Below are 87,361 nucleotides of genomic sequence, written 5' to 3'. Positions count from 1 at the left end.
TGAACCCGCACGACGACGGCATCGGCATCGACGAGTACGTCGACTGGCTGATCGAGGCCGGCTACCCGATCGAGCGCGTCGACGACTTCGGGGAGTGGCTGCGACGGTTCGAGGCCGCGCTGCGCGAGTTGCCGGAGCGGCAACGCCACCACTCGGTGCTGCCGCTGCTGCCATTGCCGGGCGCGCAGCAGGTCGAGCCCGCGGAGCCGGCCCGCGGTCCACTCGCCCCCGCCGATCGGTTCCGCGCCGCGGTGCGGGAGGCCAAGATCGGCCAGGACGGCGACGAACCGGACATCCCGCACGTGTCCGCGCCGGTGATCGTCAAGTACGTCACCGACCTGCAACTGCTCGGCCTGCTGTAAACGTCAGAGCGGCAAGGGTTTTCGCGCGAACGAGCGCAATGCCCGGCATTCGGGCCACGTCGGGGCGAAGCCTGACTACCATGACCGATGATCGTGACGGTGTCCCGCCAGCACACGAAAGTGTTCACCATGACAACAGCTCGCGTGCCCAAACTGCCGCTCGACGAAGCCACGGCCGCCGCCGACGAAGCGGCCGTGCCCAACTACATGGCCGAACTGAGCATCTTCCAGGTGCTGCTGAATCACCCGCAGCTGGCGCGCGCGATCAACGACCTGCTCGCCACCATGCTCTGGCACGGCGCGCTCGACCCGCGGCTGCGCGAGTTGGTGATCATGCGGATCGGCTGGCTCACCGCCTGCGACTACGAGTGGACGCAGCACTGGCGGGTCGCGTCCCGGCTCGGCGTGGCCCCCGACGACCTCGTCGGCGTGCGCGACTGGCAGGCGCACGACGGGTTCGGGCCCGCCGAACGGGCCGTGCTGGCCGCCACCGACGACGTGGTGCGCGACGGGGCGGTGAGCGCCGGGAGCTGGGCGGCCTGCGAGCGTGAATTGCAAGGCGACACAACGGTTCTCATCGAGCTCGTCACCGCGATCGGCGCGTGGCGGATGGTCTCGTCGATCCTGCAGAGCCTGCAGGTCCCGCTCGAAGAGGGGGTGTCCAGCTGGCCGCCGGACGGCCGGTCGCCCGCGGAAGCCGTCGTCGATTGACATATCGATCGGTGGCTCTTTAGCGTCGGGCAATGCGTACCAGAGTCGCCGAAATGCTCGGCGTCGAGTTTCCCATCTGCGCGTTCAGCCACTGCCGCGACGTGGTGGCCGCGGTGACCAATGCGGGCGGGTTCGGCGTCCTCGGCGCGGTGGCGCACAGCCCCCAGCGGCTGGAGAGCGAACTGACCTGGATCTCCGAGCAGACCGGCGGCAAGCCCTTCGGGGTGGACCTGCTGCTGCCGCCCAAGTACGTCGGCGCGGACGAGGGCGGCATCGACGCCGCACAGGTGCGGGCGCGGCTGCCCGAGGAGCACCGCGCGTTCGTCGACGACATCCTGGCCCGCTACGGGATCACCGCGCCGCCCCAGGAGTCGCGCGGCTCCGCGGGCGGCCTCAACATCTCGCCGAAGGGCTACGAGCCGCTGCTCGAGGTGGCGTTCGCCCACCGCATCCGGCTGATCGCCAGCGCGCTCGGCCCACCCCCGGCGGACCTGGTCGAACGCGCCCACGACCGCGACGTGCTGGTGGCCGCGCTGGCCGGCACCACGCGGCACGCCCAACGGCACGCGGCCGCCGGTGTCGACCTGATCGTCGCGCAGGGCACCGAGGCCGGGGGGCACACCGGCGAGGTCGCCACCATGGTCTTGGTGCCCGAGGTCGTCGACGCGGTGGCGCCGGTCCCCGTTCTCGCCGCGGGCGGCATCGCCCGCGGCCGCCAGATCGCGGCGGCCCTGGCCCTCGGCGCCGAGGGCGTCTGGTGCGGGTCGGTGTGGCTGACCACCGAAGAGGCCGAGACGCCGCCGGTGGTCAGGGACAAGTTCCTGGCGGCCACCTCGTCGGACACCGTGCGATCGCGATCGATGACGGGCAAGCCGGCGCGGATGCTGCGCACGGCCTGGACCGACGAATGGGACCGCCCGGAAAAGCCCGACCCGCTCGGCATGCCGCTGCAGACCGCCCTGGTCACCGAGCCGCAGGTGCGCATCAACGCCGCGGCCGCGCACCCCGGGGCCAAGGCGCGCGAGCTGGCCACCTACTTCGTCGGCCAGGTGGTCGGCTCGCTCGACCGGGTTCGCCCCGCGCGAACGGTGGTGCTCGACATGGTCGAGGAGTTCATCGACACCATCGGGCGGCTCGAGGGCTTGATCGAGCGGTGACGCCCGCCGGCGCCGTTTCGCGAGTGCGCCCACGGCTTTCGGCGTGCGCCCGCGGCGGCGACACGCCGACGGCCTCCGCCCGGGACGCACGCGCGTCCGCGCCCGGCCTTGCCGGCCGCCACGAGCCGACCGGCAAACCGGAAATGAACAAAAGATGTCCAGCGGCCGCGTCGTACGTCCAGGTCAGGGGAGTGATACTGGCAAAAACCTGTGCGGCTGCCGCGCAGAATCGTAAAGATTGCGCAACCCCGCGCCGATGAGTTTGACCCCACCGGACCCGTCGTGCATTATCGGTCGGGTATGCACCTCGTTAGGTGAGGCGTCTACACGAATACAGGCCACTGACCCCGAACGTCGAAAGACGCCCCGGGTCAGGACAGCTCCTCCCGGCTTAAGGGTTGAGCCCAGGTGGCTTCCGGACAACCGGACACGTCGTGTGGTGCCAAAGCTCTGACGAGAGGGGTGCGGATCGCCGACGGTCGTCGGGTTTCTGCTCCTCATGCTGCGCGCAAATCGTGTGCGGACGCTCCGCGCGCGTCGTGACCGCGAGGAGGTGAGGGACACATGAGTTCCAGCGATAGTCCGGATCGAAGTCCGAACTCCGTCTCGTCCCGATCCGGTCTCCGGCACGGCGTCCTCGGCTGAGGCGTCGCAAACGCTAACTGGCTTATCGGCCAAGCGTTCTGGGATCGGAACCGCTACGGGACGGGGCACGTCCATCCAATCAGTCCCCCGTTCGAACCCGTCAGGAGACGACCATGACCGCAGCTCTGTACGACGAAGTGGTAACCGTAGCGCCCGCCCGCAAGTTGACGGTGGTGCGCGACGTCGAGACGACTCGGGCCCCCGCGCCCAAGAAGGCCACCCGCCGGGGCAACCCGCAGCCCGTTCTCGCGGGCGACCCGTTGGTGGAGGGCGCCACCCGGCTGTTGAGCATCCCGCTGCGCCACCTGTACGCGGCGCTGCTGCGGGCCGGTGTGCTCGAAATCCAGGCCTGATTCCCATGGGCAGCGACCAACCAGGGCTCCAAGGGGCTACCCGGCCGCAGGTGTTTCCTGAGGCCAGGTAGCCCCTTGGGGTCCTTCGCCTGAGTAGAATCGGGCATCGGCGTCGATCCGGCATCACCGGGGAGCCTTCGGAAGAACAGCCGGCTGCTTTCCCTGGCCGGCTCAGTAGAACCGAACGGGCGGGCCCGTCACAGCCTTCCAACGAGCGGCCACGCGACGGCGTGGCAAGCGGGGTGGTACCGCGGCGCTCGCGCAGACAGCGCGTCGTCGTCCCCATTAGGCCCTACCAGTGCCGGGCGGCACTGAGGCACAGGAGACGACGCACCACGTGACCGAGAACGCTGACGTCAAGGCCTACCCGAAGCCGGAAGGCGCGCCCGACTTCCCGGCTCTGGAACTGGAAGTCCTCGACTACTGGGCGCAGGACGACACCTTCCGCGCCAGCATCGCCCGCCGCGACGGCGCCGAAGAATACGTCTTCTACGACGGCCCGCCGTTCGCCAACGGGCTGCCGCACTACGGGCACCTGCTCACCGGCTACGTGAAGGACATCGTGCCGCGGTACCGCACCATGCGCGGCTACAAGGTGGAGCGCCGGTTCGGCTGGGACACGCACGGATTGCCCGCCGAACTCGAGGTCGAGCGCCAACTCGGGATCAACGACAAGTCGCAGATCGACGACATGGGGATCGCCGCGTTCAACGACGCGTGCCGCGCGTCGGTGTTGCGTTACACCGACGAGTGGCGGGCGTACGTGACCCGTCAGGCCCGCTGGGTCGATTTCGACAACGACTACAAGACGCTCGATCTGCCCTACATGGAATCGGTGATCTGGGCGTTCAAGCAGCTGTGGGACAAGGGGCTTGCCTACGAGGGTTACCGCGTCCTGCCGTACTGCTGGCGCGACGAAACCCCGTTGTCCAACCACGAATTGCGCATGGACGACGACGTCTACCAGAGCAGGCAGGACCCGGCGCTGACGGTCGGGTTCAAGGTGGTCGGCGGCGCGCTGGACGGCGCGCACCTGCTGGTGTGGACGACGACGCCGTGGACCCTGCCGTCGAACCTGGCGGTCGCCGTCAACCCCGACGTCACCTACGTCGAGGTCCGCTCCGGCGACCATCGGTTCGTGCTGGCGCAGCCGCGGCTGGCCGCCTACGCGCGCGAGCTCGGGGAAGAGCCCGAGATCCTGGGCACCTACTCCGGCGCCGACCTGCTGGGCACGCGCTACCTTCCGCCGTTCCCGTATTTCATGGACAGTCCCAAGGCTTTTCAGGTGCTGCCCGGGGAGTTCGTCACCACCGAGGACGGCACCGGCATCGTGCACATGGCCCCGGCCTACGGCGAGGACGACATGGCCACCACCGACAAGGTGGGCATCGTGCCGGTGACACCGGTCGATGCCAAGGGCCGCTTCGACGCCACGGTGCCGGATTACCAGGGGCAGCGCGTCTTTGACGCCAACCCGCACATCATCCGCGACCTGAAGAATGGCAGCGGACCGGCGGCCGCCAACGGCGCCGTGCTGCTGCGCCACGAAACCTACGAGCACCCCTACCCGCACTGCTGGCGCTGCCGCAACCCGCTGATCTACCGGGCGGTGTCGTCGTGGTTCGTCGCGGTCACCGCATTCCGCGACCGCATGGTGGAGCTCAATCAGCAGATCACCTGGTACCCCGAACACGTCAAGGACGGTCAGTTCGGCAAGTGGCTGCAGGGTGCCCGCGACTGGTCGATCTCGCGAAACCGCTACTGGGGCAGCCCGATTCCGGTGTGGAAGTCCGACGACCCCGCCTACCCGCGCATCGACGTCTACGGCAGCCTCGACGAGCTGGAGCGCGACTTCGGGGTGCGGCCCACCAACCTGCACCGTCCCTACATCGACGAGCTGACCCGTCCCAATCCCGACGACCCGACCGGTCGCAGCACCATGCGGCGCATCCCCGACGTGCTCGATGTGTGGTTCGACTCGGGTTCCATGCCGTACGCCCAGGTGCACTACCCGTTCGAGAATCGCGACTGGTTCGACGGCCACTATCCCGGCGACTTCATCGTCGAGTACATCGGGCAGACCCGCGGCTGGTTCTACACGCTGCACGTGCTGGCCACCGCGCTGTTCGACCGGCCGTCCTTCAAAACCTGTGTCGCGCACGGCATCGTGCTGGGTTCCGACGGCCAGAAGATGAGCAAATCGCTGCGCAACTACCCGGACGTGTCCGAGGTGTTCGACCGCGACGGCTCCGATGCCATGCGGTGGTTCTTGATGGCGTCGCCGATCCTGCGCGGCGGCAACCTGATCGTCACCGAGCAGGGCATCCGCGAGGGCGTGCGCCAGGTCCTGCTGCCGCTGTGGAACGCCTACAGCTTCCTGGCCCTCTACGCGCCCAAAGTCGGGACCTGGCGCACCGATTCGCGGCAGGCGCTGGACCGCTACATCCTGGCCAAGCTCGCCGAGCTACGCGACGACCTCACCCGCGAAATGGACGGCTGCGACATCTCCCGGGCCTGCGAGCACCTGCGTCAGTTCACCGAGGCGTTGACGAATTGGTATGTGCGACGGTCGCGTTCGCGGTTCTGGGAGGAGGACCCCGACGCCATCGACACCCTGCACACCGTGCTCGAGGTGACGGCCAGGCTGGCCGCGCCGCTGCTCCCGTCGGTCACCGAGATCATCTGGCGCGGCCTCACCGGCGGGCGCTCGGTGCATCTCACCGATTGGCCGGACGCCGAAGCGCTGCCCGCCGACCCCGGCCTGGTCGCCGCGATGGACCAGGTGCGCGAGGTGTGCTCGGCCGCGTCGTCGCTGCGCAAGGCCAAGAAGCTGCGCGTGCGCCTGCCGTTGCCGAGGTTGATTGTGGCAGTGGAGAATCCGCGCAGACTGGAGCCGTTCGCCGATCTGATCGCCGATGAGCTCAACGTCAAGAGCATCGAGCTGACCGACGCGATCGACACCTACGGCTCCTTCGAGCTCACGGTCAACGCCCGGGTGGCCGGGCCGCGGCTGGGCAAGGACGTGCAGGCCGCCATCAAGGCGGTCAAGGCGGGGGAGGGTGTCGTCAACCCCGACGGCACGCTGACCGCGGGACCCGCGGTGCTGTTGCCCGAGGAATACAGCTCGCGGCTGGTCGCCGCCGACCCGGAGTTCACTGCCGCGCTGCCCGACGGGGCTGGACTGGTGGTGCTGGACGGCACCGTGACACCGGAGCTGGAGGCGGAGGGCTGGGCCAAGGACCGCATCCGCGAACTGCAGGAGCTGCGCAAGTCGACCGGTCTGGACGTGTCCGACCGGATCTCGGTGGTGATGTCGGTGCCCGCGGAGCGGGCCGACTGGGCGCGCACCCACCGCGACCTGATCGCCGGCGAGATCCTTGCCACCCGTTTCGAATTCGGTGAGCCGGCCGACGGCGTCGACATCGGCGACGGCGTCCGGGTGAGCATCGCCAAGGCGTAGCCGCCGTCAGGGGCACATGAAGGCGGTCGGTGGGCATGGACTTCGCCGATCTCGTCGTGGCGGTAGGAAACGAGCAACAGCACGGGCATAGCCGGGGTTGACCGCGCGCCCCGCGCAACGACGTGCCGCGGTCTGGCGGCGCCCGCGGGTCCGCGCCCGCCGGCACTGGCGACTCAGATCGCCGCGATGATCTCGGCCCGCTTGCGGGTGTAGTCGGCGTCGGTGATCGCCCCGGTCGCGCGCAGCTCCTCGAGCTCCCGCAGGCGCTCGGCGGCCGGGCGTTGCGGCGCGGCGCTCGCGACGATGTCTTCGAGCCGCCGGCCGCCGATGACGATGTTCGGCCCGGCACCTTGGGGCGCCGCCGCCGCGCCCAGTGCGTCGATGATGCGTTGGCCCGACTCGTCCTTGGCGATGACGAAGGCGTGCGGCAGGCCCGGGATGCGCTGACCGGAAGCCGCGCGCTGCGCGGCGATCTGCTGCGCCACCCGGCCGCTGTCGCCGTCGATCGGCAGCCACAGGGTGATGATCTGCCGGTCGTCGGCCAGCCCGCGCGCCCTGGCCGCCACGTCGTTGCCGGCCTGGGCCCGAAAGCCCGAGCGATCCCACGCCTTGAGCACGTTGCCGGGCACCAGGACGCCACGGTGCTGCTTGTCTTCGAGCGCGTAGACGCCAGACGCGGTGACGGCCAGGATGAAACTCTTCGGTAGGCCGGTGCCGTTGGGCACGCTTCGCCAATTCACCTCGCCCCCGCCCGACGGATACATCTGCATGGCTTTGGTCGACGTCTGCTCGCATCGCGTGGCCGCCTCGACCGGCTGACGCAGGATCTCCGATGCCACGGCGGCGGCCTGCTGGTTGAGCGCCGGGTCGTGCTGCGCGCGGGCCCTGAACTTCATGGTCGTTCCTTTCGCGTGTGCCCTCGGGCGATGGTCTGCATCCGTATGCAAGCGAACCGTCCCGGCCGCGCTCCCGATCCCAACAATTCGGCCTCGGCGGCGCCGGCCCCTCGTCTCACCGGGTCTCGTCGTTCCGTAACCGTCGGGCCGAGATGCATTGCGCGACAGCGTCGTACCCTTCGTCCAGCGCTACCATTCCCCGATTGGTGGGATGCCAGTTGTCGGGCTTTCCCTCGCCCCCGACGCTCAGGTACACCAGTTCGCTGTGCTCTAACACCTGCAGGGCCTCGCGCACGGGCGCGACCAGCCTCTTGAAGCTCATGGCTCGCTGACCGCGGGAGGTGAACTCCGCCCGGCGGGCCACCCATTTGATGAAGTCGTACTGGGTCAACGGTTTGCCGCGCTTGGGCCCGTCGGGCCCGAATGCGGCCATGAGTTGCGCGGCCAGCTCCTCCGTCGGCGGCAGTGCGACCAGGCGGGCGAACTCGGCGTCTCTGGCGCGCCGTGCCTCGACCCGCGCCGCCTTCAGGGTCCCCAACAATGACACGGCAGTCCTCTCACGTCCGATTTCCCGAGCGCTCGCAACCTACTATGCGCCAGCGCACCGCTTCAGCGCATGAGGTATCGCCGCATATTCGGCCCGGGGCGAAGAACGCGTGGGGTCGCGGAGAAAAAGGTTCCGAAAATGTGTCCGCGCCGTCCGGGCCGGCCGCTCCTACCTGTGACGGCGGCCCACCAGGGCCGCGAGCAGAGTGAAGGAACACGCCATGAGCACCATCGAAGACTTCAGGTCGACGACTTTCGCCGCCACCCCGTACGAGGATCTCACCGTCGCCGAGGCGTGGGCGTCGAGCCCGCTTGGCGACCCCGAGCTCGAGGATGGCTCGCTGTCTGGACCCGTCGCGCCTGAGGACCCTGCGGCCACGCCCGTGACCGCGAAGCCACGCTCGGGGGGAACGAAGGCCCTGGTCGCCGGGGCCGTGGTCGCGGCGCGGGCTGACCGCCGCCCTGCTGCTGACCACCGCCCTGCTGACTGCCACCTTGCTTGGGCGGCACCCATACCGGAACGGGCACGGGCACCAGCACCGGCGGAGCGTTGACGGTCACGTTGGGAGGGGGCGGCGGTCAGCCCGCGCCGAGCGGCCACGGGCCGATCCAGTGTTACGCCTGCCACCCACCGGTCCCGCAACAGCCGGTTCACCCGCAGCCGGTTCACCCGGAGCCGCTGCAGCATCCCTGAGCGAGCGGTGCGCTATCGGGCCGTTCGCGAGCGCAGCGCCCGGTGGGCGTGTGGCCAGAACGGCATGCCCGCCACGACGGTCGCGCCGGTGGCAATGAGGCCGACCGCGACGTCGACGCTCTCGCGGCCATCGCTTGCCCAGTAGACGTCCTTGAGGTCCAAGAGCAGGGCGAGCTCGTCGACGATCATGGCGTTCGCGGCGCCGTACGCGACGGCCGCCGCGGGATGCCGCCGTTGCTTGTCGGTTCCGCGTAGGCCCACAGCGCCGACCGTGGCCAGCATCCCGATGCCGATATTGTAGTGGTGAAAATGCCTGCCGCCCATGGACATACCACCACCCGAGGGGCCATGGCCGGCGCGGATCCAGTGCGTGAGCGCCCGCAGCCCGGCGAACGTGAGCGTGAACGACGTCCAGGCCAGCACCGTGGCCTGCTCGCCGGGTTGCAGCCGCTGGTTCCATTGGTGGCGCAGGCGCTCCCACCGGGACCTCGGTGCGTCGGTGCCGTGAGGCTCCATACCCAACGACGCTAGACCAATAGCATTCCGAAGTGTGGAGTCCCGTTGGGTGCTGCACCTGGACATGGATGCCTTCTTCGCCTCCGTCGAACAACTGACGCGGCCGACGCTGCGGGGCCGGCCGGTGCTGGTCGGCGGCCTGGGCGGGCGGGGCGTGGTAGCCGGGGCCAGCTACGAAGCCCGCGTGTACGGCGCGCGCTCTGCCATGCCGATGCACCAGGCCCGCCGGCTGATCGGCGTGACCGCGGTGGTGCTGCCGCCGCGCGGGGTGGTGTACGGGGTGGCCAGCCGGCGGGTCTTCGACACCGTGCGCAGCGTGGTGCCCGTCGTCGAGCAGCTGTCGTTCGACGAGGGCTTCGGCGAGCCGCCCGACCTCGCGGGCGCGTCCGCCGAGGATGTCGAGGCGTTCTGCGAAGGCCTGCGGCGACGGGTCCGCGAGGAGACGGGCCTGATCGCGTCGGTCGGCGCCGGCTCGGGGAAGCAGATCGCCAAGATCGCGTCCGGGCTGGCGAAACCCGACGGAATTCGGGTCGTCTCGCGCGCCGAGGAACGGTCGCTGCTCGGCGGTCTGCCGGTGCGGCGGCTGTGGGGCATCGGTCCGGTCGCCGAGGAGAAGCTCAACCGGCTCGGCATCGAGACCATCGGCCAGCTGGCCGCGCTGACCGACGCCGAGGCCGCCAATATCCTGGGCGCGACGATCGGCCCGGCGCTGCACCGCCTGGCCCGCGGCATCGACGACCGCCCGGTCGCCGAGCGCGCCGAGGCCAAGCAGATCAGCTCCGAATCCACCTTCGCCGTCGACCTGACCACCCTGGAGCAGCTGCGCGAGGCGATTGACCCGATCGCCGAGCACGCGCATCAGCGCCTGCTGCGCGACGGGCGCGGCGCCCGCACCGTCACCGTGAAGCTGAAGAAGTCCGACATGAGCACGCTGACCCGGTCGGCCACGCTGCCGTACGCGACGACGGAGGCCGGCGCGCTGGTCGCCGTGGCCCGGCGGCTGCTGCTCGACCCTCGCGAGATCGGCCCGATTCGCCTTCTGGGCGTGGGGTTTTCGGGGTTGAGCGACGTGCGGCAGGAGTCGCTGTTCCCGGATCTGGACCTGGCGGGGGAGGACCACCCCGCGGAGACGGTGGCGACCGCGGCGGAGGCGATGTTCGCCGCGGCGCCCGGGGAGGGCTGGCGGGTCGGCGACGACGTCACGCATCCCGAGCTCGGGCACGGCTGGGTGCAGGGCGCGGGCCACGGCGTGGTCACCGCGCGGTTCGAGACCCGCAGCTCCGGCCCCGGCCCGGCCCGCACGTTCCCCGCCGACACAGCCGAGCTGACCAAAGCCAACCCCGTCGATTCCCTGGACTGGCCGGACTACCTGGGCGTGCTGCAGGCCCTGGACGCGAACGCCCCGTCAGCCCCAGCGGGCGATGACGTCGCCGACCGGTAGCCGCGCGGCCAGCGCGGCCATCATCAGCACCCGCGCCTGCGGCGGTCGTAGGCGGGGCACCATCACCGCGCCGGCGGCCGCCATCTGGTGCCCGGGCCCATAGGCGGCACCGACGCTCCCTCCGGGGACGCGGGTGGACACCGCGACGGCGACGCCGGCGCGGCAGTGCCGGGTCACCGCGTCGACCACCGCGTCGCCGGCGTTGCCCGAACCCAGCGCCTCGAGCACCACGCCCTTGGCCCCGGCCGCCACGCAGGCGTCGAGGGCCACCCCGTCGCTGCCCAGGTAGGCGGCGACGATGTCGACGCGCGGCGCGTCCGCCGCGCTGAGATCCCCGAGCTGAGGCCGTGTCTTGGTGACGGCCAGCGTGAGACCGCCGTTCACCGTGCCGATCAGCTCACCGGCGAATCCGGTCAGGTCGTTGGTCGCCACCTTGGTCAGCCCCAGCGGCTGCAAGACCCGGCCGGCGAAACACACCAGCACGCCCAGACCCCGCGCGCCGGGGCTGCCCGCCACGGCGAGGGCCGCACGCAGGTTGGCCGGGCCGTCGGCGTCGGGGGCGTCGGCGCTGCGCATCGCGCCGGTCAGTACCACCGGAACGTCGCCCGCGTGGGTGAGCTCGAGCCACAGCGCGCTCTCCTCCATGGTGTCGGTGCCGTGGGTGACCACCACACCGTCGGCGCCGCCGTCGATCGCCGCGCGCACGGCGCGGCGGATCCGGTCCCAATCCGCGGGCACCAGCTGCGAGCTGTCCAGCGCCAGCACGTCGACGACGTCGACGTCTAGGCTGGCGGCCAGGTCGGCCGCGCCATAAGCGGGCCGGTGCACGCCGTCCGCGCCGGTGCCGGTCGATATCGTGCCTCCGGTGGCGATGACGGTGAGCCGGCCCATGGTGAAATCATCGCGCACGCCAACCGCGAACATCGGCCAGCCCGCGTCGGCATTGGGGGATGATGTGAGAGTGCCCGAGGAACCATCGACTGAGCCAGTGACCTCAACCGAGCAGGCCGGCGACGGCGCGGCCGCCGAGCCGCAGCGGCCGCCGAGGCGGCTGCGCCTGCTGCTGTCGGTGGCGGCGATCGTCTTGGCCCTGGACATCGTCACCAAGGTGCTGGCCGTCAAGCTGCTGCCGCCCGGTCAGCCGGTGCCCATCATCGGCGACACGGTCACCTGGACGCTGGTCCGCAACTCCGGTGCCGCGTTCTCGATGGCGACCGGCTACACCTGGGTGCTGACGCTGATCGCGACCGGCGTGGTGGCCGGCATCTTCTGGATGGGCCGGCGGCTGGTGTCGCCCTGGTGGGCGGTCGGGCTGGGGATGATCCTCGGCGGCGCCATGGGCAACCTGGTCGATCGCTTCTTCCGGGCGCCCGGGCCGCTGCGCGGCCACGTCGTGGACTTCCTGTCGGTCGGGTGGTGGCCGGTGTTCAACGTCGCCGACCCCTCGGTGGTGGGCGGCGCCATCCTCCTGGTGGTGCTGTCGGTCTTCGGCTACGACTTCGACACGGTCGGCAGGCGGAAGGCCGACCAGCGCCGATGACGCACCGTTCCATGCCCGTCCCCGAGGGGCTGGCGGGCATGCGCGTGGACGCGGGCCTCGCGCGGCTGCTGGGCCTGTCCCGCAGCGCCGCCGCGGCGCTGGCCGAAGACGGCGGGGTGGAACTCGACGGCGTGCAGGCGGGCAAATCCGACCGGCTGACCGGCGGCGCGTGGCTTCAGGTCCGGTTGCCCGAAGCGCCGCCGCCGGTGGAGAACACGCCGGTCGAGATCGAGGGCATGACGATTCTGTATTCCGACGACGACATCGTCGCGGTCGACAAGCCCGCCGCGGTGGCCGCGCACGCGTCGGTGGGCTGGACCGGACCGACGGTGCTCGGCGGACTGGCCGCGGCCGGTTACCGGATCACCACGTCCGGCGTGCCCGAGCGGCAGGGCATCGTGCATCGCCTCGACGTCGGCACCTCCGGGGTGATGGTGGTGGCGCTCTCCGAGCGCGCCTACACCGTGCTGAAGCGCGCGTTCAAACAGCGCACTGTCGACAAGCGTTATCACGCGCTGGTGCAGGGCCATCCGGACCCGTCGAGCGGCACGATCGACGCTCCGATCGGGCGGCACCGCGGCGGCGAGTGGAAGTTCGCCGTCACGACGAACGGCCGGCACAGCCTCACCCACTACGACACCATCGAGGCCTTCGTCGCCGCCAGCCTGCTCGACGTGCACCTGGAAACCGGCCGCACGCACCAGATTCGGGTGCATTTCTCCGCGCTGCATCACCCGTGCTGCGGTGACCTGGTCTACGGGGCGGATCCTAAACTCGCGAAAAGGCTTGGGCTCCAACGGCAATGGCTGCACGCCCGGTCGCTGTCGTTCGCTCACCCGGCCGACGGCAGGCGGATGGAGATCGTCAGCCCCTACCCGGCCGATCTGCAGCACGCGCTGGACGTGCTGCGCGCCGAGGGCTGATCATTCTGATGGTCGCGACCCGTCCCCCAAGCTTCGCTGGGGGTGCCCCCAGCGCCCGGCTTCGCCGCGCTTGCGATCACTCGGCCGGCTTGCGCGCCTCGACGAGCAGCCGCGTGGAGTACGCGACGAACGGCCCGTCGGCCTCGATGCGCTCGTGCAGTTCGCGCAGCCGATCCCGGTAGGCGTCGACCGTGAAGTCCGGCACCGTCCAAATCACCTTGCGCAGGAAGTAGATAACGGCGCCGACGTCGAAGAACTCGGCCCGCATCCGCTCCATCCGGATGTCGACGACCTCCATCCCGGCGGCTTCGGCCTCGGCGCGCTGGACGTCGGGGTGTAGTTCGGCCCATTTTTCCGGTTGCGGCCCGATGAAGTACTCGACCAGTTCGGCCATCGTCGCGGGCCCGATCTGCTGGGCGAAGTAGGTGCCGCCCGGCCGCAGCACCCGCGCGATCTCGGCCCATCGCACCTCGATGGGATGGCGGCTGGTCACCAGGTCGAAGGCCGCGTCGGCGAACGGCAGCCCCGGCTCGTGGCCGGTCAACACCACCACCACGCCGCGGGGATGCAGGCGTCGGGTGGCCAGCGCCGCGTTGGGCGGCCACGATTCCGTCGCGGCCATCGCGGGCGGAAACCGCTCCGCGCCCGCGAGCACCTCGCCACCGCCGGTGTCGATGTCGCACGCGGCCGACACGCTCGCCAGCCGCCGGCTCATCTGACGCTGATACCCCCACGAGGGGCGTTCCTCGGTGGCGCGCCCGTCCAGCCAGGAGAAGTCCCAGCCGTCGACGGGGGCGGCATCGGCCTCGGCCACGAGGTCGTCGAATGTGCGGACCATGTCGAGCATGCTAGGCAGCGCTCAGGGCTGGTGATTACCGGCCTTGCCGTTCACCTGCGCAAGGGTGCTCCAAATCTGAGATGTGCCGTGCGAATAGATTTCGACGATGTTGCCGAAGGGGTCTTCGCAGTAGCACACATAGAATCCGATGCCGGGCGCGAACTCCCACACCGCGCTGCGTTGTCTGCCGCCGCTCTCCGCGATGCGCCGCGCAAGGCCTTCGACGTCGGGGTCGATGACGCAGAAGTGGAACGTACCGGTTTTGTGCAAGTAGAACTGTGTGTTCTCCTCAGCTGCCCGCTGCTCGGGTTTGGGTTCGGAGAACTCAAACAACTCCGGGCCGACACCATTGCCCGCGTCCATCATGGCGATCCTGCCGGATACCACGTGGGGGCCCAGCATGTCCGCGACCAGCTCGCCGAAGTAACCCTCGCCCGCGGTGTACTCCTGCGGCTCGTGCAGGAGTTGGAAGCCGAGGACGCGTTGGTACCAGTCGATGGCCGCCTCCGCATCGGTGACGGTCACACCGACATGAGTGATCGTTCGTGGCTGCACTTTCGCGATCGGTTCGGCCATCGGTGTCCCCCTTGGTGACGAGTTGGCAATTGCGCTCTCACTGCATCACGAAGTGAGCCCCGAATGGGCGCTGGTCCTCGAAGCCGTTACTGATCCGGTCGCTTTCTTGTATCGGCGGCCCTCAGCGGGCGGACTGGCGGCTGGCGTAACCGCGCGGCGTGGCGCCGAACCGGGTTCGGAACTCGCTGATGAAATGGGACACGTTGACGTAGCCGACCCGGTGGGCGATCTCGGTCACGGCCCATCTTCGATCCAGAACCAGTTCGCGCGCTCGGTTCAGCCGGACGTCTTTGACGTACTGATACGGCGACGATCCCGTCACCTCGCGGAACGCTCTGGTGAATGCGGATGAGCTCAGGCCCACCTCCGCGGCCAGGGTCGCGACCGTGATCGGCTCGGCCCAATGCTCATTGATGTAGGTCAGTGCCGCGCCGATGGGATTACCGGCCGCTTGCTGGGTGGCGAAGTGCAGCATCCGCGCAAACTGTTCGCGCTGCAGGACCCGATACACCAACTCGCGCAGATACAAGGGCGCCAGCACTCGCCGGTCGACCTCGGTCGAGAGCGACCGCACGAACCGCAGGACCGAGCTCATGACTTCGTCGTCGAGCGCGGAGACGACGCACGATTCGGTGAGCTCCGGTACCGACGCCGCCTCGGCGCCCCGCCCGCCCGGCATCTTCTCGGTGATCTCGCGAACGGTAGACGGATCCACCTCCAGCACCATGCATAGGCAGGGCTTGCGTGGCGATGCCTCGAGCACCTCGCTCTGAAAGTGCACATCGCCGTTGATCACCAGGTAGCTGAACTGGTCGTAGACGTGACGCCGGCCCATCTCGATGACGGCCTTGCGGCCCTGCGCGACGAGTCCGATCGACAGTCCCCGGATCTCCTGCCACTCGGGTTCGGTGGGCTCGGTGAATCGGTAGATGGTCAGACCGGGCCACAGCCCGACGTTCGCGCCGGGATGCGGTGCGCGCGCAGTCAATTCGGCGACGAGATCACCGGAAGTGAGGTGATGTTCGATGTTTTCGGCGGCGGTCAGGTCAACACCCCCCTTGGCGTCAGCACACCGCGGGGGCCGGAACCGCTCCGCAAAGAAAAAGGTAGCCGAATACGAGGGCCCTCGCTGGGTGAGTGTCACCGCGCGGGATCGAAACCGGCAAACATCGGGCAGGAATCTTGTACCGCGGCCGCCGACCATCCGGTTGGCTATTGATCATCCTTCGGGCGGACCTATTCCCGGCGCAATCGCCGGTTACTTGCGGATATCGAGGAGACATCATGGCGATGCGGGCAGCACGCATGCACGGATACAACCAGCCGCTGGAGATCGACGAAGTGCCGGTTCCCGATGTCGGGCGAAGCCAGGTCCTGATCAAGGTCGCCGCGACGGGCATGTGCCGCAGCGACTATCAGCTGTTGGATGGCTACTTCCGCGACGGTCTCCCGGTGGACTTCCCGTTCATCCCGGGGCACGAAGTGGCGGGCACCATCACCGAGGTGGGCGCCGACGTGCCGGATTCCGCCGGCATCGGCGAGGGAGACCTTGTCGTGGTGGACCCGAACTGGGGGGACGGCACGTGCCGGCAGTGCCACGAAGGCAACCAGCAACTGTGCGCCGACGGGCAACTCGTCGGGTTCGGACCCAACGGGGGCTTCGCCGAGTACATGGTCGCCCCGTACGACCACGTGATCTCGGTCGCCGATCAACCGGATGCCGACCCCCGGTACCTGGCCCCGCTGACCGATGCGGGCCTCACTCCGTACCGCGGCATGAAGAAGTTGCGCGACGCGGGCAAACTCGGCGCCGGCCGTACGGTCGTCATCAACGGCATCGGCGGTCTGGGCAGCTACGCGGTGCAATACGCCCGGCTACTCGGTGGCGGCGCGACCGTGCTCGGATTCGCCCGGAGCGATGAAAAACTCAAGGTCGCAACCGAACACGGCGCGCATCACACCGTGAACGTCCGGGACAAATCCGTCGAGGACGTGCAGAACGAGCTCGAGGACCTGACCGGCCGACGCACCGTCGACGCGGTACTGGACTGCGCCGGATCCACGGAGTCCCTGGGATTGGCGGCCGCGATTCTCGAGACGGAGGGTGCGCTATCGCAGGTGGGCCTCATGGGCCAGCGGGTGGAGCTCCCGTTGTTTCCGTTCGTCAGCGGAGAGAAGTCGTACTTCGGCTCGTTCTGGGGCAATTACAACGACCTTCGGGAGGTGCTCGCGCTTGCCAGCCAAGGCCTGATCAAGCACCACGTGGTCCCGGTCAGGCTCGACGACATCAACGACAACCTGGAAGCCCTGGGCCGGGGCGACATCGTCGGCCGGGCCGTGGTCGTCTTCGACTGACCGCTGGCCGGCGGCGCGCCGAATCACGGCGCGCGGCAGACGAATTTGGTGCCGTTGAGGTCGAGCTTGACCTCGCCCTGGTGCTCCCAGTATTCCGAGCCCTGCCGGCCGTACCTGGCGCCGCTGCCGGACGGCTCTTGGAACAGGATCTGCTGGTTGCCCTTCCAGTCGAGCACCGCCGCGGGCGGGTCGAACTCGTTGTAGAACTGCGCGGTCAACGGTCCGGTGTCCGCGGGGCACTGGTAGCTGACGACGGGCGGGCTCAAGGTGCCGGGGTCGGCGATGGCCAACTGGACCAGCCGCGTCTGATACGCCTCGGTCAGGCACGTGCGCATCTCGGGGTTTTGTGCACAGCCGTCCCGCCCGCTCGCCCAGTTGTTCTGCGCGCTGGCCAGCGCGGCTTGGTCCGCGCCGGGCCGGCCGAGCGCCTCCTGGTAGGCGGCCTGGACCCGATGGTCGAGATCGCTGAGGTGCGGATCGGTGCACACCTGCCGCTGGGCCGCGTTCGCCGGGGTGGCGCAGTCGAGCGGCGCCGCGGTCGGCGGGGCAGTGGTGGTCGCCGACGTGGTGGTGGCCGGCGCCGGGGTCGTCTTCGCGCCGCAGGCGCTCAGCACCAGGGCCGCAACGATGACGGCGAGCAGTCGCATACGTGCTGACTACCGCCTGCCGGGCGCACCGTCGGCGCGACACGCCGAAATGCGCGACCGCAACCGCCGCGGCGATCCCGGCGGGGACGGTCAGACCGTGGCCGTGTTGGCCTCGCCCGTCGCGATCTCGGGGGCCAGCGGCGCGATCGCGCCGATGATCGCGGTGACCGTTTCGGACGGCACCCCGGCCGCGGCCAGTGCGTCCGACAGGTGCCCGGCCACCAGGTTGAAGTGGTACATGGTGATCCCGCGCCCCTGGTGGACCTGCTTCATCGGCGCGCCGGTATAGGGCTCGGGGCCCCCGAGCGCGGCGGCGAAGAACTCGACCTGCTTGCCCTTGAGCCGGTTCATGTTGGTCCCGGTGAAAAAGCCCGCGAGTTGGTCGTCGGCGAGCACACGAACGTAGAAGTCCTCGACCACGACTTCGATTGCCTCGTGGCCGCCGATCCGGTCGTAGATGGTGCCCGGCTGTGGCTTGTGGAAGCGTGCCAGAATTTTCATAAGTCCGATTGGAACATTTCGGCGTTGCCCACCAGTTAGTTCGCAATCACGCTCGGATGTCCTTGCGTAACAACCGGATTGCTCACCCATGACGGCCCCGCCCGCCGCGGCGTGAGATGTGCGGCGCGCTTTACATGCCGGAAATCTGCATCGAGTGGGGGCGCTGATGTCCTAGGTTGGCTTTATGACTCGCGTCACAACATTCACACAGCCCCGCAAGGCGGTCGTGGTCAACGGGCAGGCCAGTTGCGGTCGGGGGGCCGACATCATCAGGAGCGAAAGCCAATGAATCTCGGCGACATCACCAACATGGTCGAAAAGCCGCTCGCGAATCTGGTGGAGAAGCCGATCGCGGCGGTGTCCCACATCGTCAACACCCCCAACTCCGCGGGCCGCTACCGGCCGTTCTATCTGAGGAATCTGCTCGACGCGGTGCAGGGACGCACGCTCGACGAGGCGGTCAGTGGCAAGACCGTCCTGATCACCGGGGGATCGTCGGGCATCGGGGAGGCCGCCGCGAAGCGGATTGCGGAAGCGGGCGGTGAGGTGGTGCTCGTCGCGCGCACCCGGGAGAACCTGGAGAAGGTCGCCGCTGAAATCGAAGGCAACGGCGGCAGCGCCCACGTCTACCCGTGCGACCTGACCGACATGGACGCGATCGCCGCGATGGCCGACCAGGTGCTCAGCGACCTGGGCAGCGTCGACATCCTGATCAACAACGCGGGGCGGTCCATCCGGCGCTCGCTGGAGCTGTCCTACGACCGGATCCACGACTATCAGCGGACCATGCAGCTGAACTATCTGGGCGCGGTCCAGCTCATCCTCAAGTTCATCCCGGGGATGCGGGAGCGCGGCTTCGGGCACATCATCAACGTCTCCTCGGTCGGGGTGCAGACCCGCGCGCCGCGCTTCGGCGCCTACATCGCCAGTAAGGCCGCGCTGGACAGCCTGTGCGACTCCCTGCAGGCCGAGACCGTCAACGACGGCGTGAAGTTCACCACCGTGCACATGGCCCTGGTGCGCACCCCGATGATCAGCCCGACCACCCTGTACGACAAGTTCCCGGCGCTGACGCCGGATCAGGCGGCCGGGGTGATCGCGGACGCGATTGTGCACCGGCCGCGCCGGGCCAGCTCGCCGTTCGGTCAATTCGCCGCCGTCGCCGACGCGGTGAACCCGGCGGTGATGGACCGGGTGCGCAACCGCGCGTTCGCCATGTTCGGCGACTCCCATGCCGCCAAGGGGGACGAATCATCAAGCGACTCACCGCAATTCGACAAACGCAGCGAGACGTTTGTGCGGGCGACTCGCGGGATACATTGGTGACATCATGAGCCTTCCGAAACCCGACATTCAGACCACTGTCGTCATCACCGGCGCCTCGTCCGGCATCGGCGCCGAACTGGCTCGCGGGCTGGCCCGCCGGGGCTTCCCGCTGCTGCTGGTGGCGCGGCGCCGCGAGCGTCTCGACGAACTCGCCAACGAGGTGGGCCAGGAATACTCGGTGGCGGTCGAGGTGCTGCCGCTGGACCTCGGCGATCCCAAGGGCCGCGCCAAGCTGGCCGATCGGCTGCGCGCCGAGCCCATCGCCGGGCTGTGCAACAGCGCCGGGTTCGGCACCAGCGGGGTCTTCCACGAGCTGCCGCTCGAGCGGGAAAGCGAGGAGGTGACCCTCAACTCGCTGGCGCTGATGGAGCTCACCCACGCGGCCCTGCCCGGCATGGTCGAGCGCGGGGCCGGGGCGGTGATGAACATCGCGTCGATCGCCGGCTTCCAGCCGGTGCCCTACATGGCGGTCTATTCGGCGACCAAGGCGTTCGTGCAGACGTTCTCCGAGGCGGTGCACGAGGAGTTGCACGGGACCGGGGTGTCGGTCACGTGCCTGTGCCCCGGGCCGGTGCCGACCGAATGGGCGGAGATCGCCAACGCCGAGCGGTTCAGCATCCCCATCGCGCAGGTCTCGCCCCGCGACGTCGCCGAGGCGGCGATCGGCGGCATGCTGTCCGGCCGGCGCACCGTGGTGCCCGGCGTCGTGCCCAAGGTCGTCAGCACCGGCGGCCGGTTCGCCCCGCGCAGCCTGCTGCTGCCCGGGATCCGGATCGGCAACCGCTTTCGCGGCGGACCAAACCGCTGAGCCTCGCCGAGCTGGGGCACCCCCGTGCTGGCGAGCTGGGGGCACCTCCCGCTTGCGGGGGACACGCCAGCGTGGCATTGAGCACCGAGTGTCACGCCAGCGTGGCGTTCACCGGGGAGCAAGGAGGAATCGCGTGGCCGCCGTTGACCTGACCGCCGACATGCCGATGAGCCCGCAGGAAATGTGGGATCACGTCTCCGACCTGTCGGACCTGGGCGACTGGCTGGTGATGCACGAAGGGTGGCGCAGTGATCTGCCCGAGGAACTCGGAGAGGGTGTCCAGGTGGTGGGCGTGGCCCGGGCCAAGGGTTTCCGCAACCGGGTGACATGGACGGTGACGACGTGGGACCCGCCCCATGAGGTGGCGCTCTCGGGTTCGGGCAAGGGTGGCGCCAAGTACGCCGTGACGCTCACCGTGCGGGCCGCCGACGAGGGATCGACGCTGGGCCTGCGCCTCGAGTTGGGCGGGCGGGCGTTGTTCGGCCCGGTCGGTTCGGCGGCCGCGCGGGCGGTCAAGGGCGACGTGCAGAAGTCTTTGAAGAACTTCGTCGAGCTGTACGGCTAGAGCGCCGGGTGTCTGCACGCGGCGGGTCGCCGCGAATCAATAGCAGACACACTTCGCGACACGCCCGAAACCCGTCGGTGCTCAGTCATAGACTGGCGTCCCTATGACAGGTTCGATTCCTCCTCACGCAAGCGTTCGTCGCGAGTCGTCGTTCGTGCACCTGCATAACCACACCGAGTACTCGATGCTGGACGGGGCCGCGAAGATCACGCCTATGCTGGCCGAGGTGGAGCGGCTGGGAATGCCCGCGGTCGGGATGACCGACCACGGAAACATGTTCGGCGCCAGCGAGTTCTACAACGCCGCGGCCAAGGCGGGGATCAAGCCGATCATCGGGGTCGAGGCCTACATCGCGCCTGGCTCGCGTTTCGACACCCGCCGGATCACGTGGGGTGACCCCGGACAGAAGTCCGACGACGTGTCGGGCAGCGGGTCCTACACGCACCTGACGATGGTGGCCGAGAACGCCACCGGCCTGCGCAACCTGTTCAAGCTGTCCTCGCTGGCCTCCTTCGAGGGCCAGCTCGGCAAGTGGTCGCGGATGGACGCCGAGCTCATCGCCGAACACGCCGAGGGAATCATCGCCACCACCGGGTGCCCGTCGGGCGAGGTGCAGACCCGCCTTCGGCTCGGGCATGACCGCGAGGCGCTGGAGTCGGCCGCCAAGTGGCGGGAGATCTTTGGCGCCGACAACTATTTCCTCGAGCTGATGGACCACGGCCTGTCCATCGAGCAGCGGGTCCGCGACGGCCTGCTCGAGATCGGCCGCAAGCTCGGCATCCCGCCGTTGGCCACCAACGACTGCCACTACGTCACCCGCGACCACTCGCACAACCACGAGGCGCTGCTGTGCGTGCAGACCGGCAAGACGCTGTCGGACCCCAACCGGTTCAAGTTCGACGGCGACGGCTACTACCTGAAGTCGGCCACCGAGATGCGCCAGATATGGGACGCGACGGTGCCGGGCGCGTGCGATTCGACGCTGCTGATCGCCGAGCGCGTGCAGCCCTACGACGACGTGTGGGCGCCGCGCGACCGGATGCCCATCTTCCCGGTGCCCGAGGGACACGACCAGGCGTCCTGGCTGCACCACGAGGTGATGGCCGGGCTGCGGCGGCGTTTCCCGTCCGGTGTCGGCCAGGACTACATCGACCGGGCCGAATACGAGATCAAGGTCATCTGCGACAAGGGCTTTCCGTCGTACTTCCTCATCGTCGCCGACCTGATCAACTACGCCCGCTCGGTCGACATCCGGGTGGGGCCGGGCCGCGGTTCGGCGGCCGGTTCGCTGGTGGCCTACGCGCTGGGCATCACCAACATCGACCCGATCCCGCACGGCCTGCTGTTCGAGCGGTTCCTCAACCCCGAGCGGCCGTCGGCGCCCGACATCGACATCGACTTCGACGACCGCCGGCGCGGTGAGATGGTGCGCTACGCCGCCGACAAGTGGGGCCAGGACCGGGTGGCCCAGGTCATCACCTTCGGCACCATCAAGACCAAAGCGGCGCTGAAGGATTCGGCTCGAATCCACTACGGCCAACCCGGCTTCGCCATCGCCGACCGGATCACCAAGGCGTTGCCGCCGCCGATCATGGCCAAGGACATCCCGCTGTCGGGCATCACCGATCCGAACCACGAGCGGTACAAGGAGGCCGCCGAGGTGCGCGGCCTGATCGAAACCGATCCCGACGTGCGCACCATCTACCAGACCGCGCGCGGCCTGGAGGGGCTGATCCGCAACGCCGGCGTGCACGCGTGCGCGGTGATCATGAGCAGCGAGCCGCTCACCGAGGCCATTCCGTTGTGGAAGCGGCCGCAGGACGGCGCCATCATCACCGGCTGGGACTACCCGTCGTGCGAGGCCATCGGCCTGCTGAAGATGGACTTCCTGGGCCTGCGCAACCTGACGATCATCGGCGACGCGCTGGAGAACATCAAGGCCAACAGGGGAATCGACCTCGACCTGGAATCGGTGCCGCTCGACGACAAGCCGACCTACGAGCTGCTGGGCCGCGGCGACACCCTGGGGGTGTTCCAGCTCGATGGCGGCCCGATGCGCGACCTGCTGCGGCGCATGCAACCCACCGAGTTCAACGACATCGTCGCGGTGCTGGCGCTGTACCGCCCGGGCCCGATGGGCATGAACGCCCACAACGACTACGCCGACCGCAAGAACAACCGCCAGGCGATCAAACCGATCCACCCGGAGCTCGAGGAGCCGCTGCGCGAGATCCTCTCGGAGACATACGGTCTGATCGTCTACCAAGAGCAGATCATGTTCATCGCCCAGAAGGTCGCCTCCTACACGATGGGCAAGGCCGACGCGCTGCGCAAAGCAATGGGCAAGAAGAAGCTCGAGGTGCTCGAGGCCGAGTACAAGGGTTTCTACGATGGCATGACCGCCAACGGGTTCTCCGAAAAAGCGGTGAAGGCGTTGTGGGACACCATCCTTCCCTTCGCCGGCTACGCGTTCAACAAGTCGCACGCGGCCGGCTACGGCCTGGTGTCCTACTGGACGGCCTACCTGAAGGCCAACTACCCGGCCGAATACATGGCCGGGCTGTTGACCTCGGTGGGCGACGACAAGGACAAGGCCGCGGTGTACCTGGCCGACTGCCGCAAGCTGGGCATCACCGTGCTGCCGCCGGACGTCAACGAGTCCCTGGTGAACTTCGCGTCGGTCGGCCAGGACATCAGGTTCGGGCTGGGTGCGGTGCGCAACGTCGGCGCGAACGTGGTCGGTTCGCTGATCAAGACCCGCAACGAGAAGGGGAAGTTCACCGACTTCTCGGACTACCTGAACAAGATCGATGTCTCGGCCTGCAACAAGAAGGTGACGGAGTCGTTGATCAAGGCCGGCGCGTTCGACTCGCTGAGCCATGCCCGCAAGGGCCTCTTCCTGGTGCACACCGATGCCGTCGATTCGGTGCTGGGCACCAAAAAGGCCGAGGCGATGGGGCAATTCGACCTGTTCGGCGGCGATGACGGGTGCACCGAGTCGGTGTTCACCATCAAGGTGCCCGAGGACGAATGGGAAGACAAACACAAGCTGGCGCTGGAGCGCGAGATGCTGGGCCTGTACGTGTCGGGTCATCCCCTCAATGGCGTGGCGCACCTGCTGGCCGCCCAGGTGGACACCCAGATCCCGGCCATCCTGGACGGCGACGTCCCCAACGAGACGCAGGTGCGCGTGGGCGGCATCCTGGCGTCGGTCAACCGGCGGGTCAACAAGAACGGAATGCCCTGGGCGTCGGCGCAATTGGAAGACCTCACCGGTGGCATCGAGGTGATGTTCTTCCCGCACGCATATTCCGCCTATGGCGCCGACATCGCCGACGACGCGGTGGTGCTGATCAACGCCAAGGTGGCCATCCGCGACGACCGCATCAGCCTGATCGCCAACGAGCTTGTGGTGCCGGACTTCTCCAATGCCCAGCCGAACCGGCCGATCGCGGTCAGCCTGCCGACCCGGCAGTGCACCATCGACAAGGTCAGCGCCCTCAAGCAGGTGCTGGCGCGCCACCCCGGGACCGCCCAGGTGCACCTGCGGCTCATCAGCGGGGACCGGATCACCACCCTGGAGCTGGACCCGTCGCTGCGGGTGACGCCCTCGCCGGCGCTGATGGGAGACCTCAAGGAACTGCTCGGCCCGGGATGCCTGGGCGGCTAGCCTGGCGCCGCCGAGTGCGAATGTGGTTTCACACTCGCGGCCGAACGTGAAAGTAACCGCACACTCGCGGGCTCGCCGTCCCTTTCGTCAGGCGTCGCCGGCCTGCAGCCGCGCACGGACCGCTTCCATGCGTTGAGCCAGCGCCGCCTCGTCGATGACATTGCGGGCAACCAGGGAGTGCGCCAGCGCGACCAGCTGGCTCTCCGGATACGGCAGGGCCACGTACACCTCCTCGCCGAGGCGATCCTCGTCGGTCCGGCGCATCAAGAGCTCCAGCGCCGTGCCCTGCCGGTCGAGCGCCTCGCACATCCCGTCGAGGCTGGACTTCCAGGGCGGCACCGGGTTGCTCACGCCATATTTCTCCGCCATCCGTGCCCACACCTGATCGCGTTCGGCGACCTGCTCCAGCGTCGGCACCCGGACGGCGGTGACGTCGATCTCCGCAGACATCGGCGGGCCCTCAGTAGTTCTCGGCGGGGCGGACGGCCGGATGCACGGGGCGGTCGATATTCGAGGTCACGCCGGGCCTGGGCAGGGCGACGCCGATCATGCAGTCGCGCGTCACGATTTCGGCGAGTTGCTCCTCGCTCCACCCATCGGTGCCTGCCGGCCGGAGCGGCAGGACGAGGAACCGGTGTTTGGAGTTCGAGTCTTCGACCCGGATCTCGACGTCCTCCGGCAGGTACAGGCCGAACTCGGCCAGGACTTGGCGGGGCCATCGCACGATGCGGCGCCGGTAGTTAGGCGTCCGGTACCACTCGGGTGAGTTCCCCAGCAGCGGGCGTGGGTAGCAGGAGCACAGCGTGCACACGATCACGTGGTGCAGCGTCTCGGTGTCCTCGAGTATGTGCAGTGCGGTGAAGTCGCTGGGTGTGCCGAAGCCGGTCGGATGGAGCCAGTCGATGCCGACCTCGCGGCTGGCGGCGACGCCGTCTTGCAGGGCCAGCCGTTTGAAGTCGGGGTCCACCCACGCCTTCGCGACGAGCCGGGCGCCCGGCGCAGGGCCCATCTGCTCGACGAACTCGGTGTAGCGCCGATGATCCTCGGCGGTGAACAAGCCCTTCTCGATTGCCAGCTCGCGCAGGGCGATTTCCAGCACTTCGAAGTCGGTGACCTCTTCGACCATCGGTGCCGCGTGGCGCTCGGGTTCGTGGGCCGCGTCGGTGTGCTCTGTCATCTCGCCATCCTGGTTGGTGAATGGGTGACGGCTTCGGCTAAGAAGCCGGCTGCAGCCACCGCTCGGATATCTCCGCTTGCAGCGTGTCGTTCGGCGGGCCCGCATAGGGGTCCCAGAGGTCGGCCATCTTGAAGCGAACGATGTAGAACCACTCCGGCCGCTGATCTTCGCGGTCGAACGCCTCGTCCTCGGGGGCCGGGCTCTCGTACGACACCCGGACGACCGTGCCCGGCTTGCCCCGCAGGTATTCCTGGGTGCGGGTGTAGAAGATGGTGGGCAGATCCCGCACCACCACCGGGTCGCCGACCGCGAACCGCGCGTCACCGGCGAGGCCATCGAAGCACTGCGGATCGCCCTTGCCGACGGCCTCGACGTGATGGCGGTTCCTGGGCACCGCGGCCGCGTCGCCGACAGTGTGAGGCGCCGGCTCCGGCGGCGTCGCACCGGCCGCCGCGCGCCCACCTACTTCGGCCGCTCGTTCGATCAACTCACCGAGGGTGATGTGGCGTTTGTCGATGAGGCACCGGGCAATCGCCAAAACCCAACGGCCGTAGTAGGGGAAACCCTGATAAAGCATCCTCCCGACATCGACGTTGCCGAGCCGTCTGCGCTCCTCCGATGTCCAGATGCCCCGCCAGCCGAGCACCTCACACGTGACAAACGTGTTGAGTTCCCACTGCTCTTCCTCCTTCTCCTCGAAGACCGCCGGAGCGTCCGGCTCGCCGCCGACGTCGTGGGGCGTCTTCATGAAGGCGCGGAAGCGATCGTGAGTTATCTCGTCCGGGTAGGCCCAGTCCTGCAACCGGTGAAGGGCGACGCGCAGTTGGCTGACCAAGTCGCCCATAACAGAATTCGCCACGATCGCTACCTCAAAGTAGAAGCGAGAGTGCATAACCCGAAGACCACCGTAACATCGCGGGGGTCATCCGAGTGTGGGGAATCTGTGGACCGCCGCCGGTCACACCGTCGCGCCCCATTGTGCGGGGGGCTACGCGGACAACCCGAGCGCCGCCTCGTGGTCGTGGGTGGGGATGATCGTCACCGAGTGCCGGGCCAGGTGCAGTCGCTGCAGCGTCCGGAAGGCTTCCTCGCGGTCCTCGTCCACCAAAACACCCGGGTAACTCGACTTTTGGCGCACCTTCTCGATCTGCAACCAATGCCAGGCCGCGTCGCCGGCGATCAAGACCCACCCGCACGCCGTGTGGGCGAGCACTCCGACGCTGCCGGGAGTGTGTCCGGGCAGGTCGACCAGGAGGACGGAGCCGTCCCCGAACAGGTCGTGGCTCCGGGTGAAGGTCAGCACCGGCGGCCCGTCGAGCTCGTAGTCGACGGCGGGCCGGCCGCGCAGCGAATCGCGAACGCCGCCGACCGGCGCCACCGGACCCGAATCGATCCAGTCCCGTTCGGTGCGGTGCAGATGAACCGGCAGATCCGGCAGGTCCAGCAGACCCGACACGTGGTCCCAGTGCGCGTGAGTCGGCAGGGCGAAGTCCAACGCCGGCGTCTCGGGCAGCCGGGTCAGGGCCGTGATCGTGGGAACCGTGTCGGCGGGCGGACGGACCGCGACGCGAAGCACCGCGGGTAGTTGGGCGATCGCGCGGCGCTCGACGTCGCGGCACACGGCCGGATCGACGATGAAGGTGGCGTCCGGGTGGGTGACGACGAACGACGTCATCGAGTTGTCGACGCGGGTGGGTGCGAAGGTGCCCTCGACGATTGCCGGGGTGGGCACCGAGCGCGGCACCTGGGGCAGCGCGACCACCGTTACGGTGCGCCGGGGCTCGGGCAGGCCCGCGTCGGTGACACCGCGGAGAAACCGGTCGTCGGGCCGCTTGGGACGCACCGCGCCCCAGACCAATCCGGTTGCGGCGGCGCAGCATTGGCGCAGGGTGGGGGAGCGGACCGGGTCGTGCGTCATGGCACCTCCACCCGGACGATGACGCTGTCGGCCCACACGCCGCGGTCGCGCGCGCGGCGCAGCTTCTCGCGCACGCACAAATCTTGGTGCACGTTCGTGACGCCCGGGACCTTGATCAGCGGCACGATGTTCCACTGCCAGCCGTAGCGGCGGTGCAGGAGGCGATTCGCCCGCTCGGCGTCGGGCCCCGAGAGGATGGTGGCGCGGCCCGCGACCGTCGTCGCGCCCGGGCGGACCCGGCCCCGATGGTCGCACGCGGTGAGTTCGACGTCGCCGCGCGCGGCCAGCCGGTTGGTCTTCGGTCCGCGCTTGGTGCGGAACAGCAGCGCGCCGCCGTCCAGCCCGAACCAGACCGGGGTGTCGACCGGGGTGCCGTCGCGGCGGAACGATCGGAGCAGCGCGTAGCGCGCCGCGCCCAGTCCGTCGAGTGAATGTGTGTGCATGCCCCCAGTCAACGACTTAGAGTTGGCTCTAAGTCAAGCGTCGAGGAGGCCCGATGAGTGCTCGGCTCACGATCGGTGAGGTGGCGCGCCAAGCCGGCGTCGCGGCGACCACCCTGCGCTACTACGAACAGATCGGGCTGGTGCCCCCGCCGGGCCGGCTGGGCGGGCAGCGCCGCTACGACGACTCGGTGCTGGCCCGGCTCGACGTGATCCGGCTCTGCAAGTCGGCCGGCTTCGCACTGGAGGAGATCCAGCTGCTCTTCGCCGACGACGCGCCGGGGCGGCCCGTCAGCCGGGCGCTGGCCGAATCCAAGCTGGCCGAAATCGATGCCCAGATGGAGGCGCTGGCCCGGGCCCGTGCCGTGATCGAATGGGGGATGCGCTGCACGTGTCCCTCAATCGACGCGTGCACGTGCGGGATTCACACCGCGCTGCCCGCCTGAGCAAAGGAGCTCCATGACCCAGCCCATCGCCGTGCGCAACTTCTCCCACGTCTGCATCGGCGTCTCGGACATCGAGGCGTCGCGCGCGTTCTACACCGCGGTGCTGGGCATGGACGTCGTCTTCGACGTCGAGCTGGACGGCGCGGGACTGGACTCGGTGACCGGCGGGGCCGCGCAACGGGGCCGCATGGTCGGCGGGCTGGTCGGCTCCGCGATGGTCGAACTGCTGTCGTTGGGCGCCGTCCCCGACTGCCCGAGCGGACCGCACCTTGGCTACACCAACGTCTCGTTCCGGGTCGACGACCTGGATGCCACCTACGACGCGGTGCGGCGCGAGCACCCCGGCGTGCGGGCCGAGCCGCCCGTCGACATCGGCGGGGTGCGGATGTTCTTCATCTACGACCCCGACGGCACACCCATCGAACTGCTGGAGTTGCCGGCCGGCATTTCGAGCACGGTGCAGCTCTGGCGCCCGGATCCGGCGTGATCCATTCCGCGTCTCCGATCGCGGACGTACGCTCACGAAGGCACAGCTGAGAGGACACCCATGACCGAGCGTCCCATCACCCTATGCGAGGCGTTCCAGCGCAACGCGTCGATCGATCCGGACGCCGTCGCGCTGCGCACCCCGGGCAACACCCAGACCATGACGTGGCGCGAGCTCGCGGCGCAGGTGCGCAAGGTGGCCGCCGGCCTGGCGGGCTTGGGCGTCGGGCCCGGCGACACGGTCTCGCTGATGATGGCCAACCGCATCGAGTTCTACCCCTTCGAGATCGGCGCCCAACACCTGGGCGCCACTTCATTTTCCGTCTACAACACGCTGCCCGCCGAACAGCTGACCTACCTGTTCGAGAACGCGGGAACCCGGGTCGCGATCTGCGAGGAGCAGTACGTGGACCGCATCCGCGCCAGCGGCGCACCGATCGAGCACATCGTTTGCATCGACGGCTCGCCACCGGGCACCATGTCGGTCGACGACGTCTACGCCGCCGCGCGGGAGGGCTTCGACTTCGAGGCGACCTGGCGGGCGGTGCGGCCGGACGACGTCGTCACGCTCATCTACACCTCCGGGACCACCGGCAACCCCAAGGGCGTCGAGATGACGCACGCCAACCTGCTTTTCGAGGCGTACGCCCTCAACGCCGTCCTCCCGTCCCAGTTCGGTGACCGCGTCACGTCGTACCTGCCGACAGCGCACATCGCCGACCGGGTGATGGGCCTGTACGGCCTGGAGGTCTTCGGCGCCCAGGTCACCGTCGTCTCGGACGTCCGTGCCATCGCCGCCGCGCTGCCCGACGTGCGGCCCACGGTGTGGGGCGGCGTGCCGCGGGTGTGGGAAAAGCTCAAGGCCGGAATCGAATTCGCCGTCACCAGCGAGACCGACGAGGTCAAGCGGCAGGCGCTGCAGTGGGCGATGTCGGTGGCCGGCAAGCGGGCCGCCGCCCTGGTGGCCGGCGAGCCGATGTCGGACGAGCTGGCCGCCGAATGGGCCCAGGCCGACGAGCTGGTGCTGTCGAAGCTGCGCGAGCGGCTCGGCTTCGGCGAACTCCGCTGGGCGGTGTCCGGCGCGGCCCCCATCCCCAGGGAGACCCTGGCGTTCTTCCTCGGCATCGGCATCCCGATCGCCGAGGTGTGGGGGATGTCGGAGCTGAGCTGCGTCGCCAGCGTCAGCCACCCTCGCGACGCGCGGTTGGGCACCGTCGGCAAGCTGCTGCCCGGGCTGGAGGGCAAGGTCGCCGACGACGGCGAGTTCCTGGTGCGTGGCCCGCTGGTGATGAAGGGCTACCGCAAGGAACCCGCCAAGACCGCGGAGGCCGTCGACGCCGACGGCTGGCTGCACACCGGTGACATCATCGAGGTCGACGACGAGGGCTACCTGAGGATCATCGACCGCAAGAAGGAGTTGATCATCAACGCCGCCGGAAAGAACATGTCGCCGGCCAACATTGAGAACACCGTGCTGGCCGCGTGCCCGATGGTCGGCGTGATGATCACGATCGGTGACGGACGGCCCTACAACGCCGCGCTCATGGTGTTCGACGCCGAATCGGTCGGCCCCTACGCGGCGCAGCACGGCCTGGGCGACGCGTCGCCCGCGGCGCTGGCGGCCCATCCGGAGGTCGTCGCCCGCATCGCCGCGGGTGTGGCCGAGGGCAACGCGAAGCTGTCACGCGTGGAACAGATCAAGCGCTTCCGAATACTGCCGTCACTCTGGGAGCCCGGGGGAGACGAGATCACGCTGACCATGAAGCTCAAGCGCAAGCCGATCATGGCGAAGTACGCGAGCCAGATCGAGGAACTCTACGCGCCCGAACTCCACCCGGACGTGCACGAGCCGTCGGCGGCGACGGTGCAGCCGGCATGAGCGGGGGCCCGGGGACTACGGCCCGCGAGTTCGGTCGGGTCGGCGTGCGAAAGTTGCTGCAGCGCACCGGCGTCGTGGAGGAGGCGACGACACCGCTGACGACGGACCCTGCGGAGGTCGTCCAGCTGCTTGCGGCCCCGTGGTATGACGAGCGGCTGGGCGGCCTGGCCGACGAGCTCGGGCGCAACCTGGCCAGCGTGCGCGCCGAGGCCGCCGGCTACCTAAGGGAGATGGCGCCGTCGCTGGACGAGCGGGCGGTCCGGGCGTGGCGCAGCTTCAGTCGCTGGCTGATGCGCGCCTACGACGTCCTGGTCGACGAGGACCAGATCGCGCAGCTGCGCAAGCTGGATCGCAAAGCGACTCTGGCGTTTGCCTTTTCGCATCGCTCCTATCTCGACGGCCTGCTGCTGCCGGAGGTGATCCAGGCCAACCGGCTTTCCCCGGCGCTCACCTTCGGTGGCGCGAACCTGAATTTCTTTCCGATGGGCGCGTGGGCCAAGCGGACGGGCACGATTTTCATCCGGCGCCAGACCAAAGACATTCCGGTGTACCGCTTCGTGTTACGCGCCTACGCCGCGCAGCTGGTGCAGAACCACGCCAACCTCACCTGGTCCATCGAAGGCGGCCGCACGCGAACCGGCAAGCTGCGGCCCCCCGTTTACGGCATCCTGCGCTACATCAGCGACGCCGTCGACGAAATCGACGGTCCCGAAGTCTATTTGGTGCCCACCTCGATCGTGTACGACCAGCTGCACGAGGTGGAGGCGATGACCACCGAGGCCTACGGCGCCACGAAGCGGCCAGAGGACTTTCGTTTCCTGATCCGGCTGGCGCGCCAGCAGGGGGAGCGGCTCGGGCGCGCCTACCTGGACTTCGGCGAACCGCTGCCGCTGCGCAAGCGCCTCGAGGAGCTGCGCGCCGAGGAGTCCGGGACGGGCACCGAGATCGAACGCATCGCACTCGATGTCGAGCACCGGATCAACCGCGCCACCCCGGTCACGCCGACCGCGGTGGTTAGCCTCGCGCTGCTGGGTGCGGACCGGTCGCTGTCCATCAGCGAGGTGCTGGCCACCGTGCGACCGCTCGCCAGCTACATCGGGGCGCGGAACTGGTGCGTCGCCGGCGCCGCCGACCTGACGAACCGCTCGACCATCCGCTGGGCGCTGCATCAAATGGTCGCCTCGGGCGTCGTCAGCGTGTATGACGCCGGCACCGAACCCGTCTGGGGCATCGGGGCCGAGCAGCACCTGGTGGCCGCGTTCTACCGCAACACGGCCATCCACATCGTGGTCGACCGTGCTATCGCCGAGACCGCACTGCTGGCCGCCATCGAGGACGCCGAGGGTTCGGTGGACGGCTTGGTGGAGCCGACGACGGTGCGCGACGAGGCGCTGCGGCTGCGCGAGCTGCTGAAGTTCGAGTTCCTGTTCTCGGCGCGCGCGCAATTCGAGAAGGAGCTCGCCGACGAGGTGCGTCTGATCGGGCGGGTGGAGGACACCAGCAAGGCGGCCAACGCGGCCGACGTGCGTGGTCTGCTGGAGAAGGCCGACCTGCTGCTGGCGCACCTGGTGCTGCGGCCGTTCCTGGACGCCTACCACATCGTCGCCGACCGGCTGGCCGCCTTCGACGACGAATCGTTCGACGAGAAGGCCTTTCTCGCCGACTGCCTCGAGGTGGGCAAGCAGTGGGAGCTGCAACGCAGGATCGCCAGCGCCGAGTCGAGGTCGATGGAGTTGTTCAAGACCGCGCTGCGGCTGGCCCGGCATCGCGAGCTGGTGGACGGGTTCTCCGACGTCGACATCGCCCAGCGGCGCCGCGAGTTCGCCGACGAGATAGCCACGGCCGTCCGGCGCGTGAACACCATCGCGGGGCTGGCCGGGGCGCGCTAGGCGGGCTTTCTGCGGAGAGTGCCATTGCGCCTCAGCGCGTGGGCGGGACCGGCATGTCGGCATGGCGAACCTGGTTGCCGCCCGCGCGTTTCGCCTCGTACATCGCCAGGTCGGCCGCGTGGACCAGGCGCTCGATCACCTGCCGTTCGGTGCTTTCGCTTGGTGCCCGCAGTTGGATGCTGCTGACACCCAGGCTGGCCGTGACACCCCAGGGTGTCGCGGCGATCGCCAGCCGCATCGCTTCGGCGGTCTTGAGGGCTTCGGAAGTGCCGGCCATCTCGGCGACCAGGAATTCCTCCCCGCCCACCCGCGCGATGACCGTGCTGTCGTTGCCGATCCGCCGCAGGTTGTCGGCGACGGACACCAGGATGCGATCCCCGGTCGCGTGGCCGTGCGTGTCGTTGATCCGCTTGAAATTGTCGAGATCGGCCATCAGCACACTGAGGCACGAGGTGCGCCCGTCGGCGGCTACCAGTTTCGCGGCCGATCGGTAGAACCCCCTGCGGTTACGCAAGCCGGTGAGCGGATCGGTCGAGGATTTCAGAGCATCCACCGAAAGCCAGTGCACCAGTACCTGCCCGCAGAACGGCACCGCCAGGATCCCCGCGCCGAGCAACAGAAAGTTGGCCGCCGCCATCGATGCGTCACCGGACGTAGCGATACGCACGGCGCACGCCGCGGCCGCACCCAGGGCGGTGCCGAGCGTGAAGACCAGCAGGCGGGCGGAGTGACAAAACGCGACATAGCCCGCGAGGCCGCCGAATGCCGCGCAACTCAGCATCCCGCTGCGCGGGTCGGCCTCGGTCACGCACACGGCGGCGATACCGATCGTGCCCACCACCGAAAACACTTGTGATTCAACGCGCGAGGGCCACCGTCGCGCCCACACCAGCGCCATGCCCGCCAGGCAGGCGATGAACGCCACCGCCAGGCCGCCCCGCACCGGCGTCTGCATACCCGACGGGCTGTTCAGCATCAGCAACGTCGCCGCGATCAGGATGGACATGATGCCGACCATCAGGTAGCGGATGAATGGCTGCAATCCGCGCGCGCCGAGGTAGTCGGAGAACCAGTCGTAGTGGTCGGGCTGACGCCACCACGCGCCCATCCAGTGCATTCCGCGACGCCCCTAACCCGTACCTTCGACTACGTGATGCTACTGAGCGCCGACGGAGTCGGGAGCCGATTATGACCACCGTCGACAATCCCATTCCGCCGCAGGACTTGTCGGGGATCGTGGGATGCCGGTTCATTTACACCTACGCCAACGGCTGGCGCTACGAGATGTATGTCAAGAACGACCGCACCATCGACTATCGAATCCATTCCGGCCATGTCGGCGGACGGTGGGTCAAGGGTCAGGACGTCGACCTGGTGCAGCTCGACGACGACAGCTACAAGGTCTCCTGGACCGAGCCCACGGGCACGTCGGTGGCAGTCAACGTCATGCCCGGCAAGCGGCGAATCCATGGCGTGATCTTCTTCCCCCAGTGGATCCGCGAGCACGGCGAGCGCACGGTGTGTTTCCAGAACGAGCACCTCGACCAGATGCGCGCCTACCGTGATGAGGGACCGACTTACCCGATATTCACCGTGCCCGAATTCGCATACATCACCCTGTTCGAGCGTGTCGGTGCCGACGACGAATCGGTGATCGACGTGGCCCCCGACCAGCTTCCACCGGGTTGGGCCGACCGCACCAATTGACGCCGAGATTTGTCGTACCCCCCTGCGATGATGAAGCCATGTCTTCGATCGCCTCGCCTCCCGCGGAGGTGAAACCTGTTGACCGTCTTGAGGTGTTGTTCGACGAGCTGGCGGAGCTGGCCGGTCAGCGCAACGCGATCGACGGCCGCATCGTCGAGATCGTCGCGGAGATCGAGCGTGATGGGCTGTGCGGCATGACCGGCGCGCGCTCGGTGCCGGCGTTGGTGGCCTGGAAGCTGGGTTTGTCCTCGACCACCGCGCACACGATCGCCACCGTCGCGCGCCGGGTCGAGGAGTTCCCACGCTGTGCGCAGAGCATGCGGGAGGGCCGGCTGTCGCTGGATCAGGTCGGCGTCATCGCGGCCCGGGCGGGCGATGGATCCGACGAGCACTACGCGGAGTTAGCCCGGGTCGCCACGGTCAACCAGCTGCGCACCGCGGTCAAGCTGGAACCGCGACCGGAACCCGACGCCCGGCCGCACGAGCAGCCCTCGATCACCAAGACCGCCGGCGACGAGTTCACTTGCTGGCGGATCAGACTTCCCCACCTGGACGCGGCGAAGTTCGACGCGGCGCTGGCGTCTCATCGTGACGCGCTGATCGCCGAATGGAAACACGACCGCGCCGAGGGTGCGTCAGACAGCGCGCCGCCCCTGCCTGGCACCGTCGAGGCGTTCATGCGGCTGGTCGAGGCCGGATGGGATGCCGAGGCGGCCCGCCGTCCGCACGGGCAGCACACCACGGTGGTGGTGCACGTCGATGTCGAGCAGCGCGCCGCCGCGCTGCATCTGGGTCCACTGCTATCCGACGCCGAACGCCGATACGTGACGTGCGACGCCACCTGCGAGGTTTGGTTCGAACGGGACGGTGAGGTCATCGGCGCCGGGCGGGCGACACGCCAAATCAACCGGCGGCTTCGCCGCGCACTCGAGCATCGCCACCCCACCTGCGCGGTTCCCGGCTGTGGCGCCACGCGCGGTCTGCACGCACACCACATCCGGCACTGGGAAGACGGCGGCCCAACGGAGCTGGCCAATCTGGTGCTGGTCTGCCCCTATCACCACCGGTTGCACCACCGGGGCGTCATCACGATCACCGGACCCGCCGACGACCTCGTCGTCGCCGACAGCTCGGGCCGACCGCTGAGTGCGGGATCGCTCGCCCGTGCGCCCGACCGTGCCCCGCCCGCCGTACCGCCGTGGTCCGGGCCCACCGGCGAGCGCGCCGACTGGTGGTGGTACCAACCCTTTCAGCCGCAGCCACCACCAAGCAACAACTAGGTTGGTTGGCGAACAAATGGCGGCTGGCTGCGCGGCGCCGAAGCCCCACCGCCGGTTCGCCGAGAAGGTGACGGGCAAGCTCTTCACATGATCCGAATGGCAACGCCGGAGGATGCGGACGCGATCTCCGACATTTATGCGCCGTATGTGCGCGACTCCGCGATCTCCTTCGAAGCGGTGCCGCCGACGGCCGAAGAGACGCGGTCGAGGATCAAGGCCACGCTGACCGACCTGCCCTGGCTGGTCATCACCCATGCCGATGTCGTCAGGGGCTATGCCTACGCAAGTCCGCACGGCGAGCGGGCCGCCTACCGCTGGTCGGTCGACGTATCCGTTTACCTCGACGCGTCACTGCACCGGAAGGGCAACGGCCGCCGACTGTACGCCGCTTTGTTCAATGTGCTTACCGCTCAGGGGTACGTCAACGCCTACTCCGCCATCGTGCTGCCCAACCCGGCAAGTGTCGGCCTGCATGAGGCGGTGGGCTTCCGTCGCGTCGGCCTCTTCAATCGTGTGGGCTTCAAGAACGGAGCGTGGCGGGACATCGGCTGGTGGCATCGCCCGCTCGCCGATCCGTCCGCGCAGCCCGACGACCCGCGGCCGTGGTCGGACCTGCCGGCTCACACGCTCGAGGCCGCCCTCGCAGGGCACACTGGGTAATGGTTTGGGAAGGTCTGCGCAACCGGCGAATCGAGGGGAGTCGATGAGCGACAAGTCCGGAGGGCCCACGCGCCCGCTGATCGCGTTCACCACCGCGGACAACGCGCCGCCAATCGCGCCCGCGCCCATCAGCCGGCCGTGGATGTCACAGCTGCGCAATGGTTGGCCTAACCGGTGCCTACCGATCCTGATCGCGAACCAGAGTGGCTGGGAGCTGCGCAACCCGTGCGCATTCACCGCGACCTGGATGGGCGGCGACGACAGCATGGGGGTCATCATCGCGCCCGACCGGCGCGACCCGGGTCAGCTGTTGCCGTTCAGCCACTTCGGTCACGGCATCCTGACCTGGCACCTGCCGATGCTGTTCCGCACCCCGCCCGGTTACAACCTGTTGGTCCGCGGGCCGGCGAACTATCCGAAGGACGCGGTGTCTCCGTTGGAGGGCATCGTCGAGACCGACTGGGCCACATCGAGTTTCAGCATGAGCTGGCAGATGACCCGCAAGATGATGCCGGTGCGGTTCGAGGTCGACGAGCCGATCTGCATGATCGTCCCGCAGCGCCGGGCCGAGCTGGAGGAGTTCGCGCCGGAAATCAGGCCGATCGACTCCGACGAGGAAGTGCGCCGTAAACACGAGTTCTTCCTGCGTTCACGCAACGAGCTGGGTCAGGCGCAGGCGGCGACCAACACCGAACTGGGCGAAAAGGTGCCGTGGCAGGGCGACTACACCCGCGGCAAGCACGCCGACGGCGAACCCGGGGCGCCCGACCACCAAACGCGCGTCCACCTCCGCCCGTTCGTCGACACGCGGCGATAGGCCATCACCCCGCGCGTACCGCGGCCGGCCCAGGGATCCGGGCCGGCGCCTGGGCCGACGGCCCCGCCCAGCCGATGTACCCGTCTGGGCGCACCAGCACGGCCGGCCCGCGGTCGGTCCGCTCGGCCTGCAGCATCCCGGGCGCCTCGACCGGTGGGGCACCGCGTTCGCGCACCAACACGAAGCCGCCGGTGCGCTGCAATTCGGTCAACCGTCCCTCGACGAGGGGGATCTGGGTGGCGCGGGTGCCGACCAGGCCGTGCCGGCCGTAGCGCAGCGTCGTGCCGGCGAAACTGCCCGCCACCCTGTCCCGAACCGACGGAATCCGAAGCAGCCTGGGCGCCAACAGGTTCCGCAACCATCGGGCGCCGCGCGGATGGAGAGTCGCGGCACGGGCCATCAGTCCGGACTGCAACACCACGCGCTTGCCGATCGGGTGGCGTTCGGTGTGGTAGCTGTCCAGCAGCGCCTCGTCGGCGCCGCCGAGCACCGCGTCGAGCTTCCAGGCCAGGTTGGCGGCGTCCTGAATGCCGGTGTTCATGCCCTGACCGCCCATCGGGGAGTGCACGTGCGCGGCGTCGCCGGCCAAGAACACCCGCCCATGCCGGTACCGCTCGACTTGCCTTTCGTCGCAATGGAACCGGGACTTCCAGCCCACCTCGACGACGCCGTGGTCGGTGCCCATGCCGCGGGCGAGCACGTCGACGATCTCGGCGTCGGAGACCGGTTCGCCGTCGGGTACTTGATGCGCGCGGTCCCAGACCATGGCGCGATACCAGGAACCGCCCGCTCGGTCGTAGGGAGCCAGGAAGGCCAGGAGGTCGCCGGGGGCGGCGACCGTGAGGCCGCCACCGGCGGGCCCGTGCGCCAGCCTGACGTCTGCCAGCACGATCGACGTCAGCACCGTCTTACCGGGGAATGCGGCGCCCACCAGCCGCCGCACGGTGCTGTGCGCGCCGTCGGCGCCGATCACGTACCGCGCCCGCCACGTCAGCCGGTGGGCCGGATCGTCGTCGTCCTTGGGGCGGGCGGTGACGGTCACGGAGTCGGAGTCCTGGCGGAGCGCGACCACCTCGATGCCGCGCCGGATCTCGGCACCCTCGGCCACCGCGTAGCGACGCAGCGCCGCATCGACGTTGGTCTGCGGGGTGATCAACACGAACGGATAGGGGGAGTCGAGGTGGGTCAGGTCGATCTGCGCGCCGGCGAACAGTCGCACGCCCGGTGCGCGGTGCCCGCGCGCCAACAGGTCGTCGGCCAGGCCGCGCGCGTCGAGCACTTCCAGCGTGCGCGCCATGGTGGCGAACGCGCGGCTCGCCGGGTTCTCCGTGGGCCAGCGGTCCAACACGGTGACCGACCGCCCGGCGCGGGCCAGGTCGCCCGCGGCGGTCAGGCCGGTGGGGCCGGCCCCCACCACCAGGACGTCGACTTCGTGGGTCGTCATCGCGCCGCCCCCTCGGGCTGCGGGTACCAGCGGCGGATGTCGCCGGGCGTGGACTGCGCTGCGCGGTTGAAGACGAATCGGCAGCCGGGTTGGGTCGCGTGCGCCGCGTTGACGATCGACTCGAACAGCAGCGTGTTGTCGGCTACCAACCGGATCCCGGCCCCGATCAACACCGCGTCGTAGCGCTTGGCCTGAAGCCACCGGCGGGCCTTGTCGGCGCCGGCCGTGCCGAAGTCGATCAGACAGTTGTCGACCTCGTAGCCGGCGGCACGCAACGCCGCGACGTTGTCGTCGTTGGCCGTCCGCAACACTTCCCTCGAGAGGCCCGCGAACTGCGCGAAATCCGGCGACGAGCAGTCGACCACGTCGGGATCGAGCCCGATCTGGATGACGGACACGGTCATGAGTAGGACCTCCCCGGAGTTGAGTTCAACAGTTGTTGAACTCAACGGTAGGCCCGGGATGCTGGCTGTGTCAACAGTTGTTGAATACAATCGGGACCATGCCCGCGAAGACGCGCGACGGGAAGGTCACCCGCGAAACCATCCTGCGCGCCGCGCGCGCCCAGTTCTCCGCCCACGGCTTCGAGCGCACCACCATCCGCTCGATCGCGTCGGCGGCCGGCGTGGACCCCGCGCTCGTCATGCACTACTTCGGCAGCAAGGCCGACCTGTTCGCCGCCGTGTCGCGGCTCGAGGTCAGGTTTCCCGACCTGTCCGGCGTCGCGCCCGAGCGCCTCGCGGACGTGCTGGTTCCGCTGTTCGTCCAGGTTTGGGACCCGCACGGCTCCTTCCTGCCCCTGCTGCGCGCGGCCGCGACCAATCGCACGGCCGCCGACACGCTGCTGGCCGTGTTCGTCGAGCAGGTCGCCCCGGCGCTGGCCGGTGTCACACCCGACCGCGCCGCCGAGCGGGCCGCGCTGGTCGGCTCGCAGGTGCTCGGAATCGCGATGGCGCGCTACGTCGTCGGGGTGCCGGCCTTGGCCGAGATGGACGACGCGACGCTGACCGAATGGGTACGCCCGGTGCTCAGCCGCTACCTGACGGGCCCGGCGCCCTCGACTTCCCCGGCCTAGAGTTGGGGCATGCCACTTTCTGGGGAATACGCGCCGAGCCCATGGGATTGGTCCCGCGAACAGGCCGAGAAATACGAGCAGTCCGGCGGGACCGAGGCCACCGACATGAAGGGCAAGCCCATCATCGTGCTGACCACGGTCGGGGCGAAGACGGGCAAGCTTCGGAAGACCCCGCTGATGCGGGTCGAGCACGACGGCGAGTACGCGATCGTCGCGTCGCTGGGCGGCGCCCCCAAGCACCCCGTCTGGTACCACAACGTCGTCAAGAACCCCCGGGTCGAGTTGCAGGACGGCGGCACCACCCGCGAGTACGACGCGCGTGAGGTGTTCGGCGACGAGAAGGCGGTTTGGTGGGAGCGCGCCGTCGAGGCCTGGCCCGACTACGCCGAATATCAGAAGAAAACCGACCGCCAGATCCCGGTGTTCGTGCTCACCCCCGTCGGCTGAATTCCTGTGTTGACCGGCTGGCATGGCACCATTGACCAGTGTCCGCCGAACTGAGCCAGCACCCGCACGTGCCGTACGTTTGCGGGTCTGACATCGACACCGCGGCGAAGCGGATCGCCGCGGTGGTCACGCCGACCCCGCTGCAATACAGCGACCGGTTGTCGGCGATCACCGGCGCGCAGGTCTACCTCAAGCGGGAAGACCTGCAGGTGGTGCGCTCCTACAAGCTGCGCGGGGCCTACAACCTGCTGGTGCAGCTGTCCGACGAGGAGCTGGCCGCGGGGGTCGTGTGCTCGTCGGCCGGCAACCACGCGCAGGGCTTCGCCTACGCGTGCCGGACGCTGGGGGTGCACGGGCGCGTCTACGTGCCCGCCAAGACGCCGCAGCAGAAGCGCGACCGGATCCGCTACCACGGCGGGGAGTTCATCGAACTGATCGTCGGCGGAACGACGTACGACCTGGCCGCCGAGGCCGCGTTGGCCGACGTCGAACGCACCGGCGCCACGCTGGTGCCCCCGTACGACGACCTGCGCACCATCGCCGGTCAGGGCACCATCGCCGTCGAGCTGCTCGAGCAGCTCGACGAGGAGCCGAACCTGGTCGTGGTTCCCGTCGGCGGTGGCGGTTGCATCGCAGGCATCACCACGTACCTGGCGGAGCGGACGACGAACACGTCGGTGCTGGGCGTCGAGCCGGCCGGGGCCGCCGCAATGATGGCGGCGCTGGCCGCCGGCGAGCCGGTGACGCTGGATCACGTCGACCAGTTCGTCGACGGCGCCGCGGTGCGCCGCGCGGGGACGCTGACCTACGCCGCGCTGGCGGCCGCCGGTGACATGGTGTCGATCACCACGATCGACGAGGGCGCGGTGTGCACCGCGATGTTGGACCTGTATCAGAACGAGGGCATCATCGCCGAGCCCGCGGGCGCGCTCTCGGTCGCGGGACTGCTGGAGGCGGACGTCGAACCGGGCTCGAGCGTGGTGTGCCTCATCTCCGGCGGCAACAACGACGTCTCACGCTACGGCGAGGTGCTCGAGCGGTCGCTGGTCCACCTCGGCCTCAAGCACTACTTCCTGGTGGACTTCCCGCAGGAGCCGGGCGCGCTGCGCCGGTTCCTGGACGAGGTGCTGGGCCCCGACGACGACATCACGCTGTTCGAGTACATCAAGCGCAACAACCGCGAGACCGGCGAGGCGCTGGTGGGCATCCAGCTGGCCTCGTCAGCCGACCTGGACGGCCTGCTCGCGCGGATGCGGGCGACGGAGCTGCACGTCGAACGCCTCGAGCCGGGGTCGCCCGCCTACCGCTACCTGTTGTTCTAGACCCCGGGCCGCGCTGCATGGACCAGCAGTATGGCCCCGGTGCTGGCGGGTTCGGCCTGGTCGGCGCCGGCATCGTGGTTCTGCTCGTGCTGCTTGCGTGGGTGGCGGTTCGGGTCGCCCGACGCGGACCCCCGTTCCGGACGCTCTGGGTGAAGGTGTCCAAAACGCTGACCCGGGCCCGTGACCGGATCAGCGACCGAGGGTGGTCGCTGGCCCGTCGGTGGTCGGAGAGCGAGGTCGCCGGTGCCGCATTGCTGCTCGGGCTGGCCGTGGTCGTCGCGCTTGCGGTCGGCTTCAGCGAGATTCTCGAGGACGTGCTCGAGGGCGACGGCATCGCCGGAATCGACCAGCCGGTGACTCGTTGGCTCGCAGCCCACCGTGAATTGTGGCTGACCGCCGCGTTGCGGGCGATCACCATGGCGGGCGGACCCCTTTTCCTGACGGCGATCGCGTTCCCGATCTCCGTTGCCGCTGGTTATCGGAGCAGGTCGTGGCGGCCCGTGGTGCTCGCGCTGGTCGGCGGCGGTGTGGTTCCGCTGGTCCTCTTCACCGCCAAGGCCCTGGTGGGTCGGCCACGGCCGCCCTTTCCCTTCGCCCTCGTCGACGCGGACGGGTATTCGTTTCCGTCCGGGCACGCCACCGGCACCGCCGCGATCATGGTGATCTCCGCGTGGATGCTGACGCGGTGGCTGATCATGCGGTGGACCGGGCGGGTGGTCGTGTGGACGGTCGCGATCGGCTCGGCGTTCCTGATCGGGTTCTCGCGGATCTACCTGGGAGTCCATTACGTCAGCGACGTGCTCTCCGGCTGGATGTTGGGCCTGGCCTGGGCCGGCACCGTCATGCTCGTCGGAACCTGGTGGGACGACAGCCGGCGCGCGCGGGTGGGCCTCAGCCCCTTCGCTCGCTGAGGTACGCCGGCACCGGCAGCGCAGGATCGAGGTCCGAGGCCGGCACCGGCGCACCGGCCGTCACGCTCAGCGGCACCACCCCCGCCCAGTGCGGCAGCGCGCAATCCTCCGGATCGTCCACCGGCCCGCCGCCGCGCACCTTGGCCGACACCTCCACCAGGTCGAGGGCGAGCACCCCCGTCGCGGCCAGCTCGCGCGGATTCGGCGCCCGGCAGTCGGCGGCGCGCCCGGGCGCGATGCGATCGAGCAGGCCGGCGAGCGCCCGCAGTTTCTCCGCCGCGTCCTCGACCACACGCGCGGTGCCGAGCACGACGACAGAGCGGAAGTTCACCGAGTGGTGCATGGCGGCGCGCGCCAGCACCAGCCCGTCGACCAGGGTGACGGTGACGCACACGGGCAGGCCCGAGGGCGCCGCGCCTGCCGCGAGCAGGGGGCCGCTGCCGGTCGAACCGTGCAGGTAGAGGGTCTCGCCCAGGCGGGCATGGGTGGTCGGCAGGACCACCGGCCGGCCGTCGCCGAGGTAGCCCAGGTGGCAGATCAGCGCCTCGTCCAGGATGCGGTGGACGGTCTCGCGGTCGTAGCGCGCGCGCTCCCGGTAGCGGGTGGGCGTCGTGCGCGGTGTGGGCTGGTATCCGGCGGTCATGGCGCCTACCTTTGTTCTAGTACATAATCGATTGCGTGCCAGTACAAAACAGCATAACCGGGACCGGTGCCGATTCCATAGCCGCCAGCATCGAGGAGGCCATCTCGGCCGGCTCGCTGGCGCCCGGCGACGCGCTGCCGCCCGTCCGCGACCTCGCCGCCCAGCTCGGCGTCAACGCCAACACCGCGGCCGCGGCCTACCGCCTGTTGCGGCACCGCGGGGCGGTGGAGACCGCCGGCAGGCGCGGCACCAGGGTGCGGCAGCGCCCGGCGACCACGCCACGATCCCTGCTGGGGCTCGACGTCCCCGCCGGGGTGCGCGACCTGTCGACCGGCAATCCCGACCCCGCCCTGTTGCCCCTGGCGGGGGCGTCGCTGCCCGGCCCGGTCGGGGGCCGCCCGGTGTTGTACGGGGAGCCGGCCATGTCGGCGGCCTTGGTGGAGTTCGCCCGGGCGGCGCTGTCCGCCGATGGTGTCCCGGCCGAGCACCTCGCGGTGACCAGCGGCGCGCTCGACGGCATCGAGCGCGTGCTCACCGCGCACCTGCGTCCCGGTGATCGGGTCGCCGTCGAGGACCCGGGCTGGGCCAACCTGCTCGATCTGCTTGCCGCCCTTGGGCTTTCGGCCGAGCCCGTTCGGGTCGACGACGAAGGGCCATTGCCCGCCGACCTGGCGCGGGCGCTGGACCGCGGGGTGCGCGGGTTGATCGTCACCACCCGCGCCCAGAATCCGACGGGGGCGGCGTTGTCCGCGGGCCGCCGCGACGAACTACGAAACCTGTTGGTGCGCCGGGCCGCTGACCTGCTGGTGGTCGAAGACGATCACTGCGCGGGCATTTCGGGCGCGCCGCTGCACACGGTGGCGGGCGTGACCGAGCGGTGGGCCTTCGTGCGGTCGGCGTCCAAGGCGTACGGCCCGGACCTGCGCGTGGCCGTGCTGGCGGGGGATCGGCGCACCGTCGAGCGCGTGCACGGCCGCCTGCGGCTGGGGCCGGGCTGGGTCAGCCATCTGCTGCAGGACCTGGCCGTCAGCCTGTGGTCCGACCCGGCGGCCGCGCGCCTGGTCGCCACGGCCGAGCGCAGGTACGCCGACACCCGCCGGCGGCTGGCGACCGCGCTGGCCGAGCGCGACGTCGCCGCGCGTGGCCGCTCCGGACTCAACGTGTGGATCCCGGTGCCCGACGAGACGGTCGCGATCACCCGGTTGCTGGGCGCGGGCTGGGCCGCGGCGCCGGGCACGCGGTTCCGCATCGGCACGCCCCCAGGTATCCGCGTCACCATCGCGGACCTCGGCGCCGACGAGATCGACCCGCTGGCGGACGCGATCGCCGAGGCGGTGCACGGCGCGGGCCGCCCCAGCGTCTAGCCGAGGGTCAAGCCCCTTCGGTGCGCCCGAGGCCGGGGCCGGTCCACAACAGCTCCACGCTGCGTTGTGGCGGCGCCTCGTCGGGCGGGACGAGCGGAGCCGAAACCGGCTGTTTCTTCCTCAGCAAGCCGATCCACCGGCCGAACACGGATTGATCCATGGGCGAATCATCGGCGGTCGCGCGCCACGCCGCGCACCGTTGTCCACAGGCGTCAGCGCTGCTCGCCCACCGCGAGGATGGCGAGCGAATGCCCTTCGAGCACCGTCTTGTCGGCGTCGACCGCGGGGTCGCCCCAGGCCAGCACCACATCGCCGGCGACGGGCACCGTCGCCGCCTCGGCGCCGAGGTTGCACACGATGCGCAACCGGCCGCGGGACACGCTGATCCAGCGTTGCTCCTCGTCGAAGTCGACGGCGAGGTGCGCCAGCCACGGATCGGCGAGGTCGGGGTCGCGGTGCCGTAACGCGATCAGGTCGCGGTAGAACCGGTGCAGCCGGCCGTGCTCGCCGGAGTCCACCTCGGCCCAGTCGAGCTTCGAGCGCTGGAACGTCTGCGGGTCCTGCGGGTCGGGGATGTCGTCGGCGTCCCAGCCGTGCTCGGCGAATTCCGCCTTGCGCCCCTCCGCGGTGGCCTTGGCCAGCTCCGGTTCGGGATGCGAGCTGAAGAACTGGAACGGGGTCGACGCCGCGTACTCCTCGCCCATGAAAAGCATTGCGGTGAAGGGCGTTCCGATGGCGAGCGCGGCCTTGATCGCCAGCTGGCCGCCGGACAGGTTCTGCGACGGTCGGTCGCCGAGCGCCCGGTTGCCGACCTGGTCATGGGTGCAGGTGTACGCGACCAGCCGGGTGCCGGGGATCCCCGAGTTCTCGGTGGTGTCCAACGGGCGCCCGTGGCGGCGGCGCCGGAACGACGAATAGGTGGCGGCGTGAAAGTAGCCGTGGCGCAGCGTCCGCGCCAGGGTGGCCAGGCTGCCGAAGTCGGCGTAGTAGCCCTGGCGCTCGCCCGACACCGCGGTGTGGATTGCGTGGTGGATGTCGTCGGCCCATTGCCCCGTGAGGCCGTAACCACCCCGGTCGCGGGGGGTGATCAGCCGCGGGTCGTTGAGATCGCTCTCGGCGATCAGCGACAGCGGGCGACCCAATTGCCTTGACAGCCAGTCGGTTTCGGTCGCGAGCTCCTCGAGGATGTGGATGGCGGTCGTGTCCACCAGGGCGTGCACGGCGTCCAGGCGCAGCCCGTCGGTGTGGAAATCGCGCATCCAGCGCAGCGCGCACCCGATGATGTAACGCCGGACCTCGTCGGAGTCGGCGTCGGCGATGTTGATGCCTTCGCCCCACGGGTTGCTCGCCGACGACAGGTACGGGCCGAACTTGGGCAGGTAGTTGCCCGACGGGCCGAGGTGGTTGAACACCGCGTCGATCAGGACGCCCAGGCCCCGCGCGTGGCAGGCGTCGACGAACCGGACCAGGGCGTCGGGGCCGCCGTAGGGCTCGTGCACGCTGTACCACAGCACCCCGTCGTAGCCCCAGCCGTGCGTTCCGGCAAAGGAATTCACCGGCATCAGCTCGACGAAGTCGACGCCGAGATCCACCAGGTAGTCCAGCTTCTCGATGGCCGAGTCGAGGGTCCCCTCGGGGGTGAAGGTGCCGAGGTGCAACTCGTAGATCAGCGCGCCCTCGACCGACCGGCCCTGCCAGTCGTCGTCGGTCCAGGCGGCGCCGGCCGGGTCCCACAGCTGCGAGCGGGCGTGCACGCCGTCGGGCTGGCGGGGCGAGCGCGGGTCGGGCAGCACGGTGGGATCGTCGTCGAGCACGAACCCGTAGCGGGCGTCCGCTGCCGCGTCCACGGACGCGTGCCACCACCCGTCGTCCGAGCGCGTCATCGGGTGCACGCGGCCCTCGACGTCGAGCCGGACCAGCTCCGGTTTGGGCGCCCAGACCCGGAATTCAGTCATGGTGGCGCTCCAGCAGCACGACGGGCAGCTCGGCGAACAGTTGGGCCGCCGCCGTCGGCCCGTCCGCGATGACGCCGGTGAGGGCGTCCTTCCAGGTGCCCTCGGGCAGCGCCAGCACCGTGTTACCCCAACCGGTTTCGGTCAGGCGCACGGTCCACCGGGTCACCGCGACCACGATGTCGGAGCCCCGGCGGAAGGCCAGCACGTGATCGCCGGCGTCGCCGTTGGCCAGCACGGGAACGTAGTCGCCGCGCAGGAAGGTGTCCGGATGGGCGCGGCGCACCCGAAGCGCGGTCGTGACCACCCGAATCTTGGGATGCTCCAACGCCTTCAGCGCGGCCCGCCGGGCGGCGTAGTCGACGGCCCGCCGATTGTCCGGGTCCACCAGGCTGTCGTCCCACAGTTCGGTGCCCTGGTAGACGTCGGGTATCCCGGGCACGGTCAGGGCGAGCAGCTTCTGGCCGAGCGCGTCGCTGGCGGCGTGCGGGTTGAGCTGGGCGACGAGCTCGGTCAGCTGGCCGGCCACCGGGCCGTCGAACACACCGTCCAGCCACCGGTGCACCGCGTCCTCGAACTCGGTGTCCGGGTCGTTCCACGAGGTATGCCAGGCCGCCTCCCGAATGGCCTTCTCGGCGTAACCGTGCAGCCGCTCGCGCAGCTCCGGGCTGACCTCACCGGTGACCGGCCAGACGCCGAAGATGTTCTGCCACAAGAACTGTCCGGTCGCCGGGTCGGGGGAGGGCGCGTCGATCTCCCAGCGGGCGAGGAACTCGGTCCACAGCGACGGGACCTGTGAGAGCACCCCGATCCTGGCCCGCACGTCCTCGCCGCGCTTGGTGTCGTGGGTGGTCAGCGTCGTCATCGTGTGCGGCCACAGCCGGGCCCGGGTGGCGGCGCTGTGGTGGAATTCCGCCGCGCCGACACCGAAGCGATGCGGTTCACCCCCGACCTCGTTGAGCGACACCAGCCGCGCGTCGCGGTAAAAGTAGCAGTCCTCGACGGATTTGGCGGTCACCGCACCGCAGAGCTGCTGCAGCCGGACGGCCGGCTCGCCGCCCCGGGCCAGCGCGGCGGCGATCACCTGCAGTGCGGGCCCCAATTCCGGTGACTGTGCCTGTGTTTCGGCCAGCGCCGTGGGCATGATCGCCGACAGCCCCGGGTAGTCGCAGCGGTAGACGCCGATGTGGGTGAGCAGCGTGGCCACCGCTTCGGGCAACCGCGGGTGGTCGTCGCCGGCCGCGGCCACGATCGCGCGGCGCAGCCGGCGCAGTTCGCTCGCGAGGGTGTCGGTGGCCGCACGGATCTTGAGTTCCGCCAACATCTCCGGCGCCGCTCCGTAGTCCAGACCCGCCGACTCGACGAGCTCGGTGAGCGCGGGCGCGCCGCTGGGGTCGACGAAGACCCCGCCGATCTCCCGCAGCACGTCGTAGCCCGTGGTGCCGCCGATCGGCAGCGTGGGTTCGAGCGCCTCGTCGACCGCCAGGATCTTCTCGATCACGATCCAGGTTTGCGGCCCAACCGATTCTCGCAGCCAGGCCAGGTAGCCGCAGGGGTCGGAAAGCCCGTCGGGATGGTCGATGCGCACACCGTCGACGAGTCCCTCGGCGGCCCACCGGGCAACCTCGGCGTGGGTGGCGTCGAACACGGCGCGGTCTTCCTGGCGCAGCCCGGCCAGCGAGGTGATCGAAAAGAAGCGCCGATAGCCGCACACGCCGTTGCGCCAGCCCACCAGGCGGTAGTGCTGGCGGTCGTGAACCTCGGGCCCGGTGCCCTCGGCGGTGCCGGGCGCGATGGGAAGCGCCAGGTCGCCCAGCCGCAGCAGGTCCCCGTCGACGTGGAGGTCTGCGGCGTCGTCGTCGGAGCCCAAGATGGGCAGGACGATGCGGCCGTCCTCGTCGAGGTCCCAATCGATGTCGAAATACGTTGCGTAGTCAGACGAACGGCCGTGCCGCAACACGTCCCACCACCATGCGTTCTGTTGGGGCTGGTCGATTCCCACGTGATTGGGCACGATGTCGACGATCAGGCCGACGCCGCGCTCCCGCGCCGCGGCCGACAGCCGCTCGAGGCCGTCGCGGCCGCCCAGCTCGGGGGAGACGGTCGTCGGGTCGGTGACGTCGTAGCCGTGATTCGACCCGGTGGCCGCGGTCATGATGGGGGACAGATAGAGGTGGGACACCCCGAGTTCGTCCAGGTAATCCAGCAGGCGTTCCGCGTCGGCGAAGGTGAACGCGAACCCGCTGGCCTCACCGCGCAGCTGCAACCGGTAGGTCGAGAGTATGGGAAAAGGCATGCGTCACATGGTCTTACGTAAGACCAGAAGCGAGCGCCCGGGCAACGAGACCTTCTCTTCGGCATTCACCACCTGGTCGGCCTCACCCGTCGGGTGGTTGGTGTCCAGTTCCACGGTCCACTCCTGCGCATAGTCGTCGTTCGGCATCACGAACTCCACGGGTTCTTCGCCGGCGTTGAAGCACAACAGGAACGAGTCATCGACGACCCGTTCACCGCGCGCGTTGGGCGCGGTGATGGCCTCGCCGTTGAGGAACACCGCCACACATTTGTGAATGCTCTCGCCCCAGTCCTCGTGCGTCATCTCCCGGCTGCTGGGATTCAGCCAGGCGATGTCGCGGACCTCGTCGCCGGTGCGGATCGGTTCACCCTCGAAGAACCGGCGGCGCCGGAATACCGGGTGGGTCTTGCGCAACGTGGTGACCTTGCGCGCGAAGGCCAGCAGGTCCGAATTCTTGTCGACCAATGACCAATCCATCCAAGACAATTCGGAGTCCTGGCAGTAGACGTTGTTGTTGCCGTTCTGGGTGCGGCCCAGCTCGTCGCCGTGCGCGATCATCGGCGTGCCCTGGCTGAGCATCAGCGTCGCCCAGAAGTTGCGCATCTGGCGACGGCGCAGAGTCAAGATGTCCGGGTCGTCGGTGGGCCCCTCGACACCGCAGTTCCACGAGCGGTTGTGGCTTTCGCCGTCGCGGTTGTCTTCGCCGTTGGCCAGATTGTGTTTCTCGTTGTAGGACACCAGGTCGTTGAGCGTGAAGCCGTCGTGGGCGGTGACGAAGTTGATGCTGGCGCTGGGGCGCCGTCCGGTCGCCTCGTAGAGGTCCGACGACCCGGTCAGCCGGGACGCGAACTCGCCTAGGGTCGCGGGCTCGCCCCGCCAGTAGTCACGCACAGTATCGCGATACTTCCCGTTCCACTCGGTCCACAAACCCGGGAAATTGCCGACTTGGTAACCGCCCTCGCCGACGTCCCACGGTTCGGCGATCAGTTTGACCTGGCTGACGATCGGATCCTGCTGAACCAGGTCGAAGAACGCGCTCAGCCGGTCGACGTCGTGCAGCTCCCGGGCCAGCGTGGCGGCGAGGTCGAAACGGAAGCCGTCGACGTGCATCTCGGTCACCCAGTAGCGCAGCGAGTCCATGATGAGCTGCAGCACGTGCGGGTGACGCGGGTTCAGGCTGTTGCCCGTGCCGGTGTAGTCCTTGTACAGCCGCAGGTCGGAGTCGACGAGCCGGTAGTACGCGGCGTTGTCGATGCCGCGGAAGTTGATCGTCGGCCCGAGGTGATTGCCCTCGGCGGTGTGGTTGTAGACCACGTCGAGGATCACCTCGATGTTCGCCTCGTGCAGGCTGCGCACCATCGATTTGAACTCGGCGACGCTGGAGGTGCGATTGGCCGCGTACTGGTTGTGCGGCGCGAAGAACCCGAAAGTGTTGTAGCCCCAGTAGTTTCGCAGACCCAGGTCCAGCAGGCGGGAGTCGTGCATGAACTGGTGCACCGGCATCAGCTCCAGCGCGGTGACGTTGAGCGACTTGAGGTAGTCGATGATCACCGGGTGGGCCAGGCCGGCGTAGGTGCCGCGCAGTTCGGCGGGGATGCCGGGGTGGGTCTGGGTCATGCCCTTGACGTGGGCCTCGTAGATCACCGTTTCGTGGTACGGGGTCAGCGGCGAACGGTCCGAGCCCCAGTCGAAGAAGGGGTTGCTCACCACGCTGGTCATGGTGTGGCCCAGGGAGTCGACCATCGGCGGCGTCCCGGGGTCGGCGTCGTCACCGTCGGGGTGGACGGCCTTCATGTCGTAGGAGAACAGCGCCTGCCCGAAGGTGAAATCCCCGTGGAAGGCCTTGCCATACGGGTCGAGCAGCAGCTTGCTCGGGTCACACCGGTGGCCGGCCGCCGGGTCGAAGGGCCCGTACACCCGGAAGCCGTAGCGCTGGCCCGGCGAGATGTTGGGCAGGTAGGCGTGCCACACGTAGCCGTCGACCTCGTCCAGGGGAATCCGTGACTGGCCCCCGGCGTCGTCGATCAGACACAACTCGACCTTCTCGGCAATCTCGGAGAACAACGAGAAGTTGGTCCCCGCGCCGTCATAGGAGGCACCGAGGGGATACGGGTTCCCCGGCCAGACGGTGGCCAGTTTCGGCTGTTGGTTACCAGCTACGCCTGCTGCTGAAGCGTGATTGTCGGTCGGCACCATCTGACCTTATCCGCGGTCGGGGCGGCGGGGCGCGTCACCACCAACCGGTATTGGCCGCGATCTGGCGGCCCAATTCGCCCACCATGGTCCGTACGTAAGTGGGGGTCAGGTGGTGGGCGCCGTGGTAGATCAGCACGTTTCCCTCGACCGGCCGGCACACGTCGGCGCGGCAGATCGCATCGGACATGTCGAGCACCTTCAGCAGCGGGAATTGTGTGACGAAGTCGAGGGTCTGATTGCGGTCGGAGAGCGCGTCGGAACGCTTGATCGCGCACGACTGGGGGCTGCCGCCCTTCTTGGCCAGGCAATCCGCCGGGTCGAACGGCTGGCCGTTTTTGACCAGCCACGGGGTGTCTCGCATGCCGAGGATCGGAATGTTGTTGTCCGAGAACCGCTGCCAGATTCCGATGTAGGTCGCCGGCATCACGTCGCCGGGCTTGATGTTCCACGGCCGGGTGGTGGTGGTGAACACGTAGTCGGGACGGTCGGCGATCACCCTGTCCATCGTCTGTTCGACCCACTGCCGGCACTGCGGGTAGGCGGCGTTGTTGCCCATGATCAACGGGACTTCCTCGGTGGACAACGGGCAGCCCATCTTGAGGTAGGTCACCACTTTGAAGTGATGCATCTTGCCGAGCAGGTCGAGAGCGGGCAGCCAGTGTTCGGCGTGGGACCCGCCCGCCAGCGCGATCGTGCGGTCGGCGGCCACGTCGCCGTAGGTGCACGCCACCACCGCCGGGTTGACGAAGTCACTGATGCAGCCGTCGCGGGTGGAGACCGGCAGATCCTCCTTGACCTCCAGGACGCTGGGCCGCATCGGCAACGCGGGCACCCGCACGTGTTCGGTCAGGGCGCGCGCCCCCGGATAGTCCTGCGGGTTGAGCACGCTGAGCTCCTTGCCCGCGGCCCGCAGGATCGTGACGTGCTGGCGCCACGTGAACGACGTCGCGGTCAGCGTGACCCCGAGCAGCACGATCGCCGTCCCCAGCGCCATCGTGGGCCTGGGCAGGCGCGCCAGCCAGGCGGGCGCGGTCGCCGGTGACCTCCCTGCGGTCCGGTAGCGCAGCGGGTCCTCGACGAGCCGGGTGGTCAGGTAGGCCAGCAGGCCCGAGACGAGCAGCACCGCCGCACCCTCGACGAAGCCGGCGTGCCGGTGCCCGCTGAAAGACAGCCAGAAGATCAGCAGTGGCCAGTGCCACAGGTAAAGGGAGTACGCCATCGCGCCCAGCGCGACCAGCGGCCCGGCCGCCAGCAGGCGATTGGGCAGCGGCAGCCGGTTCCCGGCGGCGGGGCCGCCCTGCAGGTTGGCCCCCGCCAGAATCATCAGCATGGTGGCCCCGACGGGCACCAGGGCCCAGGGGCCGGGGAATTCCTTCACGCCGTCGATCAGCGCCCCGCACGAGACGATCGCCGCCAGCGCCAGGGTGGCCGCGACCGTTCGCAACCACATCGGCCAGCGGATGGCAGGCACCAGCGCACCGACCAGCGCGCCGAGCAGCAACTCCCAGCCGCGCGCGAAGCTGTTGTAGTAGGCGGCTGCCTGGTCGCCCTGATGCGCCACGATCGCGTAGACGAACGACGCCACCGTCAGCGCCGTCAGCAGCACCAGGAACAGGGTGCGCAGCCGGCGGCCCAGCGGACGCCTGAACAGGTAGGCGCACGCGGCGATCAACAGCAGGAAGCCGACGTAGAACTGGCCCTGCACCGACATGGACCAGATGTGCTGCAGCGGACTGACGGCCTCGCCGGCGCGCAGGTAATCGGACGCCGTGTTGGCCAGCTCCCAGTTCTGGTAGTAGCCGAGGCTGGCGAGGCTCTGGTCGGCGAAGGTCTCCCAGCGGGTCTCCGGTTGGACCAGGATGGTCAGCACCGCGCACCCGGCCAGCACCACGACCAGGGCGGGCACCAGGCGGCGCACGAGCCGGACCACCTCCGCCACCGGCGACAGGGTGACGGCAGGGTTCAGCGCCGCGCGAATGATCTTGCCGCCGAAGAAGAATCCGGACAGCGCCAAGAACACGTCGACGCCGCCGGAGACCCGGCCGAACCAGATGTGGAAGACGGCCACCAGCGCGATCGCGATGCCGCGCAGGCCGTCCAGGTCGTAGCGGTAGAACCCCGAATTGCGCGCCGCCGTACCGACCGGTTCCGCGGTCGCGACCGGTCGGTGAGACGGGGACAGGATCGGCATGATCGATCGCTAATTTACCGAAAACCGCCACCCGCTCCGGTTTAGGAGCAGGTGGCGGCGGTCGGGGGTCCCCGAAAAGCCGGGGAATCTACCGGGCGGTGCCGGGCGCCGGCGGGAGGAACGGCGATTGCTGCGGCGGCAGCAGCTGCACCGGGGCCTGCGGTGCCGGAAGTTGCTGCGTCGGCAGCTGCTGGACCGGTGCCTGCGGCACGGGAACCCGTTGCAGCGGGGCCTGTTGCAGCGGCGCCTGCGGGGCCGGGGGCTGCTGCACCGGCGCCTGCGGCACCGGGAGCTGGCCGGACTGCTGCTGCAACGGCGCCTGCTGGACCGGGGCCTGCTGCGTCGGGAGTTGCTGGACCGGCGCCTGCTGCGTCGGGAGTTGCTGGACCGGGGCCTGCTGCGCCGGGAGTTGCTGCACCGGCGCTTGCTGCGTCGGCGCCTGCTGCGCGGGCAGTTGCTGCACCGGTGCTTGCTGCGCCGGAGCCTGCTGCGGCAGCTGCTGGACCGGCGCCGGCTGGACCCCGAGGACCCGGACCAGGTAGGGAGCCATGCCGTTGGCGCGCACCGGCGACACCTGGACGACGTCGCCCACCTCGAGCATCTGGTTGTTGCCCAGGTACATCGCGACGCTTTGGGTGCCCTCGGGGCCGTAGAAGATCATGTCGCCCTTTTGCGCTTGCTGGGGCAGCACCTTCTGGCCGACCCGGTAGATCGCCCCCGACGAACGCGGCAGCTTGATGCCCGCGCCGGCGTACGCGTACTGCATCAGGCCTGACGCGTCGAATCCGACGGTGTTGATGCCCGTCCCGGTGCCGCGGGTCGGGCCGTTGATCCCGCCGCCGGCCCAGGAGAACGGCACGCCCCGCTGCGACAGCCCGCGCGCGATCACCACGTCGGCCGCCTGCTGGTAGTCCATCGGCCGGATGCCCGGGTCGGCGGAAGCGACCACGGGAGCGGCCATCGGTGCGGCGAACAGCGCCAAACCGATCGCGAAGGCGTAGATGCGTTTCATTGTCTTGGCCTCTCAGGGGCTCACTGGCCTCAGCGCGGTGACTTCGCGCGTCCGCCGCCGTTCCATGACTGGGCGACAGCCTCCCCGTTGGGACCGACGCCGCTGCATGACACTTGCGGATGTGAACAGCGGTCCTGTTTTCACATCAGTCACTGCAGCCACTCTGACAACAGAAGTTGTTAGCCGCCAGGCCCCGGCGGGATTTTTTGTCGGAACGTGACCGGACGGTGACTGGGCGGCCCAAATCCGGGTGCGCAGTTGTGATTTGGGTCTCAGTCGCGCGGGCGCCGGCCGGACCGGGGCGTGGCGGCGCCTACGCCCAATAGCGTTCGCTGAACACCGTCAGCAGCGAGCCGACGAGGGAGCTGAGCATGATCAGCGCGAGGGCCAGGACCGGCCAGAAGGACATGTACCAGCCCTTCAGGAGCGAAACGACCGGCCCGAGGACCGCGGCGGCGATTGCAGCCCCGATGCCGCCCCACACGATCGGGCGAATGTAGTAGTCGACCCCGAAGGGCACCGGCCCGCACGTCTCGTCGGCGCAGACGTGCTCGAGGAAGCCGAAGAGGCGGTCCGGCCACGCCGTCGCGGTGGCCAGGACGATGAGCAGCGCCAGCAGCGCGACGGTGCAGGCGACGTCCCAGGGGGCCAGCCGCACCCGGATGACCCGCGGCGCCTCGTCGTCGTAATTGGCCAGCAGGGAATTGGTGGTCGCGGTCGGAGGGGCGCCCGCGGCGGGTTCACCGGGGGTTTGCGGCGTAGCCATCGGATCCCATGCTCCCCGATGGGCGGATTTTGTGCGACTCGGCTGCTTTACCCTCGATCACTATGCCTGCGGCGAGGGCCGGGTTGACCCCCGGGCAGATCAGCGCGATCGACGCTGCGCACCTGTGGCACCCGTACAGCACCATCGGCGGGGAAGCCGTCGCGCCGGTGGTCGCGGTCGCCGCGCGGGGGGCCACGTTGACGTTGATCCGGGACGGCGAGCCGATCGAGGCGCTCGACGCGATGAGCTCGTGGTGGACCGCGATTCACGGGCACGGCCACCCGGTGCTGGACGCGGCGCTGACCACGCAGCTGGGAGTGATGAACCACGTCATGTTCGGCGGGCTCACGCACGAACCGGCCGCCCGGCTGGCGCAGCTGCTGGTGGACATCACCCCGGCCGGGCTGGACACCGTGTTCTTCAGCGATTCCGGATCGGTGTCCGTCGAGGTCGCGGTCAAGATGGCGCTTCAGTACTGGCGCAGCCGCGGCCGGCCCGGCAAGCACCGGCTGATGACCTGGCAGGGCGGCTACCACGGCGACACGTTCACGCCGATGAGCGTCTGCGATCCCGACGGCGGTATGCACACGCTGTGGACCGACATCCTGGCCCGCCAGGTGTTCGCCCCGCAGGTCCCGCGCGACTACGACCCCGGCTACACCGCGGCGTTCGAGCAGCAGCTCGCCGAGCACGCCGGCGAACTGGCGGCCGTCATCGTCGAACCGTTGGTGCAGGGCGCCGGCGGGATGCGCTTCCACGACCCCCGCTATCTGCGCGACCTGCGCGAGCTGTGCCGGCGGCACGACGTGCTGCTGATCTTCGACGAGATCGCCACCGGCTTCGGCCGCACCGGCGAGCTGTTCGCGGCCGACCACGCCGGGGTGAGCCCGGACATCATGTGCGTGGGCAAGGCTCTGACCGGCGGCTACGTCACCCTGGCCGCCACGCTGTGCAGCACCGACATCGCGCACACCATCAGCGCCGGCGAGGCCGGCGCGCTGATGCACGGGCCCACCTTCATGGCCAATGCGCTGGCCTGCGCGGTGTCGGTGGCCAGCGTCGAGCTGCTGCTAGACCAGGACTGGCGCGCGCGGGTGGGTGAGATCGCCGCCGGGCTGGCGGACGGGCTCGAGCCCGCCCGCGCGCTGCCCGGCGTCACCGACGTGCGGGTGTGCGGGGCGATCGGCGTCATCGAGTGCGCCCGCCCGGTCGACCTGGCCGTCGCCACCCCGGCGGCAATGGAGCGCGGCGTCTGGCTGCGCCCGTTCCGCAACCTGGTCTACGCGATGCCGCCCTACATCTGCCCGCCGGGCGAGATCGCCCAGATCACCTCGGCGATGGTCGAGGTCGCGCGCCTCGTTGGCTCTCGTAGTCTTTAGGGCGATGAAAACACCGATCGAGGTTTCCCCACTGGCCTGGCTGGAGGAGGTGGAGAAGCAGCGCCGCGAGGCGGGGCTGCGTCGCTCCTTGCGGCCCCGCCCGGCCGTCGCCACCGAGCTCGATCTGGCGTCCAACGACTATCTCGGCCTGTCCCAGCACCCCGACGTGATCGAGGGCGGCGTCGCCGCGCTGCGCATGTGGGGCGCCGGGGCCACCGGATCCCGGCTGGTCACCGGCGACACCGACCTGCATCAGCAATTCGAGTCCGAGCTCGCCGAGTACGTCGGCGCATCGGCGGCCCTGCTCTTCTCGTCCGGATACGCGGCCAACCTGGGCGCGGTCGTCGGCCTGTCGGGCCGGGGTTCGCTGCTGGTGTCCGACGCCCTCTCCCACGCGTCTTTGGTCGACGCCTGCCGGCTGTCGCGGGCCCGGGTGGTGGTGACGCCGCACCGCGACGTCGAGGCCGTGGCGGCCGCCCTCGCCTCGCGCGACGAGGAGCGGGCCGTCGTGATCACCGAGTCGGTGTTCAGCGCTGACGGCGCGCTGGCGCCGCTGGGCGAGCTGCACGAGGCCTGTCGCCGGCAGGGCGCGCTGTTGATCGTCGACGAGGCCCACGGCCTGGGCGTGCGCGGTGGCGGGCGCGGGCTGCTGCACGAGCTCGGGCTGGCCGGCGCACCCGACGTGGTGGTGACCACGACGCTGTCGAAGGCGCTGGGCAGCCAGGGCGGCGTGGTGCTCGGACCGGCGGCGGTGCGGGCCCACCTGATCGACGCGGCGCGCACGTTCATCTTCGACACCGGCCTGGCGCCCGCCGCGGTGGGCGCCGCGCGCGCCGCGCTGGGCGTGCTGCGGGCCGAGCCGTGGCGGCCCGAGGCGGTGTTGCGGCACGCCCGCGCCCTCGCCGAGGCGTGCGACGTTCCCGACGCGCCCCACTCGGCGGTGGTGTCGGTGATCCTGGGCGACCCGGAGGTGGCGCTGGCCGCCGCGACCGCCTGCCTGGATGCCGGCGTGAAGGTGGGCTGCTTCCGGCCCCCGACGGTGCCCGCCGGGACGTCCCGGCTGCGGCTGACCGCGCGGGCGTCGCTGGACGCCGCCGAACTCGACATCGCCCGGCGGGTGCTGTCCGACGTCCTCGCCGTGACGCGCCCTTGACCGTCCTGGTCGTCACGGGCACGGGCACCGGGGTCGGCAAGACCGTCGTCACCGCCGCCCTGGCCTGCCACGCCCGTCAGGCCGGCATCGACGTGGCGGTCTGCAAACCGGTCCAGACCGGCACCGACTCCGGCGACGACGACCTGGCCGAGGTCGCCCGGCTGTCCGGCGCGACCGAGCTGGCCGCGCTCGCCCGCTACCCGCAACCGCTGGCGCCGGCCGCCGCGGCCGAGCTGGCCGGCGCGGCGCTGCCCACCGGCGACCAGGTGCTGCGGCTGATCACCGCCCTGGACCGCCCCGGGCGGCTGACGCTGGTGGAAGGGGCCGGCGGGCTGCTGGTCGAGCTCGCCGCCGCGGGGGTCACCCTGCGGGATCTGGCGGTGGCGCTGGGCGCCCCGGCGCTGGTCGCGGTCACCGCCGAGCTGGGCACCCTCAACCACACCGCGCTGACGCTGGAAGCGCTTGCCGCGCACAATGTTTCGTGTGCGGGGTTGGTCATCGGGAGCTGGCCGGCCAGCCCCGGGCCTGCGGAGACCTCGAACCGGGTCGCGCTGGACCGGCTGGGCCCGGTGCGGGCCGCGCTGCCCGCGGGCGCCGGGGCGATGGACGCCGCGCAGTTCGCGGACATGAGCGCGGCGGCGTTCGACCGCGACTGGGTCACCGCGCTGGTTCGCTGATGGTGCATTCCATCGAGCTGCTCTTCGACGGCGAGACCGAGGCCACGATCCGCGGGCTGTGGGACGCGCTGGCGGGCGCCGGGATTCCCAGCCAGGCCCCCGCCGGGCGACCGCACGTCACGCTCGCGGTGGCCGACCGCATCGCCGAGGAGGCCGACGCCGCGCTGCGGCCGCTCACCGGGCGGCTTCCGCTGGGCTGCGCCGTCGGCGCGTCGTTGCTGCTGGGGCGCTCCAATGCGATCCTGGCCCGGCTCGTCGTGCCGACGGCCGAATTGCTCGATTTCCACGCCGAGGTGCACCGGCTGTGCGGGAAGCACCTGGCCCCCGCGGCGGCGCCCACCAGCCTGCCGGGTCAGTGGACGCCACACGTCACGCTGGCCCGACGTGTCGGCGGCCCGGCCCTGAGCCGCGCGCTGCGCATCGCTGGCCGGCCCACGCTGGTCGAGGGCAGCTTCGCCGCCCTGCGGCACTGGAACGGCGAGAAGAAGGTCGACTACCTGATCGGCTAGCCGCCGAACAGCAGGTACAGGCCGGTGAAGGTGTAGCCGACCATGACCAGCATCATCGTCAGCTGGCCGGTGAGCTGGTGGCCCCTGGGCAGCAGCCGCAGGGCCTTGTCGTGGGCCGCGACCACCGCGAGGATGTGGCCGGTCACCACGCACGCCACCTTGATCCCGGCCAGCACCGGCGGGTGGGTGGACAGCACGTAGGCGACCTGCTGATGCGCCAGCCCCAGCACGTTCCAGCCGCGGCCGAAGGGGTCGGCCAGCGCGGACACCGCCTGCTGCCCGCGCTCGACGAGGTAGGTCAGGTAGTGGGCGAAGATGTAGCCCACCACGATCGGGATCAGGGAGTGCGCCAGCTGCCCGGGTAGGGCGCGGCGCCGCTCGCGGTCGACGCCGCCCGTTGCGCGGGCGGCGAGCGAAAAGGTCGCGGCGACAACGGTAATGAAGACGATCAGCCCGAGGGTGCGTAGCAGCGACGACGACGCCGCGGGCGCCAGGCCGATGCCGGGGGAGAGCCGATCGGCGAAGCCGCGCCACGTAGGCGACGACGAGAAGCTGTCGAACGCGGTGGACCCGAGCAGCACCGCGAGCAGCACCACCACGCCGGGACGCACCGGCAGCGACGGCAGATGGTCGAGCGGGTTCCCCACCACGATTCGCCCGCTGTCCGGGTCGCGCCGAAACGGCGACAGGCGCGACACCGCCATGCTGTACACCCCGAACGGGTCGGCCCGGGCCAGCCAGCGCTGGCCGCACAACCAGGCGCCCGCCAGCATCGCCACGGCGTAGCCGGCCAGCCACGCCCGCACCCACGGCAGCGACGCCGGGTTCGGGCTGGCCAGTTCCATCCAGACGAAGGCGAACAGGCACAGCGCGGCGGGCCGGTAGCCCCAGCCGTCGGGATAGGCCAGCCGCGGTGAGTGCAGGCGCTCCGGCGTGCCGCGGCGCAGCAACAGATAGATCGTCCGCATCGGCGAAATCACCCGCCAGACCGGTCCGATCAGCAGCGACACCGCCACCAGCCCGACCCATAGCAGCACGTAGAACACGCCGAGTAGGGCGTTGGCCTCCGACCGCGGGCCCCACACCCCGGCCGCCACCGCCCAGGTCGCGAAGATCAGGCCGAGGGCGGCCGCCGTCCAGCGCGTCGCCCGCGCGTCGACGACGGCGGTCACCGCCGCCGGCAGCGGACGGCCCGGCTTGGCGGGATCGAACCGCGGCTTCCGCCACGCGAACGCGACCAGCGCGAAGGTGAACGTCAGCGCCCACGCCGCCCCGACCATCGCGTACATGTACGGCACCGGAAGGTCGCCGGATCCGCCGAGGCCGTGCGCGAGGACCGCGGTCGCGCCGCGGGCGCTCACGGTTGGACTTGGATGGTCGCGATCGTGCGGTCCAGATGGTGCAGCTCCACCTCGACGTTGCCGGGGACGTCGACGGCGAACTGGAAGGTTTGGTTGGGCGCCGCGGCGACCGGGAACTTGTGGTCGGGCGTCGAGTGGACGTGCAACTCGTCGGTGGCGTCACTGGTCACGTGCAGGGTGATCTGCTGGCGCACCTTGGCCTGCAGCGTGGCGTTGGTCGGGGTCACCTGTCCTTTGGCGATGGTGACGTCGACCGTCGGGCCGGCGGCAGGGGACTGGCTCTGCGAACCGCCGCACGCGATCAGCGCCCACGCCAAGGCCGCCACCCACGCCGCGGCCAGGGCGCTACGCATCCCCATCGGTCACGCCGCCTGGGGGGTGCCGGGCACGGTGTGCTTCTCCTCCTCGGGCCGCTTGGGCAGGGTGTCGTAGTTGTTGATCCGGCCGGCGCCCCAGGTCAGGGCGGTGATGACCATCAGCGTCAGGAACAGCACGACGATTCCGCCGGCGGTGAACAGCCAGGCCGGCGCGCTCTGGTCGCGCTCGCGCTGCAGGATCGTGACCTCCAGGACGAACGGCCGCGTACTCGTCGCGAGGGCGGGGACCTCGGGCGCCGGGATGGCGTCGTCGGCCGGCTCGTAGATCGGCACGGCCGTCATCGTGCGGCCGTCCTGGACCCGCAACAGCGTCTTCCAGTCACCCCACACCGGGACCGGCTGCGTGGACCGGTAGTGCCCCGGCCCGACCTTGGCGAGCTTGTCGATCATCAGGCCGCGGTCGTTCTGCATCCGCCCCTGCCAGGACAGGATCGTCAGCCAGTCCGGGTGGTCGCTGACCATGGTTGTCGGGGAGATCATCACATCGGCCGACACCATCCGCTGGCCTGCGGGGCTGGGCAGATCCGTCAGCGTCACCGTGGCGGTGTCCTTGCCCGGCACGAGGATGTGCAACCCGTTGGCCACCGCGCAACCGATCACGAGCACCGTCAGCGCGACGACGCCGATGGCGAGCCGGCGGCCCGGCAGGCGCTCGCCGGTGAGCACCATGCCGAACATCGCGCCGCACAACCCGGTCAGGACGGCCACCGGCACCGACATCGCCAGCGCCTCGCCCCACATGCTGGTCGGCCACGGGTAGTGGTAGACGGCCCCGATCCACAGCGATTCCAGCCAGAGCCCCACCGTGGCGACCCCGAGGCCCGAGACGGCGCCGAACACCAGCGGGCGCTTGATCAACGGCGTCAGCGCCACCAGCTCGACGATGAGGGCGGGACCCAGGTAGAGCGGGAACCAGTTGATCGGGGCGCCCAGGATGGGGCCGACGATCACCGCGACCGCGCCCCGCAGCGCGATGGCGAACACCGCCGCGATGATCGCGGCGCCGCGGCCCATCGTCAGGCGGGCGGCGACGGCGGCCAGTGCGGACGCCGCGGCGATCAGCATCGGCTGAAACACCAGCCGGAACTGCGGGACCCCGAAGTCGAACTCGATCTGGTAGACCGACAGGCCGATGAACAACCCGCCGAACGACAGGTACCGCAGGAACGAGATGAACGCGCCGTTGAATACCTCCCCGGCTTCGTGCGCCTCGCCCTCACGCTCCAGCATCAGCACCGAGAACAGCGAGAAACACGCCCCGCCGATCATCATCAAATGCGTTGGGCCCCAAAGGGTGACGTCTTGACCGAAGATCCGGTGCCAGATGTCGTCGAGCGGGAACCCGATCATCGCGTACATCCCGCAGCCGGCCATCAACAGTCCGCCGACCGGCGCATACCAGTTGCGCGTGATGCGCACCGCCGCGGGCCCCGGCTTGTCGAACGGCAGCACGACCGACACCGCGCCGCCGACGAAGATGCCGAACAGGCCGATGATGATGAAATAGTGCGCGGGGTTGGCCAACGGGCCGGGGTCGCGTCCGTTGCCGATGTGCCAGCTGACGTCCCAGATGAACCCGAACAGGGCGCAGATGATGAACGTCGTGAAGATCATGACCGGCAGCGCCACCCAGTTGGGCCGGTGGAACTTCTCGCCCAGCTTGTCGGCGACCCGGGTCAGCCACTGGATGCGATGGGTGCGATGGGCATAACCGATCCACAGCATGCCCGCGGCGATCACCACCGCCGCGACCGAGAGCCCGATCACCTGGTTGAGGCCGGCGCCGCGCGCCGGCGCCTCCGCAACGAAAACGAGTTCCGCCGATGTCATCGTCAAACCCTCCCAACAGCGCCCGACTGCCTGGCGAGCTGTGATCCAGCTCGCACGAAGCGGAATGCCCAAATCACGGGCTGGTCAATCACCGATTTTCGTCGTCGCGCTGCCCGGCGTCCTCGGACTCGTCGGGGGTCCGGCGGTCTTTGAGCGCGACGTAGAGGATCACGCCGACGACGATGATCGCCGGCAGGAACGCCGGGATCGCCAGCAGAATCATGTGGTGGGCCACATAGGTGACGTGTGGATCGGTCATGGTGGTGAGATACCCCGGGGGATGGCATGCACTGCGGCCGTTACCCTACTTTGAACACTTTTTATTGACAGCCGCCACGACCGTGGGGCAGGAGGCCGCGCGCGCGGCCAGCGACGATGCAGGGGAGTACTGGTGACTCAAGCGGCAACTCGACCGGCGACCGGCGCCAACGACACGGACATTCTGGCGGTTGCCCGCGAACAGGTGCTCGAGCGCGGCGAGGGACTGGATCGCGAGCAGGTGTTGCGGGTGCTGCAGCTGCCGGACGACCGGCTCGACGACCTGCTGGAGCTGGCCCACGAGGTGCGGATGCGCTGGTGTGGCCCCGAGGTGGAGGTCGAGGGCATCATCAGCCTGAAGACCGGTGGCTGCCCCGAGGACTGCCATTTCTGTTCGCAGTCGGGGTTGTTCGCCTCGCCGGTGCGCAGCGCCCGGCTGGACATCCCGAGCCTGGTCGAGGCCGCCAAACAGACCGCCAAGTCCGGTGCCACCGAGTTCTGCATCGTGGCCGCCGTCCGCGGGCCCGACGAGCGGTTGATGACTCAGGTCGCGGCCGGCATCGAGGCGATCCGCAACGAGGTCGAGATCAACATCGCGTGCTCGCTGGGGATGCTGACCGCCGAGCAGGTCGATCAGCTGTCGCAGATGGGTGTGCACCGCTACAACCACAACCTCGAGACCGCCCGCTCGTTCTTCACCAACGTCGTGACCACCCACACCTGGGAGGAGCGCTGGCAGACCCTTTCGATGGTGCGCGACGCCGGCATGGAGGTGTGCTGCGGCGGCATCCTGGGCATGGGCGAGACGCTCGAGCAGCGCGCGGAGTTCGCCGCCGAGCTGGCCGAGCTGGGGCCCGACGAGGTCCCGCTGAACTTCCTCAACCCGCGGCCCGGCACGCCGTTCGGCGACCTGGAGGTGTTGCCGGTGGCCGAGGCGCTGAAGTCGGTGGCCGCCTTCCGGCTGGCCCTGCCGCGCGCGATGCTGCGGTTCGCCGGGGGGCGTGAGATCACCCTCGGTGACCTGGGCGCCAAGAAGGGCATCCTGGGCGGCATCAACGCCGTGATCGTCGGCAACTACCTGACCACGCTCGGCCGGCCGGCCGAAGCCGATCTGGAACTGCTCGACGATCTGCAGATGCCGATCAAGGCGCTCAACGCCACTTTGTAAGAGACTTGGAGACTGTGGTTCGGGATCTGGGCGCTCCGGTCAGCGCGGGCGTCTACAACGTCTACACCGGCGAGTTGGGGGGCACCGCGGTGCCGACAGCGGCGCAGTTGGGTCTGGAGCCGCCCCGGTTCTGCGCGGAATGCGGACGCCGGATGGTGGTGCAGGTCCGCCCCGACGGCTGGCGGGCGCGGTGCTCGCGGCACGGACAGGTCGACTCGGTCGACCTGGAGGCCCAGCGATGACCGAGCACGCGCACACCCCGGGAAGGTCACGGGCGCGCCGTATCGGCATCGCCGTCCTGACGCCGGTGGCGGCGGGTGTGCTGGTCGGCGCCCTGTGGGCGTGGATCGCCCCGCCGATCCACGCCGTGGTGGCCCTCACGCGCGCCGGTGAACGGGTCCACGACTATCTCGGCAACGAGTCGCAGCACTTCTTCGACGCGCCCTGCCTGATGCTGGGCCTGCTCACCGTGTCGGCGGTGGTGGCGCCGGCGCTGGCGTGGCAATGGCGCGCGCGCCGGGGGCCGGGCATGGTTGTCGCCTTGGCGACCGGCCTGGTTGCCGCGGCCGCGGTCGCGGCCGCCATCGGGGCGGCGCTTGTCCGAATCAGGTACGGAGCGTTGAACTTCGACGCGGTGCCGCTGCCCAAGGGCCCGTCGGTGGCCTACGTCATCCAGGCGCCCCCGGTCTTCTTCGCAAGCGATCCGCTGCGGATCGCGCTGACGCTGCTGTGGCCCGCCGCGATCGCCGCACTGGTCTATGCGGTGCTCGCGGCCGCCGACGCCCGCGACGATCTGGGGGCTACCCCGCCGCCCGACCGGCCTTCCGATGCGCTCCCGGTGGGAGCGGGCAGCGCCCCGGAAGCGCCCGGGTCATAGCGGGCGGCGGTGAATCCTGCGGCCGAGGATGACCTTGGCCGCGATCTTGGTGAGCCGCGCCATGCCGACGTAGGTCATCGGGTGGAACATCGTCGGCCAGGTGGTCCGGATCAGGTGCTCGGTCAGCGGCCGGCCGTCGAACCGGTCGGTGAGCCAGCGCAGCGTCATCGGCGCCGAGAGCGGATGCAGCAGCATGTGCTCGTTGAACGCGTCCCGGTGGTAGGTCACCTGGGCGCCGCCGGCCGAATAGGCGTCGGCGAGCACGTCGATGTCGTGCACGTCGATGAGGTAGTCGTGGACGGCCTGCACGATCAACACCGGCGGCGTCGGCACCGCGACACCCAGCTTGATGTTCTCGAACACGTGCGTGACCTCGGGCGTCGACAGGATGGCATCGAGCGGCTCGTCGAGGTAGTCGCCCATGTTCTTGCCGGCCATCTTCACGACCGCCTCCACCGTGGTCATCTTCTCCAGCGACTCGAGCAGGGCACGCCCCTCCTCGTTGCTGTGCTCCTTGATCACCCGGTCCAGCTCGGGGTAGATGTGGGCGAGGGCCGCCACCACCAGCGCAGGCAGGCCCGACAGGAAACTGCCGTTGAGCCGGCGGAAGGTGTTGCCGAGGTCGCCGACGGGCGATCCCAGCACCGCGCCGACGATGTTGAGTTCGGGCGCGTACTCGGCGCACACCTCGGCCGCCCAGGCGCTGGCCAGCCCGCCGCCGGAGTACCCCCACAGCCCGATCGGCGCCGAGGGCGAGAGCCCGAGGCGTTCCGCGCCCAGGGCGGCCCGAATGCCGTCCAGGACGCGATAGCCGGGTTCGTAGGGGGCGCCCCACAGGCCCCGCAGCCCCTCGTGGTCGGGCACGGACACGGCCCAGCCCTCGGCGACGGCCGCGGTGATCAGGAACAGTTCGAGCTGGCCGATCGAGCCGAGGGCCTTCGCCCGGCGCCGCAGCGCGTACGACGGGAAGCAGCGGGACGACACGGCGTCGATCGCGCACTGGTACGACAGCAGCGGGCACGGACGTTCCGGGGCCAGCTCGGCAGGGACGATCACGGTGGTCGCGGCGGCCTCGGGCTCGCCGTTCATGTCCATGGTCCGGTAGAGCAGCTGGGTGGCCTTGACGGGCTGCGGGATCAGCCCGAGAAAAGCCAGCTCGACGTCGCGCGAGCGCAGGACGGTGCCGGGTTCGGCGTGTTGGAAGCCGAGGGGCGGCTGGTAGAACGGGTCGTCCGAGGGCAGCAGCGGTCGCACCTTGCGCTGCAATTCCTCGTGCGGCGGCCGGGCGATCCACTCCGCCCCGCGCGTGCCTGCCAGATTGCCGAGCTCAGCCATTGAGGCTCCCTTCTAGGCCATCCGGCATTCTCGCGCACGAACGGCAGGTAACCAAAACGTAATCGCCGCACTGTGAGCGACTTCTTGGGTGGGCGATCCAGGTCATGCACGTCACTGGTACCCGGTTTGCGGCTGCGTCACCCGACGACGCTTCCCGTAAGCCTATCCGGGGCGGCGTTCGGCGGCGTCAAACTGACCCGGCGGTCGCAGCGCGGCGAATTCGTCGGTGACGCGCAACTGAGAATCGGTGAAGTGGTACAGGGCCGCCGGCCGCCCGCCGCTGCGGCCGGACTGGGCGATGGTGCCGGTCTGGCTGATCACGCCGCGGCGGACCAGCACCCGTTGCAGGTTGGTCGCGTCGACCTGGTAACCCAGCGCGGCGCCGTAGATGTCGCGAAGCGTGGAGAGCGCGAATTCCCTTGGCGCCAAGGCGAATCCGAGGTTGGTGTAGGACAACTTGGCGATCAGCCGGGCGTGGGCGTGTGTCACCATCGGTCCGTGGTCGAAGGCCATCGGCGGCAGGCTGCTCACCGGGTGCCAACGGGTGTCCGGTGGCAGTTCCGGAGTGGCGGGGGAGGGCACCAGCCCCAGGAAGGTCGACGCGATGACGCGGGCGCCCGGCACCCGGTTGGGGTCGGAAAACACCGCCAGCTGCTCCAGGTGCGCCAGTTCCTTGAGGTCCACCTTCTCGGCCAGCTGTCGCAGGACGGAGGTGGTCATGTCCTCGTCGGTGCGCAGCCGCCCGCCGGGCAGCGACCAGGCGCCCCGCTGCGGATCCTTGGCGCGCTGCCACAACAGCACGTTCAGCTGCGGTTTCTCTGTTCGCGGCCCGCTGGTTACCCGGCGAACTTGAAACACCACCGCAAGCACCTCGTGTTCAGTGCTAGTATGGCCCATGTTTTCGATTATAAGTCGAAAACCTCCCGGGCTGAAAGGGGCCGCCGTGACGGTTATCAATCGCATGGACACGCTCGCTGAAGACATGATGGCCGACCTCACGAATTCGCCCGCCGGCTACGCCGGTGTCGAGGGAGACGAGCAATGGGCCGCCGAAATCCGCCGCCTGGCCAAGCTGCGCGGCGCCACCGTGCTCGCCCACAACTACCAGCTGCCCGCCATCCAGGACGTCGCCGACCACGTCGGCGATTCGCTGGCGCTCTCGCGGATCGCCGCCGAGGCTCCCGAGGACACCATCGTGTTCTGCGGCGTGCACTTCATGGCCGAGACCGCCAAGATCCTGAGCCCCGAGAAGACCGTACTCATCCCGGACCAGCGGGCCGGCTGCTCGCTGGCGGATTCCATCACCCCGGACGAACTGCGCGCCTGGAAGGACGAGCACCCCGGCGCCGTTGTCGTCTCCTACGTCAACACCACCGCAGCGGTGAAGGCGCTCACCGACATCTGCTGCACCTCGTCCAACGCCGTCGACGTGGTCGCATCCATCGACCCCGACCGCGAGGTGCTGTTCTGCCCGGACCAGTTCCTGGGTGCGCACGTCCGCCGGGTAACCGGCCGCACCAACCTGCACGTGTGGGCCGGTGAGTGCCACGTGCACGCCGGCATCAACGGCGACGAGCTCTCCGAGCAGGCCCGTGCGAACCCCGAGGCCGAGCTCTACGTGCACCCCGAATGCGGTTGCGCCACTTCGGCGTTGTACCTCGCGGGCGAGGGCGCCTTCCCGGCGGACCGGGTCAAGATCCTGTCCACCGGCGGCATGCTCGACGCGGCGCATCAAACGCACGCCCGCAAGGTGCTGGTCGCCACCGAGGTCGGCATGCTGCACCAATTGCGCCGGGCCGCACCGCAAGTCGACTTCCGCGCGGTCAACGACCGGGCCTCGTGCAAGTACATGAAGATGATCACGCCGGCGGCGCTGCTGCGCTGCCTGGTCGACGGGGCCGACGAAGTCGACGTCGACCCGGAGATCGCGGCGGCCGGCCGCCGCAGCGTGCAGCGAATGATCGAGATCGGCCAGCCGGGCGGTGGTGAATGATCGTCCGCCCGGCCTGGACGCACAGCGCTGACGTCGTCGTCATCGGCACCGGTGTCGCGGGATTGGCCGCGGCGCTGGCCGCCCACCGCGCCGGCCGCAGCGTCGTCGTGCTGAGCAAGGCCGACCAGGCGCGCGGGGTGACCGCGACCCACTACGCCCAGGGCGGCATCGCCGTGGTCCTGCCCGACAACGACGATTCCGTCGAGGCCCATGTCGCCGACACCGTGACCGCGGGCGCCGGCCTGTGCGATCCCGACGCGGTGACCTCGATCGTCGCCGACGGCTATCGTGCGGTGTCCGAATTGGTCGGCGCCGGAGCGCGATTCGACGAGGCGGCGCCCGGCCGCTGGGACGTCACGCGCGAGGGCGGGCACTCCCGGCGGCGGATCGTGCACGCCGGCGGCGACGCCACCGGTGCCGAGGTGCAGCGGGCGCTCGACCACGCCGCCCGGCTGCTGGACATCCGCACCGGTCACGTCGGCCTGCGCGTGCTGCACGACGGAGCCGCGGTGACCGGCGTCTCCGTCGGCAACCCGGACGGCTACGGCATCGTCCACGCGCCGGCGGTCATCCTGGCCTCCGGCGGGCTCGGGCACCTCTACGGCGCGACGACCAATCCGGACGGCTCCACCGGCGACGGCATCGCGCTGGCGTTGTGGGCCGGTGTCGCGGTCAGCGACCTGGAGTTCATCCAGTTCCACCCCACGATGCTGTACGCCGGCGCGGCAGGCGGCCGGCGGCCGCTGGTCACCGAGGCCATCCGCGGTGAGGGCGCCATACTGGTTGACCGGCAAGGCAATTCGGTCACCGCCGGCGTCCACCCGATGGGTGACCTGGCGCCGCGGGACGTCGTCGCCGCGGCCATCGACACGCGGCTGAAGGCCACCGGCGACCCGTGCGTCTTCCTCGACGCCCGCGGCATCGCCGGTTTCGCGGCCCGCTTCCCTACGGTGACCGCGGCGTGCCGGGCCGCCGGCATCGACCCCGTCCGCCAACCCATCCCGGTCGTGCCGGGGGCGCATTACAGCTGCGGCGGCGTCGTCACCGACGTGCACGGGCAGACCGAACTCCCGGGCCTGTTCGCCGCCGGCGAGGTGGCGCGCACCGGCATGCACGGCGCCAACCGGCTGGCGTCCAACAGCCTGCTGGAAGGCCTGGTGGTGGGGGGCCGAGCCGGCAGGGCCGCGGCCGCGCACGCGAGGGCGGCGGGCCGCACCCGCGCGGTCGCACCCGAGCCCAGCGCCCACACCGCGCCCGAGCGCCCCGAACTGCAGGCCACGATGAGCCGCGACGCCTCGGTGGTGCGCGACGCCGCCGGGCTGACGCGGCTGTCCGACGCGCTGGCGGGTGCGCCGGCGCGCGTCATCGCCGGCCGCCGCGATTTCGAGGACGTGGCGCTGGCCGTCGCCGCCCGCGCGGTGACCGCGGCGGCCCTGGCCCGCAATGAGAGCCGGGGCTGCCATCACCGCGCGGAATACCCGGACCCCGCACCCGAACAGGGCCGCAGCAGCGTGCTGCGGCTGGCCGACGACCGGAACTCGGTGCTGGTGGAGGCGCTGGCGGCGGTGGGCTGATGATGCTTCCCGACGAACGGAGTGCCGCACAGGACATCATTCGGCGCGCGCTGGAAGAGGACCTGCGCTACGGGCCCGACGTCACCACGCTCGCGACCGTGCCCGCCGGCGCGGTGGCCACGGCGTCGATGGTGCCCCGGCAGCCCGGCGTGATCGCGGGCGTGGAGGTCGCCCTGCTGGTCCTCGACGCCGTCCTCGCCGGCGGCTACGAGGTGGTGCACGCCGTCGAGGACGGCGCTCGGCTGCAGCCCGGCGAGCCGGTGCTGACCGTGCGCGCCGATACCCGCGGCCTGCTGACCGCCGAGCGGACCATGCTGAACCTGGTCTGTCACCTGTCGGGCATCGCCACCACGACGGCGGCGTGGGTCGAGGCCGTGGACGGCACCAAGGCCAAGATCCGCGACACCCGCAAGACGTTGCCGGGCCTGCGCGCGCTGCAGAAATACGCGGTGCGGGCCGGCGGGGGTGTCAACCACCGGCTGGGGCTGGGGGACGCGGCGCTCATCAAAGACAACCATGTGGTGGCCGCGGGATCGGTGGTCGGCGCGCTGCGGGCGGTGCGCGACGCCGCGCCCGACCTGCCGTGCGAGGTCGAGGTGGACTCCCTCGAACAGCTCGACGAGGTGCTCGCCGAAAAGCCCGAACTGGTGCTGCTGGACAACTTCCCGGTATGGCAGACGCAGATGGCCGTGCAGCGGCGCGACGCGCGCGCCCCCGCGGTGCTGCTCGAATCGTCCGGCGGGCTCAGCCTTCAGAACGCCGCCACGTACGCAGCGACCGGGGTGGACTACCTGGCCGTCGGCGCGCTGACACACTCGGTGCGCGCGCTCGACATCGGCCTGGACATGTAGGACTTACCGGCCGGTCATCCCCGCGCCAACGCGTCGGCGGCCGAGCGTGCCGAAAGAGCTTCGAGCACAGCACATTCCGCTTCATAGACGGCGGCCTCGGCGAAATCGATGGTATCGAGTGCGTAGCCGATGGCCATGTTGGCGTAGGCGTCCATCTCCTTGGCTTCGTGCTGGGCATTCTTCTCGGCCAGGTCTTTGCGGATCTTGGCGACGTGAGACTTCCATTTCTCGGCGATTTCCCGCCAGTGCTTCGACGCGTCATCGTCAGCGGCTGAGGCCCGGTCTTGCAAATGGTCGGCGGCTTGGTCTGCCCTGTCGCGGGCGTGGGCCGCGTCCGCCTGGACCTGTTCACGGGCCTGCTGCGCCGCGGCACGCACCTTGTCGTTGGCCTCCCTGGCGGCGGTGGAGATTTTTTCGAACCGGGCGGTCAGGTCGTTGTCGGCCATGGGGAGATCCTTTCTGCTCAAGGGGTTGGTTGTGCACCTGTCATCGTCTCGCCGCGCCGCGCGCCGCCGTAGGGTCCTAAGTCCTTGCTCGCGAACGGATTTGACACCGGTGTCACAGTCTTCACATCCGCATCGTCAGCAGCGTCCGCGCGGCGGGCTTGGCGGCTTCCAGCGCGCCCGCGTCACCGGAGATCCGGGACAGGATCAGTGCGCCCTCGATCAGCGAGATCACCGCCAGCGCAACCTGTTCGGCCTTTGCCTCGGACCAGCCGTCGGAGCGCAGCCGCTGCTCGACCGCCGCGCACCAGCCCCTGAAGGCGCGCGCCGACGCCTCGCGCACCAGTGGGCTCGCGTGCACCGACTCGGTCGCGATCGGTTCGATCGGGCAGCCGTCGCGCCGGTCGCCGGCCAACCCGGCCGCCAGCAGGTCGATCCAGCGGTCGACGATGTCGGCCGCGGGCCGGCCGGTCGCCAGGAATCGGCGCAGCAGCTGCTCGATGCCGGCGCCTTCGGCTTCGACGACCGCCGCGGCCAGTTGCTGCTTGCCCCGGGGGAAGTGGTGATACAGCGAACCGGGTTTGACGCCGGCCTCGTCGAGGATCTGGTTCAGCCCGGTCGCCGCGTAGCCCTGGCGGCGAAACAGCGTGGCGGCCGTCTCGACCAACGCGGCGCGGCTGCGGTCGGGTCTCGGCATGCTATTGACTTTACTTGAGTGATCACTCAAGAATGCAGAGATGAGGCAGCTGACGTACGAGGAAGCCGGGCGCTACGCGTGGCGCGAGGTGCCCGAACCGCAGATCACCGCGACCGGGCAGGCGCTGGTGCGGCCGCTGGCGGTGGCGTGTTGCGACCTCGACGTCGCGGTGTGCAACGGGCGGCTGCCGTTGCCGCCGGGGTATGCGGTCGGGCACGAAGGGCTGGCCGAGGTCGTCGCCGTGGGCGACGACGTCACGGGCGTCCGGGTGGGCGACCGCGTCGTGGTGCCGTTTCAGATCAACTGCGGCGATTGCCGCGAATGCCGCCGCGGCGTGACCGGCTCGTGCAGCGCGGTGCCGTTCATGGCGGCCTACGGGATGGCGCCGATCGCCGGCCTGGACGGCGGCGGGTTCATGTCGGACCTGGTGCTGGTTCCGTACGCCGATGCGATGCTCATCCCGTTTCCGGACGCCGTCGACCCGGTTTCGATCGCGTCCCTGTCGGACAACATTCCCGACGGCTGGCGCACCGTCGGGCCGTTCGCTGCGGAGCTGGACACGCTCGATCCCGTCGATCGCCGCGTCCTGGTCCTCGGACGGCTGTCGATCGGCCTGTATTCCGCCGCGATCGCCGCGGCGCTCGGGGCCCACGTCGACTACGTCGACACCGACCCGCAGCGGCTGGCCGCCGCCGAGAAGCTCGGCGCGGTGGCCCATGATGCCGCCAAACCCGACAAGTCGTGGGGCGCTTACCCGGTCACCGTGCACACCACCAGCGATGCGACCCTGCTGGCGGCGACGCTGCGCGCCACCTGGCCGGACGGCGTGTGCACCGACACCGGGATCTACCCCGAATACAAAGTCGAGATGCCGTTGCTGCCGATGTACTCACGCGGCGTGCGGTTCGTCACCGGCCGCGTCAGCGCGCGCACGGTGATCCCGCGGGTGCTCGACCTGCTCGCGGGCGGCCTGGACGTGTCGCCGGCGGTCGATCGCGTCGTCGCGTGGGAAGACGCCCCCTCGGCCTGGCCGACGATGACCGGAAAGACCGTCTTCACCCGCGCGTAGCGACGTCGGGCGTGCATTCCGGGCGTCGGGCGTGCGCCCAGGGCGGGCCCCGGCCGCGTGTCGCCGCCATGAGCGCACGCGCAAAGCCGTGCGCGCACGCCAGAAGCTGTCAACGCAAGAAAAAGCCGCGAACGCCGCCGCAACAGCGCGCCCGGGTCTCAGGCGATGTCGCCGACGAACACGCCGATCCGGCGCAGCTGCATCCGGGCCATCCGCGGCAGCCGTTCGGCGTCGGGACCCTCGGTGCCGGCCGGCAGGATGCGCGGGTTGGTGATGTGCACCACGCGGTTGCGGCCGAACTGAACGTCGGCCTCACCGGCCGCCAGCACGTTCTTGACCCAGTTCGTCTTGCCGTGGCCGAGCGCGATCGCCAGCACGTTGCCCTTGCGGTACGGGGTGATGATCGTCTCGTACGGGGTGCCGGAGGTGCGGCCGCGATGCTTGATGGTCGCGGTCCCGGGCAGAAAGCGGGCGATCGGCTTGACCGCGGGATTGAAATACTTGATCTGGAAGCGCTCGAACCAGGGCGGGAACACCATCGGGACGCCTGGAGCGTTATTGGGGTGATCCTTCGCGGACATGACGGCTCCCTGAGTCGTGTGGGCCTTTCACGGGCACTGTACCGGTCGGATAACAACTTGAGCTGCTCTGGGACAATGGAGGCAATGAGTACCGCTTCAGCACCCGTGATGGCCCGCATCGACCTGCGGGGCGTCGAACTGACGGCTGCCCGATTGCGGTCCGCGCTGCCACGCGGGGGCGCCGACGTGGAGAGCGTCTTGCCCAAGGTGCGGCCGATCGTGCAGGACGTGGCCGAGCGTGGCGCCGAGGCGGCGCTCGAGTACGGGGCGTCGTTCGACGGGGTGCGGCCCGCGGCCGTCCGGGTGCCCGGGGCCGCGCTGGAGGCGGCGCTGGCCGGCCTGGATCCCGACGTCGTCGAGGCCCTGCGGGTGATGATCGAACGCGCCCGCGCCGTGCACGCAGACCAGCGCCGCGCCGACGTCACGACCACCCTGGGCCCGGGCGCGACGGTCACCGAGCGGTGGGTCCCCGTCGAGCGGGTCGGCCTGTACGTGCCGGGCGGCAACGCGGTCTACCCGTCGAGCGTGGTGATGAACGTGGTGCCGGCGCAGACCGCCGGTGTCGGCTCGCTGGTGGTGGCCAGCCCGCCGCAGGCCCGCTACGACGGACTGCCGCACCCGACGATCCTCGCGGCCGCGCGCCTGCTCGGGGTCGACGAGGTGTGGGCCGTCGGCGGCGCGCAGGCGGTCGCGCTGCTGGCCTACGGCGGAACCGATATGGACGGCTCTGACCTCGCGCCGGTCGACATGATCACCGGGCCCGGCAACATCTACGTCACCGCCGCCAAGCGGCTGTGCCGCTCCCGGGTGGGCATCGACGCCGAGGCCGGGCCCACCGAGATCGCCATCCTCGCCGACCACACCGCCGACCCGACCCACGTGGCCGCCGACCTGATCAGCCAGGCCGAACACGACGAGATGGCGGGCAGCGTGCTGGTCACGCCCAGCGAGGACCTGGCCGCCGCGACCGCCGCCGAGGTGGCCGCGCAGCTGCGCACGACGGTGCACCGCGACCGGGTGGCCGCCGCGCTCGGTGGCCGCCAGTCGGCGATCATCCTGGTCGACGACCTGGACGCCGCCGTCCGGGTGGTCAACGCCTACGCCGCCGAGCACCTGGAGATCCAGACCGCCGACGCCCCGGCGGTGGCCGCCCGAATCCGTTCGGCCGGAGCCATTTTCGTGGGCCCCTACTCGCCGGTGAGCCTCGGCGACTACTGCGCCGGATCCAACCACGTGCTGCCGACCGCGGGCTCGGCCCGGCACTCCAGCGGACTGTCCGTTCAGACCTTCCTGCGGGGCATCCACGTGGTCGACTACACCGAGGCCGCGCTCAAGGACGTCTCCGGGCACGTGGTCACGTTGGCCAAGGCCGAAGACCTGCCGGCGCACGGCGAGGCGATTCGGCGGAGGTTCGAGCGATGACCGAACCGCGGGAGCCGACGCTCGACGACCTACCCCTGCGCGAGGACCTGCGTGGCAAATCGCCGTACGGCGCACCGCAATTGGCCGTCCCGGTGCGGCTGAACACCAACGAGAACCCGCACCCGCCCAGCCCGGCGCTGGTGGACGACGTGGTGCGGTCGGTGGCCGAGGCGGCCGCCGACCTGCATCGTTATCCCGATCGCGACGCGTCCGCCCTGCGCCGCGATCTGGCCGGCTACCTCACCATCCAGACCGGTGTGCCCGTCGGGCCCGAAAACGTCTGGGCGGCAAACGGATCCAACGAGATCCTGCAGCAGCTGCTGCAAGCGTTCGGCGGGCCGGGGCGCACCGCGATCGGGTTCGTCCCGTCCTACTCGATGCACCCGATCATCTCCGACGCCACCCGCACCGAGTGGCTGGAGGGCGTCCGCGCCGACGACTTCAGCCTCGACGTCGACGCGGCCGTGGCCGCGGTGGCCGACCGCCGGCCTGACGTGGTGTTCATCGCGAGCCCCAACAACCCGTCCGGGCAGAGCGTTTCGCTGCCGGATCTGCGGCGCCTGCTCGACGCGGTGCCGGGCATCTTGATCGTCGACGAGGCCTACGGCGAGTTCTCCTCCGAGCCCAGCGCCGTCGGGCTGGTGCGCGAATATCCGACCAAGCTCGTCGTCACGCGCACCATGAGCAAGGCGTTCGCCTTCGCCGGCGGGCGGCTCGGCTACCTGGTCGCCACCCCCGCGGTGATCGACGCGATGCTGCTGGTGCGGTTGCCGTATCACCTCTCGTCCGTCACCCAGGCCGCGGCCCGCGCCGCGCTGCGCCACGCCGACGACACCCTGGGAAGTGTCGCCACGCTGATCGCCGAACGCGAACGCGTCACGAAAGCGTTGAGCGGCATGGGTTTTCGGGTGATTCCCAGCGACGCGAATTTCGTGCTGTTCGGGCAGTTCGCCGACGCCCCGGCCGCCTGGCGGCGCTACCTGGACGCCGGCGTGTTGATCCGCGACGTCGGGATTCCCGGCTACCTGCGCGCCACGACCGGGCTGGCCGAGGAGAACGACGCCTTCCTGCGGGCCAGCGCCCAGATCGCCGCCACCGAACTGGCACCAGCCACCCCAGTAGGAGCCCCGTGACCACCATTGCGACCCGGCGCGCGCGTATCGAGCGCCGCACCAAGGAATCCGACATCGTCATCGAACTCGACCTCGACGGCAGCGGCCAGGTCCACGTCGACACCGGTGTGCCGTTCTACGACCACATGCTGACGGCACTGGGCAGCCACGCCAGCTTCGACCTGACCGTGCGCACCAAGGGCGACGTGGAGATCGAGGGGCACCACACCATCGAGGACACCGCGATCGCGCTCGGACAGGCGCTGGGGCAGGCCCTCGGCGACAAGCGGGGTATCCGCCGGTTCGGCGACGCCTTCATCCCGATGGACGAGACGCTGGCCCACGCCGTCGTAGACGTGTCGGGCCGGCCCTACTTCGTGCACACCGGCGAGCCGGATCACCTGCTGCACACCACCATCGCCGGCAGCTCGGTGCCGTACCACACCGTGATCAACCGGCACGTGTTCGAGTCGCTCGCCATGAACGCCCGCATCGCGCTGCACGTACGCGTCCTGTACGGGCGCGACCCGCACCACATCACCGAAGCGCAATTCAAGGCGGTGGCCCGCGCGTTGCGCCAGGCCGTAGAGCCCGACCCCAGGGTGTCGGACGTGCCGTCCACCAAAGGTGTTCTGTGACAAAACCATCCGTCGTCGTCCTGGATTACGGCTCGGGCAACCTGCGGTCGGCCCAGCGCGCGCTGCAGCGGGCGGGCGCGTCGGTCGAGGTGACCGCCGACGCCGACGCCGCGGCCGCCGCCGACGGGCTGGTGGTGCCCGGTGTCGGGGCCTTCGAGGCCTGCATGACCGGCCTGCGCAGGGTCAAGGGCGACCGCATCATCGCCGACCGGGTCGCCGCCGGGCATCCGGTGCTGGGGGTCTGCGTGGGCATGCAGATCCTGTTCGCCAGCGGCGTCGAATTCGGCGTCCAGACAACGGGTTGCGGCCAGTGGCCCGGGGAGGTCACCCGGCTGGACGCGCCGGTGATCCCGCACATGGGCTGGAACGTGGTCGACGCCGGGGGAGGGACGACCCTGTTCAAGGGGCTGGACGCGGACACCCGTTTCTACTTCGTGCACTCCTACGCCGCGCAGCGCTGGGAGGGCTCGCCCGAGGCCGTGCTGACCTGGGCCACCCACCGGGTGCCCTTCCTGGCCGCCGTCGAGCAAGGACCGCTGTCGGCCACCCAGTTTCACCCGGAAAAGAGTGGGGACGCGGGTGCGGCCGTGCTGCGCAACTGGATTGATGCTCTGTGAAGAACGGCTCGGGAGGGAATGTGTTGATCTTGTTGCCCGCGGTCGACGTGGTCGAGGGCCGCGCCGTGCGACTGGTGCAGGGCAAGGCGGGCAGTGAAACCGAGTACGGCTCGGCGCTGGACGCGGCGCTGGGCTGGCAGCGTGACGGCGCGGAGTGGATCCACCTGGTCGACCTGGACGCGGCGTTCGGGCGCGGCTCCAACCGCGAACTGCTGGCCGAGGTGGTCGGCAAGCTCGACGTGCGGGTGGAGCTGTCCGGCGGCATTCGCGACGACGATTCGCTGGCCGCCGCGCTGGCCACCGGCTGCGCCCGGGTGAACCTGGGCACGGCGGCCCTGGAGAACCCCCAGTGGTGCGCGCGCGCGATCGCCGAGCACGGCGAGAAGGTCGCGGTCGGGCTGGACGTCCAGACCGTCGACGGGCAGCAACGGCTGCGCGGACGCGGCTGGGAGACCGACGGCGGCGACCTGTGGGAGGTCCTGGAACGCCTTGACGGCGAAGGCTGTTCGCGGTTCGTCGTCACCGACGTCACCAAGGACGGCACGCTGGGCGGCCCCAACCTCGACCTGCTGGCCGCCGTCGCCGGCCGCACCGATGCCCCGGTGATCGCCTCCGGCGGCGTGTCGAGCCTGGACGACCTGCGCGCGATCGCGACGCTGACCGACCGCGGGGTCGAGGGCGCGATCGTGGGCAAGGCCCTCTACGCCGGGCGGTTCACGCTGCCACAGGCCCTGGCCGCGGTAGCGGGGTAGCGCCGTGGCGGACCTGGACGCGTTGGTACGGACGGCCTCGGCGATCCTCGACGACGCCACCGAGCCGTTCCTGGCCGGCCACCGCGCCGATTCGGCGGTCCAGAAGAAGGGCAACGACTTCGCCACCGACGTCGACCTCGCGATCGAGCGGCAGGTGGTCGGCGCGCTGGAAGAGTCGACCGGCATCGGTGTGCACGGCGAGGAGTACGGCGGCGCCGACGTGGACTCGGAGTGGGTGTGGGTGCTGGACCCCGTCGACGGCACGTTCAACTATGCGGCAGGGTCGCCGATGGCGGGGATCCTGCTCGGCCTGCTGCACCACGGCGACCCGGTGGCGGGCCTGACCTGGCTGCCCTTCGTCGACCAGCGCTACACCGCGGTGGTCGGCGGTCCGCTGATGAAAAACGGTGTCGCGCAACCACCCCTGGCCGATATCGACCTGGCCGACGCCCTGATCGGTGCCGGCTCGTTCAGCGCCGACGCGCGGGGCCGGTTCCCGGGGCGGTATCGCATCGCCGTGCTGGAGAACCTGAGCCGGGTCTCGTCGCGATTGCGCATGCACGGCTCCACCGGACTCGACCTCGCCTACGTCGCCGACGGGGTTCTCGGCGGCTCGATCAGTTTCGGCGGCCACGTGTGGGACCACGCCGCCGGGGTGGCGCTGGTGCGGGCGGCGGGCGGCGTCGTCACCGACGTCCACGGCGAACCGTGGACGCCCGCGTCGGATTCCGCGCTGGCCGCCGGGCCCCGCGCCCACGCCGAGATACTCGAGGTGCTGCGCAGCACCGGCCGGCCGGAGGACTTCTGAGATGTCGTCCGGTAATGGGCTTGCGGTGCGGGTGATTCCGTGCCTGGACGTCGACGCCGGGCGGGTGGTCAAGGGGGTCAACTTCGAAAACCTGCGCGACGCGGGCGATCCCGTCGAACTCGCCGCCGCCTACGACGCCGAAGGCGCCGACGAGCTCACCTTTCTCGACGTCACCGCCTCCTCCTCGGGTCGGGCCACGATGCTGGACGTGGTGCGCCGCACGGCCGAGCAGGTCTTCATCCCGCTGACCGTCGGCGGCGGCGTGCGCACGGTGGCCGACGTCGACGTCTTGCTGCGTGCCGGGGCCGACAAGGTTTCGATCAACACCGCCGCGATCGCCCGCCCCGACCTGTTGGAAGAAATGGCAAGGCAATTCGGTTCGCAATGCATCGTGCTGTCGGTCGACGCCCGCACGGTGCCCCCGGAGTCGGTGCCGACACCGTCGGGCTGGGAGGTCACCACGCACGGCGGACGCCGCGGGACCGGGATCGACGCCGTCGAGTGGGCTTCGCGCGGCGCCGATCTGGGCGTCGGGGAGATCCTGCTGAACTCGATGGACGCCGACGGCACCAAGGCCGGGTTCGACCTGCCGATGCTGCGGGCGGTGCGCTCGGCGGTCACGGTGCCGGTGATCGCCAGCGGCGGTGCCGGCGCGGCCGAACATTTCGCGCCCGCCGTCGCCGCCGGTGCCGATGCGGTGCTGGCGGCCAGCGTCTTTCACTTCCGGGAGCTGACCATCGGCCAGGTGAAGGCCGCCATGGCCGCGGAAGGGATCACGGTGCGATGACGCTCGACCCGCAGATCGCCGCGCGGCTGAAGCGCAACGCCGAAGGCCTGATCGCCGCCGTCGCGCAGGAGCGCGGCACCGGGGACGTGCTGATGGTCGCCTGGATGGACGACGCGGCGCTGGCCCGCACCCTGGCAACCCGTGAGGCGACCTATTTTTCGCGGTCGCGCGGCGAGCAGTGGGTCAAGGGCGCGACGTCCGGCCACACCCAATACGTGTACTCGGTGCGGCTGGACTGCGACGGGGACACCGTGCTGCTGACGGTCGACCAGGTGGGCGGCGCCTGCCACACCGGCGACCACAGCTGCTTCGACGCCGACCTGCTGCTGCAACCGGAGTCGTAGGTTGATGCCCGGGCGGCGCGCCCCGGGTTGCTAAATCGCGGTGCGACGCTGCGCCCGGGCGGCGGCCAGGAAGTCGATCCAAGACACCACGTCGGAGTGCTGCCTGAGCAGGGTGCGTCGCTGGCGTTCCGTCATGCCGCCCCAAACGCCCCACTCGACCCGGTTGTCGAGCGCGTCGGCGCCGCACTCCAGGACCACTGGGCAGCGCCGGCAGATCGTCGCTGCCTTTCTCTGGGCGGCGCCGCGAACGAACAACCCGTCTGGGTCGCCGGTGCGGCAGAGCGCCTTGGAAACCCAGGCGTCGCGATCCTCGGTTCTCGCACTGCGGAGATGGTTTGGAATCGGACCATTGGTGCCACTTTCGGCGGTGATATGGATAGCAAACACCGCTCCCCCTTTTGCTCCGGCCGCGCTGAGAGCTCAGCGTTCGGATATGGCTGTATTGACTTCCGTCCGGCCGAGCCCGTGTGAAGCCGAGGCGAATGTTGCGACCGTATGAAACCCCGTCGCGCAAACGTAGGGGCTTTGGTCGCGGACGTCCGAGGACTTTCGGCTCAGGGTGTCGGGCATCGTCGTCGCACGGGCCGGGGGATCGGGACCGAGGTCCGAAGTCGCCGCGTCGCGAGCCGTGGATGAGAATGGCGGGCGATGTTGAGTCGGGTGTCGTGGACCGCGGTCGTGCCGCTGCTAGCCGTCGCCGTGCTGGCCGTGATCTGGGGCGAGAAGCTGGGCCCGATGCTGGTCGCGCTGGTGGCGGCGTTGCTCATAGGCTCCGTGCTGGCGGCGGTGCACCACGCGGAGGTTGTCGCGGCCCGGGCCGGTGAGCCGTTCGGCTCGCTGATCCTGGCGGCCGCGGTGACGGTGATCGAGGTGGCGCTCATCGTCTCGCTGATGGCGTCCGGGGGCAACGAGGCCGCGACGCTGGCCAGGGACACCGTCTTCGCCGCGGCGATGATCACCACCAACGGCATCGCGGGGCTGTCGCTGCTGCTCGGCTCCCGGCGCTACGGGGTGACGCTCTTCAACGCCGAGGGCAGCGGCGCCGCGTTGGCCACGGTCACCACGCTGGCGACGCTGAGCCTGGTGCTGCCGTCGTTCACCACCAGCCAGGTGGGCCGCGAATTCTCGCCGGGCCAGCTGGCGTTCGCGGCGGTCGCGTCGTTGCTGGTGTACCTGGTCTTCGTCTTCACGCAGACGGTGCGGCACCGCGACTTCTTCCTGCCGGTCGCGCAGAAGGGCCAGAAGAAGCGGCTCTTCGAGGACGAGAGCCATGCCGAGCCGCCGAGCCGCGGCGCCGCGCTGGGGAGCCTGGGGCTGCTGTTGGTCGCCCTCGTCGCGGTGGTCGGGCTGGCCGAGGAGGAGTCGCCGGCCGTCGAGCACGCGGTGACCGCGGTCGGCTTCCCGCAGTCGTTCGTCGGCGTGGTGATCGCCACGCTGGTGTTGCTGCCGGAGACCCTGGCGGCCGCGCGGGCCGCGCGGCAGGGCCGGATCCAGACCAGCCTGAACTTGGCGTACGGCTCGGCGATGGCCAGCATCGGGCTCACGATCCCGGTGATCGCGCTGGCGTCGATCTGGCTCAAGGGACCGCTGGTGCTCGGGCTGGGACCCATCCAGCTGGTGCTGCTGGCGCTGACCGTCGTGATCAGCATGCTGACGGTCGTTCCCGGGCGCGCCACCCGGCTGCAGGGCGAGCTGCATCTGGTGCTGCTCGCCGCCTACGTGTTCCTGGCGGTCAGCCCGTAGCCGCTGACCGGCCGCGCAGTGTCTCCAACGCCTTGTCGGCATGGGTGTCCATGCTGAACTCGCTCGAAATCACGTTGAGCACCGTGCGATCGGTGTCGATGACGAAGGTGGTTCGCTTGACCGGCATCAGCTTGCCGAGCAGGCCGCGCTTGACGCCGAACTGCGTGGCGACCGTGCCCTCGGTGTCCGACAGCAGCGGGTAGTCGAACTTCTGCATGTCGGCGAACTTGGCCTGCTTCTGCACCGGATCGGCGCTGATGCCCACCCGATTGGCGCCCACGGCCGCGAATTCCGCGGCCAGGTCCCGGAAGTGACAGGCCTCCTTGGTGCAGCCGGGCGTCATCGCGGCGGGGTAGAAGAACAGCACCACCGGCCCCCCGGACAGCAGCTCGCTGAGCCTGCGCGGCGCGCCCGTCTGATCGGGAAGTTCGAAGTCCTCGACCGTGTCACCAGTTTTCATGCCGCGAGCGTAACGCCACGGCGAGTTTTGGCCCCAGGGAAGCGCAGCCGACGCTACGCACGCGAGCCCCGGCGACCCATCTGGGAGGATGGTTCGGTGCACGCCCACCTCGCCGAGACGACCTCACGAGAGGACTTTCGCCTGCTGGCGGCCGAGCACCGCGTGGTTCCGGTGACCCGCAAGGTGCTGGCCGACAGCGAGACACCACTGTCGGCCTACCGCAAACTGGCCGCCAATCGTCCCGGCACGTTCCTGCTGGAATCGGCCGAGCACGGCCGATCCTGGTCGCGCTGGTCCTTCATCGGTGCCGGTGCGCCGTCGGCGCTGACCGTCCGCGACGGCGAGGCGGTGTGGTTGGGCGCCGTGCCGCAGGACGCGCCCACCGGCGGCGACCCGCTGCACGCGCTGCGGGCCACGTGCGAGCTGCTGGCCACCGGCGCGCTGCCCGGGCTGCCGCCGCTGTCCGGCGGCATGGTCGGTCTGTTCGCCTACGACATGGTGCGGCGGCTGGAGCGGTTACCCGAGCTGGCGGTCGACGACCTGCACCTGCCGGACATGTTGCTGCTGCTGGCCACCGACGTGGCCGCGGTCGACCACCACGAGGGCACCATCACGCTGATCGCCAACGCGGTGAACTGGAACGGCACCGACGAGCGCGTCGACCAGGCCTACGACGACGCGGTCGCCCGGCTGGACGTGATGACCGCGGCGCTGGGTCAGCCGCTGCCGTCCACGGTCGCCACGTTCGACAGGCCCGAGCCGCGGTATCGCTCGCAGCGCAGCGTCGAGGAATACGGCAAGATCGTCGACTACCTCGTCGAGCAGATCGCCGCCGGCGAGGCGTTCCAGGTTGTCCCCTCCCAGCGCTTCGAGATGGACACCGACGTCGATCCGATCGACGTGTACCGGATGCTGCGGGTCACCAATCCGAGCCCCTACATGTACCTGCTGCACGTCCCGGATGGCAGTGGCGGAACGGACTTTTCGGTCGTCGGCTCCAGCCCCGAGGCGCTGGTCACCGTGCACGACGGCTGGGCGACGACGCATCCGATCGCCGGAACCCGGTGGCGCGGGCAGACCGACGAAGAGGACCAGCTGCTGGAAAAGGAACTGCTCGCCGACGAGAAGGAGCGCGCCGAGCACCTGATGCTGGTCGACCTGGGGCGCAACGACCTTGGCCGCGTGTGCGCGCCGGGCACCGTGCGCGTCGAGGACTACAGCCACATCGAGCGCTACAGCCACGTCATGCACCTGGTGTCGACGGTGACCGGGATGCTCGCCGAGGGGCGGACCGCCCTGGACGCCGTGACGGCGTGCTTTCCGGCCGGCACGCTGTCGGGCGCGCCGAAGGTGCGGGCCATGGAGCTGATCGAAGAGGTGGAGAAGACGCGGCGCGGGCTCTACGGCGGTGTGGTCGGTTACCTCGACTTCGCCGGCAACGCCGATTTCGCGATCGCGATCCGGACCGCGTTGATGCGTGACGGCACGGCCTATGTTCAGGCCGGCGGCGGGGTGGTGGCCGACTCCAACGGCCCGTACGAGTACACCGAGGCCTCGAACAAGGCGCGCGCGGTGCTCAACGCGATCGCCGCCGCCGAGACCCTCACCGCCCCGGATGCCGACCACCATGGCTGAGGCGCCGCGGCGTGCGCGGCTGTCCGTCGGGGTGGCGCAGGCGTTGCTGGTGCTGTCCGCCGCGGCGTTATGGGCGGCGTCGCGGCTGCCGTGGGTGGTGATCCGGTCGTTCGACGGGCTGAGCCCGCCCCGCGAGGTGACGCTGTCCGGCGCGTCGTGGTCGACGGCGCTGCTGCCGTTGGCGGTGCTCATGCTGGCGACGGCTGTGGCGGCGATCGCGGTGCGCGGCTGGCCGCTGCGGGTGCTGGCGGGGCTACTGGCGCTGGCGAGCCTGGCGGTCGGATATCTCGGGGTCAGCCTGTGGGCGCTGCCGGACGTCGCCGTGCGCGGGGCCGACCTGGCGCATGTCGCCGTGATGTCGCTGGTGGGCAGCGAGCGGCGCTACGTCGGCGCGGGCATCGCAGTGGCCGCCGCCGCATGCACCCTTGTCGCGGCCGTCCTGTTGCTGCGGTCGGCCGGCGACGCCGGCGCGACCCGGTTGAGCGCGGAAAAGTACGCCGCGCCCGCGACGCGCCGCTCAAATGCGCTCCGCGACGACGCCGATGGCGCGATGCTGGAGAAGCCGGAGACGCCGAAAATGTCGGAGCGGATGATCTGGGACGCGCTTGACGAGGGCTGTGACCCGACGCGGGACCCGATCGATCGGCCGCGCGACTCGGACACCGAGGGTCGGTGACGGGCCGCGAGCCGAGGGCCGCTACCCTTCATTCACGTCGTCGCAATCGGCTCAGGGTTGTCAGGTTGGCCGCGGGGTGACGATGGGTAACGGCGCGAAGGGAAGCAACAGGCATGAGTCCGGCTACCGTGCTTGACTCCATCCTCGAGGGAGTCCGGGCCGACGTTGCGGCGCGCGAAGCCCTCATCAGCCTTTCCGAAATCAAAGCCGCCGCTGCCGCCGCGCCGCCGCCGCGCGATGTGATGGCCGCCCTGCGCGAGCCCGGCATCGGTGTCATCGCCGAGGTCAAGCGCGCCAGTCCGTCGGCGGGTTCCCTGGCGACCATTGCCGATCCGGCGAAGCTGGCCCGCGCGTACGAGGACGGTGGTGCCCGGATCATCAGCGTCTTGACCGAGGAGCGGCGCTTTCACGGATCGCTCGACGACCTGGACGCGGTTCGCGCGGCCGTCTCGATCCCGGTCTTGCGCAAAGACTTTGTCGTGCAGCCGTATCAGATCCACGAAGCCCGCGCGCACGGCGCCGACATGCTGCTGCTCATCGTTGCCGCGCTCGACCAGTCGGCGTTGGTGTCGATGTTGGACCGCACCGAATCACTCGGCATGACGGCCCTCGTCGAGGTGCACACCGAGGAGGAGGCCGACCGGGCGCTGAAGGCCGGGGCCAACGTAATCGGTGTCAACGCACGCGATCTCGCGACGCTGGAGGTCGACCGGGATTGCTTCGCGCGCATCGCTCCCGGGCTGCCGAGCAACGTGATCAGGATCGCCGAGTCCGGGGTCCGCGGCACCGGCGACCTGTTGGCGTACGCCGGAGCGGGTGCGGACGCCGTCTTGGTCGGCGAGGGTCTGGTCAAAAGCGGTGACCCGCGCGCCGCGGTCGCCGACCTGGTCACCGCGGGGACCCACCCGTCTTGTCCGAAACCGTCTCGCTAGTCGTCAAGTCACTTGAAGAGTCCCGGCGCTGAAACGTTGAACCTCATGAGCCGTCCCCGCGTAGAGCCTTGGTGATGGTCAATCTGTCCCGCCCGGACCTTCCCCTTCCGAGTGCAGCCGTCGCCGAACCCACCAGCCACGAACCCGATGCTGGTGGCCATTTCGGCGTGTATGGCGGCCGCTACGTGGCCGAGGCGTTGATGGCGGTGATCGAAGAGGTCACCGCCGCCTACGAGAAGGAACGCATCAACCCCGATTTCCTGGACACCCTGGACGACTTGCAGGCCAACTACGCCGGCCGGCCTTCGCCGCTGTACGAGGCCACCCGGCTGTCCGAGCATGCCGGATCGGCGCGCATCTTCCTCAAGCGAGAAGACTTGAACCACACCGGTTCTCACAAGATCAACAACGTCCTCGGTCAGGCGCTGCTGGCGAAGAGGATGGGCAAGAACCGGGTCATCGCCGAGACCGGGGCCGGGCAGCACGGCGTCGCCACGGCCACCGCGTGCGCCCTGCTGGGCCTGGAGTGCGTCATCTACATGGGCGCCGTGGACACCGCGCGCCAGGCGCTCAACGTGGCACGGATGCGACTGCTGGGCGCCGAGGTGGTGTCGGTGGAGAGCGGATCCAAGACGCTCAAAGACGCCATCAACGAGGCGTTCCGTGACTGGGTGACCAACGCCGACAACACCTACTACTGCTTCGGCACCGCCGCCGGGCCGCATCCTTTCCCCGCGATGGTGCGCGATTTCCAGCGGATCATCGGGTTGGAGGCGCGCGTGCAGATCCAGGCCCAGGCGGGCCGGTTGCCCGACGCCGTCGTGGCCTGCGTCGGCGGTGGATCCAACGCCATCGGCATCTTCCACCCGTTCATCGACGATCCGGGGGTGCGCCTGGTGGGCTTCGAGGCGGCCGGGGATGGCGTCGAGACCGGAAGGCACGCCGCGACTTTCGCCGGTGGTTCGCCGGGCGCGTTCCAGGGGTCGTTCTCCTACCTGCTGCAGGACGAGGACGGCCAGACCATCGAATCGCATTCGATCTCAGCGGGTCTCGACTATCCGGGCGTGGGCCCCGAGCACGCGTACCTCAAGGAGATCGGGCGCGCGGAATATCGGCCGATCACCGACGCGGAGGCGATGGACGCATTCGCGCTGCTGTGCCGCTCCGAGGGCATCATCCCGGCCATCGAATCGGCCCACGCGGTCGCCGGCGCGGTCAAGCTGGGCCTCGAATTGGGGCAGGGCTCGATCATCGTGGTGAACCTGTCGGGCCGCGGTGACAAGGATGTCGAGACTGCCGCGAAATGGTTCGGCCTGATGGGACCCGGCGAGCGATGAGCGTTCAGCAGAGGCATGGCAGCAGGCTGGGGCCGGTCTTCGACATGTGCCGCCAGGAGAATCGCGCGGCCCTGATCGGCTACCTGCCCACCGGCTACCCCGACGTGCCGGGCTCGGTGGACGGAATGCTCGCCCTGGTCGAATCCGGTTGCGACATCATCGAAGTCGGCGTGCCCTACTCGGACCCCGGCATGGACGGGCCGACCATCGCCCGCGCCACGGAGGCCGCGCTGCAGGGCGGAGTGCGGGTCCGGGACACGCTTGCCGCGGTCGAGGCGATCAGTGCGGCCGGCGGCCGCGCGGTGGTGATGACCTATTGGAATCCCGTGGTGCGCTACGGGGTCGACGCGTTCGCGCGTGACCTCGCGGCGGCTGGCGGGCACGGCTTGATCACTCCTGACCTCATCCCCGACGAAGCCGGGCGGTGGCTGACGGCAGCTGAGGAGCATCGGTTGGACCGCATTTTTCTCGTCGCGCCGTCGTCGACGCCGGAACGGTTGGCCATGACCGTCGACGCGTCACGCGGATTCGTCTACGCCGCTTCCACGATGGGCGTCACCGGGGCGCGTGACGCGGTGTCGCAGGCCGCGCCCGAGTTGGTGCAGCGCGTGAAGGCGGTGTCGGACATACCCGTCGGCGTCGGCCTCGGGGTGCGGTCGCGCGAGCAGGCCGCCCAAATCGGCAGCTACGCCGACGGCGTGATCGTCGGTTCGGCGCTGGTGTCGGCGCTCGGTGCGGGTGGCCTGCCCGCGCTGCGGGAACTGACCGAGGAACTGGCCGCCGGCGTCCGGCAGAAGGCGTCCGCCCGATGACGACGTTGCCGACGTACTTTCCCAGCCCGCCGCAGGGTGTCTGGCACGTTGGGCCCCTGCCCATTCGCGCGTACGCGCTGTTCATCATCACCGGGATCGTGGTGGCGCTGTTGATCGGCGACCGCCGCTGGGAGGCCCGCGGCGGACAGCGCGGCGTCATCTATGACATCGCGTTGTGGGTGGTGCCGTTCGGGCTGGTGGGCGGGCGCCGATCAACAGCGCCACCACGATCCCGGTGATGATGAACAGCGCGTACGCGCGAATGGGCAGGGGCCCAACGTGCCAGACACCCTGCGGCGGGCTGGG

General features: G+C 69.8%; 86 protein-coding genes, 3 pseudogenes and 1 riboswitch. Of the genes and pseudogenes, 52 read left to right on the top strand and 37 right to left on the bottom strand.

The genetic code is table 11. The features are described from left to right. From A5704_RS28770 to ileS, 5 genes are all read left to right on the top strand, one after another. The coding region (locus tag A5704_RS28770) for a hypothetical protein (RefSeq protein ID WP_197504917.1) at nucleotides 1-362 on the top strand (362 nt) is incomplete at its 5' end. A gap of 129 nt (nucleotides 363-491) precedes the next feature. Beyond that, entirely contained in the window at nucleotides 492-1,073 is a 582-nt protein-coding gene (locus tag A5704_RS06655) for a carboxymuconolactone decarboxylase family protein (protein ID WP_067749045.1), read from the top strand. A gap of 32 nt (nucleotides 1,074-1,105) precedes the next feature. Next, a complete protein-coding gene (locus tag A5704_RS06650) occupies nucleotides 1,106-2,230 on the top strand; it encodes a nitronate monooxygenase (RefSeq protein ID WP_067749039.1) in 1,125 nt (374 codons plus the stop codon). 299 nt (nucleotides 2,231-2,529) lie between these two features. Beyond that, nucleotides 2,530-2,699: riboswitch (M-box (ykoK) riboswitch) on the top strand. A gap of 289 nt (nucleotides 2,700-2,988) precedes the next feature. Further along, nucleotides 2,989-3,228: an Rv1535 family protein gene (locus tag A5704_RS06645; RefSeq protein ID WP_067749036.1), complete on the top strand. Its 240-nt coding sequence runs from the start codon at nucleotides 2,989-2,991 to the stop codon at nucleotides 3,226-3,228. Between the two features lie 337 nt (nucleotides 3,229-3,565). After that, nucleotides 3,566-6,688: an isoleucine--tRNA ligase gene (gene ileS / locus A5704_RS06640; RefSeq protein WP_067749042.1), complete on the top strand. Its 3,123-nt coding sequence runs from the start codon at nucleotides 3,566-3,568 to the stop codon at nucleotides 6,686-6,688. A gap of 173 nt (nucleotides 6,689-6,861) precedes the next feature. Here ileS and A5704_RS28765 read toward each other — a convergent pair whose 3' ends face one another. From A5704_RS28765 to A5704_RS06625, 3 genes are all read right to left on the bottom strand, one after another. Next, nucleotides 6,862-7,584, bottom strand: a complete 723-nt coding sequence (locus A5704_RS28765) for an SHOCT domain-containing protein (protein WP_067749032.1) — start codon at nucleotides 7,582-7,584, stop codon at nucleotides 6,862-6,864. A 115-nt stretch (nucleotides 7,585-7,699) separates the two neighbouring features. Next, a complete protein-coding gene (locus tag A5704_RS06630; RefSeq protein ID WP_067759855.1) occupies nucleotides 7,700-8,131 on the bottom strand; it encodes a hypothetical protein in 432 nt (143 codons plus the stop codon). A 705-nt stretch (nucleotides 8,132-8,836) separates the two neighbouring features. Beyond that, on the bottom strand, nucleotides 8,837-9,340 hold the full coding sequence (locus tag A5704_RS06625; RefSeq protein ID WP_067761280.1) for a hypothetical protein: 504 nt from the start codon (nucleotides 9,338-9,340) through the stop codon (nucleotides 8,837-8,839). A 49-nt stretch (nucleotides 9,341-9,389) separates the two neighbouring features. Here A5704_RS06625 and A5704_RS06620 point away from each other — a divergent pair, with 49 nt between their 5' ends. Continuing rightward, nucleotides 9,390-10,781, top strand: coding sequence for a DNA polymerase IV (locus A5704_RS06620; RefSeq protein ID WP_197505071.1), 1,392 nt, complete (start codon nucleotides 9,390-9,392; stop codon nucleotides 10,779-10,781). On the opposite strand, the gene A5704_RS06615 is transcribed toward A5704_RS06620, so the two are convergent. Next, nucleotides 10,746-11,672, bottom strand: coding sequence for an asparaginase (locus A5704_RS06615; RefSeq protein WP_067761321.1), 927 nt, complete (start codon nucleotides 11,670-11,672; stop codon nucleotides 10,746-10,748). The genes A5704_RS06620 and A5704_RS06615 overlap by 36 nt on opposite strands. A gap of 70 nt (nucleotides 11,673-11,742) precedes the next feature. Between A5704_RS06615 and lspA the strand changes: the two genes are divergently transcribed. After that, complete coding sequence (gene lspA, locus A5704_RS06610; protein ID WP_082950500.1) at nucleotides 11,743-12,321, top strand: signal peptidase II; 579 nt, start codon at nucleotides 11,743-11,745, stop codon at nucleotides 12,319-12,321. Next, complete coding sequence (locus tag A5704_RS06605; protein WP_067761289.1) at nucleotides 12,318-13,244, top strand: RluA family pseudouridine synthase; 927 nt, start codon at nucleotides 12,318-12,320, stop codon at nucleotides 13,242-13,244. The genes lspA and A5704_RS06605 overlap by 4 nt, the downstream gene beginning before the upstream one ends. 76 nt (nucleotides 13,245-13,320) lie before the next feature. Here the strand turns inward: A5704_RS06605 and A5704_RS06600 are convergent, their stop codons facing one another. The 3 genes from A5704_RS06600 to A5704_RS06590 form a co-directional block, all read right to left on the bottom strand. Then, the gene (locus A5704_RS06600; protein WP_067761324.1) at nucleotides 13,321-14,082 is read right to left on the bottom strand and encodes a class I SAM-dependent methyltransferase; all 762 of its coding nucleotides are present in this window, start codon (nucleotides 14,080-14,082) and stop codon (nucleotides 13,321-13,323) included. Between the two features lie 21 nt (nucleotides 14,083-14,103). Continuing rightward, on the bottom strand, nucleotides 14,104-14,658 hold the full coding sequence (locus tag A5704_RS06595) for a VOC family protein (RefSeq protein WP_067888045.1): 555 nt from the start codon (nucleotides 14,656-14,658) through the stop codon (nucleotides 14,104-14,106). Nucleotides 14,659-14,779: 121 nt separating this feature from the next. Beyond that, nucleotides 14,780-15,646 (bottom strand): AraC family transcriptional regulator, encoded by an 867-nt coding sequence (locus A5704_RS06590; RefSeq protein ID WP_197499138.1) that lies wholly within the window; start codon nucleotides 15,644-15,646, stop codon nucleotides 14,780-14,782. A 296-nt stretch (nucleotides 15,647-15,942) separates the two neighbouring features. On the opposite strand from A5704_RS06590, the gene A5704_RS06585 reads away from it, so the two are divergent. Next, nucleotides 15,943-17,013 (top strand): NAD(P)-dependent alcohol dehydrogenase, encoded by a 1,071-nt coding sequence (locus tag A5704_RS06585; protein WP_082950502.1) that lies wholly within the window; start codon nucleotides 15,943-15,945, stop codon nucleotides 17,011-17,013. 23 nt (nucleotides 17,014-17,036) lie between these two features. Here the strand turns inward: A5704_RS06585 and A5704_RS06580 are convergent, their stop codons facing one another. Together A5704_RS06580 and A5704_RS06575 are read right to left on the bottom strand one after the other, a co-directional pair. Next, nucleotides 17,037-17,660: an MliC family protein gene (locus A5704_RS06580; RefSeq protein ID WP_067761295.1), complete on the bottom strand. Its 624-nt coding sequence runs from the start codon at nucleotides 17,658-17,660 to the stop codon at nucleotides 17,037-17,039. Between the two features lie 90 nt (nucleotides 17,661-17,750). Then, a complete protein-coding gene (locus A5704_RS06575) occupies nucleotides 17,751-18,161 on the bottom strand; it encodes a group 1 truncated hemoglobin (protein WP_067761299.1) in 411 nt (136 codons plus the stop codon). A gap of 285 nt (nucleotides 18,162-18,446) precedes the next feature. Between A5704_RS06575 and A5704_RS06570 the strand changes: the two genes are divergently transcribed. The 4 genes from A5704_RS06570 to dnaE all read left to right on the top strand — a co-directional run bounded on the left by A5704_RS06570 (nucleotide 18,447) and on the right by dnaE (nucleotide 24,530). Further along, nucleotides 18,447-19,487 (top strand): SDR family NAD(P)-dependent oxidoreductase, encoded by a 1,041-nt coding sequence (locus A5704_RS06570; protein WP_067761302.1) that lies wholly within the window; start codon nucleotides 18,447-18,449, stop codon nucleotides 19,485-19,487. A gap of 4 nt (nucleotides 19,488-19,491) precedes the next feature. Next, entirely contained in the window at nucleotides 19,492-20,295 is an 804-nt protein-coding gene (locus tag A5704_RS06565) for an SDR family oxidoreductase (protein ID WP_067761305.1), read from the top strand. Between the two features lie 133 nt (nucleotides 20,296-20,428). After that, nucleotides 20,429-20,860: an SRPBCC family protein gene (locus A5704_RS06560; protein ID WP_067761308.1), complete on the top strand. Its 432-nt coding sequence runs from the start codon at nucleotides 20,429-20,431 to the stop codon at nucleotides 20,858-20,860. A gap of 103 nt (nucleotides 20,861-20,963) precedes the next feature. After that, complete coding sequence (dnaE, locus tag A5704_RS06555; protein WP_067761309.1) at nucleotides 20,964-24,530, top strand: DNA polymerase III subunit alpha; 3,567 nt, start codon at nucleotides 20,964-20,966, stop codon at nucleotides 24,528-24,530. 87 nt (nucleotides 24,531-24,617) lie between these two features. Here the strand turns inward: dnaE and A5704_RS06550 are convergent, their stop codons facing one another. The 5 genes from A5704_RS06550 to A5704_RS06530 form a co-directional block, all read right to left on the bottom strand. Then, nucleotides 24,618-24,980: a thiocyanate hydrolase gene (locus A5704_RS06550; protein ID WP_067761313.1), complete on the bottom strand. Its 363-nt coding sequence runs from the start codon at nucleotides 24,978-24,980 to the stop codon at nucleotides 24,618-24,620. A 10-nt stretch (nucleotides 24,981-24,990) separates the two neighbouring features. After that, a complete protein-coding gene (gene scnC / locus A5704_RS06545) occupies nucleotides 24,991-25,707 on the bottom strand; it encodes a thiocyanate hydrolase subunit gamma (RefSeq protein WP_067761315.1) in 717 nt (238 codons plus the stop codon). 37 nt (nucleotides 25,708-25,744) lie between these two features. Further along, nucleotides 25,745-26,551, bottom strand: a complete 807-nt coding sequence (locus A5704_RS06540) for an SH3-like domain-containing protein (protein ID WP_067888043.1) — start codon at nucleotides 26,549-26,551, stop codon at nucleotides 25,745-25,747. A 144-nt stretch (nucleotides 26,552-26,695) separates the two neighbouring features. After that, nucleotides 26,696-27,625, bottom strand: coding sequence for an MBL fold metallo-hydrolase (locus tag A5704_RS06535; RefSeq protein ID WP_067888040.1), 930 nt, complete (start codon nucleotides 27,623-27,625; stop codon nucleotides 26,696-26,698). Continuing rightward, nucleotides 27,622-28,068, bottom strand: coding sequence for a PPOX class F420-dependent oxidoreductase (locus A5704_RS06530; RefSeq protein WP_067888036.1), 447 nt, complete (start codon nucleotides 28,066-28,068; stop codon nucleotides 27,622-27,624). Before A5704_RS06530 ends, A5704_RS06535 begins: the two co-directional genes overlap by 4 nt. Nucleotides 28,069-28,121: 53 nt before the next feature. On the opposite strand from A5704_RS06530, the gene A5704_RS06525 reads away from it, so the two are divergent. From A5704_RS06525 to A5704_RS06510, 4 genes are read left to right on the top strand one after another with little or no spacing between them, the layout of a single operon-like run. After that, nucleotides 28,122-28,511: a helix-turn-helix domain-containing protein gene (locus A5704_RS06525; RefSeq protein ID WP_067888032.1), complete on the top strand. Its 390-nt coding sequence runs from the start codon at nucleotides 28,122-28,124 to the stop codon at nucleotides 28,509-28,511. 13 nt (nucleotides 28,512-28,524) lie between these two features. Further along, nucleotides 28,525-28,998 (top strand): VOC family protein, encoded by a 474-nt coding sequence (locus A5704_RS06520; protein WP_067758214.1) that lies wholly within the window; start codon nucleotides 28,525-28,527, stop codon nucleotides 28,996-28,998. A 60-nt stretch (nucleotides 28,999-29,058) separates the two neighbouring features. Continuing rightward, nucleotides 29,059-30,876: a fatty acid--CoA ligase FadD11 gene (gene fadD11, locus A5704_RS06515; RefSeq protein ID WP_067888029.1), complete on the top strand. Its 1,818-nt coding sequence runs from the start codon at nucleotides 29,059-29,061 to the stop codon at nucleotides 30,874-30,876. Then, nucleotides 30,873-32,765 carry a lysophospholipid acyltransferase gene (locus A5704_RS06510; protein ID WP_067888026.1) on the top strand — a complete coding sequence of 631 codons (1,893 nt, stop codon included), beginning with the start codon at nucleotides 30,873-30,875 and terminating at the stop codon, nucleotides 32,763-32,765. Before fadD11 ends, A5704_RS06510 begins: the two co-directional genes overlap by 4 nt. A 31-nt stretch (nucleotides 32,766-32,796) precedes the next feature. On the opposite strand, the gene A5704_RS06505 is transcribed toward A5704_RS06510, so the two are convergent. Further along, nucleotides 32,797-33,882 carry a GGDEF domain-containing protein gene (locus A5704_RS06505; protein ID WP_067758223.1) on the bottom strand — a complete coding sequence of 362 codons (1,086 nt, stop codon included), beginning with the start codon at nucleotides 33,880-33,882 and terminating at the stop codon, nucleotides 32,797-32,799. Between the two features lie 71 nt (nucleotides 33,883-33,953). Between A5704_RS06505 and A5704_RS06500 the strand changes: the two genes are divergently transcribed. The 4 genes from A5704_RS06500 to A5704_RS06485 all read left to right on the top strand — a co-directional run bounded on the left by A5704_RS06500 (nucleotide 33,954) and on the right by A5704_RS06485 (nucleotide 37,229). Continuing rightward, entirely contained in the window at nucleotides 33,954-34,472 is a 519-nt protein-coding gene (locus tag A5704_RS06500; protein ID WP_067758226.1) for a phenolic acid decarboxylase, read from the top strand. Nucleotides 34,473-34,510: 38 nt separating this feature from the next. Then, complete coding sequence (locus A5704_RS06495; protein ID WP_067888023.1) at nucleotides 34,511-35,752, top strand: HNH endonuclease signature motif containing protein; 1,242 nt, start codon at nucleotides 34,511-34,513, stop codon at nucleotides 35,750-35,752. 96 nt (nucleotides 35,753-35,848) lie between these two features. Continuing rightward, nucleotides 35,849-36,412, top strand: coding sequence for an arsinothricin resistance N-acetyltransferase ArsN1 family B (locus A5704_RS06490; protein ID WP_067888048.1), 564 nt, complete (start codon nucleotides 35,849-35,851; stop codon nucleotides 36,410-36,412). 43 nt (nucleotides 36,413-36,455) lie between these two features. Then, nucleotides 36,456-37,229, top strand: a complete 774-nt coding sequence (locus tag A5704_RS06485) for a DUF6065 family protein (RefSeq protein ID WP_067888020.1) — start codon at nucleotides 36,456-36,458, stop codon at nucleotides 37,227-37,229. Between the two features lie 4 nt (nucleotides 37,230-37,233). On the opposite strand, the gene A5704_RS06480 is transcribed toward A5704_RS06485, so the two are convergent. Both A5704_RS06480 and A5704_RS06475 read right to left on the bottom strand, forming a co-directional pair. After that, nucleotides 37,234-38,673, bottom strand: coding sequence for an FAD-dependent oxidoreductase (locus A5704_RS06480; RefSeq protein ID WP_067888016.1), 1,440 nt, complete (start codon nucleotides 38,671-38,673; stop codon nucleotides 37,234-37,236). Further along, the gene (locus A5704_RS06475; protein WP_067758238.1) at nucleotides 38,670-39,077 is read right to left on the bottom strand and encodes a hypothetical protein; all 408 of its coding nucleotides are present in this window, start codon (nucleotides 39,075-39,077) and stop codon (nucleotides 38,670-38,672) included. The genes A5704_RS06480 and A5704_RS06475 overlap by 4 nt, the downstream gene beginning before the upstream one ends. Before the next feature lie 98 nt (nucleotides 39,078-39,175). On the opposite strand from A5704_RS06475, the gene A5704_RS06470 reads away from it, so the two are divergent. From A5704_RS06470 to A5704_RS06455, 4 genes are read left to right on the top strand one after another with little or no spacing between them, the layout of a single operon-like run. Continuing rightward, nucleotides 39,176-39,748 carry a TetR family transcriptional regulator gene (locus A5704_RS06470; protein WP_067888013.1) on the top strand — a complete coding sequence of 191 codons (573 nt, stop codon included), beginning with the start codon at nucleotides 39,176-39,178 and terminating at the stop codon, nucleotides 39,746-39,748. A 9-nt stretch (nucleotides 39,749-39,757) separates the two neighbouring features. Beyond that, nucleotides 39,758-40,195, top strand: a complete 438-nt coding sequence (locus A5704_RS06465; RefSeq protein ID WP_067758244.1) for a nitroreductase family deazaflavin-dependent oxidoreductase — start codon at nucleotides 39,758-39,760, stop codon at nucleotides 40,193-40,195. A gap of 38 nt (nucleotides 40,196-40,233) precedes the next feature. Then, the gene (ilvA, locus tag A5704_RS06460) at nucleotides 40,234-41,517 is read left to right on the top strand and encodes a threonine ammonia-lyase (protein WP_067758247.1); all 1,284 of its coding nucleotides are present in this window, start codon (nucleotides 40,234-40,236) and stop codon (nucleotides 41,515-41,517) included. Between the two features lie 17 nt (nucleotides 41,518-41,534). Continuing rightward, the gene (locus A5704_RS06455; RefSeq protein WP_067758250.1) at nucleotides 41,535-42,428 is read left to right on the top strand and encodes a phosphatase PAP2 family protein; all 894 of its coding nucleotides are present in this window, start codon (nucleotides 41,535-41,537) and stop codon (nucleotides 42,426-42,428) included. Here the strand turns inward: A5704_RS06455 and A5704_RS06450 are convergent. Continuing rightward, nucleotides 42,409-43,071, bottom strand: a complete 663-nt coding sequence (locus tag A5704_RS06450; RefSeq protein WP_067888010.1) for a pyridoxamine 5'-phosphate oxidase family protein — start codon at nucleotides 43,069-43,071, stop codon at nucleotides 42,409-42,411. The two genes, A5704_RS06455 and A5704_RS06450, sit on opposite strands and share 20 nt — an antisense overlap. A 35-nt stretch (nucleotides 43,072-43,106) precedes the next feature. Between A5704_RS06450 and A5704_RS06445 the strand changes: the two genes are divergently transcribed. Further along, nucleotides 43,107-44,435 carry an aminotransferase class I/II-fold pyridoxal phosphate-dependent enzyme gene (locus tag A5704_RS06445; RefSeq protein WP_067784291.1) on the top strand — a complete coding sequence of 443 codons (1,329 nt, stop codon included), beginning with the start codon at nucleotides 43,107-43,109 and terminating at the stop codon, nucleotides 44,433-44,435. Between the two features lie 7 nt (nucleotides 44,436-44,442). On the opposite strand, the gene A5704_RS28230 is transcribed toward A5704_RS06445, so the two are convergent. The 7 genes and pseudogenes from A5704_RS28230 to A5704_RS06415 all read right to left on the bottom strand — a co-directional run bounded on the left by A5704_RS28230 (nucleotide 44,443) and on the right by A5704_RS06415 (nucleotide 54,848). Continuing rightward, entirely contained in the window at nucleotides 44,443-44,595 is a 153-nt protein-coding gene (locus A5704_RS28230; RefSeq protein WP_156737626.1) for a hypothetical protein, read from the bottom strand. 52 nt (nucleotides 44,596-44,647) lie between these two features. Next, entirely contained in the window at nucleotides 44,648-46,390 is a 1,743-nt protein-coding gene (gene treZ / locus A5704_RS06440) for a malto-oligosyltrehalose trehalohydrolase (RefSeq protein ID WP_067888007.1), read from the bottom strand. After that, nucleotides 46,383-48,683, bottom strand: coding sequence for a malto-oligosyltrehalose synthase (gene treY / locus A5704_RS06435; protein WP_067888004.1), 2,301 nt, complete (start codon nucleotides 48,681-48,683; stop codon nucleotides 46,383-46,385). Before treY ends, treZ begins: the two co-directional genes overlap by 8 nt. 3 nt (nucleotides 48,684-48,686) lie before the next feature. Next, the gene (glgX, locus tag A5704_RS06430; protein WP_067784183.1) at nucleotides 48,687-50,879 is read right to left on the bottom strand and encodes a glycogen debranching protein GlgX; all 2,193 of its coding nucleotides are present in this window, start codon (nucleotides 50,877-50,879) and stop codon (nucleotides 48,687-48,689) included. 34 nt (nucleotides 50,880-50,913) lie between these two features. Further along, complete coding sequence (locus A5704_RS06425) at nucleotides 50,914-53,070, bottom strand: acyltransferase family protein (protein ID WP_067888001.1); 2,157 nt, start codon at nucleotides 53,068-53,070, stop codon at nucleotides 50,914-50,916. A 343-nt stretch (nucleotides 53,071-53,413) separates the two neighbouring features. Continuing rightward, nucleotides 53,414-54,082 (bottom strand): annotated as a pseudogene (gene ripD, locus A5704_RS06420) (NlpC/P60 family peptidoglycan-binding protein RipD); the annotation flags it as partial. A gap of 313 nt (nucleotides 54,083-54,395) precedes the next feature. Next, nucleotides 54,396-54,848, bottom strand: coding sequence for a hypothetical protein (locus tag A5704_RS06415; protein ID WP_067758281.1), 453 nt, complete (start codon nucleotides 54,846-54,848; stop codon nucleotides 54,396-54,398). A 62-nt stretch (nucleotides 54,849-54,910) separates the two neighbouring features. Here A5704_RS06415 and A5704_RS06410 point away from each other — a divergent pair, with 62 nt between their 5' ends. The 4 genes from A5704_RS06410 to A5704_RS06395 are packed head-to-tail and all read left to right on the top strand — an operon-like array spanning nucleotide 54,911 to nucleotide 58,566. Continuing rightward, nucleotides 54,911-56,227, top strand: coding sequence for an adenosylmethionine--8-amino-7-oxononanoate transaminase (locus A5704_RS06410; RefSeq protein ID WP_067887995.1), 1,317 nt, complete (start codon nucleotides 54,911-54,913; stop codon nucleotides 56,225-56,227). 4 nt (nucleotides 56,228-56,231) lie between these two features. Beyond that, nucleotides 56,232-57,380, top strand: coding sequence for an 8-amino-7-oxononanoate synthase (locus A5704_RS06405; RefSeq protein ID WP_067887992.1), 1,149 nt, complete (start codon nucleotides 56,232-56,234; stop codon nucleotides 57,378-57,380). Beyond that, on the top strand, nucleotides 57,377-58,057 hold the full coding sequence (gene bioD, locus A5704_RS06400; RefSeq protein ID WP_067780459.1) for a dethiobiotin synthase: 681 nt from the start codon (nucleotides 57,377-57,379) through the stop codon (nucleotides 58,055-58,057). Before A5704_RS06405 ends, bioD begins: the two co-directional genes overlap by 4 nt. After that, complete coding sequence (locus tag A5704_RS06395) at nucleotides 58,057-58,566, top strand: 2'-5' RNA ligase family protein (RefSeq protein WP_067887988.1); 510 nt, start codon at nucleotides 58,057-58,059, stop codon at nucleotides 58,564-58,566. The genes bioD and A5704_RS06395 overlap by 1 nt, the downstream gene beginning before the upstream one ends. On the opposite strand, the gene A5704_RS06390 is transcribed toward A5704_RS06395, so the two are convergent. The 4 genes from A5704_RS06390 to A5704_RS28760 all read right to left on the bottom strand — a co-directional run bounded on the left by A5704_RS06390 (nucleotide 58,563) and on the right by A5704_RS28760 (nucleotide 62,393). Further along, complete coding sequence (locus A5704_RS06390; RefSeq protein ID WP_369828433.1) at nucleotides 58,563-59,855, bottom strand: hypothetical protein; 1,293 nt, start codon at nucleotides 59,853-59,855, stop codon at nucleotides 58,563-58,565. The two genes, A5704_RS06395 and A5704_RS06390, sit on opposite strands and share 4 nt — an antisense overlap. Before the next feature lie 68 nt (nucleotides 59,856-59,923). Further along, nucleotides 59,924-60,286: a hypothetical protein gene (locus A5704_RS06385; RefSeq protein ID WP_067748065.1), complete on the bottom strand. Its 363-nt coding sequence runs from the start codon at nucleotides 60,284-60,286 to the stop codon at nucleotides 59,924-59,926. A gap of 3 nt (nucleotides 60,287-60,289) precedes the next feature. Then, complete coding sequence (locus A5704_RS06380; RefSeq protein WP_067887981.1) at nucleotides 60,290-62,134, bottom strand: hypothetical protein; 1,845 nt, start codon at nucleotides 62,132-62,134, stop codon at nucleotides 60,290-60,292. Nucleotides 62,135-62,222: 88 nt separating this feature from the next. After that, on the bottom strand, nucleotides 62,223-62,393 hold the full coding sequence (locus tag A5704_RS28760; protein ID WP_197498966.1) for a hypothetical protein: 171 nt from the start codon (nucleotides 62,391-62,393) through the stop codon (nucleotides 62,223-62,225). 132 nt (nucleotides 62,394-62,525) lie between these two features. Between A5704_RS28760 and bioB the strand changes: the two genes are divergently transcribed. Genes bioB through A5704_RS06365 form a run of 3 tightly spaced genes read left to right on the top strand, consistent with a single transcriptional unit; the run spans nucleotide 62,526 to nucleotide 64,437 of the window. After that, complete coding sequence (gene bioB, locus A5704_RS06375) at nucleotides 62,526-63,560, top strand: biotin synthase BioB (RefSeq protein WP_067887978.1); 1,035 nt, start codon at nucleotides 62,526-62,528, stop codon at nucleotides 63,558-63,560. Between the two features lie 14 nt (nucleotides 63,561-63,574). After that, nucleotides 63,575-63,802, top strand: a complete 228-nt coding sequence (locus A5704_RS06370) for a hypothetical protein (protein WP_067277974.1) — start codon at nucleotides 63,575-63,577, stop codon at nucleotides 63,800-63,802. After that, nucleotides 63,799-64,437, top strand: coding sequence for a DUF2567 domain-containing protein (locus A5704_RS06365; RefSeq protein WP_067778362.1), 639 nt, complete (start codon nucleotides 63,799-63,801; stop codon nucleotides 64,435-64,437). The genes A5704_RS06370 and A5704_RS06365 overlap by 4 nt, the downstream gene beginning before the upstream one ends. Here A5704_RS06365 and A5704_RS06360 read toward each other — a convergent pair. Both A5704_RS06360 and A5704_RS06355 read right to left on the bottom strand, forming a co-directional pair. Further along, nucleotides 64,432-65,772, bottom strand: a complete 1,341-nt coding sequence (locus tag A5704_RS06360) for a lipase family protein (RefSeq protein WP_067748058.1) — start codon at nucleotides 65,770-65,772, stop codon at nucleotides 64,432-64,434. The two genes, A5704_RS06365 and A5704_RS06360, sit on opposite strands and share 6 nt — an antisense overlap. A 162-nt stretch (nucleotides 65,773-65,934) precedes the next feature. Further along, on the bottom strand, nucleotides 65,935-66,669 hold the full coding sequence (locus A5704_RS06355) for an NUDIX domain-containing protein (protein ID WP_067887975.1): 735 nt from the start codon (nucleotides 66,667-66,669) through the stop codon (nucleotides 65,935-65,937). Nucleotides 66,670-66,715: 46 nt separating this feature from the next. Here A5704_RS06355 and nadA point away from each other — a divergent pair, with 46 nt between their 5' ends. Genes nadA through nadC form a run of 3 tightly spaced genes read left to right on the top strand, consistent with a single transcriptional unit; the run spans nucleotide 66,716 to nucleotide 70,190 of the window. Continuing rightward, on the top strand, nucleotides 66,716-67,765 hold the full coding sequence (gene nadA / locus A5704_RS06350) for a quinolinate synthase NadA (RefSeq protein WP_067748054.1): 1,050 nt from the start codon (nucleotides 66,716-66,718) through the stop codon (nucleotides 67,763-67,765). Continuing rightward, complete coding sequence (locus tag A5704_RS06345; protein WP_067785149.1) at nucleotides 67,762-69,339, top strand: L-aspartate oxidase; 1,578 nt, start codon at nucleotides 67,762-67,764, stop codon at nucleotides 69,337-69,339. Before nadA ends, A5704_RS06345 begins: the two co-directional genes overlap by 4 nt. Then, nucleotides 69,339-70,190 carry a carboxylating nicotinate-nucleotide diphosphorylase gene (nadC, locus tag A5704_RS06340; RefSeq protein WP_067748050.1) on the top strand — a complete coding sequence of 284 codons (852 nt, stop codon included), beginning with the start codon at nucleotides 69,339-69,341 and terminating at the stop codon, nucleotides 70,188-70,190. The genes A5704_RS06345 and nadC overlap by 1 nt, the downstream gene beginning before the upstream one ends. 14 nt (nucleotides 70,191-70,204) lie before the next feature. Here nadC and A5704_RS06335 read toward each other — a convergent pair whose 3' ends face one another. Both A5704_RS06335 and A5704_RS06330 read right to left on the bottom strand, forming a co-directional pair. Then, the gene (locus A5704_RS06335; RefSeq protein ID WP_067748048.1) at nucleotides 70,205-70,636 is read right to left on the bottom strand and encodes a hypothetical protein; all 432 of its coding nucleotides are present in this window, start codon (nucleotides 70,634-70,636) and stop codon (nucleotides 70,205-70,207) included. A 121-nt stretch (nucleotides 70,637-70,757) separates the two neighbouring features. Continuing rightward, nucleotides 70,758-71,330 carry a TetR/AcrR family transcriptional regulator gene (locus A5704_RS06330; protein ID WP_067887971.1) on the bottom strand — a complete coding sequence of 191 codons (573 nt, stop codon included), beginning with the start codon at nucleotides 71,328-71,330 and terminating at the stop codon, nucleotides 70,758-70,760. A 40-nt stretch (nucleotides 71,331-71,370) separates the two neighbouring features. Here A5704_RS06330 and A5704_RS06325 point away from each other — a divergent pair, with 40 nt between their 5' ends. Further along, nucleotides 71,371-72,399, top strand: coding sequence for an alcohol dehydrogenase catalytic domain-containing protein (locus A5704_RS06325; protein ID WP_067887968.1), 1,029 nt, complete (start codon nucleotides 71,371-71,373; stop codon nucleotides 72,397-72,399). A 158-nt stretch (nucleotides 72,400-72,557) separates the two neighbouring features. On the opposite strand, the gene A5704_RS06320 is transcribed toward A5704_RS06325, so the two are convergent. Beyond that, nucleotides 72,558-72,980, bottom strand: a complete 423-nt coding sequence (locus tag A5704_RS06320; RefSeq protein ID WP_055404207.1) for a nitroreductase family deazaflavin-dependent oxidoreductase — start codon at nucleotides 72,978-72,980, stop codon at nucleotides 72,558-72,560. A gap of 105 nt (nucleotides 72,981-73,085) precedes the next feature. On the opposite strand from A5704_RS06320, the gene hisD reads away from it, so the two are divergent. Genes hisD through hisI form a run of 8 tightly spaced genes read left to right on the top strand, consistent with a single transcriptional unit; the run spans nucleotide 73,086 to nucleotide 79,460 of the window. Beyond that, nucleotides 73,086-74,402, top strand: a complete 1,317-nt coding sequence (gene hisD / locus A5704_RS06315) for a histidinol dehydrogenase (RefSeq protein ID WP_156737010.1) — start codon at nucleotides 73,086-73,088, stop codon at nucleotides 74,400-74,402. Beyond that, nucleotides 74,399-75,535 (top strand): histidinol-phosphate transaminase, encoded by a 1,137-nt coding sequence (locus A5704_RS06310; RefSeq protein WP_067887965.1) that lies wholly within the window; start codon nucleotides 74,399-74,401, stop codon nucleotides 75,533-75,535. Before hisD ends, A5704_RS06310 begins: the two co-directional genes overlap by 4 nt. After that, nucleotides 75,532-76,152 carry an imidazoleglycerol-phosphate dehydratase HisB gene (hisB, locus tag A5704_RS06305; RefSeq protein ID WP_067748036.1) on the top strand — a complete coding sequence of 207 codons (621 nt, stop codon included), beginning with the start codon at nucleotides 75,532-75,534 and terminating at the stop codon, nucleotides 76,150-76,152. The genes A5704_RS06310 and hisB overlap by 4 nt, the downstream gene beginning before the upstream one ends. Continuing rightward, nucleotides 76,149-76,769 carry an imidazole glycerol phosphate synthase subunit HisH gene (gene hisH / locus A5704_RS06300; RefSeq protein WP_067748034.1) on the top strand — a complete coding sequence of 207 codons (621 nt, stop codon included), beginning with the start codon at nucleotides 76,149-76,151 and terminating at the stop codon, nucleotides 76,767-76,769. The genes hisB and hisH overlap by 4 nt, the downstream gene beginning before the upstream one ends. Nucleotides 76,770-76,789: 20 nt before the next feature. After that, complete coding sequence (gene priA / locus A5704_RS06295) at nucleotides 76,790-77,521, top strand: bifunctional 1-(5-phosphoribosyl)-5-((5-phosphoribosylamino)methylideneamino)imidazole-4-carboxamide isomerase/phosphoribosylanthranilate isomerase PriA (protein ID WP_067748032.1); 732 nt, start codon at nucleotides 76,790-76,792, stop codon at nucleotides 77,519-77,521. A gap of 4 nt (nucleotides 77,522-77,525) precedes the next feature. Then, nucleotides 77,526-78,329: an inositol monophosphatase gene (locus tag A5704_RS06290; RefSeq protein WP_067785134.1), complete on the top strand. Its 804-nt coding sequence runs from the start codon at nucleotides 77,526-77,528 to the stop codon at nucleotides 78,327-78,329. Between the two features lies 1 nt (nucleotide 78,330). Beyond that, entirely contained in the window at nucleotides 78,331-79,116 is a 786-nt protein-coding gene (gene hisF, locus A5704_RS06285) for an imidazole glycerol phosphate synthase subunit HisF (RefSeq protein WP_067748028.1), read from the top strand. Continuing rightward, nucleotides 79,113-79,460 carry a phosphoribosyl-AMP cyclohydrolase gene (gene hisI / locus A5704_RS06280; RefSeq protein WP_067887962.1) on the top strand — a complete coding sequence of 116 codons (348 nt, stop codon included), beginning with the start codon at nucleotides 79,113-79,115 and terminating at the stop codon, nucleotides 79,458-79,460. Before hisF ends, hisI begins: the two co-directional genes overlap by 4 nt. Before the next feature lie 30 nt (nucleotides 79,461-79,490). On the opposite strand, the gene A5704_RS06275 is transcribed toward hisI, so the two are convergent. After that, nucleotides 79,491-79,832 (bottom strand): WhiB family transcriptional regulator, encoded by a 342-nt coding sequence (locus tag A5704_RS06275; RefSeq protein WP_067748075.1) that lies wholly within the window; start codon nucleotides 79,830-79,832, stop codon nucleotides 79,491-79,493. 276 nt (nucleotides 79,833-80,108) lie between these two features. Here A5704_RS06275 and A5704_RS06270 point away from each other — a divergent pair, with 276 nt between their 5' ends. Continuing rightward, the gene (locus A5704_RS06270) at nucleotides 80,109-81,203 is read left to right on the top strand and encodes a calcium:proton antiporter (protein WP_067748024.1); all 1,095 of its coding nucleotides are present in this window, start codon (nucleotides 80,109-80,111) and stop codon (nucleotides 81,201-81,203) included. On the opposite strand, the gene A5704_RS06265 is transcribed toward A5704_RS06270, so the two are convergent. Beyond that, on the bottom strand, nucleotides 81,193-81,663 hold the full coding sequence (locus A5704_RS06265) for a peroxiredoxin (protein ID WP_067748022.1): 471 nt from the start codon (nucleotides 81,661-81,663) through the stop codon (nucleotides 81,193-81,195). The genes A5704_RS06270 and A5704_RS06265 overlap by 11 nt on opposite strands. A 96-nt stretch (nucleotides 81,664-81,759) precedes the next feature. Between A5704_RS06265 and A5704_RS06260 the strand changes: the two genes are divergently transcribed. The 6 genes and pseudogenes from A5704_RS06260 to A5704_RS06235 all read left to right on the top strand — a co-directional run. Continuing rightward, complete coding sequence (locus A5704_RS06260; RefSeq protein ID WP_067785128.1) at nucleotides 81,760-83,298, top strand: anthranilate synthase component I; 1,539 nt, start codon at nucleotides 81,760-81,762, stop codon at nucleotides 83,296-83,298. Further along, nucleotides 83,291-83,974: a TIGR02234 family membrane protein gene (locus A5704_RS06255; protein WP_082954791.1), complete on the top strand. Its 684-nt coding sequence runs from the start codon at nucleotides 83,291-83,293 to the stop codon at nucleotides 83,972-83,974. The genes A5704_RS06260 and A5704_RS06255 overlap by 8 nt, the downstream gene beginning before the upstream one ends. Nucleotides 83,975-84,087: 113 nt before the next feature. Then, nucleotides 84,088-84,906, top strand: a complete 819-nt coding sequence (trpC, locus tag A5704_RS06250) for an indole-3-glycerol phosphate synthase TrpC (RefSeq protein ID WP_055404126.1) — start codon at nucleotides 84,088-84,090, stop codon at nucleotides 84,904-84,906. A 74-nt stretch (nucleotides 84,907-84,980) separates the two neighbouring features. Next, nucleotides 84,981-86,243, top strand: coding sequence for a tryptophan synthase subunit beta (trpB, locus tag A5704_RS06245; RefSeq protein WP_067748015.1), 1,263 nt, complete (start codon nucleotides 84,981-84,983; stop codon nucleotides 86,241-86,243). After that, nucleotides 86,240-87,055: a tryptophan synthase subunit alpha gene (gene trpA, locus A5704_RS06240; protein ID WP_067887959.1), complete on the top strand. Its 816-nt coding sequence runs from the start codon at nucleotides 86,240-86,242 to the stop codon at nucleotides 87,053-87,055. The genes trpB and trpA overlap by 4 nt, the downstream gene beginning before the upstream one ends. Continuing rightward, nucleotides 87,052-87,264 (top strand): annotated as a pseudogene (locus A5704_RS06235) (prolipoprotein diacylglyceryl transferase family protein); the annotation flags it as partial. The gene trpA and the pseudogene A5704_RS06235, both read left to right, overlap by 4 nt. On the opposite strand, the pseudogene A5704_RS29700 reads toward A5704_RS06235, so the two are convergent. Further along, nucleotides 87,257-87,361 (bottom strand): annotated as a pseudogene (locus tag A5704_RS29700) (hypothetical protein); the annotation flags it as partial. The pseudogenes A5704_RS06235 and A5704_RS29700 overlap by 8 nt on opposite strands.

This window comes from Mycobacterium sp. E735 (assembly GCF_001666955.1).
In the GTDB taxonomy this organism is placed as follows: Bacteria; Actinomycetota; Actinomycetes; order Mycobacteriales; family Mycobacteriaceae; genus Mycobacterium.
Note: the sequence above shows the minus strand (reverse complement) of the source record. Positions and strands in the feature narration are given on the sequence as shown.

Bases quoted from the DNA above. Each gene is read 5' to 3' on its own strand.
- A5704_RS06265 (WP_067748022.1), bottom strand. From the start codon at position 81,663: ATGAAAACTGGTGACACGGTCGAGGACTTCGAACTTCCCGATCAGACG.
- treY (WP_067888004.1), bottom strand. From the start codon at position 48,683: ATGCCTTTTCCCATACTCTCGACCTACCGGTTGCAGCTGCGCGGTGAG.
- A5704_RS06470 (WP_067888013.1), top strand. From the start codon at position 39,176: ATGCCCGCGAAGACGCGCGACGGGAAGGTCACCCGCGAAACCATCCTG.
- A5704_RS06320 (WP_055404207.1), bottom strand. From the start codon at position 72,980: ATGTCCGCGAAGGATCACCCCAATAACGCTCCAGGCGTCCCGATGGTG.
- A5704_RS06465 (WP_067758244.1), top strand. From the start codon at position 39,758: ATGCCACTTTCTGGGGAATACGCGCCGAGCCCATGGGATTGGTCCCGC.
- A5704_RS06455 (WP_067758250.1), top strand. From the start codon at position 41,535: ATGGACCAGCAGTATGGCCCCGGTGCTGGCGGGTTCGGCCTGGTCGGC.
- A5704_RS06510 (WP_067888026.1), top strand. From the start codon at position 30,873: ATGAGCGGGGGCCCGGGGACTACGGCCCGCGAGTTCGGTCGGGTCGGC.
- A5704_RS06365 (WP_067778362.1), top strand. From the start codon at position 63,799: ATGACCGAGCACGCGCACACCCCGGGAAGGTCACGGGCGCGCCGTATC.
- A5704_RS06475 (WP_067758238.1), bottom strand. From the start codon at position 39,077: ATGACCGTGTCCGTCATCCAGATCGGGCTCGATCCCGACGTGGTCGAC.
- A5704_RS06535 (WP_067888040.1), bottom strand. From the start codon at position 27,625: ATGACGCACGACCCGGTCCGCTCCCCCACCCTGCGCCAATGCTGCGCC.
- A5704_RS06395 (WP_067887988.1), top strand. From the start codon at position 58,057: ATGGTGCATTCCATCGAGCTGCTCTTCGACGGCGAGACCGAGGCCACG.
- trpB (WP_067748015.1), top strand. From the start codon at position 84,981: ATGGTCAATCTGTCCCGCCCGGACCTTCCCCTTCCGAGTGCAGCCGTC.
- A5704_RS06335 (WP_067748048.1), bottom strand. From the start codon at position 70,636: ATGGCCGACAACGACCTGACCGCCCGGTTCGAAAAAATCTCCACCGCC.
- A5704_RS06595 (WP_067888045.1), bottom strand. From the start codon at position 14,658: ATGGCCGAACCGATCGCGAAAGTGCAGCCACGAACGATCACTCATGTC.
- A5704_RS06425 (WP_067888001.1), bottom strand. From the start codon at position 53,070: ATGCCGATCCTGTCCCCGTCTCACCGACCGGTCGCGACCGCGGAACCG.
- A5704_RS06655 (WP_067749045.1), top strand. From the start codon at position 492: ATGACAACAGCTCGCGTGCCCAAACTGCCGCTCGACGAAGCCACGGCC.
- A5704_RS06520 (WP_067758214.1), top strand. From the start codon at position 28,525: ATGACCCAGCCCATCGCCGTGCGCAACTTCTCCCACGTCTGCATCGGC.
- A5704_RS28765 (WP_067749032.1), bottom strand. From the start codon at position 7,584: ATGAAGTTCAGGGCCCGCGCGCAGCACGACCCGGCGCTCAACCAGCAG.
- A5704_RS06615 (WP_067761321.1), bottom strand. From the start codon at position 11,672: ATGGGCCGGCTCACCGTCATCGCCACCGGAGGCACGATATCGACCGGC.
- A5704_RS06600 (WP_067761324.1), bottom strand. From the start codon at position 14,082: ATGGTCCGCACATTCGACGACCTCGTGGCCGAGGCCGATGCCGCCCCC.
- A5704_RS06390 (WP_369828433.1), bottom strand. From the start codon at position 59,855: ATGTACGCGATGGTCGGGGCGGCGTGGGCGCTGACGTTCACCTTCGCG.
- A5704_RS06355 (WP_067887975.1), bottom strand. From the start codon at position 66,669: ATGGGCCATACTAGCACTGAACACGAGGTGCTTGCGGTGGTGTTTCAA.
- A5704_RS06540 (WP_067888043.1), bottom strand. From the start codon at position 26,551: ATGGGCGACTTGGTCAGCCAACTGCGCGTCGCCCTTCACCGGTTGCAG.
- hisI (WP_067887962.1), top strand. From the start codon at position 79,113: ATGACGCTCGACCCGCAGATCGCCGCGCGGCTGAAGCGCAACGCCGAA.
- glgX (WP_067784183.1), bottom strand. From the start codon at position 50,879: ATGGTGCCGACCGACAATCACGCTTCAGCAGCAGGCGTAGCTGGTAAC.
- A5704_RS06580 (WP_067761295.1), bottom strand. From the start codon at position 17,660: ATGCGACTGCTCGCCGTCATCGTTGCGGCCCTGGTGCTGAGCGCCTGC.
- A5704_RS06410 (WP_067887995.1), top strand. From the start codon at position 54,911: ATGCCTGCGGCGAGGGCCGGGTTGACCCCCGGGCAGATCAGCGCGATC.
- treZ (WP_067888007.1), bottom strand. From the start codon at position 46,390: ATGACTGAATTCCGGGTCTGGGCGCCCAAACCGGAGCTGGTCCGGCTC.
- A5704_RS06325 (WP_067887968.1), top strand. From the start codon at position 71,371: ATGAGGCAGCTGACGTACGAGGAAGCCGGGCGCTACGCGTGGCGCGAG.
- A5704_RS06360 (WP_067748058.1), bottom strand. From the start codon at position 65,772: ATGGCTGAGCTCGGCAATCTGGCAGGCACGCGCGGGGCGGAGTGGATC.
- A5704_RS28760 (WP_197498966.1), bottom strand. From the start codon at position 62,393: ATGACCGATCCACACGTCACCTATGTGGCCCACCACATGATTCTGCTG.
- nadC (WP_067748050.1), top strand. From the start codon at position 69,339: ATGATGCTTCCCGACGAACGGAGTGCCGCACAGGACATCATTCGGCGC.
- A5704_RS06645 (WP_067749036.1), top strand. From the start codon at position 2,989: ATGACCGCAGCTCTGTACGACGAAGTGGTAACCGTAGCGCCCGCCCGC.
- A5704_RS06385 (WP_067748065.1), bottom strand. From the start codon at position 60,286: ATGGGGATGCGTAGCGCCCTGGCCGCGGCGTGGGTGGCGGCCTTGGCG.
- A5704_RS06450 (WP_067888010.1), bottom strand. From the start codon at position 43,071: ATGACCGCCGGATACCAGCCCACACCGCGCACGACGCCCACCCGCTAC.
- A5704_RS06405 (WP_067887992.1), top strand. From the start codon at position 56,232: ATGAAAACACCGATCGAGGTTTCCCCACTGGCCTGGCTGGAGGAGGTG.
- A5704_RS06585 (WP_082950502.1), top strand. From the start codon at position 15,943: ATGGCGATGCGGGCAGCACGCATGCACGGATACAACCAGCCGCTGGAG.
- A5704_RS06270 (WP_067748024.1), top strand. From the start codon at position 80,109: ATGTTGAGTCGGGTGTCGTGGACCGCGGTCGTGCCGCTGCTAGCCGTC.
- A5704_RS06570 (WP_067761302.1), top strand. From the start codon at position 18,447: ATGAATCTCGGCGACATCACCAACATGGTCGAAAAGCCGCTCGCGAAT.
- A5704_RS06310 (WP_067887965.1), top strand. From the start codon at position 74,399: ATGACCGAACCGCGGGAGCCGACGCTCGACGACCTACCCCTGCGCGAG.
- A5704_RS06345 (WP_067785149.1), top strand. From the start codon at position 67,762: ATGATCGTCCGCCCGGCCTGGACGCACAGCGCTGACGTCGTCGTCATC.
- A5704_RS06490 (WP_067888048.1), top strand. From the start codon at position 35,849: ATGGCAACGCCGGAGGATGCGGACGCGATCTCCGACATTTATGCGCCG.
- A5704_RS06605 (WP_067761289.1), top strand. From the start codon at position 12,318: ATGACGCACCGTTCCATGCCCGTCCCCGAGGGGCTGGCGGGCATGCGC.
- A5704_RS06625 (WP_067761280.1), bottom strand. From the start codon at position 9,340: ATGGAGCCTCACGGCACCGACGCACCGAGGTCCCGGTGGGAGCGCCTG.
- A5704_RS06650 (WP_067749039.1), top strand. From the start codon at position 1,106: ATGCGTACCAGAGTCGCCGAAATGCTCGGCGTCGAGTTTCCCATCTGC.
- A5704_RS06415 (WP_067758281.1), bottom strand. From the start codon at position 54,848: ATGGCTACGCCGCAAACCCCCGGTGAACCCGCCGCGGGCGCCCCTCCG.
- hisF (WP_067748028.1), top strand. From the start codon at position 78,331: ATGTCGTCCGGTAATGGGCTTGCGGTGCGGGTGATTCCGTGCCTGGAC.
- fadD11 (WP_067888029.1), top strand. From the start codon at position 29,059: ATGACCGAGCGTCCCATCACCCTATGCGAGGCGTTCCAGCGCAACGCG.
- A5704_RS06530 (WP_067888036.1), bottom strand. From the start codon at position 28,068: ATGCACACACATTCACTCGACGGACTGGGCGCGGCGCGCTACGCGCTG.
- A5704_RS06380 (WP_067887981.1), bottom strand. From the start codon at position 62,134: ATGACATCGGCGGAACTCGTTTTCGTTGCGGAGGCGCCGGCGCGCGGC.
- A5704_RS06330 (WP_067887971.1), bottom strand. From the start codon at position 71,330: ATGCCGAGACCCGACCGCAGCCGCGCCGCGTTGGTCGAGACGGCCGCC.
- A5704_RS06505 (WP_067758223.1), bottom strand. From the start codon at position 33,882: ATGCACTGGATGGGCGCGTGGTGGCGTCAGCCCGACCACTACGACTGG.
- A5704_RS06500 (WP_067758226.1), top strand. From the start codon at position 33,954: ATGACCACCGTCGACAATCCCATTCCGCCGCAGGACTTGTCGGGGATC.
- A5704_RS06495 (WP_067888023.1), top strand. From the start codon at position 34,511: ATGTCTTCGATCGCCTCGCCTCCCGCGGAGGTGAAACCTGTTGACCGT.
- A5704_RS06480 (WP_067888016.1), bottom strand. From the start codon at position 38,673: ATGACGACCCACGAAGTCGACGTCCTGGTGGTGGGGGCCGGCCCCACC.
- A5704_RS06485 (WP_067888020.1), top strand. From the start codon at position 36,456: ATGAGCGACAAGTCCGGAGGGCCCACGCGCCCGCTGATCGCGTTCACC.
- trpA (WP_067887959.1), top strand. From the start codon at position 86,240: ATGAGCGTTCAGCAGAGGCATGGCAGCAGGCTGGGGCCGGTCTTCGAC.
- A5704_RS06525 (WP_067888032.1), top strand. From the start codon at position 28,122: ATGAGTGCTCGGCTCACGATCGGTGAGGTGGCGCGCCAAGCCGGCGTC.
- A5704_RS06550 (WP_067761313.1), bottom strand. From the start codon at position 24,980: ATGTCTGCGGAGATCGACGTCACCGCCGTCCGGGTGCCGACGCTGGAG.
- A5704_RS06575 (WP_067761299.1), bottom strand. From the start codon at position 18,161: ATGAAAATTCTGGCACGCTTCCACAAGCCACAGCCGGGCACCATCTAC.
- scnC (WP_067761315.1), bottom strand. From the start codon at position 25,707: ATGACAGAGCACACCGACGCGGCCCACGAACCCGAGCGCCACGCGGCA.
- trpC (WP_055404126.1), top strand. From the start codon at position 84,088: ATGAGTCCGGCTACCGTGCTTGACTCCATCCTCGAGGGAGTCCGGGCC.
- A5704_RS06565 (WP_067761305.1), top strand. From the start codon at position 19,492: ATGAGCCTTCCGAAACCCGACATTCAGACCACTGTCGTCATCACCGGC.
- dnaE (WP_067761309.1), top strand. From the start codon at position 20,964: ATGACAGGTTCGATTCCTCCTCACGCAAGCGTTCGTCGCGAGTCGTCG.
- A5704_RS06255 (WP_082954791.1), top strand. From the start codon at position 83,291: ATGGCTGAGGCGCCGCGGCGTGCGCGGCTGTCCGTCGGGGTGGCGCAG.
- A5704_RS28230 (WP_156737626.1), bottom strand. From the start codon at position 44,595: ATGGATCAATCCGTGTTCGGCCGGTGGATCGGCTTGCTGAGGAAGAAA.